Here is a 115,343-nt window from a genome sequence, read left to right on the forward strand (position 1 = left end):
CGGCGGCCGTCTTATCTCACAAATTTTCACGCCTTAGAAACGAGTGCCACCGCTCAAACGGAAGAGCTGCGTCTTGTCGGCATCATCCTTGACAACAGGCCAGGCGAAATCTGCACGCAGAGGACCGAAAGGTGAGTTCCAACGAATACCGGCACCAACCGAGGCACGTAGTTCGAAGTCATTCGAGACAACGCCGTTTGACCCGACCGCGTTGATAAGGTCGCTATCAGCGTCCCAAAGCGAGCCAGCGTCTGCGAAAACAGCACCACTCAGTCCAAATTCGTCAGGAATTGCAGGGAACGGGAAGGTCGTCTCCACAGTCGCCGCGACATACATGGTGCCACCGATGGCATCTTCCGTAGTCGCATCGCGCGGACCAATACCCTGGTTTTCAAAGCCGCGGATGATATTGCCACCAACCATGAACTGCTCGGAAACGCGGAGGCGCTCATCGCCGATCGCCGTAATGTGGCCACCCTTGATGCTCGCTTTACCAACAACACCGTAGTCAGCAAGGATTTCCTTGTAAGCACGAGCTTCAGCAGTGGTCTTGATGTAGTAGGAGTCGCCACCGAGACCAGCGAACTCCTGACCAAAGGACGCATAGATACCGTCGGTTGGGTTCAGGTTGTTGTTCAGCGTGCTGTGAACAAGGGTGTAGCCGGCCAAGGACGTCAGATACGTCCCAAGGGAGTCACAGATCGCAGGAGAAAGATCGGAGTTGTTGGAACAATCGGAAAGTCCCGTCGCCAAGTTGTCCGGATCTGAAATTTCTGACTGGAAGATCTTGTAGTAAAGACGAAGTGTCAGTTCTTCCTCGCGAAGCGGAAGAGAGAACCCAAAGCCGCCACCGATCTTATCTTCGTCATAGGACCGGTAGTCGTTTGCATCAGTGACCTTCTTGTACACATCGAGGTCAAGCGCGATACGACGCCCCATAAAGAAGGGTTCGACGAAGGCGAACTCGTAAGACTGTGTATCTGTACCACCGCCAACGGCGACTTTTACGAACTGCCCCCGACCGAGGAAGTTTTTCTCGGTGATCGAGATATCGCCAACAATACCATCTGTTGTCGAGTAGCCAACACCGAAGGAGACTTCACCAGTCGGCTTCTCGTCGACCTGAACATTGATCACAACACGATCCGCCGCGGAGCCCTGAGCCGTCGTAATGCTCACACGCTCGAAGAAACCTAGATTGTTGAGACGGCGTTCAGCCTTGTCGACGAGCGCACGGTTGAAAGCATCACCCTCAGCGAGATCAAACTCACGGCGAATGACGTATTCACGTGTTCGGTCGTTGCCGATAATGTTGATACGCTCAACATAAGCCCGCGGGCCTTCCTCGATGTAGTAGGTCAGAGAGATCGTCTTGTTTTCGTAGTCACGCGAACCACGAGGACGAACCTGGGCAAATGCGTAACCGTTCTCAGCCACCTTGACCGTAATGTCTTCCACGCTCTGCTCGACGCGAAGCGAATTGAAGGTCTGTCCAGCGCGAGTTCTCACCTGAGAGCGCAGGGCTTCCGGGTCGACTTCTGCGAGCGACGAGACCACCTCAACATCGCTGATGGTGTACTCTTCGCCCTCATCGACCGTAAAGGTCACGTGAAAGACGTTCTGCTCGCGATCGAGATCAGCCGAGGCCGAAACGATACGGAAGTCAGCGTAGCCTTTTTTGAAATAGTACTGACGCAGCAGCTCCTGGTCAGCGGACAGGCGATCAGGATCGTATGTATCTGTGCTGCGCAGCCAGCTCAGAAGACCGCTCTCACGGGTTCTGATCACATCACGCAGGCGACCATCACTGAATGAAGAATTGCCGATAAAGGTGATCCGCTCGACGCCAGTCTTGTCGCCTTCATTGATTTCAAAGACCAGATCGACACGATTGTTACTGCGATCAATGATCTTGGGGTCAACGGAAGCGCCGTAGCGACCGGAACGGCGATAGGCTTCAAGGATGTTCTGAACGTCCGTCTGAACCTTGGCACTCGTCAGCATCGACCTTTCAGTCGAGCGCACAGCGGTCTTGAGCGCATCATCCTTGAGCTTCTTGTTTCCTTCGAAGGAAACGCGATTGATGATCGGGTTCTCGGTGATTGTCACAACGACAGTTCCGCCCTGGGGCGAAATTTTCACGTCGGCAAAAAGGCCTGTCGCAAAAAGCGCCTTCAGCGACTCATCAACGTCCGCGGCGCTGTAGGAGCGGCCAGGCTGGATCGTCATGTAGCTGAGGACGGTCTCCTCCTCGATACGCGTGTTTCCGCGAACCACAACACTCCGGGCGACAGCAGCTTCTGCCGTCACAGAGGAAAACGGACCAAAGGTCTCGGGAAGAATCGCGCCCGTAGAAAATACGGCGGCCGCTAGAACAACGGCGCGAGTGAGTTTCTGCAATCGCTGCATTAGTGCGCTATGCCTTTATGTTTTTAAATCCAATGCGCCAAAGCGCAGAGGTAACCCCAGATTCTCAGCAACTGAAATGGTTTTACAGTCTTTTACCGAATGTGCAACCGGGCTCATGGCCGAAAATCGATTTCAATTGAAGGCGTTGCGAGGATGCCACGCCCCAATTCCCCACGCTAATTCATTGTTTAAAGCTTCGTCAGATGCATGACATCGTTCCAGGTCGCAAAGACCATCAACAGAAGAACGATACCGATGCCAATACGAAACCCCATATCCTGGACACCCTCGCTCAAAGGCTTTCCTCGGACAGCTTCGGCAAAATAATAGACCAGATGTCCGCCATCGAGCATCGGGATGGGCATCAGATTCAAAAGTCCGATGGAGATCGACAGGACCGCCGCAAGGCTCAGCAAGGGAATTATGCCCTGTGTGGCGACCTGTCCGGAAACCTGCGCGACCCGAATCGGTCCACCGAGCTGATCAGCCGCTTCCCGGCCGGAAAGAACGCCCCACAGATAATCGAGTGTCCGCCCGGCGATATAGATTGTTTCATGCGTTCCCTCAGCAACGGCCTCCAAGGGGCCATAAGTCTGCTGAATGAGATCCTCCGGCTTGGGACTGCGTGAAACTCCCAAAAGACCAAGACGTTGAACATTCCCGAAACGGTCGGTCAATTCCCGGTATTGCGGCGTAACAGTAAGCGTGACGACGCTCGTACCGCGCTCAACCTCAAGCAATAGAGGAACATCCGCGCTTACAGAAACAATCCGCTGCAGATCGGAGAACGTGGCGATCTCACGCCCGTCGACCGACAGGATCAGATCTTCGGCCTGCAGCCCGCCAACCTCTGCTGCACTGTCCGGCTGAACGGTTTCAACGACGGGAGAGGTAACGATCTTGCCGAAGGTCATGAAGATCGATGCAAAGATGACAACCGCCAGGATGAAATTTGCAATCGGACCAGCGGCAACCACTGCGGCGCGCTGCCAGACCGGCTTGGCGACGAACGCCCCTGCCCGTTCGGAGTCACTCATCGCTGCAACGCGCTCGCGATCAGGAACGCTCGCTGCATTTTCGTCTCCGGCGAACTTCACATAGCCACCGAGCGGGATCATCGAGAGTTTCCAGCGCGTTCCCTTGCTGTCGTTCCAGCCAAAGATCTCACGCCCGAAACCGACCGAAAATGCATCGACATTGACGCCACACCAGCGTGCAACGAGGAAGTGCCCGAGCTCATGGAAGAAAACCACGATGGTCAAAACGAAGAGGAACGGCACGATATAGCCGATCAGGAGGTCGTAAGCCGACGAAATCAATTCCATTATGAGGTCCCGTTTCAGGCTCGTTTGATCCTGTATTCTTACAGGATATACGCTGTGCAATTAAGGCAGGTTAAAGGACAACACCGATTTTTGAAGCCCTGTCCGATTTCGACCCTATTGGTTAGCGAGATGCAACCCATCTCTTGCAGGCGTCCCGCGCTTCTTCGTCGACGGCCAGAACGTCCTCAACTCCTTCAAGGGCCCTCCCCCCGTGAGAAGCATCCAGCCTTTCAAGCGACGCTTCGACCGCGGATGGAATATCCATGAAACCGATCCGCCGGTTCAAAAAGGCGGCAACGGCCACCTCGTCCGCTGCATTCAGGATGGTCGTCGCGCCGCCGCCGCGCCTCATTGCCTGTAGCGAAAGTGCGAGTGACGGGAATCGGTCAAGGTCCGGTGCCTCGAATGACAGCTCGCCAATCCGCGCAAGGTCCAGCCTCTCCACGGGAACATCCATGCGGTGTGGCCAGGCCAGACAATGTGCGATTGGCGTGCGCATGTCCGGCGACCCCAGCTGCGCTAGCAATGAGCCATCCCGATATTGCACCAGACCATGAACAACGGATTGCGGATGCACGAGCACGTCCAGCTGATCCTGAGCCAGGGGAAAGAGGTGAAAGGCTTCGATCACCTCAAAACCCTTGTTCATCATCGTGGCACTGTCGATCGTAATGCGGCTTCCCATGTCCCAATTCGGGTGCCTGAGAGCCTGCTCCGGCGTGACACCAACCATCGCAGCTTTCGACGCCATCCGAAATGGCCCGCCCGACGCAGTCAGAATCACTTTCTCAACCTGATCCGCATTCTCTTGCTCGAAAACCTGGAAAATAGCGCTGTGTTCACTGTCGACGGGAAGAACAGTCGTTTCGCTACGTCGCGCCTCTGACATGAAAAGATCACCAGCGGAAACGAGGCACTCCTTGTTGGCAAGAGCGACAGCTCGGCTGGACTTCATTGCCCGCAGCGTAGGTCGCAGACCCGCGGCTCCAACGATGGCAGCCACGACCATGTCCACGGGACGGTCCACGGCCTCGAGAACAGCGTCCTCTCCTGCAGCGCAATCAATACCGCTTCCGGCCAATGCATCGGCCAGCGCCGCGCTCTTGTCGGATCTGGCAAGAACCGCGCAATCAGCCCCCACCTTTCGGGCCAACTCCGCCAGACCTGCAACATCCGAGTTGGCCACGAGGGAGACGACGTCAAAGCGGTCGGGATTGCGCGCCACGATATCAAGCGTGCTGCGACCGACGGATCCCGTCGCGCCCAGAACGCTCAGCCGCATCCGTCTGCCCGAAGCCCCATGGGGCCATCTCTCAGAGTTTGCAGACATATCCACCTTGTTTGCTTTCTGGTTTAGCGACGATATCGGAGCGGAGTTAGCTCAGATCCAAACCCAAAATCGGGTTGACCGGGTCACCGCCGAAGACAAGTCCAAGGGCAGCGGCCATGATCGCGGCCGCCACAAGACCGTCAACACGGTCCATGATGCCGCCATGTCCAGGTATCAGGCGGCTGGAATCCTTGACATCAAAGCGCCTCTTGATTGCGGATTCCAAGAGATCCCCTGCCTGGGAGACAATGGAAAGAACAACCGCGAGCCCACCCCAGCGCAAAAGATCCACTTGTCCGACTGCAGCGACGAATCCAACGCCAAATAGAACAGCGAAAGACAGTCCACCGAGCGCTCCCGACCAGGTCTTGTTCGGCGAAACACGTCTCCATAGCTTCGGTCCACCGAGAAAACGGCCAACGAAGTAGGCGCAGATGTCCGTGGCCCAAACAACGATCAACAGGAAGAAAACGAAAACGAGGCCGATATCGCCCAGGCGAGAGGCCATGAGGGACAGCAAGGCCAGCCCCGAATAAATGATACCTTCGGCGCCCCACCGCGCAGGTTGGCTCAGGCCACCAACCAAATAGACAGCAAGTGCTCCGCCGCCGACAAAAACAATCGCAAGGATTGGATAGCTCAAGGCGTAAGAAGCGCACGCTGCGCATAGCGCCGTGTATCCAATCGCCGCGGAAGCGCTTTTGTCGGATGTGCCGGTGATCGAAAACCACTCATGCTGGAACAGAACCGCAGCCACAAGAACAAGCGCAAAAAACCAAAGACCACCAACATAGGCAAGTGCCAGCACCGCAGGCCCGAGTATCGCAGCGGAGATAATCCTCAGCTTGAGATCAGACATCCGGGATCCGCCGTCAGGCTTTTGAAGAGGCTCAGACATTCAGAGCGCTTTGGCGCTGAGCCCGCCAAAACGGCGCTCACGGCTGCTGTAATCGGCGAGCGCCTTGTCAAAGGCCACTTCATCAAAGTCTGGCCAATGACACTCACAGAAATAGAATTCCGAATACGCCGCCTGCCACATGAGGAAGTTGGAAAGCCGCATTTCACCGCTGGTTCGAATGATCAGATCAGGATCTGGCATGCCGGAAGTATCAAGGCGGTCGCCAATAAGCTCTGGCGTCACCGCGTCAGGCTCAATAACACCAGTTTCCACGTCCCGCGCAATCGACCGGACAGCTCGCGTAATTTCATCGCGCGCGCCATAATTGAACGCAACGACCAGAGTCATCCCCGAGTTTGTTCGCGTCAGCTGCTCGGCGTCAACAAGCAGTTGGCGAATGCCGGGCTCGAGCCCTTCACGGTCGCCAATCACCCGTATCCGAACATTGGCCTGGTGAATTTCCGAAAGGTCTCTCTGAACAAAACGGCGCAGAAGTGACATGAGAAAGCTCACTTCCGTCTCAGGCCTATTCCAGTTTTCAGAGGAAAAGCTGTAGATCGTCACATATTCAAGGCCGATCCGAACCGCGTGGCGGATCATTCGGCGCAAGGAATCTAGGCCATGACGGTGGCCATCTGAACGGGAGAGACCGCGCGCCTGGGCCCATCGGCCATTGCCATCCATGATCAGACCGACATGACGCACCGGTGCGGCCTTGCCATCTGGCAAGGGAAACATGCTGTCGGCCGGATCCGGATTTGCAGTCATAAAGTCCCCCCGAGTGGCTGGGTCTAGAATACCTTTCCCGACCTGGCCAGATTGATTGTTCAGCTTAGACTTGGGAGATTTCCTGCTCTTTCTTTTCAAGCATCGTATCTGCTTCCGCGATCATGCTGTCGGTCAGCTTTTGAATCTCGTCGGATGCGACACGGCCATCATCCTGGCTGATATCACCATCTTTCTCGAGTTTCTTCGCCGTGTCCATGCCGTCGCGGCGGACGTGGCGGATCGAGACCTTGGCCTGCTCGGCATATTTGTGAGCAATCTTGATCAATTCCTGACGGCGTTCCTGGTTCAGTTCCGGGATCGGCAAGCGCAACAGCTGGCCATCCACGACAGGATTGAGACCAAGGTTGGATTCGCGGATCGCTTTCTCGACAGCAGCAACCATGCCCTTGTCCCACACTTGAACGGCAAGCATGCGTGGCTCTGGAACGCTGACGGTCGCGACTTGGCTGATCGGCATCGCCTGGCCATAGGCGCTCACCATGATCGGGTCCATCATGCTGGATGAGGCACGGCCGGTCCGCAGGCCGGCAAACTCTGTCTTGAGCACCGACAACGCGCCCTGCATCCGGCGCTTGAGATCGTCCTGGTCTATACCTTCTACCGGCATAACTTCCTCACTTAATTCTTGCTTTGTTGGCTTACTGTGTCTCGGCCGCGGCAAAGATCGCACACTTGCATCGAAACACAAGGCCCTGTGCCGCGGATATTGGCAAAAGAATCAATCGCCAACAACAGTATACCGGCCGCTCTCCTGAAGAACGTTCACAAGCGAACCGGGACTGTGAATGGAAAAGACAATGACGGGGATCGAATTGTCACGCGCAAGTGCAATCGCGGTGGTGTCCATGACCTTCAGATTACGCTGGATCACCTCTTCGTAACCGAGTGTCTCATAGCGCTCGGCATCCGGATTGGTCTTGGGGTCGTCGGAATAGACACCATCCACCTGAGTACCCTTCAAAAAGGCATCGCAGCGCATCTCTGCGGCACGCAGAGCAGCGCCCGAATCCGTTGTGAAGAAGGGATTTCCCGTTCCACCGGCAAAGACGATGACGTCGCCGTCTTCCATATACCGTTCAGCCACACGTTGGCTGAATGTCTCGCAGATCGAGGGAACCGAAACCGCTGAAAGAACACGGGCCTGGACCTTGAGCCGGCGAAGGGCATCAGCGATCGTCAGGGAGTTCATGATCGTCGCAAGCATGCCCATGTGGTCGCCAGTGACGCGGTTGCCGCCTTTGGCTGCCACAGCAACCCCGCGGAAGATGTTTCCGCCGCCAACCACGATGCCCACCTGCGCACCAAGCGCAACCGCGTCTGCGATCTCCTTTGCAATTCTCTCGACAATCGCCGGATCGATCCCAAATGGCTGGGATCCCATCAGCGCCTCACCGGAGAGTTTCAAGAGCACTCGCTTCCAACGCAGGGGCTTGTTCATATCGTGGCCTTCTCTTTGTGGGTCCTTCTAAAAAAAAGGCGCCGGTCGTAACCGGCGCCCTTGGGAAGCTTACTGCCCGGTGGCCGCGGCCACCTCTGCAGCAAAATCTTGCTCTTCTTTCTCGATACCCTCGCCAAGGGCGAAGCGGACAAAGCCTGTGAGCTTGACCTCTGTGCCGAGCTCCTTGCCAAGAGCTTCAACAGCCTGTTCAACCGTCTTGTCCGGGTCGATGACGAAGGACTGTTTGACCAGTGTCACTTCCTCATAGAACTTGCGGATGCGGCCTTCGACCATCTTTTCGATGATGTTGTCCGGCTTGCCGGATTCGCGAGCCTGCTCAACGAACACCGAGCGCTCACGGTCAACAACAGCCGGGTCGAGATCATCAGTGCTGAGAGCGAGCGGGCTCGTCGCAGCAATATGCATCGCGATCTGACGGCCAAGACCGTTCAGTTTTTCCTTGTCTCCGGAAGATTCCAGAGCAACCAGAACGCCGATCTTTCCAAGACCTTCAGTGACTGCGCCGTGAACATAAGTCGCGACAACACCCTCGGACACGGACAGAACTGCCGTGCGGCGGAGGGTCATGTTCTCACCGATCGTCGCGATAGCATCTGTGATGCTGTCTTTGACGTTCTTTTCAGAACCCGGGTAGCCGGCGTCAGAAACGGCTTCGAGGTCGCCATCGGTGCCAACGGCAACCTTTGCAACATTCTTCACCAGTTCCTGGAAGCCTTCGTTACGTGCAACAAAGTCGGTCTCTGAGTTCAGCTCAATGACTGCAGCCTTGCTGCCTTCAGCAGCAACACCGACAAGACCTTCGGCAGCAACGCGGCCGGCCTTCTTGGCGGCCTTGGCAAGGCCCTTGGTGCGCAGCCAATCAACAGCTGCTTCCATGTCGCCACCCGATTCTTTCAGGGCGGTCTTGCAGTCCATCATGCCAGCGCCGGATTTTTCGCGGAGCTCTTTGACCATCGCAGCGGTAATGCTCATCGATTGCCTCGTGGATGGGGGTTATTGATAGATACGGTTTAGCCGACTGGCACCGTACCTGTATGACGAAAGCGCAACAAAAGGCGCCAACATCTGCGAATTTAACAAGAACCTGCCGCGTCGCCGCGGCAGGAAAAAATCAAGCTTCTGCAGCAGCTTCCGTTGCAGGAGCGGCTTCAGCAGCTACTTCTTCAGCAGCAGCTTCAGCAAGAGCTTCTTCAACCGGAGCTTCTTCACCAGCACCAACGTCCATGCCCGAAGCACCCTGTGCACGGGAGATGCCGTCGATGGCGGAGCGGGCAATCAGGTCGCAGTAAAGCGCAATTGCACGACCAGCATCGTCGTTGCCCGGCACCGGATAGGTGATGCCTTCCGGATTGGAGTTGCTGTCGAGAATCGCGGCGACCGGGATACCCAGACGGCGTGCTTCCTGAATGGCGATGGATTCACGGTTCGTATCGATCACGAAGATCAGGTCCGGAATGCCGCCCATGTCCTTGATACCGCCAAGGTTCCGCTCGAGCTTTTCGCGCTCGCGGTCCATGAACAGACGCTCTTTCTTGGTCAGAGCGTTTGCTGCATCAGAATTGAGAGTCTCTTCGAGCTTGCGAAGACGCTGGATCGACTGGGAGATGGTCTTCCAGTTGGTCAGCATGCCGCCGAGCCAGCGAGCGTTGACGAAGTACTGCGCAGAGTTGCGCGCGCTTGAAGCAACAGCTTCCTGCGCCTGACGCTTGGTGCCAACGAGCAGAACGCGGCCACCGCCTGCGACAGTGTCGCTAACAGCTTTCAGCGCTTGGTGCATAAGCGGAACGGTCTGAGCCAGATCGATGATGTGCACATCGTTGCGTACACCAAAGATGTACTGACCCATACGCGGGTTCCAACGATGCTTCTGGTGACCAAAGTGAACACCAGCTTCGAGAAGCTGACGCATGTTGATATCGGGCAAAGCCATGGCCCTGAACTCCTGAGTTTTCCGGTTTGACCTCCGCAAGAGGATTTGGACGCTGGACAAGTCCAGATCGTCACCGGATGGAAGGCCGATAAGCTCGGTTTCCGCCCCTTGCGTGTGGAATGCGCGCCTTATAAGCGGCAGTTTCTATAAATTCAAGACCTTTTGCCTAGAAAACATGCGTGTTTTCAAAGCGTCCCAAGATCTTGGGACGACCACCTTCATGAAGGCGGCAAACAACGCAAGTTCGGCGTGTCCCGCCCTTCCGGTTGCCAAGCACCCGTTTCAATTGCATCTTCCACTCAATAGCAGCCATCGGCGGAACAGGAGTATGCATGCCAGGTACAATCGGGATCAACCACTTGGGACTCACTGTCCTTGATCTAGACCAGACCACGACGTTCTTTACCGACTGCCTGGGCTGGACCCTGCTAAACCGCGATGAGAGCTACCCGCGCACGACAGTAACTGACGGCGCCTGCCGTTTCACGCTCTGGCAAGCAGACCGGAATTCTTCGAAAACGCCATTCGACCGCAGGTCCAACATTGGCCTGCACCATGTCGCCCTCGAAGTGGAGAGCCAAGCGGCTCTTATGGCCATGGCCGAAAAAGTCTCCAGCTGGCCAGGTGTCGTCATCGAGTTTCAGCCCGAACCACTGTCGAGCGGGCCACGCATGCACATGATGTTCGCCGAGCCCGGCGGCATCCGCCTCGAAATCATCTGGCCTGCGGCGTCTTAAGCGCCTGAAGCCAGACGATCTGAGTCAGGCCATCTGAACATCCGTCACCCCGGGTACGGCCTTGAGCGCTCCGGCAATTTCCGGTGAGAGACGGAACCGGCCTGGCAGCTTCACCTCCACTTCGCGCGCACCGTTTTCCAACAGAACAACCACCGTCACATCCCCCTCGCCGCGCACATTGAGATGGCGCACGAGGCTTTGGATCGGACGGTCGTCGCGCAAAAACACGCGCATGCTCTTTTGGACGCGCGCCGCCACCTTCTCGATCGGGTCGACTTGTTCGATCCGGATCGAAGGCTCGTCATCGCGCATGTCCGCGCCAACCAGAATCACCATGGAGCGCCCCGGCTCCAAGGCATCACGGAACTGCTCGAGCTTTTCCTTGAAGAGAAGCCCCTCGAATTGCCCCGTGCCATCGGAAAAGCGGACGATGCCCATCTTGTTTCCGGTCTTGGTCTTGCGTTCCTGCTTGGAAATGACCGTACCGGCAAGCCGCCCTGCTGAAGCGCCCTTCTTCACGGCTTCGGCAAATTTCGCCCAAGGCTGAACCCGCATTTTCTCGAGCAACTCGTCATATTCATCAAGCGGGTGCGCCGAGAGATAGAAGCCAATGGCCGCATGCTCACGCTGCAAACGCACGTCCGGCGTCCAGCCCGCAACATCGGGAAGTTGCAAGGGCTCTTCGCTGTCGCTACCACCAAACAGCTCATCCTGCCCGAGTGTCTTGTTCTCTTCGGTTCGCTGAGCCAGCCCCATGATCCTGTCGAGCCCCTCCAGAACGCGGGCCCTGTTGGGCTCCAGCTCATCAAATGCACCTGCCGCCAGAAGGTTTTCCAGAGTGCGTTTGTTCAGCTGCTTTGGCGAAATCCTGCGGGCAAAATCGCCCAAGCTCTTGAACGCCCCCTGGCTGCGCACCTCAACGATATGTTCGACCGCCTGTTCGCCGACCCCCTTGATCGCACCCATGGCATAGACGACCTTCCCGTCCTGCACATCGAATTCGACCATGGACCGGTTGATCGAGGGCGGAACGATCTCAATGCCCATCCGACGGGCTTCCTGCCGGAAGTCGCCAAGCTTTTCGGTGTTGCCCATATCAAGCGTCATGGACGCGGCCATGAATTCCACCGGGTGGTTCGCCTTCAACCAGGCTGTATGATAGGAGACCAGCGCATAGGCTGCCGCGTGGGATTTGTTGAAGCCGTAGTTCGCGAATTTTGCCACAAGGTCGAAGATCGATCCGGCTTGCGCCTTGTTCACACCGCGCTCAACGGCACCGTCGACAAAGCGCGCGCGCTGGACTTCCATCTCCGCGGCAATCTTCTTACCCATGGCCCGGCGCAGAAGATCCGCCTCGCCGAGGGAATAGCCAGACAGAACCTGCGCGATCTGCATCACCTGTTCCTGGTAGACGATGATGCCGTTGGTCTCCATCAGGATCGGCTCGAGCAAGGGATGGAGGCAATCCGGCTCCTGCTCGCCATGCTTCACCGCATTGTAGACGGGAATGTTCTCCATGGGACCGGGGCGATAGAGCGCCACCAGCGCAATGATGTCTTCGAAACGGTCCGGCTTCATGCCCGAAACCGCACGCCGCATGCCCTGACTTTCCAGCTGGAAGACACCGAATGTCTCGCCTCGGGTCAACATTTCGTAGCTCGGCGCATCATCAATCGGCAGCGCGGCCACATCGACCTTGATGCCCCGCCGCTCGATCAACTTTACAGCCGTATCAATCACCGTCAGTGTCTTCAGACCAAGAAAGTCGAACTTCACCAGGCCGGCATCTTCGACCATCTTCATGTTGAACTGCGCAACAGGCATGTCCGAGCGCGGATCGCGATAAAGCGGCACAAGCTTTTCAAGCGGCCGATCACCGATGACAACGCCGGCGGCATGGGTCGAAGCATGGCGATAAAGCCCCTCGAGCTTCTGCGCCATGGTCAGCAGCTTGTCGACGATCTCTTCCTCACGGGCCGCCTCACGCAGCCTCGGCTCATCTTCGATCGCCTGGGCCAAAGTCACCGGGTTTGCCGGATTGGCCGGTACCAGCTTGCAGAGCCTGTCCACCTGGCCATAGGGCATCTGCAACACGCGCCCCACGTCGCGCAGCACCGCACGTGCCTGCAGGGACCCGAATGTGATGATCTGGGCCACCTGCTGACGGCCATATTTTTCCTGAACATAGCGGATAACCTCTTCCCGCCGGCTCTGACAGAAGTCGATGTCAAAGTCGGGCATCGATACACGTTCCGGATTGAGGAACCGTTCGAACAGCAGGGAGAACCGCATGGGGTCGAGATCGGTGATGGTCAAAGACCAGGCGACCAGTGACCCTGCACCAGAGCCACGGCCGGGACCAACCGGAATATCCTGAGCCTTGCCCCATTTGATGAAGTCGGCAACGATCAGAAAGTAGCCGGGAAACTTCATCCGCTCGATGATGCCCAGCTCATAGTCGAGCCGCTCCCAGTAGTCCTTTTCCTCCAGCCCGGGTGCCAAACCATGGGCATCGAGCCGCGCCTGCAAGCCCTCACGTGCCTGCCGCTTGAGCTCCTCCGCCTCGACACGGACCGCTTCTTCGGGATCTGCATCCGCGCCGGCAAATCTCGGAAGAATGGGATCACGGCGCAAAGGTCGGTAGTGACAGCGTTGTGCAATCTCGACCGTAGACGCCACCGCTTCCGGCAAATCCGAGAACAGTTCCTGCATTTCCGCTCGGGACTTGAAATAGTGCTCCGGCGTCAGCCGGCGGCGATCATCCTCAATAATGACACGCCCCTCGGAGATACAGATCAGCGCATCGTGAGCTTCATAGTCCTCCCTTGCGGGGAAAAACGCCTCATTGGTCGCAACCAGCGGCAGACCAAGGTCATAGGCAAGCTCCAGAAAATCACTTTCAGTGCGCCGCTCCGGCTCCATGCCATGGCGCTGGATCTCGACGTAGCACCTGCCGGGGAACTGATCAGACAGCCATGTCAGCCGTGTCCGTGCATCATCCTTCCGTCCGGCGAGCAGAGCCTGTCCTACCGGGCCATGCACACCGCCTGTCAGCAGGATGAGACCACCTGACTTTTCCGCGAGGTAGTCCGAGGTCACATGGGGCTTCAATCCCGTGTCCGTATCGAGAAACGCGCGGGAGCTAAGCTCCATCAGGTTCTCGTATCCCTCCTCCGAGCAGGCCAGGACGACAATATCGGACAGATTGAGATCGCCCTGCAGGTCCACGCCCCCGGACGTACCGCCAAAGGCAACCGATAGCTGGCAACCGATGATGGGCTGGATCCCCGCCCCCCAGGCTTTGGCGGAAAATTCCTGGGCGCCAAAAAGATTGCCCGTGTCCGTGATGGCGAGAGCCGGCTGATCATCCGATTTCGCCAGATCAAGCAGCTTCTTGATCGGCAGAGCACCTTCCAGCAGGGAAAGTGCGGAATGCACCCTCAGATGGACATAACCAACGCGCTCGGCAGCGGCCTCAGCCGGACCACTCGCCCCGGCAAGACCGCCGCTTTGATCGGAAGAAGGAATTTCGCTGGACATGGCGCACCAAACACGGCGGGAAGCACACCGCCTCCCTCATCTGCAAGAATCACCGTCAAGTGAACCGTGTTGTGTCGTTCCTGTCGACCCGCCGCAGCCATCTGCAGACGAGTCTTCACCGTTGTACACTGCAGGCCACTCGCCCGCGCTGCCGAGCGCTCAACGTTTAGCCCGTAAAACATCAAGCCAAGTGTCAGTTGATCGCCATGAGCACGTCACCCCAGACGACCAATGTCGCACAGAAGGCAACCATAGAACCGAATGCAGCAAAATCGCGAGCCATGTGGAACATCTTGTTTCTCCAACACGAGTTAAAGTTTCACTCTGGGAGAAATTATGTTCACTTCATGTTCTCATTGCAAGCCCTTTTTGTTCTCACTGTAGAAAATTCGCCAACCGCACTGAAATCTCACCTGTTTTTGGTTTGTTCTCACAGCGAAATGACGGCCTTGCCTGCCGCTGGAACACCCGTTCGCGGTAAACTGGGCGAATTGAACGTCAGCGCTGGGGCCTAGAGGGCCAGTGGGATGATGTGCCCGTCTTTGAGAGTCACGCAGCGATCCATACGGCCGGCGATCTCCATGTTATGGGTCGCGAAGAGCGTCGCAACGCCCGAAGCCCGTACCAGGGCCTGGAGAGCTTCAAAAACGTAGTGCGCCGTCTCCGGGTCGAGATTGCCGGTCGGCTCGTCCAGAAGCAGAACCCGCGGCGCATTGGCAACTGCTCTGGCAACTGCCACGCGCTGCTGCTCACCACCCGACAGTTCCGATGGCCTGTGACTGCTGCGTGGCCCCATACGCATGTAGTCGAGCAGCTCCTGCGCTCGCACAGCAGCTTCGTTCTTAGCAAGCCCGGCAATCATCTGCGGCATCATGATGTTCTCAAGGGCAGTGAACTCGGGCAACAAATGATGAAACTGGTAGACAAAGCCAACGTCGTTGCGACGGATCGCTGTGCGTGCCTCATCATCGAGTTCAGCGCAATTGACCCCACCGACATAGACGTCACCACTATCCGGATGCTCCAGCAGGCCCGCGATATGAAGCAGCGTCGACTTGCCCGTCCCGGACGGCGCGACGAGAGCAACCATTTCTCCCGGTTGGATCGCAAAATTCACGCCGCGCAGGATATGCAGTTCCCGGTCGCCTTCGGAGAAACTGCGTGTGACATCCACGAGCGCAAGCGCCGTGCTTGCAAGAGCTGTCTCTACCGCGCTCTGTTCCATGGTCGCACCCCGCTCGGTCATCATTCGTACCTCAGGGCTTCAACAGGATCGAGCCGTGCCGCCCGCCAGGCCGGATAGAGCGTTGCAAGCAGCGACAGCACAAGAGCCATCACCAACACGGTAATGGTTTCACCGCTGTCGATTTCAGCCGGAAGCCGCGACAGGAAATAAAGCGTCGGATCAAACAGCTCCGTCGACGTGAGCCAGGACACGCCCTGTCGTATGCTTTCGATGTTCAGACAGACGACCAGACCGAGGGCAAATCCGGCAAGCGTCCCGACAAAGCCGATGCTTGCGCCGGTGATCAGGAACACCCGCATGATCGCGCCGCGCGTCGCCCCCATGGTGCGGAGGATAGCAATGTCGCGTCCCTTGTCCTTCACCAGCATGATCAAACCGGAAATGATGTTGAGCGCCGCGACCAGGACAATCAGCGTGAGGATGATGAACATCACGTTCCGCTCGACCTCGAGCGCGGAGAAGAAAGTTACATTCCTTTGACGCCAGTCGGTCACAAAGGTCGGGCGTTCGGCGCCCTCCTCCACCAGAGACCGCATACCGCCGACGAGATCCGGGTCGGTGACATAGACTTCGACGCCGGTTGCCTTTCCGTCCATGCGGAAGAATCCTTGCGCTTCGACAATGGGCATGAAGACGAAGGTGCCATCGTATTCACTCATGCCGATTTCAAAGATGGCTGCGACCGGATACCCCTTCACCCTCGGCGTCACCCCCATCGGCGTGACATTGCCGCGCGGCGAGATGATCGTGACATTGTCGCCAAGGCTGACCCCCAGTTCCTGGGCCATACGGGTTCCAAGGGCGATCCCCTTGCCGGCATCGAAATCATCGAGGGAGCCGGCACGAATATTCTCGGCAACAAGCGGAATGCGACGGACATCTGCTTCCCAAAGCCCGCGCACCAGTCCACCAAGATTGCCCGCCGGGCCAGATACGAGCGCCTGCCCCTCAACGAAGGGAATCGCACTCACAACACCGGGAATCGTCTCCAGACGCCCTGCGACAGCATCGTAGTCGGTCAGAGGCATGTCGATCGGCTGCACCAGCATATGACCGTTGATGCCAAGAATCTTGCTCAGCAACTCGGATCGGAAGCCGTTCATCACCGCCATCACAATGATCAATGTGGCCACGCCGAGCATGATGCCCGCGAAAGAAAATCCGGCAATCACCGAAATGAATGTCTCGCGCCGCCGGGACCGCAGGTAGCGCCCCGCGATCATCCACTCGAACGGCGCAAAGGGACGTGTCCCGCCTGCGCCGCTGCTGGCTTCCGTTTCAGACTCTGTGCTCGTGTGCGCCGTCATGGGCCATCCACCTGCTGTCCGCCCCCGCGAATCCTAACGGGGAGGATCGGCGAGCTGCCTCAAACCGTCAATGCCGCGGTCAGCTTGTTGAACGTGGCTTCTGGGGACAGCATCTCTTTTTCACCGCTGCGGCGGTCTTTGACCTCAAAGAGACCGTCTTTCAGACCACGAGGACCGCCAACGACCTGGAATGGCAGTCCGATCAAGTCCATGCTTGCGAACTTGGCTCCCGCACGCTGATCCGTGTCGTCATAGAGGACCTCGATGCCGGCCGCTTCCAGCTTCGCATAGAGATCTTCGCACGCGCCATCAGTCAGATCGTCACCTGGCTTCAGGTTGACGACACCCACATGGAACGGGGCAACGGATGCCGGCCAGATGATGCCGTCGTCATCGTGGCTTGCCTCGATGATTGCACCGAGAAGACGCGACACGCCGACACCGTAGGACCCCATATGGACCGGTACATCCTTGCCGTCCGGTCCGGTAACTTTCGCGCCCATAGGCTCGGAGTATTTGGTGCCGAAATAGAACGTCTGGCCGACCTCGATACCGCGGGCGGAAATTCGCTTGTCTTCGGGAACGCTCGCCTCGAACTCAGCCATGTCCACGACATCCTCAGTCGCAGCGTAGTTTGAGGTCCAATCAGCAACAATCGGACTGAGGTCACTTTCGAAATCAACATCCTCGCCCGGGATCTCCTTGGCAAGGAAATCGGCATGACAGAAAACCGCGCTCTCTCCAGTCTCGGCAAGAACGATAAACTCGTGGCTGAGATCTCCGCCGATGGGGCCCGTCTCGGCGCGCATTGGAATGGCTGTCAGGCCCATGCGCCGATAGGTCCGCAAATAGGCGACGAACATGCGGTTGTAGGACTCAACGGCCTTTTCCTGGTACAGATCGAAGGAATAGGCATCCTTCATCAGGAACTCACGCCCGCGCATCACACCGAACCTGGGACGCACCTCATCGCGGAACTTCCACTGAATGTGGTAAAGGTTCAGCGGCAGGTCCTTATAGGAACGAACAGAAGACCGGAAGATATCGGTGATCATCTCCTCATTCGTCGGACCATACAGCATGTCGCGATCGTGCCGGTCGGTAATGCGCAGCATTTCCTTGCCGTAGGCATCATACCGACCACTTTCGCGCCACAGGTCCGCAGACTGGATCGTCGGCATCAGCAACTGTACCGCCCCTGCCCGTGCCTGCTCCTCCTCCACGATCCGTTCGATCTTGCGCAGCACCCGAAGGCCAAGCGGTAGCCAGGAATAGATCCCGGCAGATTGCTGACGGATCATGCCGGCGCGCAGCATCAGCCGGTGCGATACGATTTCCGCCTCCTTGGGGGTTTCCTTCAAAATGGGCAGGAAAAAGCGGGATAGGCGCATGGATTCTCTCTTGATATGGGCGAAGGCCGTTGTGAAGCGCAGTGAAACCGCAAGGCAGCTTGAAAGACAAGTCCTGACTTTCGCATTGGCAAAGAAATATGCATCCCACTATTTGCGGGCTTATCCCTTCAGGAATTTCGCTCGAAAGGTAAATGAAGCCAAAGCGAAGATGATACTTTCTTACGCAAGCAAAAAATGTATGCGTATGCGCACAAATAGGTGACAACCCAAATTCTATCGTCTATTGTCTTGAAACATAAGAAAAAGGGTCGTTGTGAAAACAACTTACGATCTAACAGGCATCGCGGTCTGAGTCTTGGGAGGAAGATCCCCTCCGGCGCATCTTTATGGTTCGCAGCCGACCCGTCGAAATCGCAAGATTAGACGAGGCACGAGGGGTGTTAGACGCGGAACTCACAGCAAAGCAGGGCGAAAGCCCTGCTTTTTTTTCGTTCTAAAGCTTCAGTTGCTCCCAAAGCAGGCTGCAACAAGCATCCCCTCAGCGCATGGAGGGGGGCGTCAGAAAAGAAATATCCGCCAGCGTGACACCAGAGCTCCGAAGCCAGAAATAGCCGGCAAAGATGGACGTGGCGACCAGCGTCGTCAGCATGATCACCCGCAAAAAGCGCGGCCGTTCAGGCGCACTTGGTTCAGATCCAGGCAGAACTTCTCCAGCCTCCTCCTGGCTACGGTGAATCCCGAAAGGCAAAATGGCGAAAAGAACGATCCACCAGATCATGAAGTAGACAGCAACGGCGAACACAACGCTCATGAGGTCTAGGCCTCCTCCAGCTCGGTCAAGGTCCCCAGAAAGTCTTTGGGATGAAGGAACAAGACAGGTTTTCCATGCGCACCGATTTTCGGTTCGCCATCTCCGAGAACGCGAGCCCCGTCAGCGACCAGTTTGTCACGCGCCGCCAGGATATCATCGACCTCGTAGCAGACATGATGAATGCCACCAGACGAATTCTTCTCCAGAAACTTGTTGATCGGAGAGTTTTCTCCCAGCGGTTCCAACAACTCGATCTTGGTGTTCGGGAGATTGATAAAGACGGTGCTGACCCCATGATCGGGCTGTGCAACCTTGTCAGATACGCTCGCGCCGAGCGTATCGCGGTAGACCGCCGTCGCTGCCTCGATATCAGAGACTGCAATCGCTACATGGTTCAAACGTCCAATCATCCTAACCTCCCATCGGGCTGCGCCCACACTGAGTGGCGGACGCGCCCATTGTTTTCGTCATAGCCGGGTGACGAGCACCTGACAAAGCGTCTTTTTGCCCCAGACCTCGAGCACCGCAGCACGCGCAGCACGCCGGGCCGCCTCGCCGATCAGATCCTTGTCCTTGCGTCGGGCCTTGGGAATGCTGGTCACAGCCCCGACGACCGCCTTTGTGACGATGTCCTCCATCGGTTCGCCGTCGTCATCCGTGTCCGGAAGTCCCATCAGTGACATCTGCGGGTCATCCAGAAGGTCGCCTTGCCGATTGACGACAAGAGAAAGTACAAGCGCGCCAGCATAGGACAACTTGCGTCTTTCCTTGACGCCGGTCACCTCGGGATCGTCCAGGATAGACCCATCCTTGACCATGATGCCGAAAGGTGCCTCATCAATGATGGCCGCCCTACCCGCATTCAGCCTTATGACGTCTCCATTCTTGCCACGAATGACCTCTGGCACCTTCATTGACCGCGCGAACTCCGCGTGCGCGGCAAGATGCAACGGCTCACCGTGAACAGGAACCACGACTTTGGGCTTGAGCAATTTGTAGAGTTCTTCAAGTTCGCCGCGGCGCGGATGGCCGGAAACATGAACCATGGCGTCCTTGTCGGTGATGATATGAACATCAAGATCCGCAAGATGGTTCTGAACTTCGCCGACAGCCTTTTCATTGCCCGGGATCGTTCGCGACGAGAAGATCACGGTATCGCCCTTGGAAAGGGCAATGTTGCGATGATCGCCACTTGCGATGCGCGCCAGAGCCGCCCTCGCCTCGCCCTGGGATCCTGTGCAAAGAAGAACGGTCTTCTCACGCGGCAGGTATCCATAGGCCTCTTCGTCATGAAAGGCCGGCAAGCCGTCCAGATATCCCAGATCGCCAGCGACGGCGATCACCCGACGCATGGATCGGCCGACAACAACAACGTCGCGCTCACAGGCAGCCGCAGCTTCTGCGATTGCCCGGATCCGGGCCACATTAGACGCAAAGGTGGTGATCGCGATCCGGTGTTTGGCGGTCTTAATCACCTTCTTCAGCTCGCTTGCGACGTCCCCCTCGCTGGGGCTTACCCCATCACGGATCGCATTGGTGCTGTCACAGACAAGAGCAGTGATACCCTCGTCGCCCAATTCACGAAGCCGCTTCATGTCGATCGGCAAGCCGACACCTGGCGTGTGATCAATCTTCCAGTCGCCCGTATGAACGAACAGACCTGCATCTGTGCGGATCGCAAGCGCACAGGGCTCTGGGATCGAATGGGTCATGGTGACGAATTCGACGTTAAAGGGACCAATGTCGATCCGGTCACCCTGGTTGACGACCGTAACCGGAACCTTTTCGGCCCCGGGCTCGCTCTCCGTCTTGGCCTCAAGCAACGCCGCGGTGAAGGGCGTCAGATAGACCGGCACCTTGAGGAAAGGCCACAGGTGAACGATTGCGCCATAGTGATCTTCATGCGCGTGGGTGATGACCATGCCGACGATGTTGTCGGCTTCTTCTTCGAGAAACTTGATGTCCGGGAAAACAAGGTCGATCCCCGGCAACTCCGGACCTGCAAAGGAAACCCCGCAGTCAACCATGAGCCAGGACCGATTGTCCTCCGGCCCCACGCCGTAGAGCGCGAGGTTCATTCCAATTTCACCAACCCCACCAAGCGGCAGAAAAACCATGTCGTTGGCAGATGCCATTTAATTCTCCAAACTTAAAACTTCGGGATGTCGGGCGAGCCCTCAGGCTGCAAGCCCTCCAGAAAGACATCACCAGCGAAAATGGTCTCCCGTTGACCATTCTCAAGGCCAAGAACAAGATGGCCCCGGTTGTCGAGATCAAGAAAGATGCCGGCCATCTCGCGATCGCCGTTGCGCACCCTAATCGTTCTTCCAAGGTGAACAGCGCGGGCCAACCAGGCCTTCCGGACGTCCTTGAAGCCGCCCGCGCGCCGCCAGACTGAAAGCCAGTGATCCAGGCTCAGAGCCAGCGCATTGAACAATTGATCTGCAGAGATCCTGTGTCCGAGGGCTGCAAGATCGACGGTCGGATAGAGCCCATGTTCAGGGTGAGCAACACAGTTCACACCAAACCCGAGCACCAACGCCGTTCTGCCTCTGGAAACCGATTCCGCCTCAAGCAGAATACCAGAAAGCTTTGCACCATCGACAAGTAGATCATTCGGCCATTTCAAACCCACCATCTGGTGTGTTCCGGCACATTTGTCAATCGCATCAGCCAAAGCAACCGCAGCCACAAGTGGTACTTCGCCAAGTCGCTCCCTCGGTCCAGGGTCGAGCAACAGATGACTGGCGAAGAGATTGCCACGGGGCGAGACCCAGTCACGCCCACGGCGTCCACGGCCATCTGACTGCTCCTCAGCCAAAATCCACAAACCACCCGGATCACCCGAGCGCGCCCTTTCGAACGCAAGGTTATTGGTGGAACCAACAGTGCCATGCCGTTCAACGCGCAAACCCGGCACCTTCGGCGCCGGGTTTGCGAACTCGGTGTTTCGATCGGAGGTGGTCAGAAGAGCGCCCCTGCTGCAGAACTCGCTGCCTGAACAATCGGACCAGGCTTGAGCGCAAAGAAGATTACGAACAGCCCGGAAAGACCCAGCACAAAACGAAGCTCCATCGGCATCACTTCAAAAGCCTCCGCAGGCTCGTCGAAGAACATGACCTTGATGATACGCAGATAGTAATAGGCACCGACAACCGACATCACGACACCGATGACAGCGAGCGGATAGAGGCCTGCTTCGACCGCGGCCGAAAAGACGAACCACTTGGCAAAGAAACCGACGAAAGGCGGAATTCCGGCCAGGGACCACATCAGAACGGCCAATAGAATGGCCATCGGCAGATTGGTCCGCGAAAGACCTGACAGCTCGCTGATCTCCTCAACCATGCCATCCTTGCGGCGCATGGAAAGAATGCAGGCAAACACACCAAGCGTCATGGCAAGATAGGCTGCCATATAGATGATCACGCCTTCGACGCCAATCTGCGTGCCAGCGGCAAGGCCGACCAGTGCATAGCCCATGTGACCAATCGACGAATAGGCCATCAGGCGCTTGATGTTTGTCTGCCCGATCGCAGCGAAGGCACCCAGTGCCATGGACGCAATCGCGACAAAGACAATCACCTGCTGCCAGTCTGAGGTGACGGGCTGGAAGCCGTCAATCACGATACGGATTAGCATGCCCATCGCAGCCACCTTGGGGGCAGCCGCCAGGAAGGCCGTCACAGGCGTCGGAGCACCTTCATAAACGTCCGGTGTCCACATGTGGAACGGCACTGCCGAAATCTTGAAGGCAATACCGGCCAAGACAAACGTCAAACCGATCACGAGACCGATGGACGCTCCTTCATGGGCGAGAACTTCAGCGATTTCCGGAAAGCCGATCTGACCGGAGAAGCCGTAGACCAGAGACATGCCATAGAGCAGCATGCCTGAAGAAAGCGACCCGAGAACAAAGTACTTGAGGCCGGCCTCCGTGGAGCGAACCGATTCCCGATTGATGGCCGCGACGACATACAAGGCAAGACTTTGAAGTTCCAGGCCGAGATACAGCGCAATCATGTCGTTGGCAGACAGCATCAGCAGCATGCCGAGCGTCGCCAGAACAATCAGCACCGGATATTCGAACTTGTCAAAGGCCTGGCTCTTGGCAAAGGCCCATGACATGGCGATCGCAAAGAAAGAACCCGTCAAAACCAGGATTTTCATGAAGTAAGCGAAGTCATCAAGAACAAAGGATCCGCCGAACGTCTCGCCGAAACGCGATCCAAAAGGCAATACAAACAGCGCGGTCGCCGCGATCAGGCCCATGGACATCCCATTGACCAGGAAGCTGATCCGCTGGCCGCCGAAAACACCGATCATCAGGAGCACCATGGCTCCGATGGCCAGGAAGATTTCCGGCAGCACCGGCATGAGATCAGGCAATTGTGTCATGTCAGACATTGGCTTTCATCTCGCCTTCGGAACGTTAGTGCGCGGCCGATGTGGCATGCTGGATCTGTCCAGCTGCCTCAAGGGCTGCTTGATATTGCGTAATCAGGTTGTCGACGGCGCCCTGTGTGACATCCAGGATCGCCATCGGGTAGAACCCGAAGAAGATCGTCAGGACAATCATGGGAACAAGGATCACCTTCTCCCTGAGATCCAAGTCGAGCATCGACTTGAGGCTTTCCTTCTCAAGCGCGCCGAACACCACCCGGCGGTAGAGATACAGCGCATATGCGGCCGACAGGATCACTCCAGTAGTCGCGAACATCGCAACCCATGTGTTCACCTGATACGCACCCATGAGCGTCAGGATTTCTCCCACGAAGCCCGAGGTGCCTGGCAGCCCGACATTCGCCATCGTGAAGATTAGGAAGGCGACCGCGTATTTCGGCATCCGGCTGACCAACCCTCCATAAGCAGCAATCTCGCGCGTGTGCATACGATCATAAATCACACCGACACAAAGAAACAGCGCACCGGAGACAATGCCGTGGGAGAGCATCTGGAAGATACCGCCCTGAACACCCTGCGGTGTCATGGTGAAGATCCCCATGGTCACGTACCCCATGTGGGCAACGGACGAATAGGCAATCAGTTTCTTGATGTCTTCCTGGGCAAGCGCCACCAGCGAGGTGTAGATGATCGCCACGACCGACAAGGTGAAGACCATGGGGGCGAACATGTCCGAGGCAATCGGGAACATCGGCAAGGAAAAGCGCAGGAAGCCATAACCACCGAGCTTCAGCAGGATACCGGCAAGAATCACGGAACCGGCTGTCGGCGCCTCAACGTGGGCATCGGGCAACCAGGTATGAACCGGCCACATTGGCATCTTCACGGCAAAGCTCGCAAAGAATGCGACCCACAGCCAGGTCTGCATCTCGGCCGGGAACGGATGCTGCAGCAGCACCGTGATGTCCGTCGTGCCAGCCTCCCAGTACATCGCCATGATCGCGATCAGCATCAAAACCGATCCGAGCAGCGTGTACAGGAAGAACTTGTAGGATGCATAGACGCGCCGTGCACCACCCCATACTCCGATGATCAGGAACATCGGGATCAGACCAGCTTCGAAGAAGACGTAGAAAACCACCAGATCAAGCGAGCAGAACACGCCGATCATCAGGGTTTCCAGGATGAGGAACGCGATCATGTATTCCTTCACCCGCTTTTGCACACTCTCCCAGGAGGCGAGAATGCAGAAAGGCATGAGGAACGTCGACAGGATCACGAAGAGCAGCGAGATGCCGTCCACGCCCATCTTGTAGTTGATGGCGCCACCAAGCCACTCTGTGGTTTCCACCATCTGGAAGCCGGGGTTGCTGTAGTCAAAGAACCCCCAGACAAACAGTGACAGACCAAAAGTGAAAATGGTCGAAAACAGCGCAACCATGCGGATGTTCCGCTTGCCGTCCTCGTCGTCACCCGGCACCAGCAGGATCGCAAGCACCCCTGCCAATGGCAGGAACGTTGTCGTGGTGAGAATGGGCCAGTCGATCATCAGTGTGCTCCTCCGACGGTGCCAGCACCGGTAAACATCGACCAGGTGATGAGGGCAGCCACGCCGATCAGCATCGCAAAAGCATAGTGGTAAAGATATCCGGTCTGAAGTTTCACGACCCAGGCCGTGACGTTTTGAACTCGGGCAGCAACGCCGTTCGGTCCGTAACCGTCAATCACCTTGCCGTCTCCCTGCTTCCAAAGAACGCGGCCGATCCACATCGCCGAGCGCACGAAAAGGAGGTTGTAGAGCTCATCGAAGTACCACTTGTTGAGCAGGAACTGGTAGAGCCCCGAATGTTCCTCCGCCAGCTTCTTCGGGGTTTCCGGAGAGCGGATGTAGAACTGATAGGCCACCAGGAACCCAAGGACCATCATCACGAAGGGTGACACCTTCACCCAGGCAGGAACCTCGTGCATGTCATGCAGCACATGGTTCTCTGCGCCAGTGAACAAAGCGCCCTTCCAGAAGGCATCGTAACCGTCGCCATAAAAAGAGCCGTAGAAGACCATCCCGGCCAGAACCGCACCGATTGACAGAAAGAACAGCGGCACCGTCATCACCAGTGGCGATTCGTGAATGTGCTTCATGACATCGACGGACGCGCGCGGCTTGCCATGGAAAGTCATGAAGGTCAGGCGCCAAGAATAGAAGGACGTCAGACCGGCAGCAATGACGGTCAGCCAGAAGCCATACTGCGCCATTGCGTTGTGACCGGCATATGCTGCCTCAATCACCGCATCCTTGGAGATGAAGCCGGCGAAACCGATGTGCGTGAACGGGATACCGACACCGGTCAGGGCGACGGTTCCGATGAACATGGTCCAATAGGTGATTGGAATGTGCTTCCGCAGGCCGCCCATCTTTCGCATGTCCTGTTCATCGGACACGGCATGAATGACCGAACCGGCGCAAAGGAACAGAAGGGCCTTGAAGAAGGCGTGCGTGAAGAGATGGAACACGGCGATGGAATAGGCGCCTACACCGAGAGCCACGAACATGTAGCCGAGCTGCGAACAGGTCGAATAGGCGATCACGCGCTTGATGTCGTTTTGCACCAGACCAACCGTCGCGGCGAAAAACGCTGTTGTTGCACCAAAGAAGGTGACGACCGTCAGTGCTGTATGCGAGAGCTCAAACAGCGGAGACAGACGCGCCACCATGAAGACGCCCGCAGTGACCATTGTCGCTGCGTGGATCAAAGCGGAAACAGGCGTCGGGCCTTCCATCGCGTCCGGCAGCCAGGTGTGCAGCAGGAACTGGGCCGACTTGCCCATCGCACCCATGAAGAGCAGCAGGCAAATCACCGTCATCGCGCCATGGGCATCCAGATGATAGCCAAGGAAGCTCATGACGTCGCCATGGCCTTCGCCTTCCATCAGCGCCGGAGCATTTGCGAACACCGTGGACAGGTCAATGCTGTTGAAAACATAGAATACACCGAAGATGCCGAGCGCAAAGCCGAAGTCACCCACACGGTTGACCACAAAGGCCTTCATCGCCGCCGCATTGGCCGATGGCTTCTTGTACCAGAAGCCGATCAGAAGGTAGGACGCAAGACCAACACCTTCCCATCCGAAGAACATCTGCAACAGGTTGTCGGATGTAACAAGCGAGAGCATCGCAAAGGTGAAGAGCGACAGATAAGCGAAGAACCGTGGCCGGTGCGGATCATGGTGCATGTAGCCGATCGAATAGACATGAACCAGCGCCGAAACCGAGTTCACGACGACCAGCATGACAACCGTCAGTGTGTCGATACGCAGGGACCAGGAGACATCAAGAGCCCCTGCCGTGATCCAGCGCATGATCTCGACCTGATAGAGCGCCGTTTCGCCATAGCCGACCGTAAAGAATGCGACCCAGGACAAAAGCGCCGCCACAATCACCAACCCGGCGGTGATATATTCGCTGGCCTTGTTCCCCAGAGCCTTACCGAACAACCCGACAATCAGGAAGCCGATCAGAGGCAGGAATACGATTGCGGAGTACATTCGCCCCTAGCCTTTCATCATGTTGATGTCTTCCACGGCGATTGAGCCGCGGTTTCGGTGGAACACCACCAGAATAGCGAGACCGATGGACGCTTCAGCAGCAGCCACTGTCAGCACCAGCAGGGTGAAGATCTGCCCCATCAAATCGCCGAGATGCGACGAGAAGGCGACAAAGTTGAGGTTCACCGAAAGCAGAATGAGCTCGATGGACATCAGGATGACGATCACGTTCTTCCGGTTCAAGAAGATCCCGAAGATTCCAATCGTGAACAGGATGGCTGCAACCGCCAAATAATGCGACAGACCGATTTCCATGGGCGCCTCGCCGTGCTCCCCTCGTTTAACCCCACCGAACCTGGCGCGGAGTGGTCGCCTTGGTCCGATCCAAATGAAATGCGCCGTTGCGCTAGATACCCTTACCCGTCTCGACCTTCTTGATCTCAACAGACGTTTCAGGAGTCCGGGCAACCTGATCGGCAATATTCTGCCGCTTGACGTATTCCTTGTGGCGCAAGGTCAGGACAATGGCACCAATCATGGCAACCAGAAGCACAAGCCCCGCAACCTGGAAGTAGAAGATGTATTTTGTATAGAGCACCGCGCCGATGGCTTCGATGTTCGACATTTCGGTCAAGGCCGGCGTCGGCTCGGAAACATGCGTCAGAAGCTCCGGTGCGATCACCCAGGCGCCAACGCCCATCAGGATCTCGACAAGCAGGACAAGTCCGACCAGCGCGCCGACCGGCAGATACTGCAGAAAACCCTGGCGCAACTCGACGAAATCGACGTCCAACATCATGACAACGAAGAGGAAGAGAACCGCCACCGCGCCGACATAGACGACGATAAGAAGCATCGCCAGATACTCGGCACCGAGCATGACAAACAGCCCGGCAGAGTTACAGAAGGCGAAGATCAGAAACAGCACCGAGTGCACCGGATTGCGGGAGGCAATGACCATCAAGGCCGATGCGACAGTCACCCCGGCAAACAGATAGAAGAAAAGCGCGTTCAGGATCATGGATAGATCTGCCTGTCGTCTGGCCGGAACCGGCCGGGAAGAGACATTCGGCCGGATTGCCAAAACGCCTCGATGAGTTGTGTCGTGCCCCTAGCGGTATGGGGCGTCCATTTCAATGTTGCGAGCGATTTCGCGCTCCCAGCGGTCACCGTTCGCGAGCAGCTTGTCCTTGGAATAGTAAAGCTCTTCGCGGGTTTCGGTGGCGAATTCGAAGTTGGGCCCTTCGACAATCGCATCCACCGGACAGGCTTCCTGGCAGAAGCCGCAGTAGATGCACTTCACCATGTCGATATCATAACGCGTCGTCCGGCGGGTTCCATCGTTGCGGCGCGGACCTGCCTCGATGGTGATCGCCTGTGCCGGGCAGATTGCCTCGCAGAGTTTACAGGCAATGCATCGCTCTTCCCCGTTGGGATAGCGGCGCAGGGCATGCTCCCCGCGAAAACGCGAGCTCTGTGGACCCTTTTCAAAGGGATAGTTGACTGTCGGCTTCGGCTTGAAGAAGTAGCGCATGGCCAAAAAGAACGCCGAAACGAACTCCTTCAAGAACAGCGATTTGGCGGCCTGATCAAGTCCCATCGCCCTGTTGCCTTCCCTCGTGCTTACCCGACAAGTTGACTGCCGGCCAGATACCCGATGATCGGAAAACCGAAGATCGGCACTGCAAAAATCAATCCTCGCAAGAGCGCGCCGTACTTTGCGACAAAGCCGCCATCGCCACCCTCACGTCTGTTTTTTTCCTCGGCCGCCTGAAGGATCCCTTTGAGGATCTTCCAGTCGAGCCAGCCGAGGTATCCCCCAAGCACTGCCCCGACCAGTCCGGCGAACGAAATACTCACCTTATGGCGCCCAGCCCATAGTCATGAGCACAGCAGCCACGATCACGACCATTGCAAGCGACAGCGGCAGGAACACTTTCCAGCCCAGGCGCATCAGCTGATCGTAGCGGTACCGTGGCACCATGGCCTTGACCATCGCAAACATGAAGAAGCCGAGCAGACACTTCAGAAGGAACCAGACGACACCCGGAACCCATGTGAACGGAACAAAGTCGAATGGCGGCAGCCATCCACCCATGAAGAAGATGGTCATCAGCGCGCACATGAGGCAGATGGCGACATATTCGCCAAGCATGAACATCATGTACGGCGTGGAGCCGTATTCCACCATGAAGCCCGCAACCAGCTCCGATTCAGCTTCCGCCAGATCGAAAGGCGGCCGGTTCGTCTCGGCCAGCGCAGAGACAAAGAAGATCACGAACATCGGGAACAGCGGCAGCCAATACCAGTTCAGGAAGGCCAGCCACGGCACGCCCAGCATGTCCGCAAGGCCGGTCTGCTGCGACAGCACGATTTCGGTCAGGTTCAGAGACCCTGCGCAAAGCAGGACCGTCACGATGACGAAACCAATCGAGACTTCGTAGGAAACCATCTGCGCTGCGGAGCGGAGCGCTGACAGGAAGGGATACTTCGAATTCGAAGCCCAGCCGCCCATGATGATGCCGTAGATCTCAAGGGAGGAAATTGCAAAGACGTAAAGAACGCCAACGTTGATGTTCGCAATCACCCAGCCCTCGGAGACGGGAATGACCGCCCAGGTCGCCAATGCCAACATCACGGACACAAGCGGTGCAAGCAGGAAAAGCACCTTGTTGGAGCCAGACGGAATAACCGGCTCCTTGAGGACAAATTTCAAGAGGTCGGCAAAGCTCTGAAGCAGCCCCCAGGGGCCGACGACGTTCGGGCCGCGGCGGATCTGGACAGCAGCCCAGATCTTGCGGTCCGCGTAAAGCACATAGGCGACGATCACCAGAAGAACGACGAGAAGCAATACGCTCTGGAACACCATCCAAAGGAACGGAAAGCCGTAGGTCGTCATAAAGTCCGACATGTCTGTCCCTGCCCCTTATTCCGCTGCTTCGGCCGCGCGCGACTTGGCCAAGGCGGAACATTCCGCCATCACGGCCGATGCACGTGCAATCGGGTTCGTCAGATAAAATTCAGAGATGGCGTTGGCAAAGCCTGCCGCTTCCATCTTGCCTGCCCCCTTTGCCAGTTCCGCGACATCGGCTGATGAGCCGACCTCGATCGCGTCAATGGAAAGGAAATGTGGATGCGCTTCACACAGAAGCGCTCGAAGGGCACCCAGAGAGTCGAACGGCAAGGTCTTGCCGAGCACCGCAGACAGCGCACGCAGGACCGCCCAGTCTTCGCGAGCGTCCCCTGGAGGGAAGCCGGCACGGTCGGCCATCTGGACACGGCCTTCCGTGTTCACGTAGGTTCCCGACTTCTCTGTATAGGCTGCACCGGGCAAGATCACGTCGGCGCCATGAGCGCCGCGATCGCCGTGCGTTCCGATATAGACGACAAAGGCATTGCCAAAGACCGACATGTCCATCTCGTCAGCGCCGAGCAGGAACAGGGCTTCAAGGTCTCCCTTGGAGGCTGCATCCTGCATGGCGGCAATCGACTTGCCACCTTCGCCTGGCACAAAACCTATATCCAGTCCGCCAACGCGCGACGCCGCCGTGTGGAGCACTGAGAAACCGTTCCAGTCCTCGCTGATAGCGCCAACAGCTTTTGCAAGCTTCGCAGCATTCGCCAGTACGGAAACACCATCCACGCGGGCAAGTGCACCTTGACCAACGATGATCAGCGGCTTCTTCGCGCCTTTCAGAACATCGACAAAGCTGTTCTTCCCGGCGACAAGATCCGAAAGCGTGTCGGTACCCGCACCAAGATAGGTTGTCTCATAGGTCAGATCCGCGGCTTCGCCGATCACGCCGACTTTCAGACCGCCCTGACGCCAGCGCTTGCGGATCCGTGCGTTGAGCACTGGAGCCTCGATACGCGGGTTTGAAGCAATGATCAGAACCGCATCCGCGTCCTCGATGCCCTCGATCGTGGCATTGAAGAGGTAGCTGGCACGGCCCTTGGCCGGATCCAGTGCGGCACCATCCTGGCGACAGTCGATGTTGGCAGAGCCAAGCGACGTCATCAGGCTCTTGAGCGCAAACATTTCCTCGACGCTGGCAAGATCTCCCGCGACAGCGCCAATCTTGGAGCCATCTAGCGTGCCAACCTTGTCTGCAATGATCTGGAACGCCTCGCTCCAGGACACTGGCTGAAGACGGCCGTCTTTCTTGGCATAAGGTCGGTCAAGCCGCTGCGTCTTCAGACCATCCCAGATGTAACGGGTCTTGTCGGAAATCCATTCCTCATTCACCGCCTCGTTGAGACGCGGCATGATGCGCATGACTTCCTTGCCGCGCGTATCGACCCGGATCGCTGATCCGACAGCATCCATCACATCGATGCTTTCGGTTTTGACCAGTTCCCAAGGACGCGCATGGAAAGCGTAAGGCTTGGATGTCAGAGCACCAACCGGACACAGGTCAACGACGTTGCCCTGAAGTTCGGAGGACAGCGCTGCTTCCAGATACGTGGTGATTTCGGCATCTTCACCGCGGCCGATCAGGCCCATGTCAGACACACCGGCAACTTCCGTGGTGAAGCGGACACAGCGCGTGCAGTGAATGCAACGGGTCATGATGGTCTTGACCAGCGGACCCAGGTGCTTGTTCTCGACGGCGCGCTTGTTCTCGCCGAAACGGGAGTTGTCCACGCCATAGGCCATGGCCTGGTCCTGGAGGTCGCACTCGCCGCCCTGGTCGCAGATCGGGCAATCCAGCGGATGGTTGATCAGGAGAAACTCCATCACACCTTCACGGGCCTTCTTGACCATCGGGCTCTTGGTTTCAACGACCGGCGGTTCGCCATTCGGGCCAGGACGCAGATCCTTGACCGACATCGCACAGGATGCCGTCGGCTTGGGCGGGCCGCCCTTCACCTCAACAAGACACATGCGGCAGTTGCCGGCGATCGACAGCCTGTCGTGGTAGCAAAACCGAGGAACCTCGGCACCAGCCTCTTCACAGGCCTGAAGCAGCGTGTAGTCCGCGGGGACCTCTACTTCGTTGCCGTCGATGATCAGTTTTGTCATCGCCTGCTCTCCAAATCCCGTTTCCGCATCACTCGGCCGCCACCAATGGTGCAGGTTTCGCCTTGGCGACATAATCGTCGATGCGCTGCTCAATCACTGGCCTGAAGTTCTTGATCAGACCCTGAATCGGCCATGCCGCTGCGTCTCCGAGTGCGCAAATTGTGTGGCCTTCGACCTGCTTGGTCACATTGAACAGCATGTCGATTTCCTCATAGGACGACTGGCCCTTGACCATCCGTTCCATGACCCGCCACATCCAGCCGGTTCCCTCTCGGCAGGGTGTACACTGTCCGCAGCTTTCATGCTTGTAGAAATAGCTGAGGCGGGCGATTGCCTTGATGATGTCCGTCGACTTGTCCATGACGATCACCGCGGCAGTTCCAAGGCCGGAGCCAAGGCCGCGCAGCGTATCAAAGTCCATCGGTGTGTCCTTGATCTGCTCTGCCGTAAGGCATGGAACAGATGAGCCACCTGGAATCACTGCCAGGAGATTGTCCCAGCCACCGCGAATTCCGCCACAATGTCTTTCCATCATCTCGGCAAAGGGCACACCCAGCTCTTCTTCGAAGGTCGCCGGCTGATTGACGTGGCCAGACACGCAGAAAAGTTTGGTGCCTGTATTGTTCGGCTTGCCGAGACCGGCGAACCAGGAACCGCCACGGCGCAGAATTGTCGGCGCAACCGCAATCGATTCGACGTTGTTCACGGTCGTCGGACACCCATAAAGACCCACGTTCGCCGGAAACGGCGGCTTCAGCCGCGGCTGGCCCTTCTTGCCCTCAAGGCTTTCCAGAAGCGCAGTTTCCTCGCCGCAGATATATGCGCCGGCGCCATGATGGACGTAAATGTCGAAATCATAGCCGTTCTTGTTGTTCTTCCCGATCAGGCCAGCGTCATAGGCCTGGTCGATCGCCGCCTGCAGACGCTCACGCTCACGGATGAATTCACCGCGCACGTAGATGTAGGCCGCAATCGCGCCCATGGCATAGCCCGCAACGAGGCAACCTTCCACCAGAGTATGTGGGTCATGACGAAGGATTTCGCGGTCTTTGCAGGTGCCTGGCTCAGACTCATCAGCGTTGACGACGAGATAGGCGGGACGTCCGTCGGAGGCCTTTGGCATGAAGGACCACTTCAAGCCGGTCGGGAAACCCGCACCACCGCGGCCACGAAGGCCCGAGGCCTTCATCTCGTCGATGATCCAATCGCGGCCCTTGTCGAGCAGACCCTTGGTGTTGTCCCACTGGCCACGCTTCTTGGCGCCCTCAAAACCCCAATCATTGAGCCCGTAGATATTGGTGAAGATCCGATCCTGATCTTTCAGCATCTCTTCCCCCTACCCTTCGTTCTTGCTGGAGGGCACAGTACCCTTGGCAACACGCTTGGAAAATTCCGTTTCCCCGCCTTCGGCGAGGATCTTGGCCTGAGCAACCCAGCCATCCCGTTCGATGCGGCCCTTGAACTTCAAGCGGCTGTCGACCCAGGCGATCTCAGCCGGTCCCCAGTTGGCGACCTGATCGAAATGGAAGAAGCCAAGCTCATGCAAGGTTGATTCAAGCTTCGGCCCAACGCCCTTGAGCTGTTTCAGGTCGTCCGCCTTGCCGCCGCGCGCTTCCTTGAGAATCTCAGGCTCTTTTTCAGCAACATCAGTTGCTGCCTCAGCTGCAGCAGGTGCCTTCTTCGCCGCCGCCGGCTCGGCCGGGGCTTCAGCGCTTTTGGGCTTGGCCTTTGAGACGGGTTTCGGCTCGGATGGCTTTACGGCAGCCTTCTCGACCTTCTTTTCCGTCTCCGCAACGCTCTCGCCCGCCTGCTTGGCGGCAAAGGCGGCTTTCACCTTCGCGACAGCATCTTCGGCCGGCGTCGGCACGCCATCATAATCGTTGCCATCCGCATTGATCGGGCCGCCGGCGAAAGCGTGAGACGCTTTCTCGTTGCCGTCGACCAGATGTGGCACAGGCAGCACGCCCTTGGTGTCGTCGTCGACTTCGGTCAGGCTGGTTTGACCACCTTCAGCCATTGCAAAACGGCGTCCGTTCTGCGGGCCGGGTGTCACTTCCCTGCCGGCGGAAATATCGTCAATCAGCGCGTTGAAACTGTCTGCTGTCAGATCTTCGTAGGTGTCCTTGAAGATCTGCACCATTGGCGCATTCACGCAGGCGCCCAGGCACTCTACCTCTTCCCACGAGAACATGCCGTCCTCGGAAATCTCGTGCATGTGCTTGGCAATGCGGCTCTTGCAGATGTTGATCAGGTCCTCAGACCCACGCAGCTGACACGGTGTCGTTCCGCAGACCTGAATGTGAGCCTTCTTGCCCACAGGCTGCAGCTGAAACATCGTGTAGAATGTCGCAACTTCCAGAACGCGAATGTGCGGCATGTCGAGAAGATCCGCGATATAGCGGATCGCTGGTTCACACACCCAGCCGTCGTGCTGTTCTTGGGCACGCCACAACAGTGGGATCACGGCTGACGCCTGCCGTCCCGCAGGGTACCGGTCGATCAGCTTCTTCGCCCACGCGAGATTCTTCTCGGTGAAGGCAAAACTGTCAGGTTGTTCCGCGGCAAGTCTGCGAACCGCCATGGTGTTATCCCCGTCCTGTTTCGATGACCGGAGCCGAAATGCCGGCTACCAGGGTCGAATGAGATGTGCGTGACCCGATCATCAACGATCGACCTCGCCGAATACGATATCCATGGAGCCTAGCACGGCCGAGACGTCGGCAAGCTGGTGCCCACGGCACAGAAAGTCCATCGCCTGAAGATGCGCAAATCCTGGCGCCTTGATCTTGCAGCGATACGGCTTGTTTGTGCCGTCAGCGACAAGATAGACACCAAACTCGCCCTTCGGAGCCTCCACGGCGGCGTAAACCTCGCCGGCAGGCACATGATAGCCTTCGGTATAAAGCTTGAAGTGGTGGATCAGCGCTTCCATCGAACGTTTCATTTCGCCGCGCTTGGGCGGGACGATCTTGCCGTCTTTGGAAGAGACCGGGCCAGTTTCCACGGTCAACTTTTCCAGGCACTGCTTCATGATCCGCACCGATTGGCGCATCTCTTCCATACGGATGAGATAGCGGTCATAGCAATCGCCGTTCTTGCCAATCGGAATATCGAAATCCAGATCTGCATAGCATTCGTAGGGCTGCGACTTGCGCAGATCCCAGGCTGCGCCCGATCCACGCACCATGACACCGGAAAAGCCCCAGGCCCACGCATCATCCAGATCAACGACGCCAATATCGACGTTGCGCTGCTTGAAGATGCGGTTGTCTGTCAGAAGGCCCTCAATATCGTCCAGTGTCTGCAGAAACGGATCGCAGAAATCCCAGATATCATCCAAAAGCGCGCGCGGAAGATCCTGATGAACACCGCCAGGACGGACGTAGGCGGCATGCAAGCGTGCACCACAAGCCCGCTCATAAAACACCATCAGCTCTTCGCGTGGCTCAAAGCCCCAAACCGGCGGCGTCAACGCACCGACGTCCAGCGCCTGCGTAGTCACATTCAAGAGATGAGACAGCAGTCGACCGATTTCGCAAAAGAGCACACGGATCAGCTGTCCTCGCATGGGCACATTGATATCAAGCATACGCTCGACAGCCAGGGCAAAGGCATGCTCCTGGTTCATGGGAGCCACATAGTCGAGACGGTCGAAATAAGGCACCGCCTGCAAATAGGTCTTCTGCTCGATCAGCTTTTCAGTGCCGCGATGAAGAAGACCGATGTGCGGATCAACACGGGTCACGACCTCGCCGTCCAGCTCAAGCACAAGGCGCAATACGCCGTGAGCCGCCGGGTGCTGCGGACCAAAGTTGATGTTGAAGTTTCGAACCTGAGCTTCAGCCATCCGGGAGAGCCTTAATTCGTGGTTGCTTTCTCATCGCCCGGCAGCACGTAGTCCGTGCCTTCCCATGGCGAGAGAAAATCGAAATTGCGGAATTCCTGATTCAGGCGAACCGGCTCATAAACGACGCGCTTCTTCTCATCGTCATAACGGACTTCAACAAAGCCGGTAACCGGGAAGTCCTTGCGCAACGGGTGCCCGTCAAAGCCGTAGTCGGTGAGGATACGCCGCAGGTCCGGGTGACCGGAAAAGAGGATGCCATACATGTCGAAGGCTTCACGCTCGAACCATTCTGCCCCTGGAAACAAAGGAGTCAGAGAGGCAATCGGGGTTTCTTCATCGGCTGCGATCTTCACACGGATACGCTGGTTCTGCACCGGAGACAGGAAGTGATAGACGACATCGAAACGCTTTTCGCGTGCGGGCCAATCCACACCGCAAATGTCTGTCAGGTTGATGAACTTGCACGAGCTGTTGTCGCGCAAATACCGAACCACTTGAAGAATGTCGGTCGTGGAGGCGACAAGGGTCAGCTCGCCATATTCGACGGTCCAGGACAAAAGAGAACTTCCCAGAGCAAGCTCGATATGCTCGGCCAGTTCCTTCAACGTCTCGTCCATGTTCTTATGACCTCACTCCGTTGGAGCCCTCAATCGGGGCAGAAACCCGCCCCTACTCAAACCTGTCGTTTAACGTTCAATGGTCCCCGTACGACGAATCTTCTTCTGAAGCATCAAAACGCCATAGAGCAGTGCCTCCGCGGTCGGAGGGCAGCCGGGAACGTAGATATCCACCGGCACGACGCGGTCGCATCCACGCACGACCGAATAGGAATAGTGATAGTAGCCACCACCATTGGCACACGACCCCATCGAAATGACGTAGCGCGGTTCCGGCATCTGGTCGTAGACCTTGCGAAGCGCAGGCGCCATCTTGTTGGTCAACGTGCCAGCCACAATCATCACATCAGACTGACGCGGGGAGGCCCGCGGAGCAAATCCAAAGCGCTCGGCATCGTAACGCGGCATCGCCATCTGCATCATCTCGACAGCGCAGCAAGCAAGACCAAAGGTCATCCACATGAGCGAACCGGTGCGCGCCCACTGGATCAGATTGTCAGTTGACGTGACGAGAAAGCCCTTGTCAGCCAGCTCATCGTTGACTTCCATGAAGAACGGATCATTCGCACCGACAGGTTTGCCGGTGTTGGGATCAATAACGCTCTTCGGGCTTTCCGCAATGAGCGGACCGGATGTCGTGGTCAATCCCATTCCAGCGCTCCCTTTTTCCATTCATAGATGAAGCCGATGGTCAGCACGCCCAGGAAGACCATCATCGACCAAAAGCCGTACCATCCCAGGTCACCAAACTTGACGGCCCACGGGAATAGAAAAGCAACTTCCAGATCAAAGATGATGAACAGAATGGAGACGAGGTAAAATCGCACGTCGAACTTCATGCGTGCATCATCGAAGGCGTTGAACCCGCACTCATAGGCCGACAGTTTTTCCGGATCCGGATTTTGGTAGGCAATGAGAAACGGCGACACAAGCAGCGCAATGCCGATCACCAGCGCGATGCCGATGAACACGACGATCGGGACATATTCCCGCAATAGTTCTTCCATGTCTTTCGCGTCCTTGCATTTGGAGGTTGGGTCGGGAGGAGACCCAGCCTTCAAGGCCTTATTCTAGAGCAGCATGAACCACTCAGAAAGAGCAAGGCCTGTCAGCGCTTGATTGTCCAACATGCGAAGGCACGCTTATCCCACCACTTGAATCAACGCAAGTGCATAGCCGGTCATGAGAAAGTCACGCTTCCGCCTGATTTGACCCAACGCCACATAATTCGGGCTTTTCCGGCGATTGCGTCGCGGTTGAAAACTCCAAAAAGATTCTGCGCGCAGCCAGGTCTTCGATTCTTCTATGTGGCGAAGAGAATCGCAATCCTGTCACCGGCAAGCTTCAATTCGCCGCAGAAGCATGAGAAATTTCACAGTGTCAAAAAGAGTAGCGAACTCAATGCATCAGACAGTCCGCGCGTAGCGAGAGCAAATCTGCCTATGCGATTACGCCTCAGACTTCACGCTTTTGCGCGACAGAAAATCCAGCGCATCAAAGTGAAAAAGCGCGACCCACAAGCAGGCCAACATCACGGCGCAGTGACTAAAGTCACCGCATGCGTAAATCAATTCAGAGGGGAGAAAAAGAAACCGTAAGTGGCGCGAGTGACGGGACTCGAACCCGCGACCTCCGGCGTGACAGGCCGGCACTCTAACCAACTGAGCTACACCCGCACACTTAACGGTATTTTCTTTGCGCCGCTTCCCTTGTCTTTAAAGGAAGTGGCGCGAGTGACGGGACTCGAACCCGCGACCTCCGGCGTGACAGGCCGGCACTCTAACCAACTGAGCTACACCCGCTCCGCAGCAGCGATGTGATATCGTTGCGAAGTGGCGCTGATGTACGGCGGCTGAAGATGGAAGTCAAGCACTGCCACGAGCGTAATATGTCGATTTTACGAAAGGCCGCAAAACCCGGCGTAACCCGCGAAAACCGAAGCCCTTTCGCTTGTGGATAAAAATCGTGAGCCAAACGGCCTGGTAACCGACAAGGTTGCCTCCACTGCGGAAGCTGCGCAGACGGAAAGGCTGGCGCAATCAGCGCCTTCTCAAGGTCCGGCGTCGATGCCGTTTCTGGCGAAGATAAATATGCGCCGTCATGCCATCGGGACCATCCACTCCCACAGTCTCCGCCATGTGCAAAAATGAGGTGACCATGAGGTCAAAATTCAACCATGTCGTGGATGCGACATTGGGGGCAGGCTCTTCCTGACCGCCAGTCCGGAACGTGCCTGTGACCGCAGGCGTCCTTCGCCAAATCAAACCTGAAGAGTTTCCAGGCCCCGTTTGCATGTCTTGCACACGCAGGAGTGCGCATCTGCAGGAACCGCCAGCATCCCATTGTCGACACCGTCGAGGCTAAGGAAAACTTGCGCCACTTCATCCAACTCTCTCGGCCCGCCGGTAAAGAGACATCAAAAGATCCATCCGGCAGTGGAACTTACCCTCCCTCGCCTGCTGTCGCCGACTCCGGTGGAAACTCCCAAGCCAACCGCTCGCGAAATCAAGGGCTTGGGCCTGAGGCTCCTCGTCCAAATCGCCGGAGGAAATGCAGCAAAGTTTGAGCTGCCTCAACGCACGATCGCACACGACACTCTAGAGCTGAGAACCAAATTCATCGCCCTAGACGTCAAAAACTCGCAACGTCGGCAGTCAGCACGGGAATGCGCCGAAAAGCGACCGTTTCAAGACACCCGGACAGCGTCTATTGAGAAATCGAAGGAAACAGAGCGAATGGATCTCAGGGCTATCGTGGAACTCGTAGAAGAGCACTATCAACGCGTTCTCGGAGAGAACCAGCACGTCGGTCGGGACGATCCTGATCTCTTTGCGCTCATCATGCCCCACCTCGTGAAGGAGATTAGCGCCCGCTCCGTGGAGACCGAGTACCGTTCCAGCTATTATTCCCAGTCGCAATCTGAGACCAGCGAGACACCAGACGAGCACGCCCCTCACCTGCATCGCAAGACGATGACCTTCTCGCCGTTCGTGTGGAAACAGCACGTCGGCTCCTCGAGAACGTCATTCAGTCCCGACGCAATTCGCGATAGTCACCAGACGATATCACGGGATCTGCCGGTAGCAGTTGGTGTATCTGGTTTCAATGTGAAAGGAGAAATGGTGGGCGATGAGAGACTCGAACTCCCGACATCCTCGGTGTAAACGAGGCGCTCTACCAACTGAGCTAATCGCCCTCAACGCAGTGCTTGTCCGCGTTCGATGAGAGGCTTTTATGCAGTTTCCGCGCACATTGCAAGAACAACTATATCGGTTATCAACAAGTCGGGAAAACAGCCTGCGAATGCGCGCCTGCCAGATGCCATGGGTGGGCGCGTGCACCCAACAGGTCCATCTATCGGTCGAATAGCGCATAAAAGCCATCCAAGGCTTTTGCAGCCGTGAATTGATGTAGATCGCATTCGCGCCCGCCAGACCGCGCTATGGTGCCTCCGGGACCGCTCAACGCCGCCTGCTGGAGCTTTCAAGATGAAGAGACGCGACAAGATTATCACCGCAATCCTGCTGATCGCCCTGGTCAGCATAGTCATTCTCATCTTCAGCATTCCAGTCAGCATGTCGACCAAGACCTATGCCAGCATTGCTTTCGGCGCGATCCTCGCCTTCGGCATTCTGGAGTTGATCCTGTCCCTGATCTCGACCTTAAAAAATCAGAACAAGCGATAAGCCCTCCCCCTCACCTGACACAAAAAACCCCACGCACCGTCAGGCGCGCGGGGTTGATAGCGAAGTCGCCAGGAAAACCCGATTAGGAGTTTACGGCATCCTTCAGGCCTTTGCCGGCCTTGAACTTGGGCGTCTTGGACGCCGGGATCTGGATCGTTTCACCGGTGCGCGGGTTGCGGCCTTCGGTAGCAGCACGTGCGGAAACGGTGAAGTTGCCAAAACCGATGATGCGAACTTCGTCACCGCTCTTCAGAGTTTCGGTGACAGCATCAAAAGTTGCGTCAACAGCTTCGCCTGCCTGCGCCTTCGTGAGGCCGGTCTTTTCTGCGACGGCTGCGATCAGATCGTTCTTGTTCATAGCAGATACCTTTCTAAGAAACGGCGGTTGGCCGACGATTCTCGTCAGCGCCGTTGCGCGAAAATCGGGCGAAAACGCTTCAAACGCAAGCCATTAATTCGCAGAAAACCGCCATTTTCAGGGCTTATTCATAAGAAAAGCCCCGGCAAGGCCGGGGCTTTCCGATTTATGCGATGCGCAACGCGTTATTAGTGCGCAACAACGCCAGCCGAATCACCGTCCTTGCGGGCGGCTTTCGCAGCCTCTTCGGCGCTCGCCTCATCCCATTCGATAGGCTCAGGCACACGCTCAAGTGCTGTCTTGAGCACCTCGTCCATGCTCGTCACAGGAATGATCTCAAGCGAGTTCTTCACCGAATCAGGGATATCGGCCAGATCCTTGGCGTTGTCCTCGGGAATCATCACCGTCTTGATCCCGCCGCGCAGAGCTGCAAGCAGCTTCTCCTTCAATCCGCCGATCGGCAGGATGCGGCCGCGCAATGTGATCTCGCCAGTCATGGCAACATCACGGCGCACCGGGATACCAGTCAGCGTTGAGATCACGGCGGTCGCCATGCCGATACCGGCGGAAGGACCATCCTTCGGCGTTGCACCTTCCGGCACATGCACGTGGATGTCTCGCTTGTCGAACAGCGGCGGCTCAATGCCGAAATCGACAGCCCGCGAACGGACGTAAGACGCCGCAGCGGAAATTGATTCCTTCATGACGTCGCGCAGGTTGCCCGTCACCGTCATCTTGCCTTTACCCGGCATCATGACGCCTTCGATGGTCAACAGCTCACCGCCAACCTCGGTCCAGGCGAGACCGGTGACAACACCGACCTGATCCTCGCTCTCCATCTCGCCGTAGCGGTAGCGTGGAACACCGAGATATTCCTCAACAACCTCGGGCGTCACCGTGATGGTTTCCTTGTCGCTCATCAGGATGTCCTTGACCGCTTTACGGGCCAAAGTCGCCATTTCACGCTCAAGGTTACGCACCCCGGCTTCGCGGGTGTAGCGACGGATTACGAAGCGCAGGGCCTCATCTTCAATCGAGAACTCACCCTCGCGGAGACCGTGATCCTTTTCCGCCTTCAAGATCAGATGGCGGCGGCAGATCTCGACCTTTTCGTCTTCCGTGTAGCCGGCAATGCGGATCACTTCCATGCGGTCCATCAGGGGCGCAGGAATGTTCAGCGTATTGGCCGTCGTCACAAACATCACATCCGAAAGATCGTATTCGATCTCCAGGTAGTGATCCATGAAGGAGCTGTTCTGCTCGGGATCAAGCACCTCGAGAAGGGCCGAAGACGGATCGCCGCGGAAGTCCATGCCCATCTTGTCGATCTCGTCGAGCAAGAACAGCGGATTGGACTTCTTGGCCTTTTTCATCGACTGGATCACCTTGCCCGGCATGGAGCCGATATAGGTTCTCCTGTGACCACGGATTTCAGCCTCGTCACGGACGCCGCCCAGTGACATGCGGATGAACTCACGACCGGTCGCCTTCGCAATCGATTTGCCAAGCGAGGTCTTGCCGACGCCGGGAGGACCGACCAGGCACAGAATCGGGCCCTTGAGCTTGTTGGCACGCTTCTGAACCGCAAGATACTCGATGATCCGTTCCTTGACCTTTTCAAGTCCGTAATGATCCGTGTCGAGCACCTCTTCAGCAAGAGACAGGTCATGCTTGACCTTGCTTTTCTTGCCCCACGGAATACCGACCAGCCAATCAAGATAGTTGCGAACAACCGTCGCTTCGGCAGACATCGGGCTCATCTGCTTGAGTTTCTTGATCTCGGCAGCCGCGCGCTCGCGGCCCTCCTTGGACAGCTTTGTCTTCTTGATCTTTTCCTCAAGCTCCGCGATTTCGTCGCGGCCGTCTTCGCTGTCGCCAAGCTCCTTCTGAATGGCCTTCATCTGCTCATTCAGATAATATTCGCGCTGGGTCTTCTCCATCTGGCGCTTGACCCGCGACCGGATGCGTTTTTCGACCTGCAGAACGGAAATCTCGCTTTCCATCATGCCAAGAACGCGCTCGAGACGTTCGGCAACCGAAACAATCGCTAGGATTTCCTGCTTTTCCGGGATCTTGATCGCGAGGTGCGACGCAATCGTATCGGCAAGCTTGGAATAGTCCTCGATCTGGTTGACCGCGCCCAGAACTTCCGGCGAAACCTTCTTGTTGAGCTTCACATAGTTCTCGAACTCGGCGATCACGGAGCGGGCCAATGCCTCGATCTCGATGTTCTCGCCATCACGCTCGGGCAGAACTTCTGCGCTGGCCTCGTAGTAGTCGCTGCGGTCGGTATAGCCGTCGATACGAGCACGCGCACCGCCCTCGACCAGGACCTTGACCGTGTTGTCGGGCAGCTTGAGCAATTGAAGAACGGTCGCGAGGGTGCCGACTTCATAGATCTGACCGGGATCAGGATCGTCATCGGCTGCATTGACCTGGGTCGCAAGCAGAATGTGCTTGTCGGTGCTCATGACCTCTTCCAGCGCGCGAATGGACTTTTCGCGGCCTACGAAAAGCGGCACGATCATGTGTGGGAACACGACAATGTCGCGCAAGGGCAGCACAGGATAGACGCCTTTTCCGTCTTCTTCAAAAGAGCGGACTTCAGTATCGCTCATTTCCATTCCTTTCTCTGCGCACTCCGTCCCCCGGTTCTTTATCGGCGGTACAAAGCGCTGAAAAACGGCAGCAGGCGGGAGGTGCCTGCCAGAGCCAGACCGACGCACCCCTGATGGGCATACAACCGGACCGCTTCGCCGTAGTGTTGTCCTATTAGGTGGACACCTGCCCCCTCGGTGTCAAGGCGGCGCTGGAACTTGACCGCCAAAGCTTCCATGAGGCTTTCTCGGCAGTGGAAAACTGCAGTTTTCCAGCACATATTCACAAAAAATGCCGCCCGAGGAGGCGGCATTTTCTAGTCATTCCGACTGGATCAAGACACCCACGTCAGGCGCTTGTCGCCGAAGATTCTTCGCGGTCCTCGTAGATGTAAAGCGGGCGTGCCTCGCCTTTCACCACTTCCGCCGAAATCACGACTTCCTTCACGCCCTTCAGGCCAGGCAGCTCGTACATGGTATCGAGCAAAATAACCTCAAGGATCGAACGCAGACCACGAGCACCGGTTTTGCGCTCGATAGCCTTGCGCGCAATGGCCAGCAACGCTTCGTCGTGGAACGTCAGCTCAACCGTCTCCATTTCGAACAGACGCTGGTACTGTTTGACCAATGCGTTTTTCGGTTCGGTCAGGATCGTGATCAGGGCATCTTCATCCAGATCTTCCAGAGTTGCGATGACCGGCAAACGGCCAACGAATTCCGGGATAAGACCGAACTTCAGCAGATCTTCAGGCTCAAGCACCGAGAACAGTTCGCCGATCTTGCGATCTTCCGGTGCGTGGACCTGCGCCTTGAAGCCGATCGACGACTGGGTGCCGCGATCAGAGATGATCTTGTCGAGACCGGCAAAGGCGCCACCGCAGATAAACAGGATGTTGGTCGTATCTACCTGCAGGAACTCCTGCTGCGGATGTTTGCGGCCACCCTGAGGCGGAACGGAAGCAACAGTGCCTTCCATGATCTTCAGAAGAGCCTGCTGAACCCCCTCACCCGACACATCGCGTGTGATCGACGGATTGTCCGACTTGCGGCTGATCTTGTCCACCTCATCGATGTAGACAATGCCGCGCTGCGCTCGCTCGACATTATAGTCGGCGGACTGAAGCAGCTTCAGGATGATGTTCTCGACGTCTTCACCCACATAACCGGCTTCGGTCAGCGTGGTGGCATCGGCCATCGTAAACGGCACGTCCAGGATCCGCGCAAGCGTCTGCGCCAGCAAAGTCTTGCCGCAACCGGTCGGACCGACCAGCAGGATGTTCGACTTTGCCAGTTCCACGTCGTTGCTCTTGGAGGCGTGATTCAGGCGTTTGTAGTGATTGTGGACCGCAACCGACAGGACTTTTTTCGCGCTGCCCTGGCCAATGACGTAGTCATCCAGAACGTTGCGAATTTCCTGAGGTGTTGGGATTCCATCTTGGGACTTCACCAGCGAGGACTTGTTTTCCTCACGTATGATGTCCATGCACAGCTCGACACATTCATCGCAAATGAAAACAGTCGGGCCGGCGATCAGCTTGCGCACTTCATGCTGGCTCTTACCGCAGAAGGAGCAGTAGAGCGTGTTCTTGGAGTCGCTGCCGCTGGCCTTGGTCATTTATTCAACCCCGCGTTCTCTGGGAGGAGGTCCCCCCTTATCTGTCAAGATCGAGCCAAATTAAGGCAAATGGCTCGATTGTGCCGCCTAGGACCGACTTTACTCTCTAAAGTCTCTGATGTGACCATGCTTCACCCTTAAAAATCAACATAGGTTTAAGGCGAAGCCGGAAAACGACCATATCTAGGGGCATTGAATGCCGGTCCACCGGTCATTTGGCGACCGGTGGACAATTGTTTCGTCAGCTCTCAGCCTCGCCCGACAGGCTCGCACGATCGGATATCACATTGTCAATGATCCCGAATTCCTGCGCTCTTTCAGAGGTCATGAAGTTGTCGCGCTCAAGCGCCTCTTCAACAGCATCAAGGCTCTGACCGGTGTGCTTGACGTAAATCTCATTGAGGCGACGCTTCATCTTCAGGATTTCCTGAGCATGCAGCATGATATCGGCTGCCTGCCCGCGAAAACCACCGGACGGCTGGTGAACCATCACGCGGGCATTTGGCAGGGAAAAACGCATGTCTTTCTCGCCGGCAGCCAGCAGAAGCGAGCCCATCGACGCAGCCTGACCGATACACAGGGTCGAGACGGCCGGACGGATGAACTGCATCGTATCATAGATCGCAAGGCCCGAGGTCACGAGACCACCAGGCGAATTGATGTAGATCGCGATTTCCTTGGTCGGATTTTCGGCTTCCAGGAACAGCAGCTGAGCGCTGATCAGGGTAGCCATGTGATCTTCCACCGGCCCGGTCAGGAAGATAATCCGCTCCTTGAGGAGACGCGAGAAGATATCGAAGGCCCGCTCGCCGCGGTTCGTCTGCTCGACGACCATCGGAACGAGTGTGTTCATGTAGATATCGACAGGATCCTTCATACCTCATCCATATGCTTTGAGACGGCCGTGCGCCGGAGCAGCACGGTCAGACATAGGCCACATCAACGTTGAAACGAATATGGGGCCTGACTCGAAAAAAGCGACACCCCATACATAGGGGATGTCGCCCTGTTCGCAAAGTCATCGCAGATGCGGCGTGAAGGCAAGGTTAAAGCCAGGCCGCATCCGCTGATTTTCAGCGGGAAAACGCTTAGGCGTCTTCCTCATCCTCTGCCACGAGCTTCTCCAGCTCTTCCTTGGTGACGGTCTTGTCCGTCACATTGGCGAGCTCGAGCATGTAGTCGACGACTTTCTCTTCGTAGATCGGAGCGCGCAGCGAAGCCAGGGCCTGCTGGTTGTTCTTGTAGAACTCGAACACCTGCTGTTCCTGACCGGGGAACTGGCGAACGCGGTCATAAAGCGCGCGCTGCATTTCCTCGTCGGAAACCTGGATTTCGTTCTTTTCGCCGATTTCCGACAGAACGAGACCAAGGCGCACGCGACGTTCAGCGATCTTGCGGTAGTCCGCCTTCGCTTCTTCTTCCGTCGTGCCTTCGTCCTCGAAAGTCTTTTCGTTGCGCTTCATGTCCTCTTCGACCTGATTCCAGACCGCATCGAACTCGGAGTTCAACAGACCTTCAGGCAGATCAAAGGAATAATGCTCGTCCAGCGCATCAAGAAGCTGACGCTTCACACGCTGGCGGGTCATCTGGCCAAACTGGCCCTCGATCTGGCCGCGAACGATTTCCTTGAGCTTGTCGAGAGACTCAAGGCCAAGGTTCTTGGCGAACTCATCATCGATCGTCGCTTCGCCCGGCGCGCCAACTTCCTTGACCACAACATCAAAGGTCGCCGCTTTACCGGCCAAATGCGCAGCCTGGTATTCTTCCGGAAAGTTGACTTCGACAACCTTCTCGTCGCCAGCCTTCAGCCCGATCAACTGATCTTCGAAGCCCGGGATGAACTGGCCCGAACCGAGCACAAGCTGACCGTTCTCGTCGGCACCACCTTCAAAAGGCTCGCCATCGATCTTGCCGAGGTAGGACATGGTGACACGGTCACCATTTTCCGCCGCACCGTCCTTGGTGTCGAACGGAGCGTTGTTCTTGGCGATCTCGGCGATCTGCTCATCAACTTCGCTTTCGGCGATGTCGACAACCGGACGCTCGATTTCAATACCCTTGAAATCAACGATCTCAAATTCAGGCAGAACGTCGTATTTCATGGCGAAAGACAGATCGGCGGAACCGGCCAGAATCGCTTCGGCTTCTTCATCAGGAAGATCAATTGCCGGTGTCAGCGCCGGGCGCTCAGAGCGCTCCTCAAGCACCGACTGGCTGCTTTCCTGAATCGTGTTGGACAGGATTTCTGCCATAGCCTGGCGGCCATACATCTTTTTCAGATGCGCAACCGGCACTTTGCCCGGACGAAAGCCCTTGATCTGCGCCTTGCCCTTCATGTCTTCCATATAAGCATCGAGCTTGGAAGCCAGATCACCGGCCGGAATTTCGATTTTCAGCTCTCGCTTGAGGCCCTCGGAGAGGGTTTCGGTAACCTGCATGGGTTTGCTTCGTCCTCGGTCTGGAACGATCTGTTCCGGATACTTGTTGTAAATGACGATCTGGCGATGCGCGGCGCCACCCTGAAGCGGCGACCAAACAGGCATCACCGCACCTTCAAGACACTCGAAGGCGCACGATGGAAGCGCGATAAAGGCTCCCCTTGAAAGTGTCAAGTCTGAGACGCGCTATTTACCCTGTCGAGCCCTCTTTTCCTTGAAGGAAAAGTCCGTGAAAAACAGCCAACAGATCCCGCTCAAACAAGATCCGAGGCGCTTGCACACCTCGGATCTGACTTCTTTTCAAATTGTCATATGAGGGCTGTCTTAGCCGCCAAAGTCGTCCAGCATGATGTCCTCCCGGTCGACACCGAGCTCCAGCAACATGTTGATAACCGACTGGTTCATGATGGGAGGCCCACACATGTAGAACTCGCAGTCCTCAGGCGCCGGATGGTTCTTCAGATATTCATCAAAGAGCACATTGTGAATGAAGCCTGTGTAGCCTTCCCACTCGTCCTCCGGCAAAGCATCAGACAACGCCACATGCCATTCGAAGTTATCAAACTCCTTGGCCAAGCCGTCAAAATCCTCAACGAAGAACATTTCACGCTTTGAACGGGCGCCGTACCAGAAGGTGATCTTCCGATCGCGGTTCTTAAGCCGCTTGAGCTGATCAAAGATGTGGCTGCGCATTGGAGCCATACCCGCACCGCCACCGATGAAGACCATCTCCTTCTGGGTGTCGCGAGCGAAGAACTCGCCGAACGGACCAGAAATAGTGACCTTGTCACCAGGCTTGAGGTTGAAGATGTAAGACGACATCTGACCAGGAGGAATACCCTGAGAGCCCGGTGGCGGGGAAGCCACTCGAACGTTCAGCATGATCAGGCCTTTTTCATCCGGGTAGTTCGCCATGGAATAAGCACGTTCGATCGGCACGTTCACCGTGGACTCATACTGCCACAAGTTAAACCTGTCCCAATCCCCGTGATATTCATCCTCGATGGCGAAGTCCTTGTAGCTCAGCTTGTGAGCAGGAGCCTCGATCTGGATATAGCCACCTGCGCGGAAATTGACATCCTCGCCTTCGGGAAGCTCCAGAACCAGGTTCTTGATGAAGGTGGCAACGTTCTCGTTGGAGCGAACGGTACACTCCCACTTTTTGACACCGAACACCTCTTCCGGAACTTCAATATCCATGTCCTGCTTGACGGCAACCTGACAAGACAAGCGATCACCGCAAGACGCTTCGCGCTTGGTGATATGGCTTTCCTCAGTAGGCAGGATCGAGCCGCCGCCGGAGTGGATTCGCACCCGGCACTGAGCACAGGTGCCGCCGCCCCCGCAAGCGGAGGGAACGAACAGTTTCTGCTCCGCCAGAGTCTGCAAAAGCTTGCCTCCGGCAGGGACCGAAATGGTCTTTTCACCATTGATGGTGATCTCCACATTCCCGGACGACACGAGTTTGGCTCGCGCTGCCAGAATGATCGATACGAGCGTGATCACGATGAGGGTAAAAAGAACGATACCCAGGCTGAATGTTTCCATGATCTATCTCCCTCAGAGTTTCACGCCGCTGAAAGACATGAAGGCCATAGCCATCAAGCCCGCAGTGATGAAGGTGATACCCAGTCCCTGAAGACCATCAGGAATATCGGAATATTTCAGCTTTTCGCGCACGCCCGCCATCGCGGTGATCGCCAGCGCCCACCCAAATCCAGAGGAGACACCGTAGGTCAGGCTCTCGGGGAAGTTATAGTCGCGTTCAACCATGAACAACGAGCCGCCGAGGATCGCGCAGTTCACCGTGATCAGCGGCAGGAAAACGCCAAGTGCGTTGTAGAGTGGCGGAAAGTACTTATCGAGCACCATCTCCAGTATCTGAACCAGCGCTGCAATAACGCCGATGTAGGAGATCAGCCCAAGGAAGGTCAGATCCACATCGGAAAAGCCCGCCCAGCTGAGCGCGCCCGGTGCCAGCAGATAAGTCAGGATCAGGTTGTTGGCCGGAACGGTGATCGCCTGAACGATCATGACCGAAATACCGAGACCTATGGCCGTTGAAATCTTCTTCGACACGGCAATGAAAGTACACATGCCGAGGAAAAAGGAGAGCGCAAGGTTCTCAACGAAGACCGCTTTGACAGCTAGGGAAATAAGACCTTCCATCAATGAGCCCCAACGACTTGAATTTTATATTCGCGCTCTTCAACCTGACCAGGTTTCCAGGTCCGGAAGCCCCAGATCAACAAGCCAATGACGAAGAAAGCTGAAGGTGGCAGCAGCAACAGGCCGTTTGGCACATACCAGCCGCCATTATTGACTGTCTGCAGCACGGTAATGCCGAACAGGCTGCCCGCACCGAAGAGCTCGCGGATCACACCCACCAGCATCAAGATCAGGCCATACCCGAGCCCGTTGCCGATACCATCGACGAAACTCGCGATCGGCGGGTTCTTCATGGCGAAGGCTTCCGCCCGTCCCATGACGATACAGTTGGTGATGATAAGACCGACAAAGACGGAAAGCGTCTTGGAAATCTCATAGGCATAAGCCTTGAGCACCTGGTCAACCAGAATCACAAGCGAGGCGATGATAACCATCTGGACAATGATCCGGATCGAACTTGGAATGTGATTACGCAGCATCGAGATGAACATCGATGAGAACGCCGTGACCAACGTCACCGCGATTGCCATCACGAAGGCCACCTTCAGTGAGGAGGTGACCGCCAGTGCAGAACAGATGCCCAACACCTGCAACGTAATCGGATTGTTGTCGACCAGTGGGTCAATCAGCATGTCTCTGCGTGTTTGAGCCATTAGATTTCTCCCGCCTTGAGTTTTTCCAAGAAGGGCCCATAGCCCGCTTCACCCATCCAGAAACGAACCAGATTGTCGACACCAGCGGACGTCAACGTGGCACCTGCGAGGGCATCGACGTGATAGTCGGATCCTGCAGGCGGCACACTTTTGGAAACCGTGATCTGCAATGTCCCATCCTCGTCGGCGAGCTTCTTGCCTTTCCACTGCGCCTTCCAGCGCGGATTGTCGACTTCTGCGCCAAGGCCTGGCGTCTCCGCGTGACTGTAGAACTGCAACCCGTAGATATCGTTACCGTCAGACTCGAGCGCTATGAAGCCGTAGAGGGTCGACCAAAGGCCATAGCCGTGGACTGGCAGGATCACCTTGTCGAGGGACCCATCGTCCTTGCGCAGAAGGTAAATGGTAACAAATCGGCTCTGACGGCCGATGCCCGCCGGATCATTTTGCAGCGCATCACTCAGCTCCGGATCGGCAGCTGCAGCCCGGTCATCGAATGTGGTTGCATCAAACTGATCGGTGAACGTGCCAGTAGACAGTTCAAGCACATGCGGCTCGAAAGCCTTGAAAGCCTCGACCACGTCTTCATTCGGGTCGTAGACGCCGGCCACCTGCAGAATGTTGATCTGCTTGTCCTTGAGCTTGTTGATCTCCTGGACCGGACGCAGCGCGACTGCGACCGCAGAAACGACCATCGAGGCGACAAGGCAAAGCGTTACGGCGACAAAGACCGTCTTCGGCACGGAATCGGTTGGCAGAGCCAGAAAACGGGCAATCAGGCCCTTGTTTTGGGTCTCATCAGACATTGCCTTTTGCCCTCCGCCTGATGTTGGCCTGCACCACGAAATAATCGATCAGTGGCGCAAACACATTGCCGAACAGAATGGCGAGCATCATGCCTTCAGGAAATGCCGGGTTGATCACACGGATCATGACCACCATGAACCCGATCAAGGCACCATAGATGTAGCGCCCCAGATTGGTATGCGACGCCGACACCGGCTCAGTCACCATGAACACAAGGCCAAACGCATAGCCACCAATCACCAAATGCCAGTACCAGGGCATGGCAAACATCGGATTGGTGTCCGAACCGATGAGGTTCAAGAGCAGCGAGAAAGCGATCATGCCGCCCAGACAGCCCACCACGAGGCGCCAGTTGGCAATCTTGGTCACAAGAAGGAAGGCCAGACCGATGAAGCAAGCCAATGTGGAGGTTTCACCGATGGAACCCTGAATGAGGCCGATGAAGGAACTCATCCAGTCCATGCCGTTGGCAGCCAGCTGCTGATAGCCCTGGGTGGAGCCAACCGAAAGCGCCGTCGCACCGGAAAAGCCGTCCACAGGCGTCCAGATTGTATCGCCAGACATTTGTGCCGGGTAAGCGAAATACAGGAAGGCTCGGCCGGTCAAAGCCGGATTGAGGAAGTTTTTCCCCGTTCCGCCGAAAACCTCTTTGCCGATCACGACACCAAAGGAAATGCCGAGGGCAACCTGCCAGAGCGGCGCTGTCGGCGGCATGATCAAGGCGTAGAGCATCGAGGTAACGAGGAAGCCCTCGTTCACTTCATGCCCGCGAACCGTGGCAAACAACACTTCCCAGATCCCGCCAACGACCAGCGTCGTGATGTAGATCGGCAGGAAATAAAGCAAACCATGAAAGAAGTTGGCGAAAGGATTTGTCGGATCAAACCCTATTCCCAGAGCGCTGATGACATAAGCGCGCCAGCCACTGGGCTCGAGATTTTCCAGAGCCAAATTGGCCTGAAAGCCGACATTGTAGAGACCAACGAGAATACAAGGGATCGTGGCAATGACCACATAGGTCATGATCCGCTTCATATCCACATAGGAACGAGCATGCGGGGCGACCGTCGTCACCGTCTTGGGCGTGTAGATAAAGCTCTCCACCATCTCGTAGATGGGGAAGAGCTTCTCGTACTTGCCGCCATTGACGAAGTGAGGCTCTATACGGTCAAAGAAGTTGCGAAGACCCAAGTCCTAGCCCTCCTTTTCGATTTTGGTGAGGCAGTCGCGAAGCGCAGTGCCATATTCGTACTTGGCGGGACAGGCAAAGCCAACCAGCCCAAGATCTTCTTCGTCAAACTCGAGCGCGCCAAGCGCCTGTGCCTGATCGGTGTCCATCACGAGGAGCGCGCGAAGCATCTGCGTCGGCAAGATACCCTGCGGCACAAGCTCTTCAAAGGTGCCAAGCGGCACCATAGCGCGACGACCGCCGTTCAAGTTGGAGGTCAGTGCATAGAGCTTTTTCGAGAAGGCGGAGCCGAGAACCGGCTGAAAGGCAAACTTCGACGGCATCGGACGAATCCAGCCGAGTGGAATCTGCTTGTGATCTTCTTCGATGACCGTGACCTGCCGGGCGTACCGTCCAAGATAGGCACTGGGCCCCTCGCCCATGCGGCCACTCAGAATCGAGCCGGATATAAGTCTGACCGGCTCGTCTCCCGTGACTTCACCCTTGCAGAGGTCATCCATGGATGCGCCAGCAACGGTTCGAACCAACCGCGGATCCGAGCAACGTGGGCCGCACAGAGCGATAATCCTGGAGGAGTCGAGCTTGCCGGTTTCGAGCAGTCGCCCGATCGCAATTACATCCTGATAGCCAATGGTCCAGACGGTTTTCGACGCACTCGGCGCATCCAGAAAATGCATATGAGTTCCGGAAAGGCCAGCTGGGTGCGGTCCGGAGAACCCGGCAGCTTCAACGCCAGGCGCCTGCTGACCAGGAACCTGCGCTCCAGTCTCGTGGCACAGATAGGTCTTGCCCTCACTCAATGAGGCAATCGCCGCCAGCCCTTTTTCGAAAGCCTCGGGAGCTTCGCCAATCGCGATGGCAGGATCGGCCGAAAGCGGTTCGCTATCCATGGCGTTGACGAAAATGGCTGCAGGCCGCGTTTGCGGCTCTGGCACTTTCGAATACGGACGGGTACGGAAAGATGTCCACAGTCCAGAGGCGCACAAGCGCTCCACCAGACCTTCAGGTGTACTCACATCCCCCACGTCGGAAAAATCCACTGCCTCTGCAGCCGACTCATCGATCTCGATTTCAACGCTGATCAAGACCCGACGCGCACCGCGATTGACGGCCTTCACGCGACCACCAACCGGAGATGTTACCAACACCTCGGCAGTATCCTTGTGGAAAAGAAGCGGAGCTCCGCATCCCACGACGTCCCCCTCCTGCACGAGCAGTCTGGGCTTGAGTCCGATATAGTCAGCGGCGATCACCGCAGCAGTTCGCACCTCTTGTCCCGGACGAATCTCCTGGACAGGCGCCCCCAGCACCGGCAGATCGAGACCTTTTTTGAGCTTAAAGCTTTGCACGCATTTGGCCTCCAGTGTTCTTCAGGTCGCCATATGCTACGATTTTGCCCGGATCAAAAGTGCTAATTTGTCTAACAACAACATTTTTTGGTTGAAACAGTCTTCGAAACCAAAGAAAAGCGCGATGGAACACCGCGATAAAGGTCGCGATCGAACACTCCGAGGCGGGTACGGTACCTATCATGATGAATTTTTCTCGACGCAGCTTTATCTTGATGTCGCTTGCTTTGGCTGCATGTAAGCGCGGCGCGGATGTTCTCGAACTCGATGGTTCGACCATGGGAACGAGCTACTCGATCAAGGCCATCGACCACGACGGCAATGTAGACGTGGCTGCCCTGAAACAGGCGGTGGCCAAGAGCCTGGCGGACGTGAACGCTCAAATGTCGAACTGGGATCCCAACTCCGAGGTTTCCCGTTTCAATGCATCGTCCAGCTCTGACGCCATTGGCGTTTCTCAAGATCTGGCCTATGTGATTGAGGCAGCCGAGGGCGTAAAACGCGCCAGTGACGGCCAGTTTGACATTACACTTGGCCCTGTCATCGAAGCTTGGGGCTTTGGCGCAAACGGCGGATCGGCCAGAGCGCAGCCAAGCATGCAGGAAATTGCAGATGCCATGCATTCCACCGGCCAACTGAGTGTCAGTGGGACAAGCGTCAAAAAGGCAAATCCTGACACCCAGATTTTCTTGCCGTCGATTGGCAAGGGTTATGGCGTGGATAAGCTCGCAGCCACTCTCAAGGGCTTCGGCCTGACAGACTTCATGGTCGAAATCGGCGGAGACCTATACGTTGCAGGCCTGAATACAGACGGCATGCGCTGGCAGATCGGGATCGAGTCGCCTGATTCCCTGAGCCGCCAAGCCTATCAGGTCACCGACATCTCGAATCTTGGCATGGCGACCTCCGGCGACTATCGAAATTATTTCGAGGAAAACGGAACGCGTTACTCGCACATCATTGATTCGCACACCGGCAAGCCCATCTCTCACAAGACAGCGTCGGTGACGGTTCTGGCAGAAAACACCATGCTGGCGGACGCCTGGTCGACAGCAATGCTGGCGCTTGGCACCGATCGCGGACTGGAAATTGCCAACCGCCTTGACTTGGCCGTTCTGTTTATCGACCGGAACACGAGCAGCGGATCCAAAGGCTTTGTATCAACGGCAAGCGAGCGGTTTGCGTCGTTGAAGGCGTAGCTGGACCATAGGAAACGTCGCATGCTGACCTTTGTATTGGCTTTTTCGCTCCTGATCACAGTCATGTTGGGTATGGCGCTTGGCGTCATATTTTCAGGACGCACGATCAAAGGCAGCTGCGGCGGTTTGAACGCAATTACCGATGCAGATCAGTGCCTTGTCTGCAAAAAAGAAATCGATCCTGACAGCCCGCTGCGTGAGCGATTGCTTTGCCCGCGGGCGAAAAAAGCTCTTGCTGAAATGGAAGAGCAAAGCGCCGCCTAGGCGCCCGCCGTCAGCGGGACAAAAGCCACCAAGCTCAGACAGACTGCGGCCAGAACGCCGTAAAACCAGAGCTTCCAACGCGGCCCTTCTGCAGCCCAGACGCGTCGATATCGATAGCCGGCAAAACAGGCCAATACGAACATGATCGTCGCACTCATGGGTGTGAGGGCAAATTCGGCCAACTTGGAAATCCTTGACGTGGTGTTTCGTTTAAGCTGAACTTTTCCCAACGAGAGGAACGTTCAACGAGGAGCACTTTGAATGCCCAGTTCTTACCAAGCACCAAGCCGCAAGGACAAGGCGCCGGCTGAGACTTTCAGCCAGACAGCCCAAACCAACACAAAAAAAGAAACGGCAACGGTTCAAAAGATTCTCGACAACAAGGGCAAGGATGTCTTTTCCATTGGACCTCAAAACACCCTTCATGAAGCTGTAGAGATCCTTCGCGACAAACATATCGGGGCCCTGCCTGTCCTGGATCCGCAAGGCGGCCTGCTCGGCATTCTCTCAGAGCGCGACATCGTCCGGCGCCTGGCAGATACACCAGGGCAAACGCTTGGGCAAAAGGTCGAGGAAATCATGACGCGAAAGGTAGAAGTGTGTGAAGCTTCGGAGGCTCTCCTGTCGGTCTTGCGGCGTATGACAGAAGGACGTTTCCGCCATATGCCTGCAGTATCCGAAGACCAGGTCGTCGGCATGGTGACCATTGGCGATGTCGTGAACTACAGGCTGAACGAACTCGAATATGAAGCGCTCCAGCTCAAACAACTGATCGTTGGGTGAGAGACATCGCGCCAACTTGAAAGCAGAGGCTGTCCTCTGCTTTCAAGTTTTCCCATCCAGCCATCCTCGTGCCTAGATCGCTCCCGAATCGGCGCGACTGCGTTTCGCAGTAAATTGGCTGATCGCTGAGATTGACACTTGAAGCTTGTGCTCGATCACAGAAGATATTTCGAAACTCCGTTAGGCTGATCCATGACTGCACTGGACTAGCCCACTTAAGCAGCGCCCCTAGGTTCCCTGTCGAACCTTCTCCAACATCAGAAATTTTTGAAAAAATGGTACGGATGGAGGGACTTGAACCCCCACGCCTTGCGGCACCAGAACCTAAATCTGGCGTGTCTACCAATTCCACCACATCCGCGCAGCGCCGTATGTTCAGCACTGAAGCGGGGCCTCTATAGCACCGTGTTTCAAACCACCACAAGGAAAAATGATGAGGTGCCCCTTCCCCGCCTCATGACTTTTCCACAAGTCCTGCGATCACGGGACGCAGAGTCGTCGCGAGGTCTTCTGCAATCAGACCGGCACCGGCCTGTTGCCCCGCCGCGCCGTGAAGCCAGGCCGCCATCGCCACCGCTTCGAAGGCCGGCATCTTTTGTGCAAGCAGACCACAGATAATGCCCGCGAGCACATCTCCGGACCCCGCCGTTGCCAACCAGGGCGGTGCATTGGAATTGATGGCTGCCCTGCCATCCGGACTCGCGATCACGGTGTCCGCGCCTTTAAGGAGAACAACCGCACCAGAGCGTTTTGCGGCGGCGCGTGTTCGTGTCAGCTTGTCCAGAACAACAAGATCAGGAAACAGACGGGCAAACTCGCCGCCGTGAGGCGTCAACACGACGGGAGCTTCGCGTCCCTTGATCTGCGTGAAAAGCACCTCGGGTCCATCCTGGTGGCTCGTCAGAGCATCAGCATCCAGGACAACTGCGCACTCGGATTTCAAAAGAACAGAAACTGCCGCCGAGGTTTCATCGCCAACACCATATCCAGGACCGATGAGAAAGGAATTCAGGCGCTTGTCGGTTAGCAGCTCGGAGATGCCCTCAAGTCCCCTGACTGATCTCAACATGACTGCTGTCAGATGGCTTGCATTGACCATCAGGGCCGAGGGCGGCGACGCAAGCGTCACAAGCCCGGCTCCGGCCCTGAGGCATGCGCCAGCAGCAAGACGCGCCGCCCCGGTGGACGACATGGGCCCACTGAAAACCACGGCGTGGCCACGTTCGTATTTATGCCCGGCCCGACCAGGCACCGGCCAGGCACTCAGCCACAAAGGTGGTTCGTTGAGAAACGTCTGCGGTCCGATTTCGCGCAGAACGCTCTCCTGAATACCGATATCGACACAAGAGACGTCGCCGCACAGGTCCCGGCCGGGCAACAAATAGTGCCCCGGCTTGCATCGAAAGAACGTAATACTGCGCGCGGCTTGAACGGCTGAACCTCCGGCCTCACCCGTCGACCCGTTCACGCCGGACGCAAGATCGACGGCCAGAACCGGAACACCACTCTTGTTGATGATAGCGGTGAATGCGGCGGCATTGCCCTGCAAGGGCCGGTCCAGCCCTGCCCCAAAAAGCGCATCTACGATCAGGTCGCAGCCTTTCAGCGTCTCGTCCAGCGCAGCAGCATCAACCACCTGGCTTGGCAGTCCCATTTGCTCATAAGCCACCTTTGCGTCGCCCTTCAGACCGATCGGGTCCTTCAGAAGCAGGACATCAACCGCATACCCAGCCTGATGCAAATGGCGCGCGGCAACAAACCCGTCGCTGCCATTGTTGCCCGGCCCACAGACGATCGCTATGCGCCCCTGCGGTGGGCACATCTCAGAGGCCACCCGCGCGACATGACCACCCGCTCTCTCCATCAGAACGATGCCCGGCGTGCCCGACGCAATGGCCATCCTGTCGGCCTGCCCCATCTGCGCCGAGGTCAAAAGCTCGCTTGCATCCGCCATTGCGCTCTCACCTGTCTGTTTCACCCGCTTGTAATCTGTCTGCCACCGGAAGGTACGACTGTCATGTTATAAAAACGGCGCCTAGGCCACGGGACAAATGCTGGACCTCAACTTCAGCGTCATGCTGAAGATTGACGACCAAGCCACACAAATGCACCATTTTGCACACTTGTTGTGCATGCTGATTACTTTTTGATCGCTATTTGCGGACCAGTTTTGCGCTCAGTGAAATGCCGGCATTGCATATGCCCCTTTTTTCGGCGAATTTTACATCCCAGTTCACTTGGCACAGCTTGTGCTAATTCGGATCCAGCGGTGTGTATTCGCAACCGGAGACCCACAGCGGTTTCAAGCCAGACAATTCGGCCAATAAATTCGGAGAGAGACGAAGGTGATGAAGAAGATCGAGGCGATCATTAAGCCCTTCAAGTTGGATGAAGTGAAGGAAGCTCTCCAGGAGGTTGGCCTCCAGGGCATCACTGTAACCGAAGCCAAGGGCTTTGGGCGCCAGAAAGGCCACACCGAACTCTACCGCGGCGCGGAATATGTCGTCGATTTTCTCCCGAAGGTGAAAGTCGAGATTGTGCTGACAGGCGATATGGTGGAAAAGGCAGTTGAGGCCATTCGCTCAGCAGCTCAAACCGGTCGCATCGGCGACGGCAAGATTTTTGTTTCCAACATCGAGGAAGCAGTGCGTATCCGGACGGGCGAGTCCGGCGAAGACGCTATCTGAACCTCGTTTCCAAACCGGCCAACGGCCAAGAATTTCGATCCGCGTGTGCTTTTTGACAGCACGAGACTGCAAGCACCCGGGTCGGGACGAACCCCAACTGATGATAGATAACTAAGGGATGGACAGTATGACCACCGCCTCCGAGGTCCTTAAGGAAATCAAGGAAAAGGACGTAAAATTCGTCGACCTGCGCTTCACCGACCCGCGCGGCAAGATGCAGCACGTCACTTTCGACGTTGCTCTCATCGATGAAGACATGTTCGCTGAAGGCACCGCATTCGACGGCTCTTCCATCGCTGGCTGGAAGGCCATCAACGAGTCCGACATGATGATGGTTCTGGATCCGGAAACAGCTCATATCGATCCCTTCTTCGCCCAGACCACCATGGCGATCTTCTGCGACATCGTGGACCCGATCACTGGCGAAGCCTACAACCGCGATCCGCGCATGACGGCGAAAAAGGCTGAAGCCTACGTCAAGTCCGGCGGTTTCGGCGACACTGTCTACTTCGGCCCTGAAGCCGAGTTCTTCATGTTCGACGATGTCCGCTTCGCCGCTGACCCGTACAACACCGGCTTCAAGCTCGACAGCACCGAGCTGCCGACCAACATGGATGCCGAGTACGAAACCGGCAACCTCGGCCACCGTGTTCGCACCAAGGGCGGCTACTTCCCTGTTCCCCCGATCGACAGCGCTCAGGACATCCGCTCCGAAATGCTGTCTGTCATGGCAGAAATGGGCGTTCCGACCGAAAAGCATCACCACGAAGTGGCCTCCGCACAGCACGAGCTGGGCATGAAGTTCGACACGCTGACCAAGTGTGCCGACAGCATGCAGGTCTACAAGTACGTTGTTCATCAGGTTGCACATGCCTACGGCAAGTCGGCTACCTTCATGCCGAAGCCAGTCTTTGGCGACAACGGCACAGGCATGCACTGCCACCAGTCGATCTGGAAGGACGGCGAGCCGACTTTCGCAGGCAACCAGTACGCAGATCTTTCCGAAAACTGCCTGTACTACATCGGCGGCATTCTGAAGCACGCCAAGGCTCTGAACGCCTTCACCAACCCGTCGACCAACTCCTACAAGCGTCTGGTCCCGGGTTACGAAGCACCGGTTCTGCTGGCTTACTCCTCACGTAACCGTTCGGCTTCCTGCCGTATCCCGTTCACGTCTTCTCCGAAGGCGAAGCGTATCGAGGTCCGTTTCCCGGATCCAACGGCGAACCCTTACCTCTGCTTCTCCGCGCTTCTGATGGCTGGCCTTGACGGTATCAAGAACAAGATCCATCCGGGCGAGGCCATGGACAAGAACCTCTATGATCTGCCAGCTGAAGAACTGGCCGAGATCCCAACGGTTTGTGGCAACCTGCGTGAAGCTCTGGAAAGCCTCGATGCTGACCGTGAGTTCCTCAAGGCCGGCGGCGTGTTCGATGACGACCAGATCGATGCCTACATCGAACTGAAGATGGAAGAAGTCGAGCGTTACGAAATGACGCCGCATCCGGTCGAATTCGACATGTACTACTCCGTCTAATCCTTTACAGGATTTCAGACAGCGGAAAGGCCGGGCAATCGCCCGGCCTTTTTTGTTGCCATGTTTTCGGGCCTTCTGGCGGCTTCCGTCGGACTTGAAAAGGGACAAGAAGCAGAGACCGCCGTCCCGGCCTCAGAGCCGGGACCAGCTCCCAAACAGGACGGTCCCGGATCAGGTCCGGGACGGCGGTTTCCGACACTTGTTGGAACTGAGGGCTTCAGCCTTCAACACCGTACTCCCTCACCTCAAATCCCTCGTCTGCGCTCGGCGGCATGAAATGACGAGAGATCGCCTCAAACTGCTCATCAGTGACAGTGAACTGGTGTCCGCCAGCAGCATTGCGCTCCTGCAAGCGCGTCCGGCAAACGTCATCGGGCACATTCAGATAGTGAAGCGTGTGATTGCAGCCACTCTCGTCAATCACCCGTTTCATCCAACGGCGCGTTTCTGGCGTGTTCGCCGGAAAGTCGAGCACGACGGATAGGCCGGCGCCAAGCAGGGCAACCAGATGCGCTTCCATGACGGTGCGAAGTCGCGCAGAACAGCGAACATAGTCCTTGATGCTCGCCATCTCCGGCCCGTAAAGAGCTGCAAGCCACTCATCCTCGCTAATCAGCACGGTCGCTTTGTCAGCAGCCAAGCGACTGGCCAGCGTTGATTTTCCTGACGCTATCTTGCCAGCAAGAATATGAAAATGCCCGTCTGTCATCTCTGCACCTGAAGTCGAATCCAGAGGCAGCATCCAACGCTGACGTCATCTTTGCAATTCCCGTCAGCAGCAATCAGCCGCCGGCCAATACAATCTCGATGCCGATCACGAGCACGGTCAAAAGAAGGAAATACGCCGCGAACTGATACTGCTTCTCGCCATCGATCACGACCTTGCGCAGGAGTGAACCGAAGATATCCAGGAGCGATACGGTCACCAGGATGATCAGGAGGATTGCAGCGCCGGCAGAATAATCGAAGCCGCGCAATGCCTCTGACAAGGACATGCCGATGCCCCCGGCCCCAACGATGCCCAGCACCGTGGCCGAGCGGACATTGGCCTCGAACCGGTAGAGCGAATAAGAGATCCAGAGCGGCAGCACCTGCGGCACCACACCATAGACGACTTCCTGGATCTGCGGAGCTCCGGTCGCCTTGATGCCTTCAACTGGTCGCGGGTCGATTGCTTCAACCGCTTCAGAGAAGAGTTTTGCAAGCGTGCCCGTCGTGTGAATGACCAGTGCAAGCACACCTGCCAAAGGACCGAGCCCCACCGCAGCCACGAAAATCAGTGCGAAAACCAGTTCGTTGATGGCACGAAAGGAGTCCATCAATCGGCGGACCGGAAACACGATCCAGGACGGCGCGATGTTGTTGGATGCCAGCAAACCGAAGGGCACTGCCAGCAGAACCGAGAGCATGGAACCCCAAACCGCCATCTGCACGGTTTCTAGCATCAGCGCGAGGTAGGTACGCCAGTAGCGAAAGTCAGGAACCAGGAAATCCTCCAGCAGCATGGCCATGTTGCCGCCGCCCGTGAGAACATCACCGAGCCGATCCATTTCCGCTGGCTTGAAGCTCCAGATCAACATCAGGATCAGACCACCCCAGATGAGCAAATCGAAGAACTGCTCCTGCCGGCCACGGCCTGGCACGGGGATATCGGCCTGGGCAGTGCGCGACGCATCAACGGCGCTGATCATGGAGGCACTGGTCATGGAAAATCCTGTAGGTCTGCCAGAAGGAGCATGAGGGCCCTCGGGCCCTCATGCGTTTCAACTCGATGCGGTGTGTTTACTTGCGTGGGCGTGCAGCAGCAGCAGCGCGGATTTCCTCGATGCGAGTGTTAATCTCGAGGATTTTCGCAGTGCGCTCGTCATCGGAGTAGGTTGTGTCGGCTTCGATAGACATGCGCTGACGGATCTGATCCATTTCGTAGAAAGGCCAGAGCTGTGCGTTGGAAGACGGAACGAATGGCCCCATGTCAATCAGGGCGAGGATTTCGCGGGCTTCGGCAACCTCTTCGTCTGTTCCAAGACGGCCGTAGCTCATGAAGAAGGACAGAATGTCAGCCTTCAGCTGCTTGTCCAGTTCCGGGCGCCAGGCCATAGGATCGGAGGCGATCAACGGCGAGCGCCAGATTTCTTTCAGCTCGGCGAAGAGTTCAGGCTTTGCATTCTTCAGGCGGGAATACATGCCCGTGGAAGATGCAACAGCTGCATCAACCTGCTTTGTGGCAGCCGAAATGAGATTTGTCTCGTGGTTGGCGTTGCGAACCGTCTTGAAGCAATCCTTGGGATTGACGCCTTCCTTGGCGAAAACGAAGGTCGACGGAACCAGGAAACCCGATGTGGAGTTCGGATCACCGATACCGAAGTTGAGCGTCTTGTCGCACTTCATGACATCTTCGTAGGTGAGACCGGAATCCTTGTGCGTGATCATCACCGACCAATAGCCCTTGTCACCTGTGGACTCGGTGGTTTGGGCGAAGATCTCAGCCCCGGCGCGATCGACAGCAACCATGGCGGACTTGTTGCCGTACCAAACAACGTCAACCTTGTCGAAGCGCATGGCTTCGATGACCCCTGCGTAGTCAGACGCGAAGAAAGGTTTCACAGGACGGCCGATGGACGCTTCCATGGCGGCCAACAAAGGACCCCATTTTTCGCGCTGCGCGGAGCTGGATTCCGTCGACAGAATGCCGAAGAACAGCTCATCAGGGTTCTCGCGTTCAGCAAGTGCCGGCGTTGCAAGGCCGATCATGACAGCTGCAGACGCAGCAAGACGTGCAAAGAGTTTCATCGAAGGCATCTCCTGTGGGGATGTATCAGGCCGTTGCCGTCATTGGCTCGGTCCCGAAGTCGTCGGCATCAGGCAGAACGAGTTCCTCGCTTGCCTCTCCGTAAATGTCGCGAAGAAACTGGGTGGTCAGTTCACGGCTTAGGCCGTCAAAGACGACCTGCCCTGCCCGCATGGCGATCGTGCGCTTGCAGTAGCGCCGCGCGTATTCGACCTGATGCAGCGACACCAGAACCGTGATGCCGTCTTCTTGATTGATTTGCGAAAGAATGCCCATCACGCGCTTTGCCGATGCCGGATCGAGTGACGCAATCGGCTCGTCGGCGAGAATGACCCGTGCGCCCTGCACCAGCGTTCTGGCAATGGCGGCGCGTTGCTGCTGCCCGCCCGACAGGGTAGAAGCGCGCTGGCGCGCCGTATGAGCGATGCCGACCCGGTCCAGCGCTTGCATCGCGAGTTGGCTCTCCTGCTTGCGGAAAAGACCCAGCACACCTCGCAACACGGGCATTCTGCCCAGCAGGCCGGCGAGCACGTTGTTCAGAACGCTGAGCCGTGGCACCAGATTGAACTGCTGGAAAATCACACCGATATCGGTGCGGGCAGTCGCAATATTGCGGGAAATCCGGCCGCCTTCCTGGACAATGGCTCCATCAACGACAATCTTGCAGCTACCGGCATTCTTGTCAGCCGGCACAAGACCCGAGATATGGCGAATGAGAGTGGATTTGCCGGAGCCGGACGCGCCAATCAGAGCCACCATTTCTCCCGTTTCAACGGTAAGGCTGACCCGATCAAGCGCACGCGTTCCCCCGCGATAAGTCTTCGATAGTCCTGAAATGCCGATCGCGCTCATGTCCACCCCTTCCGAATACGGGCGGGGACATACCAATTTCCGCTGACAGCTGAGTGAAGGATATATGTCCAAACGGCGAAACCCGCCCAAAGGCAGGAAAGTTGCCCGGTCTTGCGTGATCAGCGCCTGAAAACGACACGGCGTCATTTTTTTGCCCGACCACGTGAAATCCGGAGCAACATCCGATATAGCGGGACCAATGTATTCCAGGTCGCGATCGTCGGCCCGCCGTTACGGGAAAAGTTGCAAAATGAGCGAGTTCAAGTCGGAGTTCCTGAAGGTCCTTTCAGAACGCGGGTTCATTCACCAGATTTCAGACCCAGCCGGGCTTGATGAGCTCTGCGCAAAAGAAACGGTCACCGCCTATATCGGATTCGATTGCACAGCACCCAGTCTCCATGCCGGCTCGCTCGTCACCATCATGATGCTTTACTGGTTCCAGCAGAGTGGTCACCGGCCAATCGCCCTGATGGGCAGTGGAACAACACGCGTTGGCGATCCGACCGGCAAGGACGAAAGCCGCAAGGTCTTGACCGATGAAACAATCGAGGAAAACAAGGCTGGCATCCGCAAGGTTTTCGAAAAGCTTCTCACCTTCGGCGATGGCCCAACCGATGCCTTGATGCTCGACAACGCGGATTGGCTTCTCAAGCTCAACTACATGGATTTCCTGCGCGACATCGGACGCCATTTTTCTGTCAACCAGATGATCCAGCGCGACTCTGTCAAGCTTCGCCTGGAGCGTGAGCAACACCTGTCCTTCCTGGAATTCAACTACATGCTGCTCCAGGGTTATGACTTTCTCGAGATCCACCAGCGGACGGGCTGCCGTCTTCAAATGGGCGGTTCCGACCAGTGGTCAAACATCCTGTCCGGCGTAGATCTCATCCGCCGAAAGGAAGCGACGGAAGCCTTCGCGCTGACTGCGCCGCTTCTCACGACCTCATCCGGTGCAAAGATGGGCAAGACGGCCGCAGGCGCCGTTTGGCTTAATGAAGAACAACTCTCCGCCTATGACTACTGGCAGTATTGGCGCAACACCGAAGATGCCGATGTTGAAAAATTCCTGAAGCTCTTCACCATTCTCCCGCTGGACGAGATTGCCCGCCTTGCGAGCCTGGAAGGCGTCGAGATCAATGAGGCGAAGAAGGTGCTGGCCACTGAAGCAACGGCCATGATCCATGGCCGCGAAGCCGCCGAAGCAGCAGCAGAAACCGCCCGCAAGGCCTTTGAAGAAGGCGCAATGGCCGAAGGGCTTCCGAGCATCGAGGTTCCCCAGGCAGAACTGGAGGCAGGCGTCGGTGTTTTGAGCGCGTTTGTGACCGCAGGCCTGTGTGCTTCCAACGGCGATGTCCGGCGCAACATCAAGGGCGGAGCGGTGAAAATAAATGACAAGGGCGAGCAGAACGACAAACGCCTGCTGTCCATGGCTGACGTGACCGAAGATGGCGTGATCAAGCTTTCCCTAGGCAAGAAAAAGCACGTTCTTCTAAGGCCGGTCTGAGCCGGACAACACCTTGCAGAGACTGCGAAGGCCGGTTTGCGAACCGGCCTTTTTTATTGAAACTCGAACATCTTGCGGAAAATACCGGGCGCGATTGCAGAGATCGGATTGACCGATAGAACAGGATCCGAAAGCTCACCCGACAGACGGTAGGTGACACCAATAAGCCCCTCCCCGGATGAACCTCCAAGAGCGAACCCGAGCAGCGGGATATTGGCGAAGATGTTGTTCAACGCATAGATCGGAACAAAGGTGCCGTTCAGGTCCATGGTCTGCGATGTAAGATCCACGGTTCCCGATACGGTGCCTCCGATCACGGCGCCTTTCAGGCCGCCTTTCGAGATCGTGAGCGTCTGGCCGGACCGCGTGAAAGCAATATCAAGTGTGTCGAAGGAGGCCTCACCAACACCGCCGCCACCCGTCGCGATAACCACCGATCCCTGTTGCCTTCGCTGAAGCAGGTTTCTCTGCTCCGTCAGCTTGCGGATGGCTGGGTCCTCAGTGATGGAAAGGCCCGTCACGTTGAAGGTACCATCCCAGGTGGTGTGATCGGCCATGGCCACATCCAAGCTCCCTCGGCCGCCACGCATACGCTGATAGACATCGAGAAATTTCAAAAGAGCGCCCGAGTCCTCAAATACTCCCTCGGCAACACGTCCTGAACCGCTGGAGGCGTCGTTAATTTCAAAGCTGAAGGGCGCACGGCCATTCAAAAGCCCCGTCACATCCGCTGAGGTTAATCCCTTCGCGTCCGTCTCGATCACTCCGGAAAATTTCTCGATCCCAACGCCGTTGAAACCGGTCACTCGCGCCAAATTGGCTGTGACAGCCAAGCCTTTGGAAAAGTCTGAAGTTCCCGCACCCGACTTGGGTTTGCCAACCTCCCGGATCAGGCCGCGTGCATCAAACTCTTCCCCCGCCATCGCAATCTTGAAACGGCCATCGCTGCCACGTGTGATCGTCAGGGACGCGTCATCACCGCTTCGGAGTTGAAACCTTGAGAACGATGCTCTTTGAAGGTCCCCGTCCAGGGAAAGGGTCATCGTGCCGGTCACGTCAACGCCGTCGGACACAAGTTCGAAATCTTGAACCCTGCGCTCTGCATCCGTTTCAATCAGTCGGAATGTAGCTGCCGCAGGAACACCGGACGCCTTCTCCCAACCAAGCGCATCCAGCCGAATGCTGGTCTTGGTGAGATCCACGTCAAAGGTCTTGACGCCATCCACATCCTCGACGGTCATCAACATGGAACCTTTGAGAAAGGCAGTCAGATCAACGCCACGCGCCTTCAGCTGATCTGCCGTGACATCCAGAACGACCCCCTGTCGCGCCTGGACATCTGATCCTCCGAGCGGCAGGAGCAGATTGATATCGGCAGGTAGTCCATCAAGAACACCTTTCCCGACAATAGCGATCTGCGTCTGGTCAGCGTCGACCTCGACATTTGCACGCTCAATCTTGTGCCCCTTGATCGGTTTGCTGGAGGAGAAGTTTTTAGACGTCGCCTGCGCCCGCCACATGATATCAGCAACATCAATCTTTTTGCGCAAACCGAATTCAGCCTCGATCCGCATGGCACCTTCGCCGGAAATACCGTCTGTTTCCACCTCGGCGCGTTGCATCACGTGAAAGGGATCACTGTCGATGATCTCAGCAATGTCCTTAGCCTCACCGTCCAGTTTGATATCCAGAACACCAAGCTTGTTGTCTCTTTCGCGCAAGCGCAGGATCTTGAAAGTCGCCTCGGGCACGGCAACGATGCCGCCGCCTTCGACGCTCGACACTCCATCTTGGCCATTTACCGTCAGAACTTCATTCGCAATCGAGACCGTTCCAGAAATACCCGATACGTTCGGCACATCGCCTACAGGCTGAATCTCTGCGCCTGAAAACGAAAGCTCCAGTCCCAGATCATCACCAGACCAGCCCGGGTCGGGATTGGCTGGATTAAAAGCGGGCGGGCGCACAGCTCCCTGAAACGTGACATGGTCCACATGCCCGTCCAGAACACGATCGATAACCCAGCGCCTCGCCGGCGGCACCAGCGTGATCGGCCAAACCTGCTTGGCAAGCCCGATCGGCAGGTCTTCCCCCTCTAGCGCAAGAGCCAAGTAGGGCCCGTCCGAACGGATCTCGACAGAGCCTGAAGCAAAGAGCTGGGCCGGACCAGCGGCCAGCCCCGCCTTGTCGAAAAAGAACGTTCGTTCATCCGGAACAAAACGCCCGGCCAGCTGGAACGTGTCAATTGCGATTGGCGCGAGAGGAACATCCGAAGACCCGAACTGGGCCCTCTCGGTCGCAAGCGTCAGGTCCCAATCATCACCTGGCTTCAGCGGTGGCTGGATGTGACCATCATAAAAGATCTGCGTATTTCCATAGATGATGTGCGACGTCCCGATCCGGATGCCGGGAACCTCCGGCAACCATTCCAGCGACAGGGCAACGTCATCAAACCGGACAGACGTGCGTCCCATCTGGAACCATCCGTCGTTGATGCGCCCGACGAGATTTGCAGACAGGAATTTGCCGTTCTCATCAAACCGGCTGTCGAACCTGGCGCTCAGCGGCAGTCCCATGCCCTTGCCACTCTTCAACTCGCTGTCCGGGCTGAGGAAATCACCGAGTGTGACATCCTTGAACAGGACCGCCAGACGCCTTTGTTCCGTGTCGCGGTCGGCAGGTCGTCTCATCAGCTGAATTTCCCAGGGACCAACTCGGCCAGCCACGCGAGCAGTCGCGTCAATCCTGTGGTCATCGCGCCGGGTGATTTCTGCATCGATACCGTTGAACGAGCGCGCGAGTGCCCCTGTGATCTCCAGATCCCCATTAGCCACATGGACCCGCGCCAGATTGCGACGCGCAAATTCGCTGTCGACGACATCTGCAACCCGATCAATCGCCTCCATGAGATGCGCCATCTCCGGCAACTCCCGTTCACTCTCGGGCACACCCAGAATGATCTTCGGACGGTCGAGCTGCAGTGAAACGAAATGGATCTCTCCGGTCAGAAGCGATCTACCGTTAAGGGGCGCCTCGACCCGTGGAAGGATAATCTCGACCGGCACATCGCCTTCAAGCTGCAAATGAGCATCACGCACGACCACACGAATGCCATCGTCATGTGTGAAATCAAGCGAAGCGTCGACAATGGAAAGTTTTGCAGGTCCCTGGCTTGCCTGTTCCGCCATGAAGTGCGCCAGCATGGGGACATGAACCGGACCACTGAGAATGGCATAGACGATAATGCAGAAACCAAGAAGCAACAGGAACAGAGAGGCGACAAGGGTCCTTCGGAGCCAACTGTTACTGACGTTCTCTGCCTTGTTTGCCTGGTTTCGCCTGCCCATGAACGTCTTGATTACCTGTAGCCTGTCGGCCCCGCACAGTATGGCCCGCCCTTTGGACAGCAGGCTCTTTATTACTCCGGAATCGTCCACCGGGAATTGAATGAGTCGATCCGCGACCTATGATACCTCCAAGAGGCAAAAAAGTAACAATGTACTTGGAGGTCTCGCACATTCCGCCAAGGCTTTAAACCATTGAGTGTGACAGAAGGAGGGCACATGAGCGAATTGGACACAGGCACAACAGCCCCTGACTTTGACCTGGAGGGCGATGGCGGCGAACGCATCAAGTTGTCGTCGCTCCTAGGCAAACCGGTTGTCGTGTACTTCTACCCCAAGGATGACACGCCGGGCTGCACAAAAGAAGCCATCGCCTTCACCGGTCTCATGCCGGACTTCAGTGCAATTGGCGCCACAGTCATCGGCATTTCGCCTGACACCGCTGCAAAGCACGACAAGTTCAAGGCCAAGCATGATCTCGAAGTCCGGCTCGCTTCCGACCCTGAACAGAACGCCTGCAACTCATATGGCGTGTGGATCGAAAAATCGATGTATGGCAAGAAGTATATGGGTGTCGAACGCTCAACGTTTCTCATTGGAGCAGACGGAAAGATCGCAAAGATCTGGCGCAAGGTAAAGGTTCCCGGACATGCGGAAGCCGTCCTGGAAGCAGCCAAAGATCTCTGAAAAGGGCCGGCAGCAGGTCATTTGAACAACGACCTGCTGCTTCAAACCACAGCGCCACGCCACGTGCGCCGAGGCAATGCGAATCTCTTTCAGTGCCGGTTTCTCTTCCAGGGACGGTCCTTATGACCGAAAGCGTCATATCGGATCCAATCTGAAGCGTGTCTATATCTCTGAAAACGCAAGGTTGTTCGACAAAAACTGTTTCGAAGGGTGACCGAAAAACAGGCTTTGTTAACCTTACCGATATCTAATCATACTCGATTTTGACGTTGCAGTAATCGAGTGATGCCTTTGACCCTTTTCAGTCAAGACAAGCCCTACCGGCACCATTTCGCACTACCAGGTGCAGAGCATCAGCCATCCGCGCATTCCCCCGAGCGCAGATGGCCGCTGACGCTCAGCTCGAGAACAGCAATCGTTCTTGCGTCTTTTATGTCGGCCTTGACCATTGGCGCAGTCGGAACTGCAGGCTACTGGGTTTTGCGCGGGGACATGCTGGAGACCGCGCAATCGCGCCAGGCAGACATTGAGACCGCTTATCAGGATCGAATCGAAAGGCTTCGGGCTGAAATCGACCGTCTGAACAGCCGTCAGGCGATCGATCGCGAAAGCGTCGAGCTTCAGGTTTCCGATCTTATCCGGCGTCAACAGACGCTCAACCAGCGCCATGCCGTTGTGACCTCTCTGATGAAACGCGCCGAGCGCAATGGTATCCAGCTCGCATCATCCAGAATTCTTCCAGCGAAGAAGCCGGAAACGGTTCCGGATCCTCTGGCAACCGTGGCGGAAGACGCCGAACTCGCGATCGGCGGCGAACCGGAACTGCTTGAAAACCCATTGAAAGCACTGGGTTTGCGTGGTTCGTCCAGCACCATGCCGGATGAGCCAGTGAAACCGCTTGCCCCTACACCCGGTGAGCAGGCGGCGCTGGATCAGGTGGAACAGGACATCCTTGCGATGAACCAGGAAAGCGTATCGGCCCTGGATGCGCTCGCAGTCGCGACGGAAACGCAAATCGACACCATCCTGGCAGCAACAAGACCGCTTGGCGTCAACCTGACGCCGACAGGCTCAGCTTCGAGCCGCAGTGGTATTGGCGGACCTTACATTCCCTACACCGGTGGTGGTTTTACCGGTCGTGTCAAACGCGCCGAGCGCGCCTTGACGGCTCTCGACAGTTTGAAAACGGCGGCCAAGCGCCTGCCAATTAGCCGACCGATGCAGAACGTAAGGATTTCGAGCCATTTCGGCCCAAGAATTGATCCATTCCTGGGCAAGATCGCCATGCATACGGGCATGGATTTCAAGGCTTCCTATGGAGCACGCGTATATTCTTCTGCGCCGGGAACAGTCGTTCATGCCGGTCGTAAAGGCGGCTATGGCAACCTCGTTGAAATCCGGCATGCGAACGGGCTGGTCAGCCGCTACGCCCATCTGAGCCGGATGCATGTCTCCAAGGGAGATCATGTATCGAACGGCGATGTGATCGGCAATGTCGGCTCAACTGGCCGATCCACCGGACCGCATCTGCACTATGAGATCCGCATGGGGAAAGAACCGCTCGATCCAGCGGCATTCGTAACCGCCGGTGATCGGCTCTCGAAACTGATCGAAAGCTGACGCCAATAGACTGAAACAAAAAAAGAGCCGCTGAATAGCGGCGCTTTTTTTGTTTCTGGTCGTCATTCAAAAACTCAGTCGATGTCTTCAACTTCGGCGGCGTCTCCACCGAAGACACGCTGCGCCAGTGACGCCTCCATGAACTTGTCCAGATCACCGTCAAGCACGTCCTGGGGCGATGTGCTCTCAACACCTGTTCGAAGGTCCTTGACCAGCTGATAGGGCTGCAAAACGTAAGAACGGATCTGATGCCCCCATCCAATGTCCGTCTTCGATGCCTGCTCCTGGTTCGCCGCTTCCTCACGCTTCTTCAGTTCAGCCTCATAAAGGCGCGCCTTCAGCATCGACCAGGCAGTTGCCCTGTTCTTGTGCTGCGACCGCTCGGACTGGCACTGCACCACAATCCCGGTGGGCTGGTGGGTGATGCGAACGGCAGAGTCAGTCGTATTGACGTGCTGCCCGCCGGCACCTGAGGCGCGGTAGGTGTCGATCCGGCAATCGCTCTCATTGATGTCGATGTCGATCGAATCGTCGATGACCGGATAGACCCAGGCACTGGAGAAGCTCGTGTGCCGCCTTGCCTGGCTGTCGTAAGGCGAAATCCGCACAAGCCGATGAACACCAGATTCGGTCTTCAGCCAGCCGTAGGCATTCTCGCCCTTGATCAGCAAGGTCGCAGATTTGATGCCAGCTTCTTCACCGTCATGGTACTCGAGCACCACAACCTTGAAGCCGCGTTTTTCAGCCCAGCGACGATACATGCGCAAAAGCATGGAGGCCCAGTCCTGGCTCTCCGTGCCCCCTGCCCCGGAGTTGATCTCCAGGTAGGTGTCGTTGGCATCGGCTTCGCCAGACAGCAGCGAATTCAACTGCAGCTCGTTGACCTTGTTCTTAAGGCCGCGAAGTGCCTCTTCCGCATCAGCAATGACCGATTGATCGTCTTCCATCTCGCCGAGTTCGATCAGTTCGATGTTGTCGGCAAGGTCCTGCTCGAGACCGCGTACACCGTTGATGCCGTCATCAAGCTGCTGACGCTCTCGCATCATTTTTTGCGCCTTCGCCGGGTCATTCCACAGTTCGGGATCTTCCGAGGCAGCATTGAGTTCATCTAGGCGGACAAGGGCTTGATCCCAGTCAAAGATGCCTCCTCAGCAGGCTTATGGCCTGCTTGATTTCATCGACGATGGCTTCCATTTCGGCGCGCATCGGATACCTCGCTTGATTAAGTGAAAGAAGCCCGGCTCCATGCCGATCAGATCGGGCGACAGAACCGGGCAGCAATGTGGTGCCGGACATTAGCGATCACGGCTTCAGCTGTAAACAGGTCAGAATACGACCGTCAGGGCAGCTAGTAGAGACCACCCGTCCCGCTCAGGACAGCCTGCCCGGCTTCCGGAGAGACTGTCCGCGGGACACCCATGTCGTCTTGAAACCCGATGATCGAATAGCTGTCCGGTGGCGCCATACCTGGCTTGAATGCCTCCAGGATTGTTCCTGGCGTTCCAGCCGCGGCGCGAAGCCCGGTACGGCGGTTGATCGGGATGAGTTGCAGGCCCTTGGGAACCCGGAACTCGACCGGAGGCTTGGCATCGAGAGCGGCCTTGACGAACTCCGTGAAGATTGGCGCGGCAACCTGACCACCGGTCGCACCGCGCCCCATGGGCTTGGGCGTGTCATAGCCAACGAACACACCGACGGCCAGGTCAGGCGTGTACCCCATGAACCATGCGTCTTTTTCGTCGTTGGTCGTACCGGTCTTGCCGGCAACCGGACGTCCTACCGCGCGAACGCTGGTCGCCGTTCCGCGCTGAACCACGCCTTCCATCATCGATGTGATCTGATAGGCGGTCATCGGATCAAGGATCTGCTCGCGGTCATCGATCAGTGTCGGCTCTTCCTGACCAGCCCAGTCATCTTGCGTACAGCCATCGCAAATCCGGCTATCATGCTTGAAGATCGTGCGGCCATACCGATCCTGGATCCTGTCGATCAAGGTCGGACGGATCTTGCGGCCACCATTGGCGATGGTCGCATAGGCAGCCGTCATCCGCATGACCGTGGTTTCACCAGCCCCGAGCGACATCGAGAGAACCGGCAACATATTGTCGTATATGCCGAAGCGCTTGGCGTATTCGGCAACGAGCGGCATTCCCATGTCCTGAGCCAGCCGAACGGTCATGACGTTCCGCGAGAGTTCGATACCCGTGCGCAGTGTCGACGGGCCGTAGAACTTGCCACCGTAGTTCTGTGGCCTCCACGTCCCAAGTCCCGGCCCCTGACTGATTTCGAGCGGCGCATCCATCACCACGGACGACGGCGTATAGCCATTGTCGAGAGCGGCTGCATAGAGAAATGGCTTGAATGAAGATCCGGGCTGCCGATAGGCCTGCGTGGCGCGGTTGAACTCGCTCTGCGCAAAGCTGAAGCCGCCGACCATGGCCAGAACGCGTCCCGTGTACGGATCCATGGCAACCAGGGCGCCAGAGACCTTCGGCACCTGCCGCAGCTCATAGCTTCCAGGCGCGACGGGACTTTCCTGAACATAGACCACATCGCCGGGCGCCAGAACGTCTTCAACGGCTCGCGGCTCCCGACCGGAAACCCGGGCCCACTTCATGGTTTCCAGGAACAGCTTGCCGGTGATGCGCTCGTCGGACAGCTTGCCATTGACCAGCTTTGAGGGCTGCAGACCAACATCCGCCGCAGCACCCGCACCGCCAAGGACAACGGCGAGACGCCACTCGGGAATATCAGCCAGCGCTTCAATCTGACCAAGCTCAACACCCCAGTCGCCGTTGATCGCAATCTTGTCTACCGGACCGCCCCAACTGCCCCGTTTGCGGTCGAAGCTCATCAAACCATCTTGAAGAGCCTTGCGTGCCAAAACCTGCAGTTTGGGATCGAGGGTGGAGCGAACGGAAAGTCCGCCTTCATAGAGCCGGTTCTCGCCATAGATCGACGCAACCTCCCGGCGCACTTCCTCGGTAAAATACTCGGCGGCAAAAAGTTGGGTTCCAGTGTCGCGCGGCGTGACCGTCAGCGGCTTGGCCTTGGCCTCTTCACCAGCCTCAAACTCGACATAGCCGTTTTCCACCATCCGGTCGATGACCCAGTTGCGGCGCGCGATCGCGCGTTCACGCTGGCGGAACGGGTGATAGTTGTTTGGGGCCTTGGGAAGAGCTGCCAGATAGGCAATCTCTTCAAGGCTCAGCTCATGGACGGACTTGTCGAAATAGAGCAGCGAGGCTGCAGCTACGCCATAAGAGCCGATACCGAGGTAGATCTCGTTGAGGTAGAGTTCGAGGATCTCGTCCTTGGTGTAGGCCTGTTCGATCCGCAGCGCGAGAATCGCCTCCTTGATCTTGCGCTCAAAAGACACTTCATTCGTCAGAAGGAAGTTCTTCGCGACCTGCTGGGTGATGGTCGACGCCCCTTCCGGACGACGGCCCGTGCCGATATTCTGCGCGTAGCGAACCACGGCACGTGCAATCCCCTCAGGATCGACACCGATGTGTTTGTAAAAGTTCTTGTCTTCCGCAGACAGATAGGCCTGCTTCAGCAGATCCGGCATGGCCTGAATTGGCAAAAACATGCGTCTTTGGCGCGCATATTCGGCCATAAGACTCCCATCCGCCGCATGAACGCGGGTCATCACCGGAGGCTCGTAATTCTTGAGCGCGGTGTAATCCGGCAGGCCTTCGTTCAACCGCTCCAGATAGATCCACACGCCAGCTGCAACCAGCAGACCGACGGCGGCTCCGATGCCGAACAGATAGCCAAAAAACTTCACAAGGAATTTCATACTGCGGGCTCGTCTTTCACCGGCCATTGTGGTTGCGCGCGTTCTATAACAACACCTTCCACGAAGGCACCGGCACAACAACGGATTTCTTCAATATACATGCGCCCTACCTCGTGCACCAATATGGCGATGCTGAGGCAGGTTTGATCAAGGTCACACGGCAGCTATTGGCTGGCGCTGCTTTTGTCTTGGGCCAGCCTCGGCCTGAAGAAGCCGTCAATGGATTCGACCATCGCGGTTGCCATGCGCTCGCGCCACTCGTCGGACACAAGCAATTTCTCGTCATGCTCGTTGGAAAGATATCCGAGCTCCACCAGAACCGAGGGAACATCATGTGCCTTCAACACCCGAAAACCCGCAGAACGATGCGGATTGTTGATCAGCCTGACCGCGCTTTTCAGCTCGGACACGAGCGTCCTGGCAAAAAAGACCGAGAAATTGCGTGTTTCACGTCGCGCCAGATCAATGAGAATATCGGTGACTTCCGCCGGCTCATCGTGAAGCTCAACTCCCGCAATGATGTCTGAGTTGTTCGCCGTTTCCGCGAGTTCTCCAGCGAGATCATCAGACGCCTTCTCCGACAGGGTATAAACAGTAGCGCCTCGTACGACCTTGCGGCCGCGGGTAACCGAATCGGCATGAATGGACAAGAACAGGTCGGCCTCAAGATCGTGTCCGAACTGAACCCTGTCCGCCAGCGGAATAAATGTGTCGCTCTCCCGCGTCAGGTGCACGGCATAGCGCCCGGTTTGCTCGAGCTTGCGTTTCAAGATGCTCGAAAAGTCCATCACCACGGCTTTTTCAAGCGTTCCGCCAATTCCCACGGCTCCCGTGTCGATGCCGCCATGTCCAGGGTCCAGAACAATGACCGGCCGGTCACGTGCCTCTCTCGTGCCGGCCAAACGGTCGCCCTTGCGTGCCACCTTGCCCTCTCGCAACTTCTCCCGCGACACCTTTGCAAACTCGAGGAAATCGTCCCGCGTCGTCTTCACCAGATCAATGACCATGCGCGCAGGTTGATCATCCACCGCCGGCAGCACGAACGTCTTGTCGATGCTCACGGGTTCATTGACATCCATGACGATACGGGATTTGCCCGCAGCAAAAAGGCCGTATCGCCACGCATCAACCAGTCCCCTTGCCTCACGGCCAGCCTCATCAGGCAGCGCAAAACGAACTTCCGGAAGATCGAGAATCAGTCTGTATGGATCCGCAAGACCGGAGATCGCGACGTCGAACTGGCGATCGAGATCAAGAACGAATCGCGTGCGAACACTGTCGCCGGCAACCCTTGCGCCTGTGATTGAAGGCAAATCATCTTTGGTTTCAGTGGCATTGCTCTGGCCATTGGCAGCGCCGATCCCGCCCGCAAGGAAAGATAGCGACAGGAAAAGAGCAACGGCCCCAACCCGGGACAGCCTCGCCATGAAATTGATTTCCCGCCACCATGCGTTCATTTTAAGCCTGTAATCCGCCATTTAGTCTTGCGACGCCAGCCTTTGCACATCTTGCACGTTGATGCCCCTACGCAACCAATTTGAACCCAAAACCACTTCGAAGAATTCACATTGCTTGCAAAAGGGCATCATGGATCGTAAAAGTACCTTACGGATTTCGGTCTGAAACCGATACCATCCCCGATGATGGAAAGCTTGGTCTTTCCACATGTGATCGTATTCGAAGGCATCGACAGGGGCCAAAATGAGGCCACCCCCCTGCGACACTTGCCCGGGTACAGCGGCGGATCGGCTATAGGTCAGACCCGGCAAAGTCGCGCCAACGCACTCGTCATGACATTCAGTTCGGGTGGTCGTGAGGCACGGATCGACGCCAGTCCGAGACACATGGATGCGGATCAACACGGGCTCTTACCGTGATTCGCTCCCCATGCAATGTAACAACGACTCAACACACGGGCCGGCGTGCCCCCGAAGGATCGCGCGATGCAATTAGCAAGGAACATACAAGCAGGCCCCGCACTGGCGGCCGCTGGTATGCTTTGCGATACCGCGCCTAACGCCGTTTCCCGCTTCATTCACTTTGACACCCACAATACGGCAACCGTGATCGCTTCGGGCGATCCGCGCGATATATGCGCCACAAGAACGCTTGCCGTGGAGATACTCATCAATGGCAAACAAGATGCTGATCGATGCGGCCCACCCGGAAGAAACCCGGGTCGTCGTCGTACGCGGCAATCGAGTTGAAGAATTCGACTTCGAAGCAGCTAACAGAAAGCAATTACGCGGTAATATCTATCTCGCGAAAGTGACAAGAGTAGAACCTTCGCTGCAGGCAGCCTTCGTTGAATACGGCGGCAACCGGCACGGGTTCCTTGCGTTCAGCGAAATTCATCCTGACTACTATCAGATCCCCGTTGCCGACCGTCAGGCCTTGCTGGATGCCGAAGCATCCGAGGCTGGAAACGGCGACGAGGAAACGGAAGAAAAGCCCAAGCGTCGGCCTCGCCGCCGTTCCAAGGCAGCCGCGAACGCATCCGACGAGACTGTTTCCGCACCGATTGAAGACGGTGACGGAGAAGCCGAACAATCTGCAGACGCAGCAGCCGAAACGACTGAGGACAGCAAGTCCGACGACGACCAGGACGCGAAACAGAGCGACGAAGCGGTTACCGCCCAGGCCTCTGAGAGCACAGCCGATGCGTCAGACACGGACAGCGATGCGGATCAGGACGGCAACGCCGACAATGATGCAAGCGACGACGAGAGCGAAGAAGACCAGGTGGAATCTGTTGGCGCGGAAGACGCCATGGAGGAAGTACCGGTTCGTCGTCAATCACGCCGTCAGTACAAGATCCAGGAAGTCATCAAGCGCCGTCAGGTGATTCTTGTCCAGGTGGTCAAGGAAGAACGCGGCAACAAGGGCGCAGCCCTGACGACTTATCTGTCGCTTGCAGGCCGCTACTCGGTGCTGATGCCGAACACAGCTCGTGGCGGCGGCATCAGCCGCAAGATCACGCAGCCGACCGACCGCAAGCGCCTCAAGAAGATCGCTTCCGAACTGGAAGTGCCTGAAGGAATGGGCGTGATCCTGCGCACAGCAGGGGCCAGCCGCACCAAAGCCGAGATCAAGCGCGATTTCGAATATCTGATGCGCCTTTGGGAAAACGTCCGCGATTTGACCTTGAGGTCGACTGCGCCAAGCCTCGTCTACGAGGAAGGCAGTCTGATCAAGCGCTCGATACGCGACCTCTACAACAAGGACATAGATGAGGTCCTTGTTGCGGGCGAAGACGGGTACCGCGAGGCAAAGGACTTCATGCGCATGCTCATGCCGAGCCATGCCAAGAATGTTCAGCCCTACCGCGACCCCTCGCCCGTGTTCATCCGCTATGGTGTCGAGCCTCAACTGGATGCAATGTTCTCACCGCAGGTGACATTGAAATCTGGCGGTTACATCGTCATCAACCAGACGGAAGCCCTGGTTTCCATCGACGTGAACTCGGGCAAATCCACGCGCGAACACAACATCGAGGACACCGCGCTTCAGACTAACCTTGAGGCCGCCGAGGAAGTCACCCGGCAGCTACGTCTGCGCGACCTTGCCGGTCTTGTTGTCATCGACTTCATCGACATGGAGGAGAACAAGAACAACCGGGCTGTCGAACGGAAGCTGAAGGATTGCCTGAAGAACGACCGAGCTCGCATCCAGGTCGGACGGATTTCACACTTCGGCCTTCTTGAGATGTCTCGCCAGCGCATCCGCACAGGCGTCCTGGAAAGCTCCACGACGCCCTGTCCGCATTGCCACGGCACCGGCATGATCCGGTCGGTGGAATCGGTAGCCCTGCATGTTCTTCGTTCTCTTGAAGACAATCTGCTCAAGGGTGCGACCCACAATCTGATCATCCGCACGACGACAGAGGTTGCCCTTTACATCCTCAACCAGAAACGACGCAACCTCTCCGATTTGGAGGCGCGCTTTGCTGTGGATGTTGAGGTCCAGGCAGACGAGATGGTCAATGGCCAACTCTATGTGCTTGAGCGGGCAGATCCGGTTGATCGTGACCGTATTCCCCAGCCGGTCATCCCGATTGTTCAGCCCGACACCATCGACCTCGACGACGACATCGTTGAACCGGAAGTCGACGAAGAGGAAGAGGTCGAGGCACGCGAGCAGTCCGAAGACGGAGATCGCGACCGCAAGCGCCGCCGCCGCCGCAAGCGTCGCCGGGGTGGGTCCGAAAATGGCTCGAATGAATCTTCAGAAGCAAATACCAGTTCCGGTGATGAGACTTCATCTGAAGGTGACACCGAGGGCGGTGAAGAGGGTGATGACGCTCAACGCGCCGAAGGGGGCGATGAACCGCGCCGCAAACGTCGCCGGGGACGCCGGGGCGGACGACGCGGACGGCGCAATGGCGACGAGAACGGCCAGCTTGATGAAAATGGCGAGCCAATCCCCGCTGCAGAAGGCGAGCAGACTGAATCGGCTGGTACGGACGTAGCTGCGAGTGAAGCCCCGGTTACTCCGGAAGAAACCCAGTCCGAGGACGTTTCAGTAGCAAAGGCCGCTGAACCGGCAGTCGAATCCCCGGAAGCATCTTCCGAAGAGCAAGCAGCAGCAGCGCCGGCTCAAGAGGCTGCCGCAGTGAAAGAGGAAGCTGCACCGGCCACACAGGAACCGGAAGAGACATCCGCCGAAAAGGTCGAGATCTCGACACCGACACCGTCGAACGAGCCTGTCGAGCCCGTTGTGACGAGCGAACGCGGGTCGGAGAGCGAAGCCGAGACCAAGCCGAAGCGCGGCGGGTGGTGGCAACGCCGATCCTTCTTCTAGGAGAAGAAACCTGAACGAAAAAAGGCGGCCCGAAAGCCGCCTTTTTTTGTGCCTGATCGTCGCTGCAGGGCTTTAACGTTTCGCCAGCCAGTCGGACAGGTTCACCAACGCCTGTTTCATGTTGTCGTGCGCGCCAGCAAACGAGAACCGCATGAAGTTGCTTCCGTGCACGAGGTCGAAGTCGGCACCGGGTGTGGCAGCAATGCCGGCTCCGTGAAGCATCTCACGGGCAAACTGAAGTGAATCCGGGGCGAACTCCCGGGTATCGGCGTAAATGTAGAACGCACCGTCGACGGGCAACAATCGGTCAAAGCCAAGCTTTGGCAGCCCCTCCAGCAACAACGCCCTGTTTCGGGAGTACCCCGACTTAACCACCTCGAGCTCGTCGCGGCAATCAAGAACAGCTGTCGCAGCGATCTGGGACAGCTCCGGCGGTGAAATGTAAAGGCTTTGGGAAATGCGCTGGACCGGCTTGAGCAGGCACTCCGGCAGGATCATCCAGCCGATACGCCATCCCGTCATGCAGAAGTATTTCGAGAAGCTGTTGACCACGATGACCTTGTCAGACGTGGCCAAAGCTGTTTCCTGACGTCCTTCGTATACAAGGCCGTGATAGATCTCATCCGAGATGAACCAGATGTCTTCGTCGTCACAATAGGAGACCAGCTCGGCCAGCGCTTGTGGCGTCATCATGGTTCCTGTCGGGTTGGCGGGACTTGCCACCAAAACACCCTTCACCGGACCATCCCTCTGCGCTTCGGCAATCAACTCCGGCGTCAGACTCCAGCGGGTTTCAGGGCCAACCTCAATCTCGACAGGAACGAGTCCCAACGCTTTGATGATGCTTCGGTAGGCAGGATATCCAGGCGACGTCAGGACGATCCGGTCTCCCGGGTCAAATGCTGCGAGAAAAGCAAGATTGAAGGCGGCCGACGAACCTGTTGTGACGACAAACCGGTCCTTGTCCACTTCCAGACCATAGGTATCGAGGCAATGGCGCGACAGACGTTCGCGCAGCGGAATGACACCTGCCGTCTCCGTGTACCCGATAAGCTTTGTATCCAGAGCATGTTTTGCGGCGTTGCGAGCGGCTTCAGGCGCAGGAACCCCTGGCTGCCCGACCTCCATGTGAATGATCTTTCTGCCTTGATCTTCCAGCCTGGCGGCCTCGACCAAAACCTCCATCGCGAGAAACGGGGCGACATCGCTGCGCCGGGAAATGGATCGGCCGCTCTCTGACATTCACATAAACTCCAGATGGTTTCCGTGCGGCTTGCTTCTAACACCTTGGTGACCGATTTGTAACAATAGCCATGTTGACCATGACCACCTGCCTCAAATACGGTCAGGCAACTTTGAAAGGGTGCGTATTTGAAGGACTTGAGGGACTTGCTGGCGCGAAAACAGAAGCTTGGCGAACAGACCGGCCGACATTTGTGGCACCGTGCCGTCGCCGGGGCCTGTGCCCTAGCCATTGCACTTCCTGTGGTTTCCACGCCAGCGAGCGCTCAACGCGGGAAGCTGTCCCTCGTTCGCGACGCGGAAACCGAAGACCTTCTCAAAAGTTATGCTGCGCCCATTTTCAAGGTGGCCGGCATCGGCAACTCCCCGGTTGAGATCATCCTTGTCAACGACAAGAGCTTCAACGCCTTCGTTCCGGACAGCCGCCGCATGTTCATCAATGTCGGTGTGGTCATGGAGGCAGAGACACCTGGCGAGGTAACCGGTGTCATTGCTCATGAGACCGGGCATATCGCCGGTCGGCATCTGGTGCGATTGCGTTCGGCTGCGGCCAACGCTCAGATCATGTCCGTCATCGGCATGATTTTGGGAGCCGGCGCCATGGCAGCCGGTGCCGCTGCAGGATCCTCCGGCGCAGCATCTGGCGGCGCCGCAGCCATCCTGGGGGCCGGGTCCGTCGGCCAGCGGTCATTTCTATCCTATCAGCGCGGCGAAGAGGCAGCAGCCGACCGGGCCGCACTGAAGTATCTGAACGCAACGGGCCAAAGCGCCAAGGGTATGCTGAAGACATTCGAGCGTTTCGCCGAGCAGCAGATGTTCTCCGCGCGTTTTGCCGATCCCTATGCCATGAGCCACCCGATGGCACGAGACAGATACCGCCAGCTGGCCAGCTCGGCACAAAAGAGCAAATACTTCAACACCCCTGCGCCGCGTGCCCTTCAACAACGCCATGACATGGTTCGCGCCAAACTCCTGGCCTACACATCACATCCGAATGCTGTCGCCAGGGCCTACCCCCGGTCCGACCGGAGTATGCCGGCGCGCTATGCCCGCGCAATCGCAGCTACCAAGAGCCGGCGCCGCGATGCTATCAAACAGATAGATGCCCTGATCAGGGATCAACCAAACAACCCATATTTTTATGAGGTCAAGGGACAGGCGTTGTTGGAAAGCGGCAATCCGAAGGCCGCCATAGCTCCTTTCCGAAAGGCCGTTGGTCTGCGACCGAATGAAGGCCAATTTTTGATCTGGCTGGGCTATGCATTGGTCGGGTCGAACAATCCAGCCGCCCTGCCTGAGGCTGAAAGCGTTCTGAAAAAAGGCCTTCAGCGAGACGCCAACTCAAGCGTTGGTTACAGCCAACTTGCCATCGCCCATGCCCGTCAGGGCGAGCGTCCGCAAGCAGATCTCGCGACCGCGAAGGGGCTTATGGTCGCTGGAGATTTCGGTGCGGCAAAGCGCTACGCGGCCCGTGCTCAAAAGAATTTGAAGCGCGGGACACCCGCATGGCTTCAGGCAGATGATATTGTCTCCTACAAACCGCCTCAACTGAAACGGCGATAGGCGCCCTTTCGCCCTATGCCTTGCCCGACAAACACGCCGCGACGCAAAGCGGCTCAGGAGTTCTTCATGTTCGCTCTTTCTGCAGCAGTGCAGCGCGCTTCCCGCGCCAGCCGACACCTTGTTCTCGCCGCGGCCGTCAGTGCCTGTGCGCTGACAACCGCCCTTATCCCTGCTCCAGCAAACGCACAGGATCTAAACCGCTCTGGCGTTGAGAAAATCGTGCGCGAGTATCTCATCGAAAACCCGGAAGTCATCCGGGAAGCGCTTGAGGAACTGGATCGCCGTGAAAAAGCCGCCGCTGAACAGGCCAGACTACAGGCCGTTTCAGAAAGCGCTGACGTTCTGTTCAACTCCGCGCGGCAAGTGGTTCTTGGCAATCCTGACGGTGACGTCACCCTTGTCGAGTTCTTTGACTACAATTGCGGCTACTGCAAGCGCGCCTATGGCGACATGGTCCGCTTGATGGAAGAAGACGATAACCTGAAGATTGTCCTGAAGGAATTTCCCGTCCTTGGTCAAGGCTCCGTCGAGGCGGCACAGGTCGCAGTCGCCGTCAACTCGGTTGCACCTGATAAATACTCCGAGTTCCATGAAGCCCTGCTACTTCAGCGTGGCCAGGCGAATCGCGCCAGCGCCCTCAAGGCAGCAACTGACATCGGTATCTCGGAAGAGGAACTCGGAGCTGTCTTGGTCTCTGATGAAGCTGGCCAGACCATCGAGGAAGTCTATTCGCTGGCAAACCGCCTCGGCCTCACGGGCACCCCGTCCTATGTTATTGGCGAGGAAGTCGTAATGGGCGCTGTTGGCTATGATCAGCTCAAGAGCAAGATCTCTTCCATGCGCAATTGTGGTGAAACCACCTGTTGATCTGTCGAATTCGATTAACGGCATGAGCAATCGGGGCTTTTCCTCGCCATAATCAATGCCTATAAGGTCAGGAAGACTGCGTTCTTGAATGTAGTCAAAAGATCTTGTTGTTTGATCGCCTGTGGTCGGCTCGGCCGCCGGAAGATCAGGCAGCGTCACAAAAGAAAGCTGACCGGGGACGGACAAAGGCCTATGCGCTTGATCCGTCCCCTCGCCTTTTCCTCGCCATGAGTGCAACCTCCCAGCACGCCTCATGTAGCCTGGTTTTGAAAGCTCGAATACGAAAGTCCTGACACATGTCGAAAGATAACAAGAAGTTTGACACGGACCTGATCCGCGACCTCGCCGTCCTTCTGGACGAAACGAACCTGAGCGAGATCGAGTTGGAGCAGTCGGACTTCCGCGTTCGCGTTGCCCGCCAGATCCATTTCGACGCTCCGGTGACCGTCGCAGCTCCCGCTGCTGCACCTGCGCCGGCTCCAGCAGCGCCTGCCGCTCCCGTGGCACCAGCAGCAAGTGGGCCACATCCCGGCACCCTCGCCTCGCCTATGGTCGGCACCGCCTATCTTTCCCCGGAACCAGGCGCACGTGCATATGTTCAAGTCGGCGACAAGGTTTCTGAGGGTCAGACAGTTCTGATCATCGAAGCGATGAAGACCATGAACCACATTCCGGCTACCAAGTCCGGCACGGTCAAGGAAATCCTCGTGTCCGACGCCCAGCCCGTCGAGTTCGGCGAACCGCTCATCATCGTCGAATAAGGACCGCCTCGGCATGTTCTCAAAGATCCTCATTGCCAACCGCGGTGAAATTGCCTTGCGCATCCTGCGTGCCTGCAAGGAACTCGGAATTTCCACGGTTGCGGTTCATTCGACGGCAGACGCGGACGCCATGCATGTGCGTCTCGCCGACGAGAGTGTCTGCATCGGCCCTCCCGCGGCCCGCGACAGCTACCTGAATATCCCGCAGCTTCTCGCTGCCTGCGAAATCACAGGCGCAGACGCGGTCCATCCGGGCTACGGTTTCCTGTCGGAAAACGCACGTTTCGCCGAGATCCTGGAAGCGCACAACATCGTCTTCATTGGCCCGACCTCTGATCACATCAAGATCATGGGCGACAAGATTCAGGCTAAACAGACGGCCAAGGACCTCGGCATTCCCGTGGTTCCTGGATCAGACGGAGCGGTCACACCGCAGGACGATGCTCACGCTATTGCAAGCGAGATTGGCTTCCCAGTTCTGGTCAAGGCGGCTTCCGGCGGCGGCGGCCGCGGTATGAAGGTTGCCAAGACTGCGGCAGATCTCGACGAGGCCTTGTCTACAGCTCGTGCCGAGGCCAAGGCCGCATTTGGCGACGATGCGCTCTACATGGAGAAGTATCTCGGTAAGCCCCGTCATATCGAGATTCAGGTACTCGGCGATGGCAAGGGCAATGCGGTCCATTTGGGCGAACGCGACTGCTCGCTTCAGCGCCGTCACCAGAAGGTGCTTGAGGAGGCTCCATCGCCCTCTCTCAACGAGGAACAGCGTTCCGAAATCGGTGAGATTGTCGCTGCCGCCATGCGCAAGCTGAAGTACCGCGGCGTCGGCACCGTCGAGTTCCTCTATGAGAACGGCAAGTTCTATTTCATCGAGATGAACACGCGCCTTCAGGTCGAGCATCCGGTCACCGAAATGATCACCGGCATCGATCTGGTCAACGAGCAGATCCGGATCGCAGCTGGCGGCTCTCTAGACATGACCCAGGACGACATCCGTTTCGAAGGCCATGCCATCGAGTGCCGCATCAACGCGGAAGATCCTCAGACCTTCATGCCGTCACCCGGCACGATCACCTACTACCATACGCCCGGCGGTCTCGGCGTGCGCGTGGATAGCGGTGTGTATCAGGGCTACAAGATCCCGCCATACTACGACAGTCTGATCGGAAAGCTCATCGTTCATGGCCGCAATCGCGTCGAATGCATGATGCGTCTGCGCCGCTGCCTGGACGAGTTTGTCGTTGACGAGATCAAGTCCACCATTCCGCTGTTCCGCGATCTCGTGGACAATCAGGATATTGCTAACGGTCAATATGATATTCATTGGCTGGAACAATACCTGGAGCAGAAGACGAGCTAACCCTCGGCAAGTGCCGCATGGCAGAGCACAGCGACGACATCATCATGGAAATAACGCCGCAGGTTTTGCTGAAAGCCTATGCCTGCGGCCTTTTTCCAATGGCGGAATCAGCAGAAGACGCTGGCCTGTTCTGGCTAGAGCCAGAACGCCGGGGCATGTTGCCCCTCGACAGTTTTCATATCCCCAAACGGCTTAAGCGCACCGTGCGCTCAGATATCTTCGAGATCCGGATAAGCACGGACTTCGAAGCCGTGATCGACTGTTGTGCCGCGTCCGTTCCAGATCGCCCAAAGACTTGGATCAACAAGGAGATTCGCCGTCTCTATGGTGAACTCTTTGACATGGGCCATTGCCAGACCGTGGAGGCCTGGCAAGGCAACCGGCTTGTCGGCGGGCTATATGGCGTCAGTCTGAACGGCGCCTTCTTCGGAGAAAGCATGTTCACCCGCGAGACCGATGCTTCCAAAGTGTGCCTGACGCATCTGGTTGCCCGCATGATCGCAGGCGGTTTTCACCTTCTGGATACCCAGTTCGTCACCGACCACCTGTCACGCTTCGGAACCATTGAGGTGTCACGCGACATCTACAACGTGGAGCTGGCCAAGGCCCTCCAGCTTGATGGCGACTTCTTCGCCCTTGCCCCCGAAACCCGTGGAGAAGACATCCTGACCATTCTCCAGGAAGCTCCCTCGCCGACCGTCAGCACGGCGGGCCAGGTCGTTGGCACAGTCTAGATTGACTCCACGATAGCATCAGCCAGCGCGTCATCATCAGCCACACTGAAGCAGGGTACGTTGGTTGGAACCGACACTTCCATGACTTCCTTGGACGCCGCGTTGAACATCTGGATTTTCGCGGTCGCCTCAAAATCCTTCGAATGCTGGAAGTCCTCCAGGACATAGGCATCCGCCGGGATCGTCTGAGACACCTTGGAGGTTGATCCGCTTCCTGTGTTTTCCTCGACCGTCTTCCCGTGTGAGGAGCCATAGGTGTAACCCGCGATCTTTCCGATCGCGACGCTCGGGCCGCCGGGCACCTTTACGCTTATGTTGGGAATGCCGATCGAGAAGTTATGGGTCTTCTGCGTCGCAACCACGCTTCGATAACTCGATGAGGCACTGCTTTCCGAGTCCAGCTTGATCTCATTGCCAGTGGTGTTTTTGCGGAACGGTATCTGGAAAGTCACCGTCTCCACCGCCGGCGGCACCAATTCGGCAGGATCTATCGGCACGGTTGAGATCAGCGCCAGATTGGCAATGTAGTCCTTGCTGGCACCATTGACCGCATCATAAGCGATATTGGTGATCTGGATCCGCTTGGTGGGCACATTCGGGTCCGGATAGAAATTCAGACCACCGGCATTTTCCACGTAAGCGATACAGTAGGCGGGATTGTTCTTGGCGTAAGTTTTCAGATAATCGAGGCAATTTGCCTGAATTGCATCGGGATGCTTTTCGCCAATCGTATAGAATTCGCTACTGGGCGAACAGATCAGCTGCTCATGGCTCTGATCATCTACCCCCGTATAGGTGATGATAAAGGCAATGATACGCCGCTTATAGCGGTCCTGTGTGGTTCCTTGCGCTTCCTTTGGAGACGCAAAAAACGTCGTGATCTTTTCGATCTTCTTGATCTGATCGAGCTTGAGTTCTTGCTGGGATCCCGTGTCCTCGTTCTTGGAATCCGACCCCACGTAAAACTGCTGCATGTTGGTCGTCACACCGCGGATATAACGCAGCGGATAGAGATTTGCCGGATCCTTGCTCTTCTTGAAACCAAAACTCAAAAAGTTGAAATCGACCGGGTTCTCCGCACGGCACAAAAACTCGCTGAAGTCTACCTGCTTCAGGAGCGGCGTCTGCGTGGGACTGCACAAGTCGAGGCAGCCTGCCAACCGAGCCTTCAAGCGAACCTGAATCAGGGCCATCACAGTGTCGAAATGAGGGGCCGTCTTTTTGTAGGTGACGATTTTCATGACCGGTCCTTGTCTGCGGGCAAGTGGGTGTACTTGCCAGACGCTTAAGGACCGGACTTGTGATCGAGTGCCTCAAGGGCACCGTTGATCAAGCCCATCAGAGGAAACGGGCGTCGATATCAAAAGCCAGATCAGAAGGGCTTGGGACGTGGCGGGACAGGGCCGCTGTTGACGCCATCGTCAGGACCAGCCAGTGGGTCCTCGCCTTCAGCAACACCTTGCTGAACCGGTGGGCCCGAATATCCTTCAGGTGGCGGAACGTTGGAGCTCAGCTTGCAATCAGTCAGCCAGACATCATAGACCGCATGTTCCACGGCATGGAGCCCGGGGCTCGCGGCATACATCCAGCCCGAAAAGATCCGCCGGACCTCATTGTTGAGCGTGATCTCGTCAACCTGAACAAAGGAAGTCGTCAGCGGCGTTTCCGTGGTGGGCCTTGTGTGGCAAACCCTCGGCGTCACTTGCAATGCACCGAATTGCACCGTCTCGCCAATATAGACATCGAAGGAGATGATCCGGCCGGTGATCTTGTCGAGACCTGAAAAGACGGCGACAGGATTTTCAATCTTTTCAGCGTGGGCCGGCACCACACTGCACAGGCAAGGCAGTGCAAAGACCAGACCTTTCAGGACCCTCGCGTGGCGAAACCCGCTATTCCTGAATCCACCTGCCATGCTTTTCATGATCTGCCGCATCATATCCTGTTGCCTGTTCCCTTGCTCTGTGAAGGGCGAGCTAGCATCGGAATAAGGCCCGGAAAAGACAAGACTCTTTTCCGGGCTTTCCCATGATGAAAATCAGCCGATTTCTGCCAGCCGACCGAGCGCAACTTGAACCTTCTCAAGCTTGGCCTTGGCTTCGCTCACTTTTTCCTTTTCGCCATCGACGACGTCCTGCGGAGCCTTGGCAAGGAAGCCCGGATTACCAAGCTTCTTCTCGATCTTGGTGATCTCGCCCTCAAGCTTGCCTGCATCCTTGGTCAGGCGGGCTTTTTCAGCCGCAAGGTCGATGACGCCAGCAAGCGGAATACAGATGGTCGCCTCACCGACAATGATCTGGGCAGAGCCAGCAGGAGCAGTGTTGGCCATCTCGATGGTTTCCGCGCGCGCCAGCCGCTGTATCGCAGACTCATGTGTACCGACGCGGCCGGTTGTCTGGTCGTTCGCACCAACAACAACAAGCTGAACCTTGGCGCCCGCGGGAATATTCATCTCCGCACGAACCGAGCGAATCTCGGAAATCAGGCCAACCAGCCAGTTGATCTCGTCAGCAGCGGCCTCGTCAGCAACCTGAGGTGCAGGCCACTCGGAAAGCATCAACATTCCGTCTGCCTTGACACCCTCATCACCGAGACGTTCCCAAAGCTCTTCGGTCAGGAACGGCATGAACGGGTGCAACACCTTCAGGATCTCGTCGATCGCCCAGGCAGCGGTTGCCCGGGTTTCTGCCTTGGCTGCCTCATCGTCGCCGTTGAAGACCGGTTTCGCCAGTTCGAGGAACCAGTCGCAGAAGGAATTCCAGACGAAGCGATAAACAGCGCTGGAAGCGTCGTTGAAGCGGTAGTCTTCAAGCGCCTTGGTCACTTCGGTGATGCAGCGTCCGGTTTCCGTCGCAATCCAGCGGTTCAGCGTCAGCGTTGTGGATGCCGGGTCGAAACCCTCCACGCGGGCACAGCCGTTCATCTCGGCAAAGCGTGCGGCGTTCCACAGCTTGGTTGCAAAGCGCTGACCGCCTTCAGCCGCCTGATCGGACATGCGCAGCGTGCGCCGTCCCTGCACTTCCTGGCTGGCCAAAGCGAAACGGGTCGCATCAGCGCCAAATTGCGCGATGAGGTCAAGCGGATCGAGAACGTTGCCGAGCGACTTCGACATCTTCTTCCCGTTCTTATCGACCACGATCGAATTGATGTAGACGGTGTGGAACGGCACTTCGTCCATGAAGTGAATGCCCTGCATCATCATGCGGGCGACCCAGAAGAAGATGATGTCGAAACCGGTGATCAGAACGTCGGTCTTGTAGTAGCGCTCAAGCTCCGGCGTCTTGTTCGGCCAGCCAAGGGTCGAGAACGGCCAAAGCGCAGACGAGAACCAGGTGTCGAGAACATCGGGATCGCGTCTTAGTTGCACTTCAGTAACTCGATCTCCAGACCAAGAATAACTATTACCCCGCGCCGCCGGATCGATACCTTTCTGCCTTTGGAACTCGGTTATGGCATTATCATCATTTCGCAGATGAACACGTACCTGATAGCCAAGCGTACTCTTATAAAACTCTTGAGCCTGTAAAACGGCTTCTTCTTCCGAACTGGCACAAAATTCAACGGTCTCGTTTGGCGAGAATCCATCGTCATATGTCTCGTCAGGCTTTGGACCATACCAGACCGGGATCTGGTGACCCCACCAGAGCTGGCGGGAGATACACCAGGGTTGAATGTCATTCAGCCAGTTGTAATAGGTCTTGTCCCAGTTGCCTGGAACGAACTTGGTGTCGCCGTCCTGAACCGCCTTGAGAGCAGGTGCTGCCAGGGTCTTGGCGTCGACAAACCACTGGTCCGTCAGCATCGGTTCGATGACGACCTTGGAGCGGTCACCGAAAGGCTGCATGATCTTCTTGGATTCGACCATCGGCAGGGTCTCAGGACCCTCCTCGTCTTCACCGAGCTTTTGAATGACCGCCTTGCCGTCGAGCTTCCACTCGGGAGCCTTGCCCTTCATCCAGGCGACTTCCGGATGGTCACTTGCGACCATGACCGCAAGGCCCTCTGCCGTGATCTGATCGATGACGCGCTTACGTGCCTCGAAGCGATCAAGCCCGCGCAGATCATCAGGAACAATGTTGATCAGATCGATCTCGTTGATCGACATCTCGGCGCCATCGATGATGGCCTGGGCCTTCTTGGCCTCTTCGTCATAGGGCGCACCGTCGGAACGCATGGCACCCTTGGTGTCCATCAGACGGTACATGGGGATCTTGCCCCGAAGCGCGACCTGATAGTCGTTGAAGTCATGCGCGCCGGTGATCTTCACCGCGCCGGAGCCGAAATCCGGGTCCGGATACTCATCGGTGATGATCGGAATCAGACGCCGATGCTCTTTCGGGCCGACCGGGATTTCGCAGAGCTTGCCGACAATCGGCTTGTAGCGCTCATCATCTGGATGAACGGCAACAGCGCCATCGCCCAGCATGGTTTCCGGACGGGTCGTCGCGATGGAGATATAGTCGCGCGTCTCACGAAGGCTGACGTTGCCGTCTTCATCCTTCTCGACATATTCGTAGGTTTCGCCGCCGGCCAGCGGGTATTTGAAGTGCCACATGTGGCCGTCGGTTTCGATGTTCTCGACTTCCAGATCGGAGATCGCGGTCTCGAACTTCGGATCCCAGTTGACCAGACGCTTGGACTTGTAGATCAGGCCCTCATTGTAGAGGTCGACAAAGACCTTCAAGACGGCGGCCGACAGGTTCTCCGACATGGTGAACTCGGTGCGGCTCCAGTCGCAGGACGCGCCAAGGCGCTTCAGCTGACCGAGGATCGTGCCTTCCGAATTGCGCTTTTGTTCCCAGACCCGCTCGACAAAGGCTTCGCGGCCCATTTCGCGGCGTCCCGGCTGCTGATGTTCGGCCAGCTCGCGCTCGACAACCATCTGGGTCGCAATGCCCGCGTGGTCGGTGCCCGGCTGCCAGAGAACGTCAAAGCCCTGCATGCGCTTCCAGCGGACGAGAATGTCCTGAAGCGTGTTGTTGAGCGCGTGGCCCATATGCAGGGAGCCGGTCACATTCGGCGGCGGAATTACGATCGTGAAAGCATCCGCACCTTCCTTGGCACCGGCGCCGGCCTTGAAGGCTCCGGCATTTTCCCAGGTTTCATAAATCCGCGGTTCGACGCTTGCCGCTTCGTAATTCTTGTCAAGCATAAGGAGATCTCGGGAGTCTTTCGTGATATCCGCCGTGTAAATCGGATGCGGCAGGTCAAGTCAACTGCTTAGACCACGATTAGATGTCGCGCCATGGCCCTGAGCGCCCCCGACCAAAGGTGGACAGGAAAAACTTGGGCGCACTGCAGATCCCTGCCATAAGGCCGGAATGCCGGTTTCCTTACGTGCTCACCATCTACTTTGCATGCTGACTTACCTGGGTAAGGGCTACACGCCTGCCTTCGTCAGCAACTATTCAAAGATGATCCGGCGCCTGAACAAAGGCGAACCGATCATGCTCGTTGAAGGCCCGGACGACATTTGCCAGCCAATGCTGGCTGAGAAGACCTGTCATTGCCACAACGACAGTGTGCGTGGACGAGACCTTCTGGCGCGTCGCGAAATTGGCCGCGTACTTGGGCACGAAATCTCGGCTGGAGAGGAAATCAGGTGGGATAGTGTTGATCTGGCGAGATTGCGCCGGGCCTTTGCAAATGGTGCCATTCGCGGAGGATGTAAGGGATGCGAATGGCACCACCTCTGCAGTCAGATTGCTCAAGACGGCTTCAGGAACTGCCGTCTCAAGCTGCCTCCTAACGCCGACGGGTGACCCGCTCGATTTCCTTCTTGATCATCTGTTCGACCATTCCGGGAAGGTTCTGATCAAGCCACGCCTTCAGCATCGGCCTCAACATCTCGCGAATGAGTTCCTCCACGGTCTGTGCCTGACCACCGACAAAGAGGTTCGAGAGATTGTCGAAGGCAGCGTTGACTGCTTCACCGGTCATGTCTGATGTCAGCGGTGCATCGTCTGCCACTTCGGGAAGGTCTTCATCGGGAACCGGTGCCGTCTCGATCGTTGACTTGGGCGCCGGCTTCGGCGCGGCCGCCGCCATCAGCGCACTCATGCTGACGGCTGGTTCCTCGCTCTCTTCGACGAAGGCAACATCACTGCCCTCCGCTTCCAGATCATCAGGCATCCCGCCGACAAGCTCCATCGGCTCCTCAGCGACCGCCATGTCGTCTTCGGAAAGCTCCAGCTCCTCGGTCAGCTCAAGGATGTCGTCGTCCTCTTCGACCTCCTCCTCGGCAGCGACCTCGGCCATGGCAGCCGCCATGTCATCATCCGCCGCTGCCTCGGATTCGGGTTCAGCAACGTCGTCGTCATCATCCATGTCAAAGAGCTTGTCCAGGTCGTCCTGGTTCATCTCTGCAGAGTCACCCATATCGTCAGCCGCCTCGATTTCAACTGGGTTATCTTCAGACGCATCCGCGCCTGCATCGCCATCTTTGGCCTGGGTATCTTCGTCGGATATGATCCGGCGGATCGACGCGAGGATTTCCTCCATCGACGGCTCTTCAGCCTGACTCGCCTGCGCCATATAAACCCCCAGTACTGATCGGCTACGCTACCGAATCGCCCGCCGCAAAACTGAACGATTCGTTAACCGAAATTATAGTGGGGCCAAAGGGCAAGCGAAAAGCGAAGCGGCCAACTGTCTTCGCCTTATCCCCTGTAAGCTGGTTCTAGCTGAGAAGTCTAAACAAAAGCCGCCACCGTCAGATATCCCTGACGGCAGCGTGAATACTTCCCTAAAGTATTGTATACATTGAAAAAAGAACAGAATCGCGTCTTAGCGGCCATCCGGCGTACGCAAACCGAACCACTTGTCTCGAACAGCCGTGTAATGCTCTTTCGGCTTGTACCGCGCAATGGACAGGTTCAGCGTGTCAGCATCGAGACGTCCGATTGATGAGACAAGCTGATAACCGCCAACGATTCGGTTGCGCTGTGCAGTCACCAAATTCACGCGTTGGTTGACGAGTTCACGTTGTGCATCAAGCACATCCAGCGTCGTGCGCTGTCCGACACGTTGCTCTTCGATAACACCTTCAAGGGCAAGCTGCTGTGCTTCAACCGCCGCACGGGCCGCACTGATCGACGCTTCCGCCGCCTGATAGACGCCCCAGGCAGAAATCACATTGGCTCGAACCTGGTCACGGGTCACATCGAGTTGCAAACGGGTCTGGCTGAGCTCTTCCTTGGATTGGCGAACTCGTGAGCTAACGGAGCCGGCCTGATAGATCGGAATGCTGACCCGGCCAAAAACGGATGCAGCATTCTGGGTCGCAACAGAATCCGAAGGATTCCAGCTCCTGCTGACACTTCCGTCAACGGACACGGTCGGCAGCAACTCACCTTCGATCGCCTTGGTGGCGAAGATCGCAGCGTCAACCAGATGCTGGGCCTGCTGGATCAACGGTTGATTGTCTTCACTGATCCGCAGTGCTTCGTCGATGGACTTGGGAACCAGCATACTGATTTTGGTGTCGGCAGAAAGGTTCTTGGCCTCCAAACCGACGATCTGACGATAGATCGCCCGGCTTGTGTTCAAGTTGGCCAGTGCCGTGTTGAGGTTCGCCTGGGCTTCAGCGCGGCGCGCATCCGCCTGGGAAACATCCGTACGGGTTCCCTCACCCACTTCGAAGCGGTCATTGGCGGCACGAACCTGTTCGCTCAAGAACTGCAAGTCACTGCGTTGAAGAGAAACGAGTGCCGTATCCCGGATCACGTCCACATAAGCCTGTGCAGCTGCCAGAAGCACGTCCTGTTCAGTTGAACTCAGGCTCTCGCGCTGCGCCCGTACAATCGCCTCGGCCTGGCGTGTCGAATTGACCGTCCTGAAGCCGCGAAACACAGTCTGGCTGATAGCCAGCGAGATGGAGGCGTTGTTGCGGTAAAACTGTGATCCGCCGGTGTGGCTGCGGATTGAACCGACATCAGCTTCCGCAGAGACCGTGGGACGCCAACCAGCAAGCGCCTGCGGAACATTTTCGTCGACACCGCGCAATTCAGCGCGCGCCGCATTCAGAGTAGGATTGTTGGCATAAGCGAGAGCCAGGGCTTCCTTGATGGTTTCAGCTTCCGAGGAAGTCACCACGCCCACTGCGAAGAGAGTGACAAGCGCAGTTTTCATCGTTTTACGCATAACCAACCGATGCTCCTTTGGGCCAAGGCCATACTATTGTCCAGCTTGAGTAAACTGACCAGTATTTTCACGCAAGCGCGAGATCGCTGATTCATAAAAAAATAAGGACTGCTGCAGGAGAGCAACAATCAGCCAGCAAAGTGCCGATACCCAGTCAGCGGCTGAAACGGAAGGACGTTCTCACGAAATTGGACAAAGGCGGTCAAAAGGGACCGTCTTCGTTAGGGATAAAGCCGCGGAGCTCTGTCACTCCAGAGGCTTTGACAGAACAGGCATTGCCGCGAACGATCAGAAAACGAATTCGCGTTCTTTTTCGAAGCCGGGCAAGAGTGCCGTTGAGGCATTGAAACCAAAGCGTGATGCCGCAACACCATCTGAATTCTGATAGATACGCGCGGCCGCGGCCCCGCCCAGCCCCTCGATCACCGCGAGGCGCCCATCGCTTTTCAGTTGTTTGAGCAGCTCGGCCGGCAGTTCTTCGACCGCGCCATCGATGACAATCGCATCGTATGGGCCTTCCGAAGCGCAGCCCTCTACCAACTTGCCGTCGACAACAGCAGCATTCTCTATACCGAGATCCACCAGCATCTCTGAGGCACTCGCAGACAAATCAGCATCTTCTTCCACCGCGACGACGGAGGCTGCCAGACGGGAGAGCGCAGCAGCGCTGTATCCGGAGCCGGTGCCAATCACCAGAACAACGTCATTCGCCCGAATTTCCGCAAGCTGGATCAACTTGCCGAAAATATGTGGCTTCATAAGAAAGCGTGTTCCCGCGGCGTTGACTGGAAGCTCTTCATCGATATAGGCCACCGGCTGTTTGGAGACGGGCACGAACTTCTCGCGCGGCACCCACTCCATGGCGTCCAGGATCCGATGATCCGTCACATCATTGGTACGCAGCTGGTTGTCCACCATTTTGCGGCGGGACTGTGCAAAGTCAGTCATCTCGACCCTCTTCCTCGGTAGCAGCCTCTCATCCCTTGGTTCATTAGCGAGTGAGACCCGCACTGACAAGCGCTTGATTGCGCCCTTCCCCGCTCATTGGCCGGTCCAGGCCCATGACATCATCCACACCCCTGTCATTTTACTGCAAAAGAACCGTTGAGGTTTCCCAAAGCCTCTGCTAATCACCACGGCCATCGGTCGGCGCTTCACCACGCGTCGATTTTCAAAGACTTCGCCCTGCGAAGCGACAGGATGGCCTCTTGGCGGAGTGGTGACGCAGCGGATTGCAAATCCGTGTACGCCGGTTCGATTCCGGCAGAGGCCTCCATCTTCTCCAAAATTCACAAACGACAATTTGACGCTCTTGATTTTGGTCTCCCCCACAACGCGATTTGCGTCGCGTCCATGGCCCAATGCCGCTTCATCTTGATGTTGTGCCGGAAGATAGCTGTACGCACACGTTCCAAATCGCCTAAGAGTCTTGGAAGAAACAAGAACGAGGGCAGGTAACATGTTGCATGGGGGGGATCTTAGCTCGGCGATCGAGCGGTTCGGCGGCGCCGAGAGCGACTGGCTCGACCTGTCGACCGGCATCAATCCCCACGCTTACCCTCTCGAAGCCAGCGTTTCAGAATCCGCATGGCGGAACCTGCCGGGTCAAGCCAGCCTCGATCACCTGATTGGCGCTGCCCGCAGAGCCTACGACTGCACTGAAAGCCTTGCGCTTGTCGCCGGCCCAGGCACACAGATCCTGATTTCTCAGATCCCCTACCTTTTGCCAGACGGTCCGGTCGCACTATGCGGTCCGACCTACACAAGCCATGCATCGGCCTTCACCCGCGCAGGCAGAACGCTTGAAGAAGTCAGCACGCCCCACGCCCTGCCCGACCGCGCCACGATCGCAGTCATCGTCAACCCGAACAATCCCGATGGACGCCTGACGGACCCACAAAGCCTTCTTGCCATCGCACGCGAGCTGACGGAGAGAGGCGGCGTACTGGTGCTTGACGAAGCCTTTGCAGATGTGATGCCAGGCTCAAGCCTCCTTCCGCACATCACCGACGAAAACGTCATCGTGCTGCGTTCGTTCGGAAAATTCTTCGGCCTTGCAGGTCTGCGCCTAGGCTTTATGGCGGCACGCCCTGCCCTTGCACGTCAGATGAGTGAGCGCCTCGACAGCTGGGCGGTGAGCGGCCCTGCGCTGGAGATCGGACGAGCGGCCCTGAGCGACAAGGACTGGCAACAGACCATGGTCCGTCAGCTTGCCGATGAGATGGCGGATCTGACCATTTGCCTTGGCGAGAACGGTCTCGGCGTTTTCGGCGGCACCCCACTTTACGCCTTGGCCGGCCATCGCGATGCACATAAATTGCATGACGCGCTTGCCCGTCAGCATATCTGGACGAGGGTCTTCGACTATGCGCCAACCTGGATCCGTTTCGGCCTTCCCGGTTCAGCCGAAGGTTTGAAGCGTCTGGCTCGAGCCCTTGCCGAGGCACAAAAGGCGCTCTAAAGCCAATGGATGCTGTTTTACTCGGACGCCCTGTTCTTGTTGTTCGTTGCCATTCTGCTGGACGCTGTCCTTGGCGATCCAGACATACTCTGGCGGCGCGTGTCCCATCCGGTGGTTTTCATCGGCCGGGGCATCGCCGCACTGGAAAGCCGGTTCAACAATCCCGACTTTTCCGACCGCCAAAGGAAGGCCGGGGGCATTCTGACCCTCCTCCTTCTTGTTCTGGCTAGTGTTGCGATGGGCATTGCCATTCACTGGATTGCGAACCTTGTACCTTTTGGCGAGATCGTGGTGATTCTCGTCGCTGCCATCCTGATCGCGCAAAAGAGCCTTTACCAGCATGTTGCCGCTGTCCGGGACGGGCTTCAGTCCGACGGCCTTGAAGGCGGGCGCAGGGCGGTGGCAATGATTGTCGGCCGTGACCCGCAGCAGCTGGATGAAGCGGGCGTATCACGAGCAGCCATCGAATCTTGCGCCGAAAACTTCTCTGATGGTGTGGTCGCACCGGTCTTCTGGTTCGCCTTGCTCGGATTGCCGGGGCTGATCGCCTACAAGGCCGTCAACACGGCAGACAGCATGATCGGCCACAAGACCGACAAATACCGCGACTTTGGCTGGGCCTCCGCGCGTTTCGATGACCTGATCAATCTTCCTGCTTCCCGACTCTCCGGTCTGCTTTTCACCTTAAGTGCGTTATGGGCCGGAGGATCTCCACGCGCTGCTTTCAGGGCGATTCGAAGAGACGCAAGCAAACATCGATCGCCCAATGCAGGCTGGCCGGAAGCCGCCATGGCAGGTGCGCTGGGCGTCGCGCTCGCCGGTCCCAGAACATATCCAGGCTACACGGTCAACGACCCCTATATGAACAGCTCGGGTCGGAAAAATGCGACAGCTGACGACATCAACGCCGCCTTGAAGATTTTGGCGAGCGCATGTGCGCTTCAGGCTTTAATCGTTCTGCTACTGGCATTCTGGCTCTAAATCGTCAAAACTGCGGCCCAGTTCCAGAACAGAGACGAGATATGCTTCCCTTCTCAGCGGCTGCCGAAAACAACAAACGACCAATCCTCGAAAAACTCAAAGACGCTTTTTCTGAAGCGACCCGTGTCCTGGAGATCGCCAGCGGGACCGGTCAGCATGCGGTCTTCTTTGCCGAGAACCTGCCACATCTGGATTGGCGACCGAGTGATCTCGACGAGCACCTCCCCGCGATTGACCAGAGAATCGTTCAGGCGGACGCAGAGCTTGCAAACCTGCTTGCGCCGATTGAACTCGACATGTCCGATTTGCCATGGCCCGTGTCTGCGAGTGATTATGAAGACGCCTATGATGGGATATACAGCGCCAATTCCCTGCATATCGTCTCATGGGACCTTGTAGAGACCTTTTTCGAAGGCGTCGGAGAAACCCTCGCACCCGGCGGCGTGCTTTGTATCTATGGCCCCTTCAAATACGAAGGCGCCTTCACCACACCAAGCAACGAGACCTTCGACAAGAGCCTCAGGGACCGCAACGCGGAAAGCGGCATCCGCGACTTCGAGGCAGTGAATGAATTGGCCGAGAAGGTCGGTCTCAAGCTGGCCGCCGATCACCCCATGCCCGCCAACAATCAGCTCCTGGTCTGGAAACGGGCATAGCAAGGCATCAGCGAGACCTCGCGATCTCCAGCATCCTGGCGATATCCATCGACGCCTCAAGATGAGAGGCCAAATCGTCAAGTACGGTATCTATGCTCGCATCATAGGCAAGATCGGACGTCGCTCCGAAACCTCGCAAATACGCCTGCCGGAAGGCATCCGCCGTGAAAAGCCCGTGCAGATAGGTTCCGCAGACACGGCCATCACCGGAAACAGCTCCATCGAGCTTTGGCGTCCCTGCTTCCTTGCGAAGATGAAGCATGGGGCGTCCGCAGTCCGGGCCTGAGGTCCGTCCGATGTGAATTTCATACCCGGAAACCTCTGCGTCGGTCGCCAGGTGCTTGCCGGCCGCTTCCAGGAGAGATTTCTCGGGCGTCAAGACTGTCCCAACGTCAAGATAGCCAAGTCCTTCAACGGTGCCCGGGGCGCCCTCAATGCCTTCCGGATCAGCAATTGTCCGGCCAAGCATTTGATAGCCACCGCAGATCCCAAGGATATGCCCGCCGCGCCTGTGATGTGCTTTCAGATCAACGTCCCAGCCCTGGGCGCGGAAGAACGCGAGGTCACCGATAGTCGATTTCGAGCCCGGGAGGAGAACCAGCGTTGCGTCTCCAGGAAGCGGCGTTCCGGGTTGAATCAACTCCAGTGTCACGCCCTCTTCCAGGCGAAGAGGATCAAGGTCATCGAAATTGGCAATTCGGGAAATGACCGGCACAACGATTTTGACCGGCCCGCTGCCCGCGCCATTTTCCAGACCAAGCGCATCTTCCGCTGGAAGTTTATTGGCATCCGCAAACCATGGAACAACACCAAGACTGCTCCATCGCGTCCGCGATTCAATCTGGCGCATGCCTTCGGTGAAGAGACTTGTATCTCCCCTGAACCTATTGACGAAGAAAGCTTTGATGCGCTCCTGCTCATCAGTTTCCAGCACCGAATGCGTCCCGACCAGCGACGCGATGACGCCACCCCGGTCGATATCTCCGCAGAGCACAACCGGCAGATCCGCAGCCTCGGCGAAGCCCATATTGGCGATGTCTCCGGTCCGCAGGTTGATTTCGGCCGGACTGCCCGCCCCTTCCACCAGAACGAGATCTGAACCTGATTCAATTTGAGAAAAACTCTCCAGAACCTTTGGAAGCAATGTCGCTTTCTGCGTTCCGTATTCGCGAGCTTTCATCGTGCCGAAGCGCTTGCCCTGTACGATTACCTGCGCGCCGGTATCTGTTTCGGGTTTCAAAAGAACCGGGTTCATGTGGACGCTCAAGCGCTCCCGGCAGCCCATTGCCTGCAAGGCCTGGGCCCGCCCGATCTCGCCGCCATCAACCGTGACCGCTGCGTTGTTGGACATGTTTTGCGGTTTGAAGGGACGAACTTTCAGCCCGCGATTGGCGAACAGACGGCATAGCCCCGCAACGATCAGGCTCTTGCCGACATTGGAGCCGGTCCCCTGGACCATCAACGCGGGCGTTCTCTCCCCGCTTCCACCAGATGTCACGTATCGGCCTCATCGGATGCACTCGCACCGTAGGGTCTGAATTCCTTCGGCACTGGCAGGCGTGCAAGGTGCAGTTCCAGCAGGAGCCGGATGGTGGGTCGGACGGCAAACAGGATCGAGCCGATCAGGAACAGCCACGTACCGGCAAACATCAGGCTGTCGTAGAAGAAGAAAATACTGCCAACGATGAAGGTGACGGCGGCCAGGAACTCCACAAGTGTACGCGCCAGCTCATAGCGACGTACGATCTCCCCATGGGAACGGGAGGCAGACCTCAGGCCCTGATCGAAAGGCTTCATTTTTGTTGATCCTTCATTTTAGCGCCGTTCCTATGCCTCGCAACGCCTAGAATTCGATACCTTCCTGTGGCTTCACACCAGACCGGAAAGGATGCTTGATCTGGGTCATGTCAGTCACCAGGTCGGCAATGTCGATCAGTTCGTCCTTCGCGTTACGGCCGGTGATAACAACATGTACATCCTCCGGCTTTTCGTCACGCAGGAAGGCAACCACTTCCTCTATCGGCAGATAGTCATACCGAAGCACGATGTTGAGCTCATCGCAAAGGATCAAGCGGTATTCCCCGCTTGTGATCATCTCCTTGGCTGCGTCCCAGGCTTGGCGCGCCGCATCGATATCGCGCTGGCGGTCCTGTGTTTCCCAGGTAAAGCCTTCCCCCATGCGTTTGATCGTGACAAGGTCCGAGAACCGCTCAAGCGCCATGCGCTCGCCTGTCTCGATCCGCCCCTTGACGAATTGAACGACACCAACCTTGTGACCATGCCCCAGGGACCGGAAGACCATTCCGAAACCGGCGGTCGACTTGCCCTTTCCCTTGCCTGTATGGACGATCAAAAGCCCCTTCTCGATGGTTTTGGTCGCCATGATCTTGTCGCGCGCGGCCTTTTTCTTGCGCATCTTGTCCGCGTGCCGCGCGTTGAGTTCCTCTTCACTGAGATCTGCTGTCTTGTCGCTCACGGCGTCCTCCTATCGGTATCATCTTGAAGTTTCGCCTGTAGTTCGTTCAAGCGAGCATGCGTGCTGTTCTTGCGCGGTGTCCAGAGCCCCCGGCGCAATGCCTCTACAAAGCGAGCAAGTATCTCACTGTAGGCAGCAGGGTTTGCATCTTCCAGAAAATCGCGGACCTCATCCGCTTCAATATAAGCTTCGAAAAGCTGATCGAAGTGATGATCACCGACGGCCCGTGTCGTCGCAGAAAACGCAAACAGGTAATCCAGTGTCGCGGCGATCTCGAACGCGCCCTTGTAGCCATGGCGCATGACACCGGCGATCCACTTGGGATTCGCTGCCCGGCCACGCACGACCCGGCCTATTTCTTCTGCGAGCGACCGCACCACTGGCCGCTCAGGCCGCGAGTGGTCATTATGATAGACCCTGGGCGCTTCGCCCTTCAAGGTCTCGACGGTCGCAGCAAGCCCTCCCTCGAATTGATAGTAGTCATCACTGTCGAGAAGATCGTGCTCGCGGTTGTCCTGATTGTGCAGGACCGCATCAACACCGGAGAGGCGCGTTTCCAGCTCGCCCCGCGCCGACACACCATCCGCACCACCGCCATAGGCGTATCCACCCCACGTCAGAAAGCTCTCGGCAAAATCGCCTCGTTCGTCCCAGATCCCCTCATCGATCAGCGCTTGCAAACCTGCGCCATAGGCCCCCGGCTTCGAACCAAAAACACGGAAAGCGGCGCGTCGTTGCGCCTCCGCTTCGTCCAGTCCTTGAGCTTCGTATCCGGCGCGGTCTTCGTCGACCCGTACTGCAATCGGATTGGACCCCTTGGGTTCCTCCAACCCGGCAACCGCACGCACCGCGCTGTCGAAAAGGTCGATCTGGTGGGGAAAGGCATCGCGGAAGAACCCGGACACGCGAAGCGTCACATCAATGCGCGGGCGCTGTAACTCGGCAAGAGACAGGACTTCAAAGCCTGTAACACGGCCAGACGCCGCCTCCCAGACGGGCCGCACTCCGATAAGCGCCAGTGCCTGCGCGATGTCGTCACCACCCGTCCTCATGTTTGCCGTGCCCCAGCAAGTGAGAACGAGAGAGGTTGGCCACTCGCCCTCCTCCTGAAAGTATCGCTCGGCGACGAGGGATGCCGATGTTTGCCCCAGCCGCCAGGCTGTCTCCGTTGGCACAGCCCTGACATCGACGGAATAGAAGTTGCGGCCGGTCGGAAGCACATCGGGCCGCCCGCGGCTGGGAGCACCAGAGGGGCCAGGGGCAACAAAACCGCCGCCCAGCGCTGCCAGGACAGCTTGGGTTTCCGCCGGACCGGACCCTGATACAGCAGGGCGAAGCTCCGCTTTTATGCTGTCCAGAACCGCAGCGCTCGCTTTCCAGTCCTCAGGGGCCGTCGAGCTTCCGGCGACGAGCCTTTGCGCCAGAATCTCGATCCGTTCCACCGTGTCACCGTTGGACCGCCAAGGATCTTCCGACAAACCGGCCAGAATTTCAGGCTTTGCACCTGCCCAGCGCCCAGAGAAGTTACAATCAAGCGGATCGAACAAGCAACGCCCATCGCCTGCTTCATCATTCAGACCAAGGTCTCGCGCAATTGCACGCTGAAGGCTTTCCTGCCGCGTGTCTGTCCCGCGCGGGACACGGGCAAGTGCAACAAGAAGATCTGTCAGCAGGTCTCCTTCGGGGCTTTGCCCGAGAACATGCAAACCATCACGGATCTGCAGCTCCTTGAGATCGCACAGATGCGCATCCAATCGCGCCAGCCGCGTGGCCTCATCCATTCCCTCATCAAGGCCTATGTCGGCGTCCAGGCCATGCCGGGTCGCCAGATCGAGGATATCGCGTGTCAGGGCCTTCAACCGGCGCGGATCAACGCCACTTGCGAGATAATATTCGTCCAGGAGCGTCTCAAGTTCACCAGAGACGCCATGGCTTTCGGCCCGGGTCAGTGGCGGCGTCAAATGATCGACAATGACTGCAGAGGTTCGCCGCTTGGCCTGAGCCCCCTCTCCCGGGTCATTGACGATGAAGGGATAGATATTCGGAACCGGACCCAGTACCGCTTCGGGCATGCAAGCCTCTGAAAGAGCCAGAGCCTTGCCTGGAAGCCATTCAAGGTTTCCGTGCTTGCCCATATGGACCACAGCATGAGCACCAAAGTGCCGTCTCAGCCAAATGTAGAAGGCAAAATAGTGGTGCGGCGGGACAAGATCGGGATCGTGGTAGGTTTCCTTGGGATCGATGTTGTAGCCACGCGCTGGCTGGATCCCGACCACCTGATCGCCAAACCTGTGAAGCGCGAGTCGAAATGCGCCGTCAACCACATGAGGGTCATCGCCAGCGTCCCCCCATCGATCGCTGACGGAGGTCCGAACAGCCTGAGGCAATCGCGCAAATACAATCTCGTAGTCTTCCAGAGACAGAGACTGGAACCGGTCACGCACCTGTCTGCCGTCGAGAGCGTTTGTAACGCCAGAACTCAGAAGGTTCATCAAGTCCTTCGACGTGGCAGGCGCCTCTCCCACATCATAGCCGGCTGCGCCCAGCGCCTTCAGTAGTTCGACACAGGAAGCAGGAGTATCAAGCCCCACCCCATTGGCAAGCCGACCGTCCTTGTTTGGATAGTTGGCCAGGATGAGCGCGGTTCGTTTGTCTCCCGGGGGCACATGGGAAAGACGAGCCCAATTTGCCGTCAGCTCCGCGACAAAGGCTATTCGATCAGGAACAGGAACAAAGCGCACCGGCGTCGATTGCGTGGCCTCGTCAAAGGTACCCTCCTCCTTGAAAGACACCGCGCGTGTCAAAAGCCGTCCATCGACTTCAGGAAGAACCACATGCATCGCAAGATCGCGGATGGAGAGGCCCTGATCGCTTTCTTCCCAGCCCTCGAAGGATGACGACGAGAAAACGACCTGAAGAACCGGCTTGCCCGGCGCGTCAAGCGGCGTGGGCTTGTGTAGTGCGCCCGCTTTGGAAACGGCAAAGGCGGTGGCGTTCAGGACAACATCCGGCGGCGCTGCCTCAAACAGACTTGCCAGAACACCAGCGGATTCCGCCTCCTTCAGCGAGGAAACAAAGATCGGAAGCGCATTCACGCCTGCCTTGTCGAGTGCCTCGACAAGCGCATCGACCGGCGCGGTCTGGGCACCCTGAACCAACGCCCGATAAAAGGTAAGTGCCGCGACAGGCCTTTTCGGATCACGCCATGTGGATTTTAGTGTTTCAATATCCGGCGCGGCCTCTCCCCGAAGATAGATCCCCGCCCGCGGCAGTGGTACGGGATGCGCAGGCTCGTCATCGCGTCCGGTCAGATGGGAGAGGAACAAAAGTGCATTTGAATAGTTGCCGCTCCCCCCTTCGACACAATAACGCCAGAACCGGCGAACATCCTCGAGAGGAACGGTTGACCGGCTCGCCAGAGCTCCATCCCATTTGTCATCGCCGGGAACCAGGAGCAATTTCGTCCCGGAGGCACGGGCTTCCTCTTCAAGCCGCTCGACCCCGTAGCGCCAGTACTCGACACCACCGAGCAGGCGCACCGCTACGATCTTCGACCCTCGAACGGTCTGCTCAGCGTATAGGTCCACGGAATATGGGTGTGACAGGGCCATGACATTGGCAAGGCGCAGACCGGCGGCATCCTTCCCCAATGCTTCTTGCGCACTGGCAAAGGACCCAAGCTCCGTGTCTGCCGCAGACAGGAACAATATATCGGCGGGAGTTTGACCGAGGTCGACCGCGTCCCCACCGTCATCAATCCGCCGCGCCTGGCTTGCAAGTATATGCATCAGGAACAATTTCTCCCCGAACGGGCGGTTCCTGTCACAAAATCCGCCTTGACGGATTCGGAGCGACCTTGCCTCAGCATTGGCAAGGCCCTGCAGACAGGTTCAAACGTCTTGTCTGTCATGCCGCCTCAACAGCCGGGCTGAGAAGGTCTCCGACAGCTTCAAGATCAAGGCCTTTCAGGCCGATCACCACAAGACGACCCGCACCCTCTGCGCCTGAAGCGAACCAGGTCTCGACGCGTGGCCCGACCGCCTGGACCATGGCTGGAGCTGCCTTGCCAGTGATCTCGACCGCGCCCTTGATCCGAAGGACGCCCTTAAGCGTCATGGCCTCCAAAACCTTCGCCTCCGCATCCTTCAGGCTGGCAAAGGCCGCGACCGGCACGACGTGGCTCTCGAAATCATCATGATGATGGTGATCGTGATGATGGTCATGATGGTCGTGGTCGTGGTCGTGGTCGTGGTCATCATCATGGTGGTGATGGTGATGCTCATGTCGACTGGCCATATCGTCTTCGGCAGCCGACTCGCGGCCAAGCAAGACCTCGATGGGCAATGTCCCCTTCTCAGAAGAGACAATGTGAACGCTCGGGCGCACCTCGCCCTTGACCTTTATCTGCACCTGGAAGAGCGCCTCTTCAGATACCAAGTCAGCCTTGTTCAGCACCACAAGGTCTGCGCAGGCAAGTTGATCATGAAAGAGTTCCTCAACCGGGCTTTCATGATCCAGCGCTTCGTCGGCCGCGCGCTGGGCTTCCAGCGCCACCTCATCAAGGGCGATGCGTCCTTCAGCAAGAGCAGCCGCGTCAAGCACCGTCACAACGCCGTCCACGGTCACCCTGGTCTTTACGCTCGGCCAGGAGAAAGCCCGTACAAGCGGCTGCGGCAAGGCAAGTCCGGAGGTTTCAATGACGATATGCTCGGGCGGGTTGTCTCTTTCCAGCAGCATTTCCATGGTCGGCAGGAAGTCATCCGCCACCGTGCAGCAGATACAGCCGTTGGTCAGCTCGACGACTTCTTCGGCTGCGCAATCAGGGTCGGCACAGCCATTCATGAGCGAGCCATCAAATCCCATATCGCCGAATTCATTGACAATCAGTGCGATACGGCGGCCATCCGCATTCTGCAACAGATTGCGAATAAGCGTTGTCTTGCCCGCACCAAGGAAGCCGGTGACGATGGTCGCGGGAATTTTTTGTCCGGTGGTCATATCTTTATATCCGCGTGAGAAGAGGGTTTCAAAATGAGCGGCAGGCCAGCTGCGACGAAGATCACTTGTCGCGCGACCGCTGCCATGTCCTGGTTGAGACGGCCCTGAAGATCGCGAAATGACCGGGCCAGGGGATTGTCCGGCACGATGCCCATACCGACCTCATTGGAGACCAGCACGCATGGCCCCTTGAGATGGCGCAGCGCGTCAGCCAGGCGAGCGGTTTCCGACGCAACATCGCACTCGCGATAGATCAGGTTGTTCAGCCAAAGCGTCAGACAGTCGATCAGGATCACCGTTTCCGGCCCCGCCTCACAGTCAAGCACGCCGGGAAGGTCCAGTTCCTCTTCCAGTGTGCGCCAGTGCTCGCCGCGTTGGGCCCGGTGCTGGGCGACACGCTCATGCATTTCAGCGTCCATAATCGGACTGGTCGCCACATAGAGACGGTTGAGCCCGCTCTTAACGGCAAGGTCCTCCGCGAACCGGCTCTTGCCCGACCGCGCACCGCCGAACACAAGCGTTGCAGGCAGAGCGCCGCCGGGCGCAATGGCGTTCTTCAGGCTGCTGTCAGCGCTCATAGGCACCTCACAGCGAAGTAGGAGGGAAATCGGCCTGGCAGAAACCTGTCACGTCGACAGGCATAAATCAGTGTCATCACGGGCTCCCTGCCGTCCACCCGACGGCGCTTGAACGTTTGGTGTCAGGCCGGTCTCCTGGCTCACGGCTCAATCAGGCTTCTGCACCTTCCCGGTCCAGCCTTTCGGCTTGTCCAGTGGTATGTCGCAAAAACCCTTGCCGTACACAGTTGCGGGGGCAGCCGCGGCTTTGGCGCTTCGCATGTGAAGGCCGTACCGCATTCCCGTTTCATTTCCGGCAGGCTGGAGACCCCCCGGAAAACCATGACCCATTCTCTCTACCCTCTCGCCCCACCTTAAACAAGCATCACGCGACCCTTTCAGAAATTGCGGTCTGCCAACGGCGATGTTCTTCGGCAATTCTCGCGATGAACCTGGAGCCATGCCTCACCGCCCAGTCCCACCAAGGATGCGCCAACGGCGATATCGCCGTGTCTTGGGCCTGAACATCCAGTTCATCACCTCCGAACTCGGCTTCCAAAAGAGAACTAAAGACATGAAATAAAAAGATTTATTCATGTTACCCACATTCAAAATCGTGTGCAGATGAAAATAAGTTGGCAAGGGGCTTGGCAAACCGGCAAAGCGTTTGTTATACGCATCTCCATCGACGGAGCGGGCACGATCCGCTGCCACGTTGGTGATCCCCGATAGCTCAGTTGGTAGAGCATTCGACTGTTAATCGAATTGTCGCAGGTTCGAGCCCTGCTCGGGGAGCCACTCTTGCTCCTTTCCCAAATATCTTGAATACGACAACGAACAGACGCAGGTCATGCGTCCGATCGTCGGTTCTAGACGACTGAAACACTGTGCTCATTTGCTGCAGCACAGCATTTTCGTCCGCGCAGGCTCGCAGTGGATACGGCTTTTGCCGACCGAGCGAATCCTGGCCAGCCGATTTAGCCGCCCCCCAGAACCAACATAGACCGTTCAATTCCAGACGCAGGATTTACTTGACTACGTTTGTCATATTTTATAGCCATAAATACATGAACTTAAACATCATGTTTATGATGAGGACGCCGTGTGTCGGCCGAGCGCTTTGAGCGACGAACTGGCTGCACAAAGGTCACAATGAGGTTTCTATCTGCATGCGTATCTTCCTGCAAAAGACGCTGGGCTGGGGTCGACAGCTTGGGCAGCGCACCAATCTGGGTCTGGCTGCCGGTTTGCTCTATGCACTTGCCACACCGCATATGGTCAAGGCTGCAGAAAACACCCTCGAACTCGAGCTCAACCGTGCGGCGCAGACCGACAGCGGCTGCATGCTGACGTTCGTCGCCGCCAACAAGACCGGCAAGGCCCTCGACGGCGTCGCCTATGAGTTCGTCCTTTTTGACGCCGACGGCCTCGTGGATCTCATGACAGCTTTCGACTTCGGAGCCATGCCCGAGCAAAAGACGGTCGTGAGGCAGTTCGAACTTGCCGGAGCCCAATGCCCTGCGATCAGCCAGATTCTGGTCAACGGCGCTGCCCGCTGTGATCTTGCAGCGCCTGCAGAGGCCGCGGACGACACCTGCGTCAGCAGCCTCGCCACGAAGAGCCGCACCGACATCGCCTTCATCAAGTAAGAGAACAATCTCATGGACCAGACCAGTCTTCTCCAACCCGTGATGAACCTTCTTGAGACCGGCGGGCCGGTTGTCGCCTTGATCGCGATGCTTTCGGTTGTTTCCCTCGCTCTCATCCTGATGAAAATCGGCCAATTCTGGCGCGAAGGCGTAGGTCAAAACCGGCGCGCGCGCAATTGCGTCGCTCTCTGGCGCAGTGGCCGGAAGCAGGAAGCTGTCCGGATGCTGTCCTCGCCAAGGACGGCAACCGAGGAAGTTCTTGCAACCGCAATGCGCCTCTCGCTGACCACAAAGCTGGACAAGGCAGCCATAGAGGAAGAGGTCTCGCGCCGTGCCATCGCACGCCTGCACAATCAGCAATGGGGCCTAAAGGCCCTGGACGCGATTGGACAGGTTGCTCCTCTGCTCGGCCTCTTCGGAACAGTCCTAGGCATGATTGAGGCCTTCCAGCAACTCCAGTCGGCCGGCAACTCGGTCGATCCGTCCATGCTCGCCGGCGGCATCTGGGTCGCGCTGCTGACCACCGCGGCAGGCCTTGCCGTCGCCATGCCGGTTTCGCTCATTCTCACGTTCTTCGAAAGCCGTATCGACAACGAACGCGTCGCGATCGAAACCTTGAGTGCCGGTATCCTGCTGTCGCACGTGCCTGTTGCCGAGAACATCAAGGTCGAAGCCGCGTTCCAGTCCGCCGACCCGGTCTCCATGGCGTCACAGGCTGTACATGCGCATTGACCTTCCAGAAGCGCGATCGCGAAAGCTGTCTTTGACATCGTTGATCGATGTGATCTTCCTGTTGTTGCTCTTCTTCATGCTCACTTCAACCTTCACCAAATTCGGCGAAGTTGAAATTGCGCCCCCTGGCAGCGCAGGAACATCGTCTGGCAAAGGGCCTGACATTGTCTTCTCGCTCGCCGGTGCAGATCTGCGCATCAATGGACGCAATGCCTCCTGGGAGACAGCGCAGCAGATCCTGGAAGAGCTGACCTCCAAAGGCGCGAAAGGCGTGCTGCTGTTGCCAAAGGGCGATGCCAGCGCTCAGGACCTTGTCAATGCGATGGAGCTCGTCCGCCGGGTCGAAGGCCTCAAACTGACCGTCGCAAAATAACCAGACCTCCACGTGATGCCCTTCAAGGGCGGAGCCGACCTCATGAAGAAGCTTTCGATTGCGCCGATAAAGCGCAAAAGCGAAAACACGATTTCCCTGATCAACATCGTCTTCCTGATGCTGATCTTCTTTCTCATTGCGGGCCAGCTTGCGCCGCCCCTGGACAAGACTGTCGACCTGATCGACAGCAAGGATGCCGACCCGCTGCCGCCGCCCAATGCCTTGGTCGCGCGCGAGGACGGCTCGCTGCATTTCCGGGGTTCACCCACCACAGTTGAGGCGTTTCTCCAGGACGCAGCAAGTCTGGAGGCCGTCGAGGAGAAGGCCCCGTCAGAGCAAGGCGGCGTCCCGGTGAGGCTGATTGCCGACCGTGACCTTGCAGCAACCGCCCTGATCGGACTGGTTGGCGAGCTCCAGGCTGCAGGCGCAGGAAAGGTGACCGTCGTCACCATGAGGACGCAATGACCACGGCCCATCACCCGCCCCGTCGCTGGCGTTGGCTTGCGCTCTTGCTCGTGCTGTCACTTGGCATTCATATTGCCTTTGCGGCATGGGCCATGCTGGAGGATAATGAAGTCCTCATGGCAGGCGGCGCCGAATCTCCTGCGGTGACGGTTGGTCAGGCATTTGCCGACATGATCGTGGCGGGCTCGGAGATGAGCGAAACCGCTCCAGAGGAAATCGACACCGAGAAACTGCTCGAACCGGAACCGCCCGAAGAGGTTCAGGCAGTCAAGCCACGGGAAATCGAGACAGCACGTGCAGAACCGGTCGAAACGCAAGCGAAACCCGTCAGTGCGGCGCCTGTCACTCCCGCACTGACATCGACCATTGTCAACGCACGGTCAGACGGCGCTTTCGTCCAGTCGGAGCAGACGATGGATGCTCCGATCGAGGCGCAGGTCGTGGAAGAGGTTCCGCTCAAGCCGACCGAGACCCAGCCGCAAGAAGCGTCGCCGCAGAAACCTCAGGAACCGCTTCGAACGATCCAGCCAATTGTCGCGACCCCTGTCCAGAACACACAGGAAAACTCCAAGCCAGTCGAGATCAAACAGGTCGCGGTCAAGACAACCCAACCCTCTGTTGTTTCCCCACGGCCGCAAGAAGAAGTGCTGAAGCCAGAGGTATCCGAAGTCGAGCCGGAAAAGGTTGAGCCGCAGGAGGCTGAACCTCTGGAGGCAGAGCCTCTGGAAACGGCTGAGCTCTCGGAGAACCCACCAAGCGACGCCATTCCCGTCCCTCAGCTGCGGCCGAAACCGTTGGTCCAGGACTTGCCAAAGCCCACCAGGACCGCACAAAAGACGCCCAAAAAAGCGAAGAAAGCGCCAAAGAAGCGGAATTCTCAGGCGGGCGCTGGCGGCAACAGCAATCAAACGGCGCAAAAGGGCGGTGCAAAACAGAGCGGCAAAGGCTCTGCCGCCGGAAACGCCAAGGTTTCCAATTACCCGGGCAAGGTCGCGCGCAAGCTGCGTCGCTCCCTGCGCTACCCTTCTGCAGCAAAACGCAAACGGCTGAGCGGCAATGTACACGTCAGCTTCTCCGTGGACAGTTCCGGCAGAGCGAGCCGCATCCGGGTCTCAAGAAGTTCAGGCTCGTCGATCCTGGACAAGGCCGCAATCGAGACCGTTCGCCGGGCAAGTCCCTTTCCAAAAATTCCACCCGAAGCTCAGCGAAAACGCTGGGCCTTTACCGTCCCGCTCGCGTTTCGTCGCTAGGCATCGGGGTGCGGCCAGGTCGGTCCGGATCAGATCAGATCAACTGCAAGGGAGGCCGGGCCCTTCACGGCAGCAAACTCCACGGTGGTTTGCGCCTTTTGGAGCGCCTGGTCGGACGTTTCCACGTTTTCCGTCAGACGAACGAGGCCCAAGTGGACAGTCAAAAGCATCTTCTGCCCGCCTACGAACACAGGTTCGCGGAGCAAACTCATGATCCGCTCCGCCATTTTTCGAACAGCCTCATCGTCATTTCGCAAGGTCGGGAAAAGAACGGCAAAGCGGCCATCCTCCAACCGGGCAACGAGATCCATTGGCCGAACCGCTTCGCGGAGGCGCCTCGCGATGACCTGGTTGGTATGATCACAAGGCGCCATATACTCGCCAAGCGCATAATAGTGCGCAAAGCCAACCGATATGACCATCACCCCGCACGAGCCACCGTTTAGCCGCACACTGTCGAGGGCAAGGTCCATTTCTTCAAGCAAGTACGCCTGATCTGCGAGCTTGGTCAGCGGGTCTGTCTGCCGCAAGCGCCGGAACGCCTTGTAGTCTTTGTCGTCCTTCGCGATTTCATCGTGGGTTCCGATCCACCCACCACCTGGCATCGGCGCATGGATTGTACCGATTAGCATTCCCGTCTTGAGCTTGAAATAGCTGCGGACCGTTTCTCCCGCCACAAGCCGTTGGCGTAGTTGAGCGATATGTTCCTCGACATCGCCTTCAAAGTCCCCGCGCAGCTTTTCTGCATGCAGCAAGGTTTGGATCGCCACCCCATGGCGGACCTCTCCATCCGGCTTGCTGAAAATATCGATATAGCGCTGGTTCCAGATTTGCAGACGGCCTTCCGCGTCGAAAACGCTGACACCCTGCTTCATGTTCGCAAAGGTCTCCTCCAGTTCAGCGGTTTTCTCTGTCGCGCGCCGCGCGTTGTCACGCAGTCGCTGCTCCTGCTGCTTGCGCAAGCTTATGTCGTCCAGTGTGGTCAACAACCCGCCGTCCGGCAGGGAAATCGCCTTGATCTCGTGAACCGTTCCGTCAGAAAGCGTACGTTCATAGATCACGACATCACTTTGCGCAAAACGGCCGATCGTCTTCCTGACAGCAGCGTCCAGCGTGTCTCCGGTCAGCCCTTCCCGGCTCGCGTTTCGGGCAATCATGGAATGCAGGGTGGGACCTGATTGCATGAAGTCGTTATCAATGCCCAAAAGCTCTTTCATGCCGGTGTTGATCAAGGTCAGGTTGCGGCTGGCATCGAAAAGCGCAACTCCCCCCGGGAAGTTTTCGAACACCGCCTCCAGCACCGCCCCTTGCGTCTTCAGCTCAGTGACATCCGCAAAAAAATCGGCGCGATACGAGGACGGCGTGATCATCGAACTCGTCTGAAGCCAGCGGTTATCATCGAGTCGATCAAAATGGCTTACCGAACCGCCAAAGAAATCGGAGGCACGGTCCTCAATCCAGGCTTCGCGCACATCTTCGTCGTCTTCCACATCAGCGATGCGACCTGAGGCCAAGTTGCGCGACAGCACATCCCGGTAGGATTCTGCTTCACCACTGGGCAATTTGCCATCCATGAATGCCACGCGATAGGCGCCATTGGCCGTCACCATGCGGTCATCCTGATCGAAAACGGCGATGCCATTTGGAATGGCTTCAAAAGCCTCGTTCAAAATGTCTTCGCTGCGTTTCTTAGCGGTGATGTCCTCTACAGAAATCACCAGACCGACGAACTTCTTGTCTTCGCGGCTGATCAGGGGTTCAGAACGGCATCTGAGCCATTTGCGCGTGAGGGCCTCACCAACCTTCGCCTGAAGGGTCAGGCTCTTGGACTGCTTGAGAATGAGAAGGCCAGACAAGAGGTTGTAGTTGTCGTAAGCTCTTTCCTGCTCGAAAAGCGCGTGCATGTCTGCGGGCTCGACAAGACATGGAACGTCCTCAAGGTTTGTCATTTCAGCGTAGATGGTCGGGCACTCGAAAATTGTCTCGGCAGCCGCGTTGTGCCAACGAACAATACCCTCGCCATCGACCACCAGAATTCCCTCAGACAGCGCATTCAACGTCGATCGATAGAGACGCTGGGATCTGTCGAATTCCGTTTCGGCAGCGCGGCGCGCGCTGACATCCATGAGAGATCCGACAAGGAGCAACTCGCCGTCATCGCCAAAAACAGGTTGGCAGATGGATGCAACCCAGATCCGCCTGCCTGTCGCGGTCTGGATGGGAAGATCGATTTTCCATCCGGTTCCGGATGCGACCGCTTCGCGATATGCCGTCTGCAGGCTTTTGCGATAGGCCGGATCGCACATGTCGAACCATTCCTGCAGGCTCGGCGAATAATCAGGAGGCAGATCATGAATGCGGCATGTCTGTTCGGTCCAGAAGATATTTAGCGAGACCGGGTCGATCTCCCAACCGCCGACACCAGCGAGTTCTGTCACATAATCGAAGTGCTCGGTCTGTTTCTCGCTGCGTTCAAGTGTTTCGAGCGCCTTTGACGTCTGACTCAGCGTCTGAAGAAGCGTTTCAGCAATCAATCCAAAATCTGATAGCAACTTTAAATCAACACTATCTGAAGGTTTCTTAGTTTCAGATATTAGAACAATGACGCCCGCATTCGCGGCCAGCCCCGTTTGATCGGCAGCAACGTTGAAACCGATCAGAAAAACAGCCTGCACCTTGGAACCCTGCGTCTCCTCATCGTCATGAAAAAACGCAGCAATTTCGGCACTCTCGTTTACAAGACGCGTTTCTCCCGCCCGTATGGAAATTGCGGTGCCATCGAAGTCAGAAAAAAGTCGGGCAGACGTTCCCGATTGCGCAAGCGTTGCCGTGGAAGATTTGTCTTCCTGAAGAAAAACGGCCCCAGCTTCGCAACCCGCCAGCCTCAACGCCGCCTTGAGGATCCGATCAAGTCCGATCCGGCATGGATCTGCATCAGAGCTCTCGACGCATTTATCCGCCTGAGCGCTCGCACTGCCGTCTGAATAGGCCAGCACCACGTATCAAAACCCCGCTTCCGCACAACTTCAGATAGATACTATGCGGACTCAGCTAACGCATAGTAACCAAAACAAGGCTCGTGTTTATTTTTCCGAAGCACGACAGAGGCAATTATTATTGAAAATAACGACAATGTATAAATACGCAAGAAATTGAAATCTTGAGCAAATATTCTACCAAATTGACAAATATTTTAATAAAGGAATAATAATATCACGCAGATTCTTGATTTAAATATCACATCAGGTTCAAATTGTGGTGCAATAATGGCCTAAGCGTGACAGAAATCGAGCAAGCCAGACGAGAAACCAATGGCTTTGAAACCTTAATCGACTGCGCGCGTTGAGAGGATGTATCTGCTCAGGAGGTACACATGCACCGCTTTAAAAAAAATTCGCGCCCAGACGCGCTCGTCACTGCCCTCTGCGCCGCGTTTCTGATTCTTGGACTGTCAGCATCACAAAGCCATGACGCAGCAGCGACGCCACTGCCTCAAGAAACCGTGACCCTGGAAGAAGACCAGTTGGCGGTCACTGTCGCATCGGCAAGCAAGGTGCAAACAGACCCACTCAACAGCGATCTGACCATATGGGTCAGCGAGATCGAACTGTTTGGACGCGACACCATCTGGGTCGAACTCATCGACAGTTATGGAGAAGTCATCTACGATTCCGAAGTCCGTCCCAATGAAACTCACCTTTTGCCCGACGGGCGCGCCGTTGTGGTGCGTTCGGTCGACCCGACGACCCGTATCGTCAAATCCGACGAGAGCCGACTTGAGATCGAAGGTCAGATGATGGTGACACGTCGGATCGTCGAAGACGCCCAGGAGAGCACGTCTGTGGAGTTTATCGAAGCTAAAGCTCAGAAAAAGAGCTCTCCGTTGCTGGAAATGGCGGAAGCCGGACAGGCAATCTGGACGACAGTTCTGAGCTTTTTCGACACGGCCGTTGCTAAGGTTGAGGTTGCCTGGTCCTGGTTGGTCGACACCATCCGAGTTTAAGAAAACGCTCCCATGAAAGCCTTGGCAAGTCGGCTCGATCCTGCGTCGGGCCGATTTTTTTATTGTTTTCAATAGCTAGTTCTCTCGAAAGGTGATCCGTTTAAAATCAACGACCGTAGATCGGATACAAAACGGATCAGGCTCGCCACGCGGGTGGTCAAGAGAAAAGGATTTGCAATGCGGATCGCCGTCATCGGCTCCGGCATCGCCGGAAACAGTGCCGCTTGGGCACTCAGCAACGACCATCACGTGGTACTTTACGAAAAGCGAAATCGCCCCGGCGGGCATAGTGCAACGGTCGATGTGGATTATGACGGTACGAAAATCGCGGTTGATACCGGTTTCATCGTCTACAACGAACTCAACTATCCCAATTTCACCGCCCTGCTCAGGCACCTTCAGGTAAAAACCGAAGCAAGTGATATGAGCTTTGCCCTCTCCTCTTGCGGGGGGCGACAGGAATGGTCCGGCCAAACGCTCAACACGGTTTTCGCCAAACGCAGCAATTTGCTTTCGCCCCGTTTCCTCTGGATGCTGCGCGACATTTTCCGCTTCAACAAGGCCTGCGCCGCCGACAACGCGGCAGGAAGGCTCGAAGGCCTGTCTCTTGGCCAGTATCTTGAGCTTGGCGGCTACTCGAAAGCCTTTATCAATGACTACCTCCTGCCCATGGGTGCCGCCATCTGGTCCACCCCGCTTGAGGATGTCCAGGACTATCCCGCCGAGAGCTTTGTCAGTTTTTTCGAGAACCATCGGCTGATCAACTTTGACAGACCGA

At 57.1% G+C, this 115,343-nt stretch carries 94 protein-coding genes, 6 tRNA genes and 1 riboswitch (1 of these 101 running past the window's edge); of the genes, 29 read left to right on the forward strand and 71 right to left on the reverse strand.

Going from position 1 to position 115,343, the window contains the following annotated elements; translation table 11 throughout:
- Positions 1-33: 33 nt before the first annotated feature.
- The 9 genes from bamA to rpsB form a co-directional block, all read right to left on the reverse strand.
- Positions 34-2,409 carry an outer membrane protein assembly factor BamA gene (gene bamA / locus ABJZ52_RS09590; RefSeq protein ID WP_348191306.1) on the reverse strand — a complete coding sequence of 792 codons (2,376 nt, stop codon included), beginning with the start codon at positions 2,407-2,409 and terminating at the stop codon, positions 34-36.
- A gap of 188 nt (positions 2,410-2,597) precedes the next feature.
- Complete coding sequence (gene rseP / locus ABJZ52_RS09595) at positions 2,598-3,734, reverse strand: RIP metalloprotease RseP (RefSeq protein WP_348191303.1); 1,137 nt, start codon at positions 3,732-3,734, stop codon at positions 2,598-2,600.
- 121 nt (positions 3,735-3,855) lie between these two features.
- Positions 3,856-5,016 carry a 1-deoxy-D-xylulose-5-phosphate reductoisomerase gene (dxr, locus tag ABJZ52_RS09600; protein WP_348191300.1) on the reverse strand — a complete coding sequence of 387 codons (1,161 nt, stop codon included), beginning with the start codon at positions 5,014-5,016 and terminating at the stop codon, positions 3,856-3,858.
- Between the two features lie 94 nt (positions 5,017-5,110).
- Positions 5,111-5,923 carry a phosphatidate cytidylyltransferase gene (locus ABJZ52_RS09605; RefSeq protein WP_348191297.1) on the reverse strand — a complete coding sequence of 271 codons (813 nt, stop codon included), beginning with the start codon at positions 5,921-5,923 and terminating at the stop codon, positions 5,111-5,113.
- Positions 5,924-5,962: 39 nt separating this feature from the next.
- Entirely contained in the window at positions 5,963-6,700 is a 738-nt protein-coding gene (locus ABJZ52_RS09610) for an isoprenyl transferase (protein WP_348191353.1), read from the reverse strand.
- 94 nt (positions 6,701-6,794) lie between these two features.
- The gene (gene frr / locus ABJZ52_RS09615; protein WP_348191294.1) at positions 6,795-7,358 is read right to left on the reverse strand and encodes a ribosome recycling factor; all 564 of its coding nucleotides are present in this window, start codon (positions 7,356-7,358) and stop codon (positions 6,795-6,797) included.
- A 111-nt stretch (positions 7,359-7,469) separates the two neighbouring features.
- Positions 7,470-8,189: a UMP kinase gene (gene pyrH, locus ABJZ52_RS09620; RefSeq protein ID WP_348191292.1), complete on the reverse strand. Its 720-nt coding sequence runs from the start codon at positions 8,187-8,189 to the stop codon at positions 7,470-7,472.
- 69 nt (positions 8,190-8,258) lie between these two features.
- Complete coding sequence (gene tsf / locus ABJZ52_RS09625; RefSeq protein ID WP_348191289.1) at positions 8,259-9,182, reverse strand: translation elongation factor Ts; 924 nt, start codon at positions 9,180-9,182, stop codon at positions 8,259-8,261.
- Between the two features lie 139 nt (positions 9,183-9,321).
- The gene (gene rpsB / locus ABJZ52_RS09630) at positions 9,322-10,140 is read right to left on the reverse strand and encodes a 30S ribosomal protein S2 (protein WP_348191286.1); all 819 of its coding nucleotides are present in this window, start codon (positions 10,138-10,140) and stop codon (positions 9,322-9,324) included.
- Between the two features lie 332 nt (positions 10,141-10,472).
- Here rpsB and ABJZ52_RS09635 point away from each other — a divergent pair, with 332 nt between their 5' ends.
- On the forward strand, positions 10,473-10,877 hold the full coding sequence (locus ABJZ52_RS09635) for a VOC family protein (protein WP_348191283.1): 405 nt from the start codon (positions 10,473-10,475) through the stop codon (positions 10,875-10,877).
- A 24-nt stretch (positions 10,878-10,901) separates the two neighbouring features.
- On the opposite strand, the gene dnaE is transcribed toward ABJZ52_RS09635, so the two are convergent.
- From dnaE to ABJZ52_RS09765, 26 genes are all read right to left on the reverse strand, one after another.
- Positions 10,902-14,417: a DNA polymerase III subunit alpha gene (gene dnaE / locus ABJZ52_RS09640; protein WP_348191280.1), complete on the reverse strand. Its 3,516-nt coding sequence runs from the start codon at positions 14,415-14,417 to the stop codon at positions 10,902-10,904.
- Positions 14,418-14,928: 511 nt separating this feature from the next.
- Entirely contained in the window at positions 14,929-15,642 is a 714-nt protein-coding gene (locus ABJZ52_RS09645) for an ABC transporter ATP-binding protein (RefSeq protein ID WP_348191351.1), read from the reverse strand.
- 20 nt (positions 15,643-15,662) lie between these two features.
- Positions 15,663-16,970 (reverse strand): lipoprotein-releasing ABC transporter permease subunit, encoded by a 1,308-nt coding sequence (locus ABJZ52_RS09650; RefSeq protein WP_348191277.1) that lies wholly within the window; start codon positions 16,968-16,970, stop codon positions 15,663-15,665.
- Positions 16,971-17,029: 59 nt separating this feature from the next.
- On the reverse strand, positions 17,030-18,361 hold the full coding sequence (proS, locus tag ABJZ52_RS09655) for a proline--tRNA ligase (protein ID WP_348191275.1): 1,332 nt from the start codon (positions 18,359-18,361) through the stop codon (positions 17,030-17,032).
- A gap of 499 nt (positions 18,362-18,860) precedes the next feature.
- Positions 18,861-19,133, reverse strand: coding sequence for a DUF1467 family protein (locus ABJZ52_RS09660; protein WP_348191272.1), 273 nt, complete (start codon positions 19,131-19,133; stop codon positions 18,861-18,863).
- 5 nt (positions 19,134-19,138) lie between these two features.
- Positions 19,139-19,543, reverse strand: a complete 405-nt coding sequence (mce, locus tag ABJZ52_RS09665; protein WP_348191269.1) for a methylmalonyl-CoA epimerase — start codon at positions 19,541-19,543, stop codon at positions 19,139-19,141.
- A gap of 57 nt (positions 19,544-19,600) precedes the next feature.
- Positions 19,601-21,268 carry a ribonuclease J gene (locus ABJZ52_RS09670; protein ID WP_348191266.1) on the reverse strand — a complete coding sequence of 556 codons (1,668 nt, stop codon included), beginning with the start codon at positions 21,266-21,268 and terminating at the stop codon, positions 19,601-19,603.
- A 14-nt stretch (positions 21,269-21,282) separates the two neighbouring features.
- Positions 21,283-22,053: a biotin--[acetyl-CoA-carboxylase] ligase gene (locus ABJZ52_RS09675; RefSeq protein WP_348191263.1), complete on the reverse strand. Its 771-nt coding sequence runs from the start codon at positions 22,051-22,053 to the stop codon at positions 21,283-21,285.
- Between the two features lie 44 nt (positions 22,054-22,097).
- Positions 22,098-23,531 (reverse strand): NADH-quinone oxidoreductase subunit NuoN, encoded by a 1,434-nt coding sequence (gene nuoN / locus ABJZ52_RS09680; RefSeq protein WP_348191348.1) that lies wholly within the window; start codon positions 23,529-23,531, stop codon positions 22,098-22,100.
- 34 nt (positions 23,532-23,565) lie between these two features.
- Positions 23,566-25,086, reverse strand: coding sequence for an NADH-quinone oxidoreductase subunit M (locus tag ABJZ52_RS09685; protein ID WP_348191261.1), 1,521 nt, complete (start codon positions 25,084-25,086; stop codon positions 23,566-23,568).
- A complete protein-coding gene (gene nuoL / locus ABJZ52_RS09690) occupies positions 25,086-27,080 on the reverse strand; it encodes an NADH-quinone oxidoreductase subunit L (RefSeq protein WP_348191258.1) in 1,995 nt (664 codons plus the stop codon). The genes ABJZ52_RS09685 and nuoL overlap by 1 nt, the downstream gene beginning before the upstream one ends.
- 6 nt (positions 27,081-27,086) lie before the next feature.
- The gene (gene nuoK / locus ABJZ52_RS09695; protein WP_153768914.1) at positions 27,087-27,395 is read right to left on the reverse strand and encodes an NADH-quinone oxidoreductase subunit NuoK; all 309 of its coding nucleotides are present in this window, start codon (positions 27,393-27,395) and stop codon (positions 27,087-27,089) included.
- Positions 27,396-27,486: 91 nt separating this feature from the next.
- Positions 27,487-28,101, reverse strand: a complete 615-nt coding sequence (locus ABJZ52_RS09700) for an NADH-quinone oxidoreductase subunit J (RefSeq protein ID WP_348191255.1) — start codon at positions 28,099-28,101, stop codon at positions 27,487-27,489.
- Between the two features lie 90 nt (positions 28,102-28,191).
- A complete protein-coding gene (nuoI, locus tag ABJZ52_RS09705) occupies positions 28,192-28,680 on the reverse strand; it encodes an NADH-quinone oxidoreductase subunit NuoI (RefSeq protein ID WP_348191253.1) in 489 nt (162 codons plus the stop codon).
- Between the two features lie 23 nt (positions 28,681-28,703).
- Entirely contained in the window at positions 28,704-28,940 is a 237-nt protein-coding gene (locus ABJZ52_RS09710; protein WP_348191250.1) for a hypothetical protein, read from the reverse strand.
- A 1-nt stretch (position 28,941) separates the two neighbouring features.
- Positions 28,942-29,991 (reverse strand): NADH-quinone oxidoreductase subunit NuoH, encoded by a 1,050-nt coding sequence (nuoH, locus tag ABJZ52_RS09715; protein ID WP_348191248.1) that lies wholly within the window; start codon positions 29,989-29,991, stop codon positions 28,942-28,944.
- A gap of 15 nt (positions 29,992-30,006) precedes the next feature.
- Positions 30,007-32,103: an NADH-quinone oxidoreductase subunit NuoG gene (gene nuoG / locus ABJZ52_RS09720; protein WP_348191245.1), complete on the reverse strand. Its 2,097-nt coding sequence runs from the start codon at positions 32,101-32,103 to the stop codon at positions 30,007-30,009.
- A 28-nt stretch (positions 32,104-32,131) separates the two neighbouring features.
- Positions 32,132-33,430, reverse strand: coding sequence for an NADH-quinone oxidoreductase subunit NuoF (gene nuoF, locus ABJZ52_RS09725; protein ID WP_348191242.1), 1,299 nt, complete (start codon positions 33,428-33,430; stop codon positions 32,132-32,134).
- 9 nt (positions 33,431-33,439) lie between these two features.
- The gene (locus ABJZ52_RS09730) at positions 33,440-34,684 is read right to left on the reverse strand and encodes an NADH-quinone oxidoreductase subunit E (RefSeq protein ID WP_348191239.1); all 1,245 of its coding nucleotides are present in this window, start codon (positions 34,682-34,684) and stop codon (positions 33,440-33,442) included.
- An 81-nt stretch (positions 34,685-34,765) separates the two neighbouring features.
- A complete protein-coding gene (locus ABJZ52_RS09735) occupies positions 34,766-35,950 on the reverse strand; it encodes an NADH-quinone oxidoreductase subunit D (protein WP_348191237.1) in 1,185 nt (394 codons plus the stop codon).
- Between the two features lie 11 nt (positions 35,951-35,961).
- Complete coding sequence (locus ABJZ52_RS09740) at positions 35,962-36,567, reverse strand: NADH-quinone oxidoreductase subunit C (RefSeq protein WP_348191234.1); 606 nt, start codon at positions 36,565-36,567, stop codon at positions 35,962-35,964.
- Between the two features lie 69 nt (positions 36,568-36,636).
- Positions 36,637-37,218 carry an NADH-quinone oxidoreductase subunit B family protein gene (locus ABJZ52_RS09745; RefSeq protein WP_348191231.1) on the reverse strand — a complete coding sequence of 194 codons (582 nt, stop codon included), beginning with the start codon at positions 37,216-37,218 and terminating at the stop codon, positions 36,637-36,639.
- Positions 37,209-37,574, reverse strand: a complete 366-nt coding sequence (locus ABJZ52_RS09750) for an NADH-quinone oxidoreductase subunit A (protein WP_348191228.1) — start codon at positions 37,572-37,574, stop codon at positions 37,209-37,211. The genes ABJZ52_RS09745 and ABJZ52_RS09750 overlap by 10 nt, the downstream gene beginning before the upstream one ends.
- A 592-nt stretch (positions 37,575-38,166) precedes the next feature.
- Positions 38,167-38,243, reverse strand: a tRNA-Asp gene (locus tag ABJZ52_RS09755).
- A gap of 49 nt (positions 38,244-38,292) precedes the next feature.
- A tRNA-Asp gene (locus tag ABJZ52_RS09760) sits at positions 38,293-38,369 on the reverse strand.
- Positions 38,370-39,687: 1,318 nt separating this feature from the next.
- Positions 39,688-39,763: transfer RNA gene (locus tag ABJZ52_RS09765), tRNA-Val, on the reverse strand.
- 292 nt (positions 39,764-40,055) lie between these two features.
- On the opposite strand from ABJZ52_RS09765, the gene ABJZ52_RS09770 reads away from it, so the two are divergent.
- Positions 40,056-40,253 (forward strand): hypothetical protein, encoded by a 198-nt coding sequence (locus tag ABJZ52_RS09770; protein WP_348191225.1) that lies wholly within the window; start codon positions 40,056-40,058, stop codon positions 40,251-40,253.
- Between the two features lie 82 nt (positions 40,254-40,335).
- Here ABJZ52_RS09770 and ABJZ52_RS09775 read toward each other — a convergent pair whose 3' ends face one another.
- The 11 genes from ABJZ52_RS09775 to ABJZ52_RS09825 form a co-directional block, all read right to left on the reverse strand.
- The gene (locus ABJZ52_RS09775) at positions 40,336-40,611 is read right to left on the reverse strand and encodes an HU family DNA-binding protein (protein ID WP_152501572.1); all 276 of its coding nucleotides are present in this window, start codon (positions 40,609-40,611) and stop codon (positions 40,336-40,338) included.
- 188 nt (positions 40,612-40,799) lie between these two features.
- Complete coding sequence (lon, locus tag ABJZ52_RS09780; protein WP_348191221.1) at positions 40,800-43,229, reverse strand: endopeptidase La; 2,430 nt, start codon at positions 43,227-43,229, stop codon at positions 40,800-40,802.
- Between the two features lie 328 nt (positions 43,230-43,557).
- Positions 43,558-44,823: an ATP-dependent Clp protease ATP-binding subunit ClpX gene (gene clpX / locus ABJZ52_RS09785; RefSeq protein ID WP_348191218.1), complete on the reverse strand. Its 1,266-nt coding sequence runs from the start codon at positions 44,821-44,823 to the stop codon at positions 43,558-43,560.
- Positions 44,824-45,064: 241 nt separating this feature from the next.
- Positions 45,065-45,700: an ATP-dependent Clp protease proteolytic subunit gene (locus tag ABJZ52_RS09790; protein WP_348191215.1), complete on the reverse strand. Its 636-nt coding sequence runs from the start codon at positions 45,698-45,700 to the stop codon at positions 45,065-45,067.
- Positions 45,701-45,911: 211 nt separating this feature from the next.
- On the reverse strand, positions 45,912-47,261 hold the full coding sequence (tig, locus tag ABJZ52_RS09795) for a trigger factor (protein ID WP_348191345.1): 1,350 nt from the start codon (positions 47,259-47,261) through the stop codon (positions 45,912-45,914).
- Positions 47,262-47,585: 324 nt separating this feature from the next.
- Positions 47,586-48,809, reverse strand: coding sequence for an NADH:ubiquinone reductase (Na(+)-transporting) subunit F (nqrF, locus tag ABJZ52_RS09800; protein ID WP_348191212.1), 1,224 nt, complete (start codon positions 48,807-48,809; stop codon positions 47,586-47,588).
- Positions 48,810-48,821: 12 nt separating this feature from the next.
- Positions 48,822-49,430, reverse strand: a complete 609-nt coding sequence (nqrE, locus tag ABJZ52_RS09805) for an NADH:ubiquinone reductase (Na(+)-transporting) subunit E (protein ID WP_153768897.1) — start codon at positions 49,428-49,430, stop codon at positions 48,822-48,824.
- Complete coding sequence (locus tag ABJZ52_RS09810) at positions 49,430-50,083, reverse strand: NADH:ubiquinone reductase (Na(+)-transporting) subunit D (RefSeq protein ID WP_348191209.1); 654 nt, start codon at positions 50,081-50,083, stop codon at positions 49,430-49,432. Before ABJZ52_RS09810 ends, nqrE begins: the two co-directional genes overlap by 1 nt.
- Entirely contained in the window at positions 50,083-50,889 is an 807-nt protein-coding gene (locus ABJZ52_RS09815; protein WP_348191206.1) for a Na(+)-translocating NADH-quinone reductase subunit C, read from the reverse strand. The genes ABJZ52_RS09810 and ABJZ52_RS09815 overlap by 1 nt, the downstream gene beginning before the upstream one ends.
- Positions 50,882-52,081 (reverse strand): NADH:ubiquinone reductase (Na(+)-transporting) subunit B, encoded by a 1,200-nt coding sequence (locus tag ABJZ52_RS09820; RefSeq protein ID WP_348191203.1) that lies wholly within the window; start codon positions 52,079-52,081, stop codon positions 50,882-50,884. The genes ABJZ52_RS09815 and ABJZ52_RS09820 overlap by 8 nt, the downstream gene beginning before the upstream one ends.
- Positions 52,082-52,084: 3 nt before the next feature.
- Complete coding sequence (locus tag ABJZ52_RS09825) at positions 52,085-53,428, reverse strand: Na(+)-translocating NADH-quinone reductase subunit A (protein WP_348191200.1); 1,344 nt, start codon at positions 53,426-53,428, stop codon at positions 52,085-52,087.
- 182 nt (positions 53,429-53,610) lie between these two features.
- Between ABJZ52_RS09825 and ABJZ52_RS09830 the strand changes: the two genes are divergently transcribed.
- Positions 53,611-54,627 carry an FAD:protein FMN transferase gene (locus ABJZ52_RS09830; RefSeq protein ID WP_348191197.1) on the forward strand — a complete coding sequence of 339 codons (1,017 nt, stop codon included), beginning with the start codon at positions 53,611-53,613 and terminating at the stop codon, positions 54,625-54,627.
- Between the two features lie 21 nt (positions 54,628-54,648).
- On the forward strand, positions 54,649-54,891 hold the full coding sequence (nqrM, locus tag ABJZ52_RS09835) for a (Na+)-NQR maturation NqrM (RefSeq protein WP_348191194.1): 243 nt from the start codon (positions 54,649-54,651) through the stop codon (positions 54,889-54,891).
- Here the strand turns inward: nqrM and ABJZ52_RS09840 are convergent.
- Complete coding sequence (locus tag ABJZ52_RS09840; RefSeq protein WP_348191191.1) at positions 54,888-55,073, reverse strand: hypothetical protein; 186 nt, start codon at positions 55,071-55,073, stop codon at positions 54,888-54,890. The genes nqrM and ABJZ52_RS09840 overlap by 4 nt on opposite strands.
- A gap of 79 nt (positions 55,074-55,152) precedes the next feature.
- On the opposite strand from ABJZ52_RS09840, the gene ABJZ52_RS09845 reads away from it, so the two are divergent.
- Positions 55,153-55,674: a CBS domain-containing protein gene (locus tag ABJZ52_RS09845; RefSeq protein ID WP_348191189.1), complete on the forward strand. Its 522-nt coding sequence runs from the start codon at positions 55,153-55,155 to the stop codon at positions 55,672-55,674.
- A gap of 276 nt (positions 55,675-55,950) precedes the next feature.
- Here the strand turns inward: ABJZ52_RS09845 and ABJZ52_RS09850 are convergent.
- Together ABJZ52_RS09850 and ABJZ52_RS09855 are read right to left on the reverse strand one after the other, a co-directional pair.
- Positions 55,951-56,035, reverse strand: a tRNA-Leu gene (locus tag ABJZ52_RS09850).
- Between the two features lie 93 nt (positions 56,036-56,128).
- Positions 56,129-57,628, reverse strand: a complete 1,500-nt coding sequence (locus tag ABJZ52_RS09855) for an NAD(P)H-hydrate dehydratase (protein ID WP_348191187.1) — start codon at positions 57,626-57,628, stop codon at positions 56,129-56,131.
- Positions 57,629-58,022: 394 nt separating this feature from the next.
- On the opposite strand from ABJZ52_RS09855, the gene ABJZ52_RS09860 reads away from it, so the two are divergent.
- Together ABJZ52_RS09860 and glnA are read left to right on the forward strand one after the other, a co-directional pair.
- Complete coding sequence (locus ABJZ52_RS09860) at positions 58,023-58,361, forward strand: P-II family nitrogen regulator (protein ID WP_153768889.1); 339 nt, start codon at positions 58,023-58,025, stop codon at positions 58,359-58,361.
- A 127-nt stretch (positions 58,362-58,488) separates the two neighbouring features.
- A complete protein-coding gene (gene glnA / locus ABJZ52_RS09865; RefSeq protein ID WP_348191183.1) occupies positions 58,489-59,898 on the forward strand; it encodes a type I glutamate--ammonia ligase in 1,410 nt (469 codons plus the stop codon).
- Between the two features lie 217 nt (positions 59,899-60,115).
- Here the strand turns inward: glnA and ABJZ52_RS09870 are convergent, their stop codons facing one another.
- From ABJZ52_RS09870 to phnC, 4 genes are all read right to left on the reverse strand, one after another.
- A complete protein-coding gene (locus tag ABJZ52_RS09870; protein WP_348191180.1) occupies positions 60,116-60,607 on the reverse strand; it encodes an ATP-binding protein in 492 nt (163 codons plus the stop codon).
- A 73-nt stretch (positions 60,608-60,680) separates the two neighbouring features.
- Positions 60,681-61,604: a phosphonate ABC transporter, permease protein PhnE gene (gene phnE, locus ABJZ52_RS09875; RefSeq protein ID WP_348191177.1), complete on the reverse strand. Its 924-nt coding sequence runs from the start codon at positions 61,602-61,604 to the stop codon at positions 60,681-60,683.
- Positions 61,605-61,680: 76 nt separating this feature from the next.
- A complete protein-coding gene (gene phnD / locus ABJZ52_RS09880; RefSeq protein WP_348191174.1) occupies positions 61,681-62,688 on the reverse strand; it encodes a phosphonate ABC transporter substrate-binding protein in 1,008 nt (335 codons plus the stop codon).
- Positions 62,689-62,713: 25 nt separating this feature from the next.
- A complete protein-coding gene (gene phnC / locus ABJZ52_RS09885) occupies positions 62,714-63,538 on the reverse strand; it encodes a phosphonate ABC transporter ATP-binding protein (RefSeq protein ID WP_348191171.1) in 825 nt (274 codons plus the stop codon).
- A gap of 250 nt (positions 63,539-63,788) precedes the next feature.
- On the opposite strand from phnC, the gene tyrS reads away from it, so the two are divergent.
- Entirely contained in the window at positions 63,789-65,042 is a 1,254-nt protein-coding gene (gene tyrS, locus ABJZ52_RS09890) for a tyrosine--tRNA ligase (RefSeq protein ID WP_348191168.1), read from the forward strand.
- Positions 65,043-65,095: 53 nt separating this feature from the next.
- Here tyrS and ABJZ52_RS09895 read toward each other — a convergent pair whose 3' ends face one another.
- Positions 65,096-68,389: an AsmA-like C-terminal domain-containing protein gene (locus tag ABJZ52_RS09895; RefSeq protein ID WP_348191166.1), complete on the reverse strand. Its 3,294-nt coding sequence runs from the start codon at positions 68,387-68,389 to the stop codon at positions 65,096-65,098.
- 216 nt (positions 68,390-68,605) lie between these two features.
- On the opposite strand from ABJZ52_RS09895, the gene bcp reads away from it, so the two are divergent.
- Positions 68,606-69,073: a thioredoxin-dependent thiol peroxidase gene (gene bcp / locus ABJZ52_RS09900; protein ID WP_348191163.1), complete on the forward strand. Its 468-nt coding sequence runs from the start codon at positions 68,606-68,608 to the stop codon at positions 69,071-69,073.
- A 285-nt stretch (positions 69,074-69,358) separates the two neighbouring features.
- Positions 69,359-70,693, forward strand: a complete 1,335-nt coding sequence (locus tag ABJZ52_RS09905; protein ID WP_348191160.1) for a peptidoglycan DD-metalloendopeptidase family protein — start codon at positions 69,359-69,361, stop codon at positions 70,691-70,693.
- A 74-nt stretch (positions 70,694-70,767) separates the two neighbouring features.
- Here the strand turns inward: ABJZ52_RS09905 and prfB are convergent.
- From prfB to ABJZ52_RS09920, 3 genes are all read right to left on the reverse strand, one after another.
- A protein-coding gene (gene prfB / locus ABJZ52_RS09910; RefSeq protein ID WP_348191157.1) for a peptide chain release factor 2 occupies positions 70,768-71,899 on the reverse strand; the annotation gives its coding sequence in 2 pieces (ribosomal slippage) (positions 70,768-71,829 and positions 71,831-71,899; 1,131 coding nt in all).
- Between the two features lie 142 nt (positions 71,900-72,041).
- Complete coding sequence (locus ABJZ52_RS09915) at positions 72,042-74,495, reverse strand: penicillin-binding protein 1A (protein WP_348191155.1); 2,454 nt, start codon at positions 74,493-74,495, stop codon at positions 72,042-72,044.
- Positions 74,496-74,659: 164 nt separating this feature from the next.
- Positions 74,660-75,922, reverse strand: coding sequence for an N-acetylmuramoyl-L-alanine amidase (locus ABJZ52_RS09920; protein WP_348191152.1), 1,263 nt, complete (start codon positions 75,920-75,922; stop codon positions 74,660-74,662).
- Between the two features lie 703 nt (positions 75,923-76,625).
- On the opposite strand from ABJZ52_RS09920, the gene ABJZ52_RS09925 reads away from it, so the two are divergent.
- The gene (locus ABJZ52_RS09925) at positions 76,626-79,295 is read left to right on the forward strand and encodes an Rne/Rng family ribonuclease (RefSeq protein ID WP_348191149.1); all 2,670 of its coding nucleotides are present in this window, start codon (positions 76,626-76,628) and stop codon (positions 79,293-79,295) included.
- A gap of 72 nt (positions 79,296-79,367) precedes the next feature.
- Here the strand turns inward: ABJZ52_RS09925 and ABJZ52_RS09930 are convergent, their stop codons facing one another.
- Positions 79,368-80,537 (reverse strand): aminotransferase class I/II-fold pyridoxal phosphate-dependent enzyme, encoded by a 1,170-nt coding sequence (locus ABJZ52_RS09930; RefSeq protein ID WP_348191146.1) that lies wholly within the window; start codon positions 80,535-80,537, stop codon positions 79,368-79,370.
- 147 nt (positions 80,538-80,684) lie between these two features.
- Here ABJZ52_RS09930 and ABJZ52_RS09935 point away from each other — a divergent pair, with 147 nt between their 5' ends.
- The 5 genes from ABJZ52_RS09935 (at position 80,685) to aat (ending at position 85,822) form a co-directional block, all read left to right on the forward strand.
- Positions 80,685-82,100 carry a M48 family metalloprotease gene (locus ABJZ52_RS09935; protein WP_348191143.1) on the forward strand — a complete coding sequence of 472 codons (1,416 nt, stop codon included), beginning with the start codon at positions 80,685-80,687 and terminating at the stop codon, positions 82,098-82,100.
- A gap of 66 nt (positions 82,101-82,166) precedes the next feature.
- A complete protein-coding gene (locus tag ABJZ52_RS09940) occupies positions 82,167-82,967 on the forward strand; it encodes a DsbA family protein (RefSeq protein WP_348191140.1) in 801 nt (266 codons plus the stop codon).
- 296 nt (positions 82,968-83,263) lie between these two features.
- Positions 83,264-83,728 carry an acetyl-CoA carboxylase biotin carboxyl carrier protein gene (accB, locus tag ABJZ52_RS09945; protein ID WP_348191137.1) on the forward strand — a complete coding sequence of 155 codons (465 nt, stop codon included), beginning with the start codon at positions 83,264-83,266 and terminating at the stop codon, positions 83,726-83,728.
- Between the two features lie 13 nt (positions 83,729-83,741).
- A complete protein-coding gene (gene accC / locus ABJZ52_RS09950) occupies positions 83,742-85,088 on the forward strand; it encodes an acetyl-CoA carboxylase biotin carboxylase subunit (RefSeq protein WP_348191134.1) in 1,347 nt (448 codons plus the stop codon).
- A gap of 17 nt (positions 85,089-85,105) precedes the next feature.
- A complete protein-coding gene (gene aat / locus ABJZ52_RS09955) occupies positions 85,106-85,822 on the forward strand; it encodes a leucyl/phenylalanyl-tRNA--protein transferase (protein WP_348191131.1) in 717 nt (238 codons plus the stop codon).
- Here aat and ABJZ52_RS09960 read toward each other — a convergent pair.
- The 3 genes from ABJZ52_RS09960 to ABJZ52_RS09970 all read right to left on the reverse strand — a co-directional run bounded on the left by ABJZ52_RS09960 (position 85,819) and on the right by ABJZ52_RS09970 (position 90,974).
- On the reverse strand, positions 85,819-87,063 hold the full coding sequence (locus ABJZ52_RS09960; RefSeq protein ID WP_348199919.1) for a hypothetical protein: 1,245 nt from the start codon (positions 87,061-87,063) through the stop codon (positions 85,819-85,821). The two genes, aat and ABJZ52_RS09960, sit on opposite strands and share 4 nt — an antisense overlap.
- Before the next feature lie 131 nt (positions 87,064-87,194).
- Positions 87,195-87,761, reverse strand: coding sequence for a DUF2155 domain-containing protein (locus ABJZ52_RS09965; protein ID WP_348191125.1), 567 nt, complete (start codon positions 87,759-87,761; stop codon positions 87,195-87,197).
- A 99-nt stretch (positions 87,762-87,860) separates the two neighbouring features.
- Positions 87,861-90,974 (reverse strand): valine--tRNA ligase, encoded by a 3,114-nt coding sequence (locus tag ABJZ52_RS09970; protein ID WP_348191122.1) that lies wholly within the window; start codon positions 90,972-90,974, stop codon positions 87,861-87,863.
- Positions 90,975-91,236: 262 nt separating this feature from the next.
- Here ABJZ52_RS09970 and ABJZ52_RS09975 point away from each other — a divergent pair, with 262 nt between their 5' ends.
- On the forward strand, positions 91,237-91,584 hold the full coding sequence (locus ABJZ52_RS09975; protein ID WP_348208649.1) for a DUF1284 domain-containing protein: 348 nt from the start codon (positions 91,237-91,239) through the stop codon (positions 91,582-91,584).
- On the opposite strand, the gene ABJZ52_RS09980 is transcribed toward ABJZ52_RS09975, so the two are convergent.
- The 3 genes from ABJZ52_RS09980 to ABJZ52_RS09990 form a co-directional block, all read right to left on the reverse strand.
- On the reverse strand, positions 91,568-92,356 hold the full coding sequence (locus tag ABJZ52_RS09980; protein WP_348191116.1) for a DUF2497 domain-containing protein: 789 nt from the start codon (positions 92,354-92,356) through the stop codon (positions 91,568-91,570). The two genes, ABJZ52_RS09975 and ABJZ52_RS09980, sit on opposite strands and share 17 nt — an antisense overlap.
- Positions 92,357-92,608: 252 nt before the next feature.
- Positions 92,609-93,964, reverse strand: coding sequence for a TolC family outer membrane protein (locus tag ABJZ52_RS09985; RefSeq protein WP_348191113.1), 1,356 nt, complete (start codon positions 93,962-93,964; stop codon positions 92,609-92,611).
- 288 nt (positions 93,965-94,252) lie between these two features.
- A complete protein-coding gene (locus ABJZ52_RS09990) occupies positions 94,253-94,912 on the reverse strand; it encodes a protein-L-isoaspartate O-methyltransferase (protein ID WP_348191110.1) in 660 nt (219 codons plus the stop codon).
- A 254-nt stretch (positions 94,913-95,166) separates the two neighbouring features.
- Here ABJZ52_RS09990 and ABJZ52_RS09995 point away from each other — a divergent pair.
- The 4 genes from ABJZ52_RS09995 (at position 95,167) to ABJZ52_RS10010 (ending at position 98,062) form a co-directional block, all read left to right on the forward strand.
- Positions 95,167-95,240, forward strand: a tRNA-Cys gene (locus ABJZ52_RS09995).
- A gap of 183 nt (positions 95,241-95,423) precedes the next feature.
- A complete protein-coding gene (gene cobD / locus ABJZ52_RS10000) occupies positions 95,424-96,425 on the forward strand; it encodes a threonine-phosphate decarboxylase CobD (protein WP_348191107.1) in 1,002 nt (333 codons plus the stop codon).
- 9 nt (positions 96,426-96,434) lie between these two features.
- On the forward strand, positions 96,435-97,406 hold the full coding sequence (gene cbiB, locus ABJZ52_RS10005) for an adenosylcobinamide-phosphate synthase CbiB (protein ID WP_348191104.1): 972 nt from the start codon (positions 96,435-96,437) through the stop codon (positions 97,404-97,406).
- Positions 97,407-97,447: 41 nt separating this feature from the next.
- Positions 97,448-98,062 (forward strand): DUF938 domain-containing protein, encoded by a 615-nt coding sequence (locus ABJZ52_RS10010; RefSeq protein ID WP_348191101.1) that lies wholly within the window; start codon positions 97,448-97,450, stop codon positions 98,060-98,062.
- A 7-nt stretch (positions 98,063-98,069) separates the two neighbouring features.
- Here the strand turns inward: ABJZ52_RS10010 and ABJZ52_RS10015 are convergent, their stop codons facing one another.
- From ABJZ52_RS10015 to cobU, 6 genes are all read right to left on the reverse strand, one after another.
- Positions 98,070-99,521, reverse strand: a complete 1,452-nt coding sequence (locus tag ABJZ52_RS10015) for a cobyric acid synthase (protein WP_348191342.1) — start codon at positions 99,519-99,521, stop codon at positions 98,070-98,072.
- A 35-nt stretch (positions 99,522-99,556) separates the two neighbouring features.
- Positions 99,557-99,859 carry a YrhK family protein gene (locus ABJZ52_RS10020; RefSeq protein WP_348191098.1) on the reverse strand — a complete coding sequence of 101 codons (303 nt, stop codon included), beginning with the start codon at positions 99,857-99,859 and terminating at the stop codon, positions 99,557-99,559.
- A gap of 46 nt (positions 99,860-99,905) precedes the next feature.
- Entirely contained in the window at positions 99,906-100,538 is a 633-nt protein-coding gene (gene cobO, locus ABJZ52_RS10025) for a cob(I)yrinic acid a,c-diamide adenosyltransferase (RefSeq protein WP_348191095.1), read from the reverse strand.
- Positions 100,535-104,326, reverse strand: a complete 3,792-nt coding sequence (cobN, locus tag ABJZ52_RS10030) for a cobaltochelatase subunit CobN (RefSeq protein WP_348191093.1) — start codon at positions 104,324-104,326, stop codon at positions 100,535-100,537. Before cobN ends, cobO begins: the two co-directional genes overlap by 4 nt.
- Positions 104,327-104,444: 118 nt before the next feature.
- Positions 104,445-105,536 carry a cobalamin biosynthesis protein CobW gene (gene cobW / locus ABJZ52_RS10035; RefSeq protein WP_348414303.1) on the reverse strand — a complete coding sequence of 364 codons (1,092 nt, stop codon included), beginning with the start codon at positions 105,534-105,536 and terminating at the stop codon, positions 104,445-104,447.
- Entirely contained in the window at positions 105,533-106,114 is a 582-nt protein-coding gene (gene cobU, locus ABJZ52_RS10040) for a bifunctional adenosylcobinamide kinase/adenosylcobinamide-phosphate guanylyltransferase (protein WP_348191087.1), read from the reverse strand. Before cobU ends, cobW begins: the two co-directional genes overlap by 4 nt.
- Before the next feature lie 107 nt (positions 106,115-106,221).
- A riboswitch (cobalamin riboswitch) is annotated at positions 106,222-106,453 on the reverse strand.
- Positions 106,454-106,815: 362 nt separating this feature from the next.
- Between cobU and ABJZ52_RS10045 the strand changes: the two genes are divergently transcribed.
- The 6 genes from ABJZ52_RS10045 (at position 106,816) to ABJZ52_RS10070 (ending at position 110,562) form a co-directional block, all read left to right on the forward strand.
- Positions 106,816-106,891 (forward strand) — tRNA-Asn (locus ABJZ52_RS10045).
- 371 nt (positions 106,892-107,262) lie between these two features.
- Entirely contained in the window at positions 107,263-107,742 is a 480-nt protein-coding gene (locus ABJZ52_RS10050; RefSeq protein WP_348191084.1) for a hypothetical protein, read from the forward strand.
- 12 nt (positions 107,743-107,754) lie between these two features.
- A complete protein-coding gene (locus ABJZ52_RS10055) occupies positions 107,755-108,474 on the forward strand; it encodes a MotA/TolQ/ExbB proton channel family protein (RefSeq protein WP_348191081.1) in 720 nt (239 codons plus the stop codon).
- Entirely contained in the window at positions 108,464-108,847 is a 384-nt protein-coding gene (locus ABJZ52_RS10060; RefSeq protein ID WP_348191078.1) for a biopolymer transporter ExbD, read from the forward strand. Before ABJZ52_RS10055 ends, ABJZ52_RS10060 begins: the two co-directional genes overlap by 11 nt.
- 42 nt (positions 108,848-108,889) lie before the next feature.
- Complete coding sequence (locus ABJZ52_RS10065; RefSeq protein WP_348191075.1) at positions 108,890-109,312, forward strand: biopolymer transporter ExbD; 423 nt, start codon at positions 108,890-108,892, stop codon at positions 109,310-109,312.
- Positions 109,309-110,562, forward strand: coding sequence for a TonB family protein (locus ABJZ52_RS10070; RefSeq protein WP_348191072.1), 1,254 nt, complete (start codon positions 109,309-109,311; stop codon positions 110,560-110,562). Before ABJZ52_RS10065 ends, ABJZ52_RS10070 begins: the two co-directional genes overlap by 4 nt.
- 29 nt (positions 110,563-110,591) lie before the next feature.
- On the opposite strand, the gene ABJZ52_RS10075 is transcribed toward ABJZ52_RS10070, so the two are convergent.
- Positions 110,592-113,558: a PAS-domain containing protein gene (locus tag ABJZ52_RS10075; protein ID WP_348191069.1), complete on the reverse strand. Its 2,967-nt coding sequence runs from the start codon at positions 113,556-113,558 to the stop codon at positions 110,592-110,594.
- Between the two features lie 377 nt (positions 113,559-113,935).
- Here ABJZ52_RS10075 and ABJZ52_RS10080 point away from each other — a divergent pair, with 377 nt between their 5' ends.
- Together ABJZ52_RS10080 and ABJZ52_RS10085 are read left to right on the forward strand one after the other, a co-directional pair.
- A complete protein-coding gene (locus ABJZ52_RS10080; protein ID WP_348191066.1) occupies positions 113,936-114,565 on the forward strand; it encodes a hypothetical protein in 630 nt (209 codons plus the stop codon).
- 177 nt (positions 114,566-114,742) lie between these two features.
- A protein-coding gene (locus ABJZ52_RS10085; protein ID WP_348191063.1) for an FAD-dependent oxidoreductase crosses the window boundary here: on the forward strand, positions 114,743-115,343 show its beginning. Its footprint extends 698 nt past the window's final position; the window shows 601 of its 1,299 coding nt (coding positions 1-601); the start codon lies at positions 114,743-114,745; its stop codon lies beyond the right edge, outside the window.

Origin of the sequence: Roseibium sp., from assembly GCF_039982295.1 — a bacterium.
Lineage (GTDB): Bacteria > Pseudomonadota > Alphaproteobacteria > Rhizobiales > Stappiaceae > Roseibium.

What these genes read in the sequence shown, in the direction of transcription:
- bamA (WP_348191306.1), bottom strand. Translation starts at nt 2,409, where the DNA reads ATGCAGCGATTGCAGAAACTCACTCGCGCCGTTGTTCTAGCGGCCGCC.
- rseP (WP_348191303.1), bottom strand. Translation starts at nt 3,734, where the DNA reads ATGGAATTGATTTCGTCGGCTTACGACCTCCTGATCGGCTATATCGTG.
- dxr (WP_348191300.1), bottom strand. Translation starts at nt 5,016, where the DNA reads ATGCGGCTGAGCGTTCTGGGCGCGACGGGATCCGTCGGTCGCAGCACG.
- ABJZ52_RS09605 (WP_348191297.1), bottom strand. Translation starts at nt 5,923, where the DNA reads ATGTCTGATCTCAAGCTGAGGATTATCTCCGCTGCGATACTCGGGCCT.
- ABJZ52_RS09610 (WP_348191353.1), bottom strand. Translation starts at nt 6,700, where the DNA reads ATGTTTCCCTTGCCAGATGGCAAGGCCGCACCGGTGCGTCATGTCGGT.
- frr (WP_348191294.1), bottom strand. Translation starts at nt 7,358, where the DNA reads ATGCCGGTAGAAGGTATAGACCAGGACGATCTCAAGCGCCGGATGCAG.
- pyrH (WP_348191292.1), bottom strand. Translation starts at nt 8,189, where the DNA reads ATGAACAAGCCCCTGCGTTGGAAGCGAGTGCTCTTGAAACTCTCCGGT.
- tsf (WP_348191289.1), bottom strand. Translation starts at nt 9,182, where the DNA reads ATGAGCATTACCGCTGCGATGGTCAAAGAGCTCCGCGAAAAATCCGGC.
- rpsB (WP_348191286.1), bottom strand. Translation starts at nt 10,140, where the DNA reads ATGGCTTTGCCCGATATCAACATGCGTCAGCTTCTCGAAGCTGGTGTT.
- ABJZ52_RS09635 (WP_348191283.1), top strand. Translation starts at nt 10,473, where the DNA reads ATGCCAGGTACAATCGGGATCAACCACTTGGGACTCACTGTCCTTGAT.
- dnaE (WP_348191280.1), bottom strand. Translation starts at nt 14,417, where the DNA reads ATGTCCAGCGAAATTCCTTCTTCCGATCAAAGCGGCGGTCTTGCCGGG.
- ABJZ52_RS09645 (WP_348191351.1), bottom strand. Translation starts at nt 15,642, where the DNA reads ATGGAACAGAGCGCGGTAGAGACAGCTCTTGCAAGCACGGCGCTTGCG.
- ABJZ52_RS09650 (WP_348191277.1), bottom strand. Translation starts at nt 16,970, where the DNA reads ATGACGGCGCACACGAGCACAGAGTCTGAAACGGAAGCCAGCAGCGGC.
- proS (WP_348191275.1), bottom strand. Translation starts at nt 18,361, where the DNA reads ATGCGCCTATCCCGCTTTTTCCTGCCCATTTTGAAGGAAACCCCCAAG.
- ABJZ52_RS09660 (WP_348191272.1), bottom strand. Translation starts at nt 19,133, where the DNA reads ATGAGCGTTGTGTTCGCCGTTGCTGTCTACTTCATGATCTGGTGGATC.
- mce (WP_348191269.1), bottom strand. Translation starts at nt 19,543, where the DNA reads ATGATTGGACGTTTGAACCATGTAGCGATTGCAGTCTCTGATATCGAG.
- ABJZ52_RS09670 (WP_348191266.1), bottom strand. Translation starts at nt 21,268, where the DNA reads ATGGCATCTGCCAACGACATGGTTTTTCTGCCGCTTGGTGGGGTTGGT.
- nuoN (WP_348191348.1), bottom strand. Translation starts at nt 23,531, where the DNA reads ATGACACAATTGCCTGATCTCATGCCGGTGCTGCCGGAAATCTTCCTG.
- ABJZ52_RS09685 (WP_348191261.1), bottom strand. Translation starts at nt 25,086, where the DNA reads ATGATCGACTGGCCCATTCTCACCACGACAACGTTCCTGCCATTGGCA.
- nuoL (WP_348191258.1), bottom strand. Translation starts at nt 27,080, where the DNA reads ATGTACTCCGCAATCGTATTCCTGCCTCTGATCGGCTTCCTGATTGTC.
- nuoK (WP_153768914.1), bottom strand. Translation starts at nt 27,395, where the DNA reads ATGGAAATCGGTCTGTCGCATTATTTGGCGGTTGCAGCCATCCTGTTC.
- ABJZ52_RS09700 (WP_348191255.1), bottom strand. Translation starts at nt 28,101, where the DNA reads ATGATCCTGAACGCGCTTTTCTTCTATCTGTTTGCCGGGGTGACTGTC.
- nuoI (WP_348191253.1), bottom strand. Translation starts at nt 28,680, where the DNA reads ATGGGACTTGATCAGGCCGCCAAATCGCTGTTCTTGAAGGAGTTCGTT.
- nuoH (WP_348191248.1), bottom strand. Translation starts at nt 29,991, where the DNA reads ATGTCGGACTTTATGACGACCTACGGCTTTCCGTTCCTTTGGATGGTG.
- nuoG (WP_348191245.1), bottom strand. Translation starts at nt 32,103, where the DNA reads ATGACAAAACTGATCATCGACGGCAACGAAGTAGAGGTCCCCGCGGAC.
- nuoF (WP_348191242.1), bottom strand. Translation starts at nt 33,430, where the DNA reads ATGCTGAAAGATCAGGATCGGATCTTCACCAATATCTACGGGCTCAAT.
- ABJZ52_RS09730 (WP_348191239.1), bottom strand. Translation starts at nt 34,684, where the DNA reads ATGGCGGTTCGCAGACTTGCCGCGGAACAACCTGACAGTTTTGCCTTC.
- ABJZ52_RS09735 (WP_348191237.1), bottom strand. Translation starts at nt 35,950, where the DNA reads ATGGCTGAAGCTCAGGTTCGAAACTTCAACATCAACTTTGGTCCGCAG.
- ABJZ52_RS09740 (WP_348191234.1), bottom strand. Translation starts at nt 36,567, where the DNA reads ATGGACGAGACGTTGAAGGAACTGGCCGAGCATATCGAGCTTGCTCTG.
- ABJZ52_RS09745 (WP_348191231.1), bottom strand. Translation starts at nt 37,218, where the DNA reads ATGGGATTGACCACGACATCCGGTCCGCTCATTGCGGAAAGCCCGAAG.
- ABJZ52_RS09750 (WP_348191228.1), bottom strand. Translation starts at nt 37,574, where the DNA reads ATGGAAGAACTATTGCGGGAATATGTCCCGATCGTCGTGTTCATCGGC.
- ABJZ52_RS09770 (WP_348191225.1), top strand. Translation starts at nt 40,056, where the DNA reads ATGAAGAGACGCGACAAGATTATCACCGCAATCCTGCTGATCGCCCTG.
- ABJZ52_RS09775 (WP_152501572.1), bottom strand. Translation starts at nt 40,611, where the DNA reads ATGAACAAGAACGATCTGATCGCAGCCGTCGCAGAAAAGACCGGCCTC.
- lon (WP_348191221.1), bottom strand. Translation starts at nt 43,229, where the DNA reads ATGAGCGATACTGAAGTCCGCTCTTTTGAAGAAGACGGAAAAGGCGTC.
- clpX (WP_348191218.1), bottom strand. Translation starts at nt 44,823, where the DNA reads ATGACCAAGGCCAGCGGCAGCGACTCCAAGAACACGCTCTACTGCTCC.
- ABJZ52_RS09790 (WP_348191215.1), bottom strand. Translation starts at nt 45,700, where the DNA reads ATGAAGGATCCTGTCGATATCTACATGAACACACTCGTTCCGATGGTC.
- tig (WP_348191345.1), bottom strand. Translation starts at nt 47,261, where the DNA reads ATGCAGGTTACCGAAACCCTCTCCGAGGGCCTCAAGCGAGAGCTGAAA.
- nqrF (WP_348191212.1), bottom strand. Translation starts at nt 48,809, where the DNA reads ATGGAAACATTCAGCCTGGGTATCGTTCTTTTTACCCTCATCGTGATC.
- nqrE (WP_153768897.1), bottom strand. Translation starts at nt 49,430, where the DNA reads ATGGAAGGTCTTATTTCCCTAGCTGTCAAAGCGGTCTTCGTTGAGAAC.
- ABJZ52_RS09810 (WP_348191209.1), bottom strand. Translation starts at nt 50,083, where the DNA reads ATGGCTCAAACACGCAGAGACATGCTGATTGACCCACTGGTCGACAAC.
- ABJZ52_RS09815 (WP_348191206.1), bottom strand. Translation starts at nt 50,889, where the DNA reads ATGTCTGATGAGACCCAAAACAAGGGCCTGATTGCCCGTTTTCTGGCT.
- ABJZ52_RS09830 (WP_348191197.1), top strand. Translation starts at nt 53,611, where the DNA reads ATGATGAATTTTTCTCGACGCAGCTTTATCTTGATGTCGCTTGCTTTG.
- nqrM (WP_348191194.1), top strand. Translation starts at nt 54,649, where the DNA reads ATGCTGACCTTTGTATTGGCTTTTTCGCTCCTGATCACAGTCATGTTG.
- ABJZ52_RS09845 (WP_348191189.1), top strand. Translation starts at nt 55,153, where the DNA reads ATGCCCAGTTCTTACCAAGCACCAAGCCGCAAGGACAAGGCGCCGGCT.
- ABJZ52_RS09855 (WP_348191187.1), bottom strand. Translation starts at nt 57,628, where the DNA reads ATGGCGGATGCAAGCGAGCTTTTGACCTCGGCGCAGATGGGGCAGGCC.
- ABJZ52_RS09860 (WP_153768889.1), top strand. Translation starts at nt 58,023, where the DNA reads ATGAAGAAGATCGAGGCGATCATTAAGCCCTTCAAGTTGGATGAAGTG.
- glnA (WP_348191183.1), top strand. Translation starts at nt 58,489, where the DNA reads ATGACCACCGCCTCCGAGGTCCTTAAGGAAATCAAGGAAAAGGACGTA.
- ABJZ52_RS09870 (WP_348191180.1), bottom strand. Translation starts at nt 60,607, where the DNA reads ATGACAGACGGGCATTTTCATATTCTTGCTGGCAAGATAGCGTCAGGA.
- phnE (WP_348191177.1), bottom strand. Translation starts at nt 61,604, where the DNA reads ATGACCAGTGCCTCCATGATCAGCGCCGTTGATGCGTCGCGCACTGCC.
- phnD (WP_348191174.1), bottom strand. Translation starts at nt 62,688, where the DNA reads ATGAAACTCTTTGCACGTCTTGCTGCGTCTGCAGCTGTCATGATCGGC.
- phnC (WP_348191171.1), bottom strand. Translation starts at nt 63,538, where the DNA reads ATGAGCGCGATCGGCATTTCAGGACTATCGAAGACTTATCGCGGGGGA.
- tyrS (WP_348191168.1), top strand. Translation starts at nt 63,789, where the DNA reads ATGAGCGAGTTCAAGTCGGAGTTCCTGAAGGTCCTTTCAGAACGCGGG.
- ABJZ52_RS09895 (WP_348191166.1), bottom strand. Translation starts at nt 68,389, where the DNA reads ATGGGCAGGCGAAACCAGGCAAACAAGGCAGAGAACGTCAGTAACAGT.
- bcp (WP_348191163.1), top strand. Translation starts at nt 68,606, where the DNA reads ATGAGCGAATTGGACACAGGCACAACAGCCCCTGACTTTGACCTGGAG.
- ABJZ52_RS09905 (WP_348191160.1), top strand. Translation starts at nt 69,359, where the DNA reads ATGCCTTTGACCCTTTTCAGTCAAGACAAGCCCTACCGGCACCATTTC.
- ABJZ52_RS09915 (WP_348191155.1), bottom strand. Translation starts at nt 74,495, where the DNA reads ATGAAATTCCTTGTGAAGTTTTTTGGCTATCTGTTCGGCATCGGAGCC.
- ABJZ52_RS09920 (WP_348191152.1), bottom strand. Translation starts at nt 75,922, where the DNA reads ATGGCGAGGCTGTCCCGGGTTGGGGCCGTTGCTCTTTTCCTGTCGCTA.
- ABJZ52_RS09925 (WP_348191149.1), top strand. Translation starts at nt 76,626, where the DNA reads ATGGCAAACAAGATGCTGATCGATGCGGCCCACCCGGAAGAAACCCGG.
- ABJZ52_RS09930 (WP_348191146.1), bottom strand. Translation starts at nt 80,537, where the DNA reads ATGTCAGAGAGCGGCCGATCCATTTCCCGGCGCAGCGATGTCGCCCCG.
- ABJZ52_RS09940 (WP_348191140.1), top strand. Translation starts at nt 82,167, where the DNA reads ATGTTCGCTCTTTCTGCAGCAGTGCAGCGCGCTTCCCGCGCCAGCCGA.
- accB (WP_348191137.1), top strand. Translation starts at nt 83,264, where the DNA reads ATGTCGAAAGATAACAAGAAGTTTGACACGGACCTGATCCGCGACCTC.
- accC (WP_348191134.1), top strand. Translation starts at nt 83,742, where the DNA reads ATGTTCTCAAAGATCCTCATTGCCAACCGCGGTGAAATTGCCTTGCGC.
- aat (WP_348191131.1), top strand. Translation starts at nt 85,106, where the DNA reads ATGGCAGAGCACAGCGACGACATCATCATGGAAATAACGCCGCAGGTT.
- ABJZ52_RS09960 (WP_348199919.1), bottom strand. Translation starts at nt 87,063, where the DNA reads ATGAAAATCGTCACCTACAAAAAGACGGCCCCTCATTTCGACACTGTG.
- ABJZ52_RS09965 (WP_348191125.1), bottom strand. Translation starts at nt 87,761, where the DNA reads ATGATGCGGCAGATCATGAAAAGCATGGCAGGTGGATTCAGGAATAGC.
- ABJZ52_RS09970 (WP_348191122.1), bottom strand. Translation starts at nt 90,974, where the DNA reads ATGCTTGACAAGAATTACGAAGCGGCAAGCGTCGAACCGCGGATTTAT.
- ABJZ52_RS09975 (WP_348208649.1), top strand. Translation starts at nt 91,237, where the DNA reads ATGATCCGGCGCCTGAACAAAGGCGAACCGATCATGCTCGTTGAAGGC.
- ABJZ52_RS09980 (WP_348191116.1), bottom strand. Translation starts at nt 92,356, where the DNA reads ATGGCGCAGGCGAGTCAGGCTGAAGAGCCGTCGATGGAGGAAATCCTC.
- ABJZ52_RS09985 (WP_348191113.1), bottom strand. Translation starts at nt 93,964, where the DNA reads ATGCGTAAAACGATGAAAACTGCGCTTGTCACTCTCTTCGCAGTGGGC.
- ABJZ52_RS09990 (WP_348191110.1), bottom strand. Translation starts at nt 94,912, where the DNA reads ATGACTGACTTTGCACAGTCCCGCCGCAAAATGGTGGACAACCAGCTG.
- cobD (WP_348191107.1), top strand. Translation starts at nt 95,424, where the DNA reads ATGTTGCATGGGGGGGATCTTAGCTCGGCGATCGAGCGGTTCGGCGGC.
- cbiB (WP_348191104.1), top strand. Translation starts at nt 96,435, where the DNA reads ATGCTGTTTTACTCGGACGCCCTGTTCTTGTTGTTCGTTGCCATTCTG.
- ABJZ52_RS10010 (WP_348191101.1), top strand. Translation starts at nt 97,448, where the DNA reads ATGCTTCCCTTCTCAGCGGCTGCCGAAAACAACAAACGACCAATCCTC.
- ABJZ52_RS10015 (WP_348191342.1), bottom strand. Translation starts at nt 99,521, where the DNA reads ATGGTCCAGGGGACCGGCTCCAATGTCGGCAAGAGCCTGATCGTTGCG.
- ABJZ52_RS10020 (WP_348191098.1), bottom strand. Translation starts at nt 99,859, where the DNA reads ATGAAGCCTTTCGATCAGGGCCTGAGGTCTGCCTCCCGTTCCCATGGG.
- cobN (WP_348191093.1), bottom strand. Translation starts at nt 104,326, where the DNA reads ATGCATATACTTGCAAGCCAGGCGCGGCGGATTGATGACGGTGGGGAC.
- cobW (WP_348414303.1), bottom strand. Translation starts at nt 105,536, where the DNA reads ATGACCACCGGACAAAAAATTCCCGCGACCATCGTCACCGGCTTCCTT.
- cobU (WP_348191087.1), bottom strand. Translation starts at nt 106,114, where the DNA reads ATGAGCGCTGACAGCAGCCTGAAGAACGCCATTGCGCCCGGCGGCGCT.
- ABJZ52_RS10050 (WP_348191084.1), top strand. Translation starts at nt 107,263, where the DNA reads ATGCGTATCTTCCTGCAAAAGACGCTGGGCTGGGGTCGACAGCTTGGG.
- ABJZ52_RS10055 (WP_348191081.1), top strand. Translation starts at nt 107,755, where the DNA reads ATGGACCAGACCAGTCTTCTCCAACCCGTGATGAACCTTCTTGAGACC.
- ABJZ52_RS10060 (WP_348191078.1), top strand. Translation starts at nt 108,464, where the DNA reads ATGCGCATTGACCTTCCAGAAGCGCGATCGCGAAAGCTGTCTTTGACA.
- ABJZ52_RS10065 (WP_348191075.1), top strand. Translation starts at nt 108,890, where the DNA reads ATGAAGAAGCTTTCGATTGCGCCGATAAAGCGCAAAAGCGAAAACACG.
- ABJZ52_RS10070 (WP_348191072.1), top strand. Translation starts at nt 109,309, where the DNA reads ATGACCACGGCCCATCACCCGCCCCGTCGCTGGCGTTGGCTTGCGCTC.
- ABJZ52_RS10080 (WP_348191066.1), top strand. Translation starts at nt 113,936, where the DNA reads ATGCACCGCTTTAAAAAAAATTCGCGCCCAGACGCGCTCGTCACTGCC.